This window comes from Bacillus sp. KS1 (assembly GCF_020075515.1).
Classification (GTDB): Bacteria; Bacillota; Bacilli; order Bacillales; family Bacillaceae; genus Bacillus; species Bacillus velezensis.
Map to the genome: position 1 here is coordinate 401,695 of NZ_JACAWW010000015.1, position 115,343 is coordinate 517,037.

Consider the following 115,343-nt stretch of genomic DNA (forward strand, 5'->3'; position numbering starts at 1 on the left):
ACTGATGAATAGAAGAAACCGTCTGCTGAAGCCGTTTCAATATGTAGAAAATATTGGCGGAACGTCAGTCGGCCAAAACCGTTCCGTGCAGCTGATTAAAGTGGGAAACAGCGTTCTCGTAGTCGGTGTGGGCGAAACGATACAGCTTTTAAAAGAAATTGAAGATGAAAAAGAGCGCGAGGCGATTCTGAGCCAATACGAAGAGTCGATGTCTTCAAAAGTGGAATGGACCAAGCTCGTAAATCCGCGTAAGGATGGAGAAAAAAAGCCGCAAACGATGCTTCCGTCGTTTTCGAAAGCGCTGAAAGAACAGCTGAACGAGCTGAAACAAAGCCGTTCTGAAGGAAAGAAGAAAGGCCCTTATCATCATGAATGAATTTATTAATCTTTTTAATTCAAGCAGTCCGACCGAAGTCAGCTCCACTGTTAAATTACTGCTGCTATTGACTGTCTTTTCAGTGGCGCCGGGGATTCTGATTTTGATGACCTGCTTTACGAGAATCGTCATCGTTCTGTCTTTTGTAAGAACCTCACTGGCGACGCAGAACATGCCTCCCAACCAGGTTTTAATCGGCCTTGCGCTGTTCTTGACGTTTTTTATTATGGCGCCGACTTTTTCAGAGATTAATAAGGAAGCCTTAACGCCGCTGATGGACAACAAAATCAGTCTCGATGAAGCATATACAAAAGCCGAGAAGCCGATTAAAGAGTATATGAGCAAGCATACAAGGCAGAAGGATCTGGCGCTGTTTATGAACTATGCCAAAATGAAAAAACCTGAATCGATTCAGGATATTCCTTTGACGACAATGGTGCCCGCTTATGCGATATCAGAACTCAAAACCGCTTTTCAAATGGGCTTTATGATTTTTATTCCGTTTTTAATTATCGATATGGTCGTGGCGAGCGTCTTAATGTCAATGGGAATGATGATGCTACCGCCGGTTATGATCTCTCTGCCCTTTAAAATATTGCTTTTCGTTTTGGTCGATGGATGGTATTTAATCGTGAAATCTTTGCTTGACAGCTTTTAGGGTAGGTGCTAATTGTGAGTTCAGAATTTGTAATTTCCATGGCGGAAAAAGCCGTATATGTAACACTAATGATCAGCGGGCCGCTGCTTGCGATCGCGCTGATCGTCGGTTTGCTCGTCAGTATCTTTCAAGCGACAACTCAAATCCAGGAACAGACGCTTGCGTTCATTCCGAAAATCGTGGCGGTGATGCTTGGACTGATCTTTTTCGGTCCTTGGATGCTGTCGACGATTCTTTCGTTCACAACTGATCTGTTCTCTCATCTGAACCGATTTGCAGGGTAGAATCAAATGAATTCCATCATTGATTTATTTCCCGCTTTTTTATTGGTCTTTATCAGAATCTCTGCTTTTTTTGTAACGGTGCCGGTGTTCGGACATCGGAATCTGCCGGCGGTTCACAGAATCGGCTTTGCTTTTTTTCTTTCGGTGATCTGCTTCAGCACGCTGAAACATGCGCCGGACATAGAAATAGGGGAACAGTATATGCTGCTTGTCATAAAAGAGGCCGTTGTGGGCTTGAGCCTCGGGCTGATTGCTTTCATGATGATGACAGCCATTCAGATAGCGGGTTCCTTTATTGATTTTCAGATGGGCTTTTCCATCGCCAATGTCATTGATCCGCAATCAGGAACGCAAAGCCCGCTGATCGGACAATTCGTTTATACGCTGGCGCTGTTATTTATGCTCAGCGTAAACGCCCATTATCTTTTATTGGACGGGATTTATTACAGCTTTCAGTATATCCCGCTTGATCAGGCATTTCCGTCGTTTGGAAATGATCACTTTGGACTTTTTATCGCAAAAAGCTTCAATGCCATGTTCATTATCGCTTTTCAAATGTCTGCGCCGGTTGTGGCCAGTCTGTTTTTAGTTGATTTGGCGCTCGGCATTGTGGCGAGAACGGTGCCGCAGCTGAATGTTTTCGTTGTCGGGCTTCCTCTGAAAATAGCCGTGAGCTTTATTATGCTGATCGTTTGTATGTCGGTGATGTTTGTCGTCGTCCGCAACATCTTCAGCCTTACCGTTGAAACCATGCGGAATCTATTGGCATTGGTCGGTGTGACATGATGAGACTCAGACTGAATCTGCAATTCTTTGCCGGTGAAAAAACGGAGAAAGCCACTCCGAAAAAACGGAAGGATACAAGAAAGAAAGGACAGGTCGCGAAAAGTACGGATGTGAATACAGCCGTTTCTTTACTGATTATCTTTCTTTCGCTGATCGCGCTCGGTCCTTATATGCGAGACAGGCTGCTGTCCTTTATTAAAACGTTTTATACGAAAACGATATCATTACATCTGTCAGCATCTGCCGTGCATGAACTGTTCGTGGATACGGTGAAAGATATCAGCCTCATCCTCGCGCCGATTATGCTGGTCGCGCTTGTGGCAGGTGTCGTGAGCAATTACATGCAGGTGGGTTTTCTGTTTTCTGCGGAAGTCCTCAAGCCTGACTTGAATAAGCTCAGCCCGCTGAAAGGATTTAAACGGATTTACAGCATGAGGGCGATTGTTGAACTGGTCAAATCCATTTTGAAGATTACCGTGGTCGGTTTTGCCGCCTTTATGGTGCTCTGGCTTCATTATGGCGATATTCTCCGCCTTCCGCTTTTAACGCCTGCGGAAGTGCTCACTTTCGTTTCTAAGCTCACGCTTTGGATGGGGCTTGCGGGATCAGGGGCTTTAATGCTGCTGGCCGGGCTTGATTATTTATATCAGCGTTTTGACTATGAGAAAAATATCAGAATGTCAAAGCAGGATATAAAAGATGAATACAAAAAATCGGAGGGTGATCCGATTATCAAGTCCAAAATTAAGCAGAAGCAGCGGGAAATGGCGATGAGGCGGATGATGCAGGAAGTGCCGAAAGCGGATGTCATCATTACCAACCCGACCCATTATGCGATAGCTTTAAAATATGATGAAAAGAAAATGGACGCCCCTTACATTGTTGCCAAAGGGGTCGACCATCTCGCATTAAAAATCAGGCAGATCGCCAAAGAACACGATGTCATGACGATTGAAAACAGACCGCTCGCGCGTGCGTTATATGATCAGGTTGACATTGACCAGGCTGTGCCGGAAGAGTTTTTTAAAGTCATTGCGGAAATTTTGGCTTATGTATATAAAACGAAACAAAAAGTATAGTGAATTTCAGATTCAAAAGGAGAGAAAAACAGCATGTCAACAAGAGATTTATCGGTTTTAATAAGTGTTGTCCTCATTGTGGCAATGCTGGTGATTCCATTCCCTCCATGGTTGTTAAGTATTTTGATCATCATTAATATCTCTCTTGCGTTGATCGTGCTTCTCACCACAATGAATATGCAAGAACCGCTGCAATTCTCGATATTCCCGTCATTGCTGCTGTTATTGACGCTGTTTCGGCTTTCGCTCAATGTGTCGACGACACGTTCGATTCTTTCTCGCGGAGAAGGGGGAAAGGTTGTTGAGACATTCGGGAATTTCGTTGTCGGCGGAAATGTGCTGGTAGGGCTTGTTGTCTTCATTATCTTGATTATTATTCAGTTTATCGTCATTACAAAAGGCGCCGAGCGGGTATCGGAAGTGGCGGCGAGATTTACGCTCGATGCGATGCCCGGAAAGCAAATGAGTATTGACGCGGATTTAAATGCCGGCATGATTACGGAGCAGGATGCAAAGCACAGACGTGAAAAAGTCGCCCGGGAAGCGGATTTTTACGGCGCCATGGACGGTGCGAGCAAATTCGTCAAAGGGGATGCCATCGCGGGGATCATCATCGTGATGATCAATATTATTTTCGGAATCGTAATCGGCATGCTGCAGCAGGGGATGAGCATACAAGAAGCTGCGTCTCACTTTACAATGCTGACGGTCGGTGACGGTATCGTTTCTCAAATGCCGGCCTTGCTCATTTCAACGGCTACGGGGATTGTCGTGACGAGAGCGGCATCTGAAGGAAACCTCGGTCATGATATTACAGGCCAGCTGTTTGCTTATCCGAAGCTCTTGTATGTAGCCGCGGGAACTGTACTTTTGCTCGGTCTTCTTACACCGATCGGCATTCTGCTGACGGGGCCGATCGCCGGTCTGCTTGCATTCGGCGCTTACATGCTGTCCAAAGCGGATAAGCCGAGCGAAGAAGAGGAAGAAATTCTTGAAGAAGAGGCTCAGGCGGATGAACTGAAAAGCCCGGAAAGCGTTGTGCAGCTTTTACATATTGATCCGATTGAATTTGAGTTCGGATACGGACTCGTGCCGCTTGCAGACGCGGGGCAGGGCGGTGATCTTCTTGACCGCATCGTCATGATCAGACGTCAGCTTGCGCTTGAATTGGGACTTGTCATTCCGGTTGTGCGCATCAGGGATAACATCGCGCTCCAGCCGAATGAATACAGATTGAAAATTAAAGGCAATGAAGTCGCTAAAGGAGAGCTCCTGCTGGATCATTACTTAGCGATGTCACCCACGCCTGAAGATGACTTCATTGAAGGAATTGAAACGATTGAACCGTCGTTCGGACTTCCCGCAAAATGGATCAGCGAAGCTGCAAAAGATGAAGCGGACATGCTGGGGTATACAGTTGTTGATCCGGCGTCAGTCGTATCTACGCATATTACAGAAAAAATTAAACAGCATGCCCATGAACTGGTCGGCAGACAGGAAACAAAGCAGCTGATCGATCATCTGAAGGAAAATTATCCTGTGCTTGTTGAGGAAGTCACGCCAAACCCTCTTTCTGTCGGCGATATTCAAAAGGTGCTTGCCAAATTGCTGAGAGAAAAAGTTTCAATCAGAAACTTGGTGACCATTTTTGAAACTCTTGCCGATTACGGAAGATTAACGACAGATTCAGATCTTTTGACAGAATACGCGAGACAGTCGCTTGCCAAACAAATCACGGCACAATATGCGAGAGAGCATGAAACGCTGAAGGTCATCACATGCTCAGGCCGGGTGGAAAAAGCGATTGCAGACGGGGTACAGCAGACTGAACAGGGCAATTACCTGTCACTCGACCCTGAGGTTTCAGACAGCATCATCCGTTCTGTCGCTAAAGAAGCCGAGCAGCTTTCCATCCGACAGGAGTCGGCGATTCTTCTTTGCTCGCCTGCTGTCAGAATGTATGTTAAACAGCTGTTAGAACGCTATTTCCCTGATCTTCCGGTTCTTTCTTATAATGAGCTGGAAGCAAATGTTGAAGTACAGAGCATTGGAGTGGTGGATATTTAATGAAAATAAAAAAATTTACAGCCGCTTCAATGCAGGATGCCGCGAAGCAAATCAAAAAGGAACTCGGCAATGATGCCGTTATTTTACATTCCAAACAAGTAAAGAAACGAAAATGGCTGGGGCTGCGGTCGCAGCAGGCCGTCGAAGTGATAGCGGTTTTAGATCGTGACGTCAGGGAAGCGAGAAAAACGCCGCCGGCTGCCGCTGAAGAAATGAAAAAGACGGAAACGGCGGAGAAAGCTGAGCCTGTTCAGCCGCCGCGTCTTCCGGCTCAAAGCATTTCCGGCGAACTGGCGCATTTTAAAGAAGTGCTCCCTGAACCATTAAAAAAAGCCGAGAGACTATTGAAGCAAGCCGGGCTTCCTGATCATACGCAAAACGCCGTACTCAGTGAATTGCTCCGTTCTTCAATTGTTTCCGGAGATTTAACTGAAGATAATGTCAGCTCAAAACTGCAGGATTTGTTAGTGAAAAAACTCCCTTCGGCAGACAGGTGGCAGGAAGGGATTCAATCAAAATACGTCGTGCTTTTCGGTTCAACCGGGGCCGGCAAAACGACTACACTTGCGAAACTCGCGGCCTCATCAATGCTGACAGAGCATAAAAAAATTGCCTTTATGACGACGGATACTTACCGGATTGCCGCGGTCGAGCAGCTGAAGACATATGCGGAGCTGCTTCAGGCTCCTCTTGAAGTATGCTATTCAAAGGAAGAATGTCTGAAGGCACTGGAAAAATTCGCTGAATATGACCACGTTTTCATTGATACAGCCGGTAGAAACTTTAAAGAAGAGCAGTATATTACGGAATTACAAGAGATGATTCCGTTTGAATCAGGCTTACAATCCTTTCTCGTATTATCGGGATCTGCAAAATATGAAGATATGAAACAGGTGCTGAAACAGTTTTCAGGTGTGCCGGTCAATCAATTCATTTTCACGAAAACGGATGAAACCGCCTCACTCGGCTCCGTGTTTCAAGTGCTGTCGGAATCAAGAATCGGCGCCGCCTATTTGACAAATGGACAGGATGTGCCTGAAGACATCCTATCGGCTTCACCAAAAGAGTTTGTAAGGATGCTTTTGACATGAAACCCGATCAGGCAGAGTCATTAAGAAAGAAAATGAGAGAGCGGCAAATGATCAAGCCGGAGCTTTATGAGAAAAAAGCGAAGACATTAGCCGTCATCAGCGGTAAAGGCGGCGTCGGAAAATCTAATTTAACATTAAACATGGCAGTTGCCCTGCAGGAAAAAGGAAAAAAAGCACTCATCATTGATCTTGACATCGGAATGGGCAACATTGATGTGCTGATCGGCGCTGCTTCTTCCCGCACCATTATTGATGTGATGGAGAATCGGCACGCGTTGGCGCAATCACTTTCCTCCGGTCCGAAAGGCCTTCGCTACATATCCGGCGGAACGGGGCTTGAGGCGATCTATCAAGCAGACGGAGAGAAGTGGACGGCTTTTATGAATGGTCTTTCCGCTGTATTAAGCGATTTTGATTACGTTCTGTTTGATATGGGAGCGGGACTTTCAAAAGAACAGCTGCCGTTTATTTTATCGGCGGAAGACATTCTCGCCGTGACAACGCCTGAGCCGACGGCCATTATGGATGCCTACAGCGCGATCAAACATCTTTTGCTCGCGGATGAACGGCTGACCGTAAACATTGCCGTCAATCGCGCCCGCGCCCAAAAACAGGCGCTGGACACGTACAACCGCCTTTCTCATGCGATTCACACGTTTTTAGGCGCAGGGGTGCGTTTCGCCGGCTCCATACCCGATGACCCGCTAGTAAGTCAAGCTGTCATTGACCAGGTGCCTTTTTTAATAAAAAGTCCTCAAGCAAAAGCCAGCAGGTCCGTCCGTCTTCTGACGGATGTCTTGTTTCAAACGGAAGAAAACAAACCAAGAGAAGAGAAACCGGCATTTATTGAGAGATTATCTTCTTTTTTATTGAGGAGGACTTTACAGTGATTCGTGTGCTTGTCGTTGATGACTCAGCTTTTATGAGAAAAATGATTACCGATTTTCTGGCTGCGGAAGTGCAGATAGAAGTCATCGGGACAGCCAGAAACGGGGAAGAGGCGCTGAAGAAAATAGAGCTTCTTAAACCGGATGTTGTCACGCTTGATATTGAAATGCCGGTCATGAACGGAACGGATACATTGCGGAAGATCATCAGCATATATAAACTTCCCGTAATCATGGTATCGAGCCAGACACAGCAAGGGAAGGACCGAACGATCAACTGTCTGGAAATGGGCGCTTTTGATTTTATCACCAAGCCTTCCGGAGCGATTTCACTTGATCTTTATAAAATTAAAGAGCAGCTGATTGAGAGGGTGATTGCAGCCGGGCTGTCCCGCGCACAAAAACCTGAGGCGGCAGTGAAAGAGTCTTCTATCCCGGAACGTCCGGCTTTGGCGGGATTTGAAAGACCGAAAGCAAAATCCGCCAAGCAGGCCGTATTCATCGCGACCTCTACAGGCGGACCGCGGGCTCTGCAGAAGGTGATTCCGAAACTGCCGAAGGATTTAAAGGCGCCTGTATTTGTCGTTCAGCACATGCCTGAAGGCTTCACCGCTTCACTTGCAGACAGACTCAACCATTTGTCAGATATTCAGGTCAAAGAAGCGGAAAACGGTGAAGAAGCGAAAGACGGATGGGTGTACATCGCACCCGGCGGAAAAAATATGACGGTTGCAGAGGAAGGCGGAAGGCTCCGCATCATTCTTGACGTTCATGATACGGAAAGCCGGCATAAACCGTCAGCCGATTATTTGTTTCGGTCGGCAAGCCGCTTATCCGATTACGAAAAGGTAGCCGTCATTATGACAGGCATGGGCAGCGACGGAACCGAGGGCGTAAAAGAAATGCTCAGAACAGGCGGCGTTAAAACGATTGCGGAATCGGACGAATCCTGTGTTGTGTTCGGAATGCCGAAGTCAGCGATAAAGGCGGGCCTCATTCATGAGATTAAACATGTGGAAGATATCGCTGCATCCATCACCGGATGTGTGAAAAAAGAGAGGGTGTGAATCAATTGGATATGAATCAATATTTAGATGTCTTTATTGATGAAAGTAAAGAGCACTTACAGACATGTAACGAAAAGCTGCTGCTGTTGGAAAAAGATCCGGCAGACCTTCAGCTTGTGCATGACATCTTCAGAGCTGCCCATACGCTGAAAGGCATGAGCGCAACGATGGGATATACAGATCTGGCGCATTTAACCCACCTGATGGAAAATGTGCTGGACGCTATCCGCAATGGAGAAATGCCCGTTACATCGGATTGGCTGGACGTGCTGTTTGAAGCGCTTGATCATCTTGAAGAGATGGTGCAGTCCATTATTGACGGTGGAGACGGCAAACGTGATATTTCTGAAGTGAGTGCGAAGCTCGACGTAAATGCGGTGCATGAGACTGCGGCTTCAGCCGAAACAGCAGAACCGCCGGCTTCAAAACAACAGGCTTCAACTGAATGGAATTATGATGAGTTCGAACGGACTGTTATTGAAGAGGCGGAAGAGCAAGGATTCAGCCGCTATGAAATAACGGTTTCCCTGAATGAAAGCTGTATGCTCAAAGCCGTGCGCGTGTACATGATATTTGAAAAGCTGAATGAAGCCGGGGAAGTCGCAAAAACGATACCCGCCGCGGAAGTGCTTGAGACGGAAGATTTCGGAACGGATTTTCAGGTGTGTTTCTTGACAAAGCAGCCTGCTGAAGAAATTAAAGAACTCATCAGCGGCATTTCAGAAGTGGAGAATGTCGAAATTTCTGCCGGTGCGCCGTTAAAAACGGCCGAAAAACCGCAAGCGGCTGAACCGGTGAAGGAAACTCCGGTTAAAAAGGCTGAAAAACAGCCTAAGCCGCAAGCGAAAACGGAAGAACAGCCGAAGCATCACAGCGGCTCGAAAACGATTCGCGTCAACATTGAAAGACTGGATTCTTCAATGAACCTTTTTGAAGAACTTGTCATTGACCGCGGACGTCTTGAGCAGATCGCCAAGGAGCTTGACCACAATGAGCTGACTGAAACCGTTGAACGCCTGACCAGAATCTCGGGCGACCTTCAGTCTATTATTCTTAATATGCGGATGGTGCCGGTAGAAACCGTCTTTAACCGTTTTCCGAGAATGATCCGCCAGCTTCAAAAGGAATTAAACAAGAAGATCGAATTGTCCATCATCGGAGCTGAAACGGAGCTGGACCGCACGGTGATTGATGAAATCGGCGATCCGCTTGTCCATTTAATCAGAAACAGCATCGATCACGGCATTGAATCGCCTGAAGTGCGGGTGAATAAAGGAAAACCGGAATCTGGCCATGTCGTGCTTAAGGCATATCACAGCGGCAACCACGTCTTTATTGAGGTTGAAGATGATGGGGCCGGCCTGAACAGAAAGAAAATTCTTGAAAAAGCGCTCGAGCGGAGTGTAATCACCGAACGTGATGCTGAAACGCTTGAAGATAATGAGATTTACGAGCTTATTTTTGCTCCGGGCTTCTCGACTGCCGATCAAATTTCTGACATTTCAGGGCGGGGCGTCGGCCTGGATGTCGTAAAAAATAAACTCGAATCACTCGGCGGCTCTGTCAGTGTCAAATCCGCGGAAGGCCAAGGTTCTCTTTTCAGTATCCAGCTTCCGCTGACACTTTCAATTATATCCGTTCTTCTCATTAAACTGGAAGAAGAGACGTTTGCGATACCGATTTCTTCTATTATAGAGACGGCTGTTATTGATAAGAAAGATATCCTGCAGACGCATGACAGAGAAGTGATTGATTTCAGAGGCCAAATCGTTCCGATCGTCTATCTGAAAAAAGAATTCGGCATTACGGATTCAAAACAGGATGCCGATCAGTTCCATGTAATCGTCGTGAAAAAGGGCGATAAATCCACTGCTTTTGTCGTGGACTCTTTTATCGGACAGCAGGAAGTCGTACTGAAATCACTCGGCGACTATTTAACGAACGTCTTTGCGATTTCCGGCGCTACGATTCTCGGAAACGGAGAAGTGGCGCTGATTATTGATTGCAATGCGCTGATCTACTAAAACGACACGAGGAGGTGCCCGCATGACTGCTGAAATCAAAACAGGTGAAAAAATGATTGTGTTTATGATAAACGGGAAAGAATACGCTATCTCAGTTTCCCAGGTGAAATCAATTGAAAAGTGGCAAAAACCGACGAGGATCCCGGGTGTGGAATCTTATATCCGCGGCGTTATCAATCTGCGCGGAGTGATTACCCCGGTTCTTGATTTAAGAAAACGTCTGAATCAGCCTGAACAGGACATCACAGAAGAGACTCGAATTATCATCATTTCTTACCGTGACGCTGATGTCGGATGGGTCGTGGATGAGGCCAATGACGTCATCACCGTGCATGAAAATGAAATCGAATCCGCGCCTGAAAGCCAGACAAAGGAAACGGATGTGTGGATTAAACAGATCGTTAAGCAAGATAACAGGCTCCTCAATATTATCGATGCGCATGCGGTGCTGGATAAAGGTGCTTCGGCATCTGCGTCCGGAGAGCCTAATGCTTAAAGGGGAAAAGACAACATGAGTAAGTTTGAAGCGATCAAAGAAGAGCAGATGGATATTTTGCGGGAAGTCGGAAATATCGGGGCGGGTCACTCGGCTTCTGCAATGGCTCAGCTGCTGAACAGAAAGATAGACATGGAAGTGCCGTTTGCGACTTTATTGACATTTGATGAGCTCGCTGATTTTTTCGGCGGGGCTGAAACGCCGGTCGCCAGTATCTTTTTAAGAATGGAAGGCGACATGACCGGCTCTATCTTTCTCATCATGCCTTTCCTTCAGGCGGAACAGTTTATCAGAGAGCTGATCGGAAATCCGGATTTTGATATTGACCAGCTAGGCGAAGATCATTTGAGTTCTTCTGCTTTACATGAGTTCGGCAATATTTTAGCAGGTTCCTATTTAACGGCATTGGCTGATTTGACAAAGCTTGAGATTTACCCGAGCGTGCCGGAAATCTCACTTGATATGTTCGGCGCGGTTATCAGTGAAGGGCTGATGGAGCTCAGCCAAGTCGGAGAGCATGCCATTGTCGTGGATACTTCTATTTTTGACCAGGGCAGCCGGCAGGAGCTCAAAGCTCACATGTTTATGCTCCCGGACTATGATTCTTTTGAAAAGCTCTTCGTCTCATTGGGTGCGGCTTTATGAGCCGTGCGGAAGCCGCAGTCGTTAAAGTGGGGATTGCGGATGTCCAAGTCGCGCGTTACCCGGATAAAATCCGAACCTCGGGACTCGGTTCATGCGTGGGGCTGGTTTTATACGATAAAGACAAACAAACGGCAGGACTCGTTCACGTCATGCTGCCGGACTCCGGTTTATCAAAAACAGCGGAGCTCAACCGTGCAAAATACGCGGACACCGCCGTTAAGATGACGATCGATATGCTTTTGAAAGCCGGCTGCCGCAAGTTTGCCCTGAAGGCAAAACTCGCCGGGGGAGCGGAGATGTTTAAGTTTAAAATGACGAACGACCTGATGAAAATCGGTCCGAGGAATGTAGCGGCCATCAAAGAGCAGCTTTCATTGTATAACATTCCGGTCATCAGTGAAGATACGGGCGGCTCAAGCGGCCGGACGATTGAATTTGAGCCAAAGTCCTGCATGCTGCACATTCGAACTGTTAAACAAGGTGAAACAACGATTTAATAAAGGTATGAGGTAGGGGGATAACAATGCAATCCTTGAATTATGAAGATCAGGTGCTTTGGTCGCGCTGGAAAGAGTGGAAAGATCCTAAAGCCGGTGATGATTTAATGCGCCGTTACATGCCGCTTGTCACATATCATGTCGGCAGAATTTCCGTCGGACTGCCGAAATCGGTGCATAAAGACGATCTAATGAGCCTTGGTATGCTTGGTTTATACGATGCCCTAGAAAAATTTGACCCCGGCCGGGATTTAAAATTTGATACCTATGCCTCGTTTAGAATTCGCGGTGCAATTATCGACGGGCTGCGTAAAGAAGATTGGCTGCCCAGAACTTCACGGGAGAAGACAAAAAAAGTCGAAGCGGCAATCGAAAAACTTGAACAGCGCTACCTTCGGAATGTGACGCCTTCAGAGATCGCAGAAGAGCTGGGGATGACGGAGCAGGACGTAGTATCAACGATGAATGAAGGGTTTTTTGCCAATCTCTTATCCATTGATGAAAAGCTTCACGACCAGGATGACGGTGAGAATATTCAAGTGATGATCAGAGATGACAAAAATGTGCCGCCGGAAGAAAAAATCATGAAGGACGAGCTGATCGCTCAGCTTGCGGGCAAAATTCACGAGCTCTCTGAAAAAGAGCAGCTTGTCGTCAGTTTATTCTATAAAGAAGAACTGACTTTGACCGAAATCGGACAAGTCCTGAACCTTTCGACGTCGCGGATTTCACAGATTCATTCAAAGGCGCTGTTTAAATTAAAGCACCTGCTTGAAAAAGTAATTCAATAATGAACTCATGGTTAGCGAGTGAAAAACATGTCAACACTATTATGGCTTTTAAGCTTTGTGCTTCACGGCGTACTGCTTTATGCCGTCATTATTCTGTACACGAGGTTTTCAGCCCTCAAGGAGACGGAGCGCCAGCAGAAGAAGATTCTTGAAGAGACGGAAAACACCCTTGCAGCGTTTCTGCTTGAGCTGAAAGAAGAAAATGAAAGACTCGAAGACGCAAAAAGCCGTCAAGCGCCGGCCGCAGAAGACGCCGCCCCCCGGCCGGAACCGAAAGAAGAGCCTGATATTCCGGACCACATGGAAAAGCTCATCAGTGCAACGGAACGGGCTGAAAGTGACGAAAACAGCGGCGCGCATTCGTTTGAAGAACGTGTTTCAGAATTATATGAACAAGGGCTCACCCCCGCGGAAATCGCCAAACGGATGCAGAGCGGAAAGACAGAAATCGAGCTGTTTTTAAAATTTCGCGGCAAAGCTGTAAAGGATTCTTGATTGTCGCATAAAGCTGTGTTATATTATGTCTTGGTGTTAAATACACACGCTTAACGATTTATGCAGAGGGTGCTGCAAACGGCAGTTCTGCACAAAAATGACCTAAGCGGAGGAAAAAAACCATTTTATTAGGAGGAAATCACATGTCAGTTATTTCTATGAAACAATTGCTTGAAGCTGGTGTTCACTTCGGCCACCAAACACGCCGCTGGAACCCAAAAATGAAGCGTTACATTTTCACGGAGCGTAACGGAATCTACATCATTGACCTTCAAAAAACAGTGAAAAAAGTAGAGGAAGCTTACAACTTCACGAAAAACCTTGCTGCTGAAGGCGGAAAAATCCTTTTCGTCGGCACAAAAAAACAAGCTCAGGATTCTGTTAAAGAAGAAGCTGTACGCTCTGGCATGTACTATGTCAACCAACGCTGGTTGGGCGGTACACTGACAAACTTCGAAACAATCCAAAAACGCATTAAGCGTCTGAAAGACATCGAGAAAATGCAAGAAAACGGTACATTTGAAGTACTTCCGAAAAAAGAAGTTGTTCAATTGAAAAAAGAATTAGAGCGTCTTGAAAAATTCCTCGGCGGAATTAAAGACATGAAGGATCTTCCTGATGCATTATTCATCATCGATCCTCGCAAAGAGCGCATCGCTGTTGCGGAAGCTCACAAATTGAACATTCCTATCATCGGAATCGTAGATACAAACTGTGATCCTGATGAAATTGATGTCGTAATCCCTGCAAACGATGACGCAATCCGCGCTGTTAAACTTCTTACTTCTAAAATGGCAGATGCTATTCTTGAAGCGAAGCAAGGCGAAGAAGAAGCGGAAGCTGCTGAAGAGACTGCACCTGAAACAGAAACGACAACTGCGTAACCTAATCAAAAGGTGATAAGAGGGACTGCCTTTTATCACCTTTTTTCAAGAAAAATGTATCTATACATATCTTGTTTACACATATAAGGAGGAATTCAAATGGCTATTACTGCACAGCAGGTAAAAGAACTGCGTCAAAAAACAGGCGCTGGTATGATGGACTGTAAAAAAGCATTGACTGAAACTGACGGAGATATGGACAAAGCAATCGACCTTCTGAGAGAAAAAGGAATTGCGAAAGCGGCTAAAAAAGCTGACCGTATCGCTGCTGAAGGTTCTACTCTTATTAAAACTGACGGCAACAAAGGCGTTATCTTAGAAGTAAACTCTGAAACTGATTTCGTTGCGAAAAACGAAGGCTTCAAAGAGCTTCTGAACACGCTTGCTGACCACCTTCTTGCAAACGCTCCTGCTGATCTTGAAGAAGCAATGGGTCAAAAGATGGAAAACGGTTCTACTGTTGAAGAATACATCACAAGCAACGTTGCTAAAATCGGAGAGAAAATCACTCTTCGCCGTTTTGCTGTTATTTCAAAAGAAGACAGCGAAGCGTTCGGTGCTTACCTTCACATGGGAGGCCGCATCGGCGTATTATCCGTTCTTAGCGGAACAACTGACGAAGATCTTGCAAAAGACATCGCGATGCATGTTGCAGCGGTAAATCCTCGTTACATTTCCCGCGACCAAGTGTCTGAAGAAGAAGCAAACCATGAGCGTCAGATTCTGACTCAGCAAGCTCTTCAAGAAGGCAAACCGGAAAACATCGTAGCTAAAATGGTTGAAGGCCGTCTGAACAAATTCTTCGAAGAAATTTGCTTATTAGACCAAGCTTTCGTTAAAAACCCAGACGAAAAAGTGAAACAAGTTGTGGCTGCGAAAAACGCATCTGTTAAAACTTACGTCCGCTACGAAGTTGGAGAAGGTATTGAAAAACGCCAAGAAAACTTTGCTGAAGAAGTTATGAACCAAGTGAAAAAATAATGGCGGAAAGCCTTGGCGAATCTTTCGCGGCTTTTCAGGCAGTATAGGGGACACTACTTGTGTTCCCTATTTTTAAAACTATATTTACAAACCTTTTTTTCTCTTGCATAATAGGAAACGGCAATGTTTACACTTGGAGGTTATTATGGAAAAACCAAAATACAATCGTATCGTTTTAAAGCTTAGCGGAGAAGCATTGGCAGGAGAGCAGGGAAACGGCATTAATCCGACTGTCATCCAATCCATCGCTAAACAGGTAAAAGAAATCGCTGAGCTTGACGTCGAAGTGGCCGTAGTCGTAGGCGGCGGCAACTTATGGCGCGGAAAAACGGGCAGTGACTTAGGAATGGACCGTGCGACGGCCGATTATATGGGCATGCTTGCTACTGTCATGAACTCACTTGCCCTGCAGGACAGCCTGGAAACGCTCGGAATTCAGTCCAGAGTGCAGACATCAATTGAAATGCGTCAGGTCGCTGAGCCTTACATCAGAAGAAAAGCCATCCGCCACCTGGAGAAAAAACGCGTTGTTATTTTTGCCGCGGGAACAGGAAACCCTTATTTCTCTACGGACACAACCGCAGCGCTGCGTGCCGCTGAAATCGAAGCGGACGTGATCTTAATGGCGAAAAATAATGTCGATGGTGTGTATAATGCTGATCCGAGAAAAGATGAGTCAGCCGTTAAATACGAAAAATTATCTTATCTCGATGTGTTAAAAGACGGGCTGGAAGTCATGGATTCTACGGCTTCTTCACTATGTATGGATAATGATATTCCGCTGATCGTCTTTTCTATTATGGAAGAAGGAAATATTAAGCGTGCCGTAATCGGCGAATCAATCGGAACGATCGTAAGGGGGAAATAACGTTGTCAAACGAAGTATTAACACAAACAAAAGAACGCATGGAAAAAGCGGTTGCCGCTTATTCACGTGAATTGGCGTCAGTCCGCGCAGGACGTGCCAACCCATCTCTATTGGATAAAGTGACAGTAGAATACTACGGTGCCCAAACACCTTTAAACCAGCTGTCTTCCATCAATGTGCCTGAAGCGCGTATGCTTGTTGTCACACCGTATGACAAAACGGCAATCGGCGATATTGAAAAAGCAATCCTGAAAGCTGATCTTGGCGTAACGCCGACAAGTGACGGCACAATTATCCGCATCGCGATCCCGGCTCTGACGGAAGAAAGACGTAAAGAACTTGTCAAAGTCGTGAAAAAATACGCGGAAGAAGCGAAAGTAGCAGTCCGTAATGTCCGCCGTGACAGCAACGACGACCTCAAAAAACTTGAGAAAAACGGGGACATTACAGAAGACGAGCTTCGTGCTTCCAGTGAAGACGTTCAAAAGCTGACAGATGAATATGTGTCAAAAATTGACAGCGTCACGAAAGACAAAGAAAAAGAAATCATGGAAGTTTAATGAAAAACTATGTACAATAGATAATGTGAAAAGACCCTCTCATGTTTACAGGGGGTTTTTTTGTTAATACTGTTGATTACATTGATCATCAGCAACGCAACCTTTTTGGGTGACGGAGGAATCTCATGCTCAACATACTCAAAAATTGGAAGAATCAGCAGAATGCGGCTTCCAACTTAGAACGGTATACAAAAGAAGACATACTGAAGGGTGAAATTCCCGCACACATTGCCATTATTATGGACGGAAACGGACGCTGGGCGAAGAAGCGCTCACTCCCGCGGATTGCCGGACATCATGAAGGAATGAAAGTGGTAAAAAGGGTGACAAAGCTCGCAAATCAGCTCGGCGTTAAAGTTCTGACTCTTTATGCGTTTTCAACGGAGAATTGGAAGCGACCGAAGATGGAAGTCGACTTTTTGATGAAGCTTCCGGAAGAGTTCCTGAATACGTATCTTCCTGAATTGATAGAGGAAAATGTACAGGTGAAAATTATCGGAGATGAATCCGCGCTCCCTTCTCATACGTACAGGGCGATTGAGAAGGCCGTAAAAGATACAGAACAAAATGACGGGCTGATTCTCAATTTCGCTTTGAACTACGGCGGACGCACGGAAATCGTCAATGCGGCAAAAGCATTGGCCGAACAGGTGAAAAGCGGCACGCTGAATATCGAAGACATTGATGAAGCGCTCTTTTCCGGGCATTTAATGACAGAATCAATCCAGGACCCGGAGCTGCTCATCAGAACGAGCGGAGAAATCAGACTGAGCAACTTTATGCTTTGGCAGGTGGCTTACAGTGAATTTGTTTTTACAGATGTCCTGTGGCCCGATTTTAAAGAAGATCACTTTCTGCAGGCAGTGGGAGAATTTCAGCAGCGGGGCCGGAGGTTTGGCGGAATTTAGAGGATGGTGGAAATGAAACAAAGATTGTTAACAGGTGTTCTGGCAGCGGCACTATTTTTATTTTTGGTTATTTTCGGAGGATTGCCGTTCACCGTATTTGTTTACGTGATGGGAAGTATAGCGCTTTTTGAGCTTTTGCGGATGAAAAAGCTCAGATTTTTTTCTTTTCCGGGTCTGATCAGCCTCTTGTTGTTATGGCTGTATATGATGCCGGACAAATATCATTTTTTCGATGCGAAAATGGAAGTAACGATTTTCGCCGTATTGATTCTGCTCAGCTATACGGTGCTTGTGAAAAACACCTTTACGTTTGACGAAGTCGGGTTTATCGTTCTCGCGACGGTATATATCGGACTGTGTTTTCATTATTTTATTGAAATCAGAAACATTGAAACAAACGGGCTTTTGTATATCTTTTATGCCTGCGTTGTCATATGGTCAACGGACTCAGGCGCATATTTCGTCGGAAAGTCGCTCGGGAAGCGGAAGCTGTGGCCCGAAATCAGTCCCAACAAAACAGTGGAAGGGTTTCTCGGCGGTATTGTCATCGCCCTTATTTTTACGGCTGTTTTTCAGCTGTTTGCTCACCTTCCGATTTCATATCCGGTTCTTTTGGTCATCACGCTTGTTCTGTCTGTGTTCGGACAGATCGGGGATTTGGTTGAATCAGCGCTTAAGCGGCACTATGATGTGAAGGATTCGGGGAAAATCCTTCCCGGGCACGGCGGCATTTTAGACCGATTTGACAGCTTTTTGTTTGTCATGCCGTTCTTATACTTTCTGCTTGCGCTTTTTTCATGAGAAAGGCTAATATGAAAATAAGACCGATCTGGACGCATAGAATGGGAGTGGCATTTTGAAGAATATTTGTCTTTTAGGAGCAACAGGATCAATCGGGGAGCAGACGTTAGACGTATTGCGCATGCATCAAGATCAGTTCCGTCTCGTCTCGATGACTTTCGGTAAAAACGCCGAGAAAGCGATCCCGTTGATCAGAACGTTTCAGCCGAAATATGTAGCAGTCGGCGACATGGATACATATCAAAAAGTGAAAGAAGCGTCTTTTTCGCATGAATGTCAAATCGGCATCGGAGAAGAAGGCCTGATTGAAGCGGCAGTCATGGACGAAGTGGATATCGTGGTCAATGCGCTGCTTGGAAGCGTCGGTTTAATCCCGACTTTGAAAGCGATTGAACAGAAAAAAACAATTGCGCTTGCAAATAAGGAAACTCTCGTCACTGCCGGGCATATAGTGAAAGGACACGCAAAACGATACGGTGTTCCTCTTCTTCCGGTTGACAGCGAACATTCCGCTATTTTTCAGGCGCTGCAAGGCGAACAGAGCAAAAATATCGAGCGCCTGATCATTACGGCATCCGGCGGCAGTTTCAGAGATAAAACGCGGCAGGAGCTTGAGTCTGTAACGATTGCCGACGCCCTTAATCACCCGAACTGGTCGATGGGTGCAAAGATTACGATTGACTCGGCTACAATGATGAATAAAGGGCTTGAAGTCATTGAAGCGCATTGGCTTTTTGACATTCCGTATGAACAGATTGACGTTGTATTACATAAAGAGAGCATCATTCATTCGATGGTTGAATTTCACGACAGAAGCGTCATCGCCCAGCTCGGAAATCCGGACATGAGGGTGCCGATTCAATACGCGCTGACATATCCGGACCGGCTGCCTCTGCCTGAAACAAAAAGGCTTGAATTATGGGAGATCGGAAGCCTTCATTTTGCTAAAGCTGACTTTGAAAGGTTCCGCTGCTTACAATTTGCCTTTGAATCAGGTAAAATAGGGGGAACGATGCCGACGGTTTTAAATGCGGCCAACGAAGAAGCCGTTGCCGCTTTTCTTGCCGGACGGATTTCATTCTTATCGATTGAGGACCTGATTGAAAAAGCATTGGACCGCCACAGCGTAATTCAGGATCCGAGTCTTGCGGATATCCAAGAAGTGGACAAAGACACCCGGGGATACGTTAATTCAATACTCACATAAGGTGGTATGTTCGTGAATACAGTTATCGCGTTTATTATTATTTTCGGAACGCTCGTTTTTTTCCATGAGCTCGGGCATTTATTGCTCGCCCAAAGAGCGGGAATCCTTTGCCGTGAATTTGCGATCGGCTTCGGCCCTAAAATCTTTTCATTTAAAAAGAATGAAACCGTGTATACGATCAGACTCCTTCCGGTCGGAGGGTTCGTCCGCATGGCCGGTGAAGACCCGGAGATGATCGAAGTCAAACCCGGTTATACCGTCGGGCTTCTTTTTAATAAAGATGACGAAGTGGAAAAAGTCATCATTAATCAAAAGGAAAAATATCCCGACGCTTTAATTATCGAGGTGGAGACGGCTGATCTTGAGCACGAAATGAAGATTACCGGGTACGAGCAGGGGAAAGAAGATGAACTGGCGGGCTTTACTGTCAGTCAGACCTCTTTTTTTATCGTAGACGGAGAAGAAGTGCAGATTGCGCCTTACAATCGACAATTCGGGTCTAAACCCGTATGGAAGCGGATTAAGGCGATTGCTGCCGGTCCGATTATGAACTTCATCTTAGCGTATGTCATTCTCGTCATGCTCGGATTCATTCAAGGCGTGCCTTCAAATCAGCCTGAGCTCGGGAAGCTGACAGACAATGGACGCGCAGCTGCTGCCGGTTTAAAAGAAGGCGACTATATCCAGAGCATTAACGGTGAAAAAATGAGGTCATGGACCGACATCGTGACAGCGGTAAAAGAAAATCCCGGGAAAAAAATCGATGTCGCCGTCAAACGGGATGGCAAATCGTTTCATATCTCGGTTACACCTGAAGCTGTAAAAGATGAAAATAAAAAAACAATCGGCCGCTTCGGCTCTTATGCGCCGACTGAAAAAGGCGCGCTTGCAGCGATTGCTTACGGCGCGACATCTACCGTTGATGTCACAAAAGCGATCCTGACCAATCTGAGCAAACTTGTGACAGGCCAGTTTAAGCTTGATATGCTTTCGGGTCCTGTCGGCATTTATGATATGACGGATCAAGTTGCAAAAACCGGTATTATCAACCTATTCCAGTTTGCGGCGTTTTTAAGCATCAACCTGGGAATCGTCAACCTGCTGCCGATACCGGCGCTTGACGGCGGACGGCTGCTGTTTTTATTCATAGAAGCAATCCGCGGCAAGCCGATTAACCGTGACAAGGAAGCATTTGTCGTATTTATCGGCGTAGCTTTCTTAATGCTTCTTATGCTGGTTGTCACATGGAACGATATCCAGCGTTTATTCTTATAATTGACTAGTAAAAAATCAGAGGTGCGAAGACATGAGACAAAGTTTGACGCTTATTCCGACCCTGAGAGAAGTGCCGGCTGATGCTGAAGCAAAAAGCCATAAGCTTCTGCTGAGAGCGGGATTTATCAGACAAAATACGAGCGGGGTTTACAGCTACATGCCCCTGGCTTACAGGGTCATTCAAAACATTCAGAAGATCGTGCGTGAAGAAATGGAAAAAATCAACGCGGTGGAAATGCTGATGCCGGCCCTTCAACAGGCTGAAACATGGCAGGAATCAGGCAGATGGTATACGTACGGGCCTGAATTAATGCGTCTGAAAGACCGCCACGGCCGTGAATTTGCTTTAGGCGCGACACATGAAGAAGTCATTACTTCTCTCGTGCGTGATGAGGTGAAATCTTATAAGCGTCTGCCGCTCACTCTTTACCAGATCCAGTCTAAATTCAGAGATGAAAAACGCCCGCGTTTCGGGTTATTGCGCGGACGCGAATTCATCATGAAAGATGCGTATTCTTTCCATGCTTCTGAAGAAAGTCTGGAGGAAACGTACCAAAACATGTACGGCGCATACAGCAGCATTTTCGCACGCTGTGAATTAAACGTCCGTCCCGTTATTGCCGACTCGGGCGCGATGGGCGGAAAAGACACGCATGAATTTATGGCTCTTTCTGAAATAGGGGAAGATACCATCGCTTATTCCGATGGATCCTCTTACGCAGCCAATACGGAAATGGCGGAAGTTGTCATGAACAGCGAGCCGTCAGATGAAACACCCGAGGCATTGGAGAAAATTGATACGCCGAATGTCAAAAGCATTGAAGAGCTCGCTTCGTTCTTGCAGATCGAGCCGAGCGCCTGCATCAAATCAATGCTGTTTAAAGCGGATGACCGATTTGTTCTCGTGTTAGTAAGAGGCGATCATGAGGTCAACGACGTGAAAGTGAAAAACCTTCTGAACGCGGAAGTGGTTGAGCTTGCGTCTCATGAAGAAGTAGCAGAGAAACTTGGCACAGAGCCGGGATTTGCGGGGCCGATCGGCGCTACCGGGGACATTGAGATTTATGCCGACCAAGCCGTAAAAGTAATGGTAAACGCCGTTAGCGGTGCGAATGAAAAAGACCGTCATTACCGAAACGTAAACATCGAACGTGACGCGTCAGTAAAAGCATATGCCGATCTTCGAATCATTCAGGAAGGCGATCCGTCACCTGACGGAAAAGGCACGATCCGTTTCGCTGAAGGGATTGAGGTCGGACAAGTCTTTAAACTCGGCACGCGTTACTCTGAAGCGATGAATGCGACATACCTTGATGAAAACGGGCGTGCGCAGCCGATGCTGATGGGATGTTACGGAATCGGCGTGTCCAGAACGCTTTCAGCCATCGCTGAACAGCATCACGACGAAAAAGGCTTGATCTGGCCGAAAAGCGTTGCCCCGTATGATCTTCATATTTTGGCGCTGAATATGAAAAACGAAGCGCAAAAAGAGCTTGCTGAACAGCTTTACGGCAAATTCCAGGCGGAAGGTTATGAGGTATTATACGATGACCGCGCTGAACGCGCAGGCGTGAAGTTTGCTGATTCTGATCTGATCGGCCTTCCGATCCGTATCACTGTCGGAAAACGTGCCGATGAAGGCATCGTAGAAGTGAAAATCCGCAAAACCGGTGAATCTGCCGAAGTTTCAGTGGATGAGCTTTCTGAATTTATTAAGACGAAGTAATCACCATAACGAATCATACAAAATCATGTTAAAATAGAGAAAAAAGAAGGTACCTCATCACCTGCGGAGGTACCTTCACTTATGATGTTTTAAGGGAGGGATACTGTCTGAATGGAACAGTTATCAGTAAACAGAAGACAGTTTCAGATTCTTCTGCAGCAGCTTAATATGACAGATGATACCTTCATGACATACTTTGAAGACGGAGAGATTGATAAACTGACAATCCATAAAGCAGAAAAGGCCTGGCATTTCCAATTTCGCTTTAAGGCTCTTCTGCCGTATCAAATATATGACTCATTCATGATGAGGTTAACACAATCGTTTGCACACATCGCCCGTGTCACAGCGTCTGTTCAGGTCATCGACTCTACAGTGACAGAGGAGCTTGTACAGGATTATTGGACACGCTGTATTGAAGAGCTTGAAGGAACCTCGCCGCCGATGGTGGCTCTTTTGAATCAGCAGAAGCCGAAGCTCAAGGGAAACAAACTGATCGTGAAAACAAAAACAGATACAGAAGCATCTGCGCTCAAAAATAAATACAGCGCGCTGATTCAGCACAGCTACCGCCAATTCGGCTTTCCGGAACTGCAGCTGGATACCGAAATTTTCGTATCTGACCAAGAAGTCCAGAAATTCCGCGAGCAAAAGCTTGCTGAAGATCAGGAGCGGGCGATGCAGGCGCTTATCGAGATGGAGAAGAAGGAAAAAGAGGGCGATGAGGATCAGGCACCGTCCGGACCGCTTGTCATCGGCTATCAAATTAAAGAGAACGAAGAAATCCGGACGCTTGACAGCATCATGGATGAAGAAAGAAGAATTACGGTGCAGGGGTTTGTGTTTGATGCTGAAACACGCGAGCTGAAAAGCGGACGCACGCTCTGCATTTTCAAAATCACGGACTACACAAACAGCATTTTAGTAAAAATGTTCGCCAGAGAAAAAGAAGACGCCGCTTTGATGAAAACGCTGAAAAAAGGCATGTGGGTGAAGGCGCGGGGAAGCATTCAAAACGATACATTCGTCAGAGACCTCGTCATGATTGCAAATGACGTGAATGAAATAAAAGCCAAAACCCGTGAAGACACCGCTCCTGAAGGCGAAAAACGGGTTGAGCTTCATCTGCATTCTCCGATGAGCCAAATGGATGCTGTAACGGGCGTCGGAAAGCTTGTCGAACAGGCGAAAAAATGGGGACATGAAGCGATTGCGTTAACTGATCATGCCGTTGTGCAGTCTTTCCCGGATGCCTATTCCGCCGCGAAAAAACACGGCATTAAAATGATTTACGGAATGGAAGCCAATATCGTAGATGACGGCGTTCCGATCGCATACAATCCAGCTCACCGTCTCCTCGAAGAAGACACATACGTCGTCTTTGACGTTGAAACGACAGGTCTGTCCGCAGTGTATGACACCATCATTGAGCTTGCCGCAGTCAAAATAAGAGGCGGAGAAATCATCGATAAATTCGAAGCGTTCGCCAATCCGCACCATCCGCTGTCAGCAACGACGATCGAGCTTACCGGTATTACGGATGACATGGTCCGCGACGCTCCCGATGTCGTTGACGTCGTCCGGGATTTTAAAGAATGGATCGGCGATGACGTGCTTGTGGCTCATAACGCCAGCTTTGATATGGGATTTTTAAATGTGGCGTACAAGCGTCTTTTGAAAACGGAAAAAGCGAAAAATCCGGTCATTGATACGCTGGAACTCGCGCGTTTCCTGTATCCTGAGTTTAAAAATCACCGCTTAAATACGTTATGTAAGAAGTTTGATATCGAATTAACCCAGCATCACCGAGCGGTCTTTGACGCTGAAGCAACGGGCTACCTGCTGTTGAAAATGCTCAAAGATGCCGCTGAAAAAGACATTTTTTATCATGATCAGCTGAATGAGAATATGGGACAATCCAATGCTTATCAGAGATCAAGGCCTTATCACGCTACATTGCTTGCCGTGAATGAGACCGGCCTTAAAAATCTGTTTAAGCTCGTGTCCATTTCTCATATTCAATATTTCTACCGAGTGCCGCGTATTCCGAGGTCGCAGCTTAATAAATACAGAGAAGGTCTGTTAATCGGCTCTGCCTGTGACAGGGGTGAGGTCTTTGAAGGCATGATGCAAAAATCTCCTGAAGAGGTTGAAGATATCGCATCCTTCTATGATTATCTTGAAGTGCAGCCGCCGGAAGTATACAGACACCTTCTGCAGCTTGAGCTCGTTCGGGATGAAAAAGCGCTGAAAGAAATCATCGCCAACATTACGAAGCTCGGAGAAAAATTGAATAAGCCGGTCGTGGCTACGGGAAATGTCCACTATTTAAACGATGAGGATAAAATTTACCGGAAGATCTTAATATCTTCCCAAGGCGGCGCCAACCCGTTAAACAGACACGAACTGCCTAAAGTGCACTTCAGAACGACAGATGAAATGCTGGAGGCTTTCTCCTTCCTCGGTGCGGAAAAAGCGAAAGAAATCGTGGTTGACAATACGCAGAAAGTCGCTTCGATGATCGATGAGATCAAACCGATCAAAGACGATCTGTACACGCCGAAAATTGACGGGGCCGATGAAGAGATCCGTGAAATGAGCTATCAGCGCGCCAGAAGCATTTACGGTGAAGAGCTTCCCGAAATTGTGGAAGCGAGAATAGAAAAAGAATTAAAAAGTATCATCGGTCATGGATTCGCCGTTATTTATCTCATCTCTCATAAGCTTGTAAAACGGTCTCTGGATGACGGTTATCTCGTCGGCTCCCGGGGGTCCGTCGGTTCATCGCTTGTGGCGACCTTAACGGAAATCACTGAAGTGAACCCGCTCGCTCCGCACTACGTGTGCCCGAGCTGCCGATATTCCGAATTCTTTAATGATGGATCAGTCGGTTCCGGTTTTGACCTTCCGGATAAAAGCTGCCCGTCTTGCGGCACCCCTTTGAAAAAGGACGGACATGATATCCCGTTTGAAACGTTCTTGGGCTTTAAAGGTGACAAAGTACCCGATATCGACTTGAACTTCTCAGGTGAGTATCAGCCGCATGCCCATAACTACACGAAAGTATTGTTCGGTGAAGATAACGTGTATCGCGCGGGAACGATCGGCACCGTCGCGGAAAAGACGGCTTACGGATATGTGAAAGGCTATGCGGGTGATCACAACCTACACATGCGCGGCGCGGAGATCGACCGTCTGGTTCAAGGCTGCACCGGCGTTAAGAGAACGACCGGCCAGCACCCGGGGGGGATTATCGTTGTCCCGGATTACATGGATATTTACGATTTTTCACCGATACAATTCCCGGCAGATGCGACGGGGTCTGAATGGAAAACGACTCATTTTGACTTCCACTCCATTCATGACAACCTGCTGAAGCTTGATATATTAGGGCACGATGATCCGACCGTCATTCGGATGCTCCAGGATTTAAGCGGAATTGATCCGAAGACGATTCCGACAGATGATCCGGAAGTTATGAAGATTTTCCAAGGCACAGAATCGCTCGGCGTCACTGAAGAGCAGATTGGCTGTAAAACGGGGACGCTCGGCATTCCTGAATTCGGGACGCGATTTGTGCGGCAGATGCTTGAGGATACGAAGCCGACGACGTTCTCCGAGCTTGTCCAGATTTCCGGGCTTTCTCACGGAACGGACGTATGGCTCGGCAATGCGCAGGAACTGATACACAACAATACGTGTGAACTGAGCGAAGTGATCGGCTGCCGTGATGACATTATGGTTTACTTGATCTATCAGGGCCTTGAGCCTTCACTGGCCTTTAAAATCATGGAATTCGTCCGTAAAGGCAAAGGCCTGACGCCGGAATGGGAAGAAGAAATGAAAAAGAACAATGTGCCGAACTGGTATATTGATTCATGCAAAAAAATCAAATACATGTTCCCGAAAGCCCACGCCGCCGCATACGTGCTGATGGCGGTGCGGATTGCATACTTTAAAGTGCATCACGCGCTTTTATATTATGCTGCGTATTTTACCGTCCGCGCAGATGACTTTGACATTGATACAATGATTAAAGGCTCGACCGCCATCAGAGCAGTGATGGATGATATCAGCTCTAAAGGGCTTGATGCTTCGCCGAAGGAGAAAAACCTCCTTACCGTGTTAGAACTTGCGCTTGAAATGTGTGAGCGCGGCTATTCCTTCCAGAAGGTCGATCTATACCGTTCGAGCGCTTCGGAATTTATCATTGACGGCAACAGTCTCATCCCGCCGTTCAACTCAATACCGGGACTCGGAACCAACGCCGCTCTCAATATTGTGAAAGCGCGGAAAGAAGGGGAATTCCTTTCAAAAGAGGATCTTCAAAAACGCGGAAAAGTGTCAAAAACCATTTTAGAGTATTTAGACCGTCACGGCTGTCTTGAGTCGCTTCCGGACCAAAATCAGCTGTCTCTGTTTTAAGCTTTGTGCACAGCCTCCGAGCGGAGTTTGATTTGCATTAAATATATGGTTATGGTATAGTTTTATTGGAAATGCTAACGATTACCGAGGCAAAGAGTGGGGAAACCCGCTCTTTTGTATTGAACAGGCAATTTTGCCTCGACATGTCCATCGTTTTCTCAATGCCCCTGCTCTTTTGAAGCAGGGTTTTTATGCAGAGGAACGGCTGATATGATATCGACAGCACAAGGAGGAAAAACATGAGCAAAAAAGTGACTGATACCGTTCAAGAAATGGCTCAGCCCATACTGGATGACCTTCAGCTTGAACTCGTAGACATTGAATTTGTCAAAGAGGGTCAAAACTGGTTCCTTCGCGTGTTTATTGATTCCGAGAACGGTGTTGATATTGAGGAGTGCGCCAAAGTCAGCGAAGCGTTAAGCGAAAAGCTGGATGAGGCCGATCCGATCACCCAGAACTACTTTCTTGAAGTATCTTCTCCTGGAGCCGAGCGTCCATTAAAGAAAAAAGCCGACTTCGAAAAATCACTGGGCAAAAATGTGTACATGAAAACGTACGAACCGATTGACGGTTTAAAAGTGTTTGAAGGCAAATTGGCTGAATTCGATGGACAAACTGTTACAATAGAGATGACGGTCAAAACAAGAAAGAAACGGGTCAATATTCCGTATGAAAAAATAGCTAACGCAAGATTAGCTGTAACATTTTAATGAATGAAGTATTAGTGTTTAAGGGGGGAGACCGCTAACATGAGCAGTGAACTATTAGATGCTCTCACTATTCTTGAAAAAGAAAAAGGCATCAGTAAAGACATTATCATCGAAGCAATTGAAGCTGCCTTAATTTCTGCGTACAAGCGAAATTTTAACCAGGCGCAAAACGTACGGGTCGATCTGAACCGTGAGACGGGCACGATCCGCGTGTTCGCAAGAAAGGATGTCGTAGACGAGGTATACGATTCAAGACTTGAAATCTCGCTTGACGACGCCCAGCACATCCATCCGAACTACCTTGTCGGAGATGTCGTTGAAATAGAAGTAACGCCGAAAGACTTCGGCCGCATTGCTGCGCAGACGGCGAAACAAGTGGTGACGCAGCGTGTCCGTGAAGCTGAGCGCGGCGTGATTTACTCGGAATTTATCGATCGTGAAGAAGACATCATGACGGGAATTGTACAGCGCTTAGACAGCAAGTTTATTTACGTGTCTCTCGGCAAGATTGAAGCGCTGCTGCCCGTCAATGAACAAATGCCGAATGAGAGCTATAAACCGCACGATCGGATTAAAGTATTTATCACAAAAGTCGAAAAAACGACAAAAGGGCCGCAGATCTATGTATCAAGAACGCATCCTGGTCTGTTGAAGCGTCTTTTTGAAATCGAAGTGCCGGAAATTTATGACGGAACGGTCGAACTGAAATCCGTTGCCAGAGAAGCGGGCGACCGCTCTAAAATCTCCGTCCGCACTGATGACCCTGACGTTGATCCGGTCGGTTCATGCGTCGGTCCTAAAGGCCAGCGCGTGCAGGCGATCGTCAATGAACTGAAGGGCGAAAAAATTGATATCGTTAACTGGTCTGATGATCCGGTTGAATTTGTTGCCAATGCGCTCAGCCCGTCTAAAGTGCTGGATGTCATCGTCAGCGAAGAAGAAAAAGCCACGACTGTCATCGTTCCTGATTACCAGCTTTCTCTGGCAATCGGAAAAAGAGGGCAAAACGCCCGCTTAGCCGCGAAACTGACAGGCTGGAAAATCGATATCAAAAGTGAAACGGATGCAAGAGACCTTGGCATCTATCCGAGAGAGCATGAAGAAGATGACGATTTAGAGCCGCTCTTTATGGAGCCTGAAACAGCCGAATCGGATGAATAAGAGGTGACTTTAGGTGAATAAGCGAAAAAAAATTCCTCTGCGCAAATGCGTGGTAACGGGGGAAATGAAGCCTAAAAAGGAACTGATCCGAATTGTCCGTTCTAAAGAAGGAGAGATTTCAGTCGATCCGACCGGAAAGAAGAACGGGCGGGGTGCCTATATCACCCTTGAGAAAGAATGCATCTTAGCTGCGAAAAAGAAAAACACATTGCAAAATCAATTTCAATCACAAATCGATGACCAGATTTTCGAAGAATTGCTGGAACTGGCGGAAAAGGTGAAAAAATAACATGTCTGGAATGGAATGGTTTCCCTTGCTGGGTCTGGCCAATCGAGCTCGTAAGGTCGTGTCGGGCGAGGACTTGGTTATAAAAGAAATTAGAAATGCGCGTGCAAAACTTGTTCTGCTGACAGAAGATGCATCTGCGAATACTGCAAAAAAAGTATCCGATAAATGCAATTATTATAAAGTGCCTTATAAAAAAGTCGAAAGCCGCGCGGATCTCGGCCGCTCTATCGGCAAGGAATCACGTGTCGTTGTCGCCGTCACTGACCAAGGTTTTGCGAATAAGCTGATCAGCTTGCTCGATTAATATTTTTGGGGGTGAACGAATGGCTAAAATGAGAGTTTACGAATATGCAAAAGCCATCAATGTTTCAAGCAAGGAAATTTTGACTGCGCTGAAAAACATGGATATAGTAGTAAATAACCATATGGCAATGCTTGAAGAAAAGACCATTAAGCAGCTTGATGCGAAATTTAAAAAAGGCGGCGCCGGCGTTACATCTCAGAAGCCTGCGGAAACGAACAAAAACAAGCCGCAAGGGATTAATCAGCAGCCTGCTGGGAATCAACCAAACAAAATTCGAGACGGAAAGAAGAATGACGTGCAGAATAATCAATTTAACAAAAACAAGAAGAATAACAACAACAACAAAAACAAAAACAAACGCAATCATAACAACAAAAATCAGTATCAGCAAAAACCGCTGAAACCGAAAAAAGAGCTTCCTGAGAAAATTACGTTTTCCGGCTCTTTAACAGTCGGGGCCTTAGCCGAAGAACTTGGCAAAGAACCGTCTGAACTCATTAAAAAACTGATGCTTCTTGGCGTAATGGCTACCATTAACCAGGAGCTTGACAAAGACACAATCGAACTGATCGCATCTGAATACGGTGTGGAAACAGAAGAAGTGATTGTGCTTGAAGAAACTGAGCTTGAAAAATATGAAGAGGCTGACAAAGAAGAAGATCTTCAAATCCGTCCGCCTGTCGTGACGATCATGGGCCACGTTGACCACGGGAAAACGACCCTCCTTGACAGCATCAGAAAAACAAAAGTTGTTGAAGGTGAAGCCGGCGGAATCACCCAGCATATCGGGGCTTACCAGATCGAAGAAAACGGCAAAAAAATCACGTTCTTAGATACTCCGGGACACGCGGCGTTCACAACAATGCGTGCGCGCGGTGCGGAAGTAACTGATATTACCATTTTAGTCGTAGCGGCTGATGACGGCGTTATGCCGCAGACAGTCGAAGCCATCAACCATGCGAAAGCGGCTGAGGTTCCGATTATCGTTGCCGTGAATAAAGTGGATAAAGAAAGCGCGAACCCTGACCGTGTCATGCAGGAGCTGACTGAATACGGACTCGTTCCTGAAGCATGGGGAGGAGAAACGATTTTCGTTCCTCTGTCCGCTCTTACAGGCAAGGGAATTGACGAGCTTGTCGAAATGATTCTGCTTGTCAGTGAAGTGGAAGAGCTGAAAGCCAATCCGAACCGTCAGGCAAAAGGAACGGTTATTGAAGCTGAGCTCGATAAAGGAAGAGGATCTGTCGCGACACTTCTCGTTCAAACGGGAACATTGAATGTCGGAGATCCGATCGTTGTCGGAAATACATTCGGCCGCGTGCGGGCCATGGTCAATGATCTCGGCCGCCGCGTGAAAACAGCCGGACCGTCCACACCTGTAGAAATTACGGGCTTAAACGACGTACCGCAGGCTGGCGATCAATTCCTCGTCTTTAAAGACGAAAAAACAGCCCGTTCTGTCGGTGAAGCACGTGCTTCCAAGCAACTGGAAGAACAGCGCAGCGACAAAGCGAAGCTGAGCCTCGATGATCTGTTTGAACAAATTAAACAAGGCGATGTCAAAGACATCAATTTAATCGTAAAAGCTGACGTTCAAGGTTCAGCCGAAGCGTTAACAGCCGCTCTTCAAAAAATAGAAGTAGAAGGCGTAAAAGTGAAAATCATTCACACAGGCGTCGGTGCGATTACGGAATCAGACATCATTCTCGCATCTGCTTCAAATGCAATCGTTATCGGGTTTAATGTGCGCCCAGACGGAAATGCTAAGAGCACGGCTGAAGCTGAAAATGTAGATATCCGTCTTCACCGTATCATTTACAAAGTCATCGAAGAAATTGAAGCGGCGATGAAAGGAATGCTTGATCCTGAATACGAAGAAAAAGTCATCGGTCAGGTTGAAGTGCGCCAAACATTCAAAGTGTCGAAAATCGGCACGATTGCCGGCGGATATGTAACAGACGGCCACATTACACGTGACAGCGGACTCCGCCTGATCCGTGACGGCGTCGTTATCTTCGAAGGGGAAGTAGACGTTCTGAAACGCTTCAAAGATGATGTGAAAGAAGTTTCACAAGGATATGAATGTGGTATTACCATTAAGAAATACAATGACATTCGCGAAGGTGACATCATTGAAGCGTATGTCATGCAGGAAATCGAAAGAAAGTGATCGGATTTGCGGAATGTGAATGCATCATTTATGATGCGGGATCATTAAAGGAGAAACGAGCCGTTCTGAAGCGGATTATAACGAGGGTTCAGAATAAGTTCAACGTGTCGGCTGCAGAAATCGGCTATCAGGACACTTGGCAGCGGACCAGCTTCGGAATCGCCGTCGTCTCCTCCTCTCACGTTCAGGCGGAAAAGGAGATCCAGCGCGTACTCGCGTTTATTGACTCCTTTCCCGAAATAGAACGGACGATCACTAGAACAGAGTGGTTTTAACTTAGAGGTGATTGAATTGAGTATGAGAGCAAACCGTGTCGGCGAGCAGATGAAAAAAGAGCTCGGGGATATTATCAGCCGAAAGCTGAAAGACCCGAGAATCGGATTTCTCACTGTAACAGACGTACGTGTTTCAGGTGATTTACAAATAGCGAAGGTGTATATCTCCGTTCTCGGCGGAGAGAAAAAGAAAGAGGAGGCGCTGAAAGGGCTTGAGAAAGCGAAAGGATTTATCCGTTCCGAAATCGGCAGCCGAATCAGACTCCGCAAAACGCCTGAGCTTGAATTTGAATTTGATGAATCAATTGAGTACGGCAATCGTATTGAAACATTGATTCACGAACTGCATTCAGATAAACCGTCTGAATAACAAGGAAAGAGGATGGGCGAGTGTCGTCTGTCCTCTTTTCTGCGTTTTACGGGATACAATTGATAACAAAGGAGCGAAAGACAGATGGTTAACGGAGTTCTCCTTTTACATAAACCGGTCGGCATGACTTCTCACGACTGTGTAATGAAAATAAGAAAACTGTTAAAAACAAAGAAAGTCGGACATACGGGAACGCTTGATCCGGAAGTGTCTGGCGTACTGCCGATCTGTGTCGGACGGGCCACAAAGATTGTTGAGTACGTCACCGACAAGTCAAAAACGTACGATGCTGAGATCACTCTCGGCTTCTCCACATCGACCGAAGACCAGACTGGAGAAACGGTCAGCGTAAAACCTGTCAAGGAGCCGCTGAAAGAAGCGGATATCAAAGCCGTTTTAGACGAACTGAAGGGACCGCGGGAGCAAGTGCCGCCAATGTATTCCGCTGTAAAGGTCAACGGGAAAAAGCTCTATGAATACGCCAGAGCCGGTATTGAAGTGGAGCGGCCGAAGCGGAATATCACGATTGAAGATATCGCGCTCACTTCCCCTGTCACTTATAAAGAAGACACAGCATCATTCCGCTTTACAGTCACGTGCTCAAAGGGCACTTACGTCAGAACATTGGCGGTGACAATCGGTGAAAAACTCGGCTATCCCGCGCATATGTCGCATCTCATCCGCACCGCTTCCGGCGATTTCAGCCTTGATGAGTGTTTCACGTTTGGGGAACTTGAACAGCAGGTTTCAGACGGAACGGTTGCAGAGCATGCCGTGCCGATTGAAAGAGCGCTCAATCATTTGCCGAAATGGGTCATAAGTGATACATTAGCTAAGAAAGCTGAAAACGGGTCAGTGTTTGACATCCCGGCGGAATTTTCTGCAATGACAGCTGACGCCCGTATAGCGGTCTGTACTGAAGACGGAGAATGTGTGGCCATTTATATGCCGCATCCTTCAAAAAAAGGACTGCTGAAACCGGCTAAAGTGCTCATGCAAAAAAGCGAACAATAAGAAAAAAGGTGACCGTTCTGTGAAGACGATACATATTTCTCATCCGCATCATTTACAAAAAGAAGAGCAGCCGGCGTCTGTCATGGCGCTCGGCTACTTTGACGGCGTTCATTTGGGACACCGGAAAGTAATCGGAACAGCCAGACAAATTGCCGAAGAAAAAGGCCTGTCGCTGGCCGTTATGACGTTTCATCCCCACCCTTCCCATGTGTTGGGCAGGGACAAAGAGCCAAAGGATCTGATTACGCCGCTTGAAGATAAAATCAGCCAGATCGGACGTTTAGGCGCTGATGTGCTGTATGTCGTAAAGTTTGATGAAGCGTTTGCGTCTCTGTCTCCAAAACAGTTTGCCGAGGAGTATATTTTAGGGTTAAACGCGCGGCACGCTGTGGGAGGCTTCGATTTTACGTACGGAAAATACGGAAAAGGCACGATGGAGACGCTGCCGGACGATTTAAACGGCAAGGCCGGATGCACGACTGTCGAGAAACAGACCGAGCAGGACAGAAAGATCAGCTCTACTTATATCCGGTCAGCGCTGCAGGATGGTGACGTTGAACTTGCGCACACTCTTCTCGGCCAGCCGTATTTTATCCGGGGCACTGTGATTCACGGAGACAAAAGAGGCCGCACCATCGGTTTTCCGACCGCGAATGTCGGCCTGCACAACAGTTATATCGTGCCGCCGACAGGCGTGTATGCAGTGAAAGCCGAAATAAAAGGCGAGGTGTATGAAGGCGTCTGCAACATCGGCTACAAACCGACCTTTTATGAAAAGCGTCCCGATCAGCCGTCAATTGAAGTCCATTTGTTTAATTTTCAACAGGATGTATACGGAGAAGACGTTAAAATCGAGTGGTACAAACGAATCCGAAGCGAACGGAAGTTTAACGGCATCGATGAACTGACGGCTCAGATCGGGAAAGACAAACAAGAAGCGATCCGTTTTTTCAGCAAATAACGGAAAAAACATCAAAAGTACACAAATTTTCTTCTAAAAGATTTGCATATGGGCACGATTTTTAGTATCATATGTTTCGTAGTCTTAAAACCATTGCTTGGCAATCCGAAGTCACCGACGGTTGCTAGGTAACTGGGGCTAATTATGATATGGAGGTGAAACAGGATGGCAATTACTCAAGAGCGTAAAAATCAACTCATCAGTGAGTTCAAAACACACGAATCTGATACTGGATCTCCAGAAGTTCAGATCGCTATCCTAACAGACTCAATTAACAACTTGAACGAGCATTTACGTACTCACAAGAAAGATCACCACTCACGTCGCGGTCTTCTTAAAATGGTAGGTAAACGTCGTAATCTTCTTACGTATCTGCGTAATAAAGACGTAACTCGTTACCGTGAGTTAATTAACAAACTAGGCTTACGTCGATAATCGTAAAAAGCGGGAGGATTCCCGCTTTTTTATCGTATTAAAGCGAAAAAAATAATGATAAAAAAACAATGAAATCCTTTTACATACTACTTTGACATTGATATGTTCAATTCATTTCGTTCATAATAGGAGTAATTGATTATTTCACACATTAAGAGAGGAGCTCGTAATCGAATGGGACAAGAGAAACATGTCTTTACCATAGATTGGGCCGGCAGACAGCTTACAGTAGAAGCCGGCCAGCTTGCCAAACAGGCAAACGGCGCTGTCATGGTCCGCTACGGCGATACTGCAGTGCTCAGCACAGCAACCGCATCAAAAGAACCGAAACCGCTAGATTTTTTCCCGCTTACCGTTAACTATGAAGAAAGATTATACGCAGTAGGTAAAATTCCGGGCGGTTTTATTAAAAGAGAAGGCCGTCCAAGTGAAAAGGCCGTTTTAGCCAGCCGTCTGATCGACCGTCCGATCCGCCCGCTTTTCGCAGACGGATTCCGTAACGAAGTACAGGTCATCAGCATTGTCATGAGTGTTGATCAGGACTGCTCATCTGAAATGGCTGCAATGTTCGGTTCATCACTCGCTCTTTGCGTTTCCGATATCCCGTTTGAAGGCCCGATCGCGGGTGTGACGGTAGGCCGCATTGACGGTAAATTCGTCATCAATCCGACGGTTGACCAGCTTGAAAAAAGTGATATCAACCTCATCGTTGCAGGCACAAAAGACGCCATCAACATGGTGGAAGCCGGAGCGGATGAAGTACCTGAAGAAATCATGCTTGAGGCGATTATGTTCGGTCACGAAGAAATTAAGCGCCTGATCGCATTCCAAGAAGAAATCGTCGCAGCAGTCGGCAAAGAGAAAACAGAAATCCAACTGTATGAAATTGACGAAGAGCTCAGCGAAAAAGTAAAAAGCCTTGCGGAGCCGGATCTTCTCAGCGCCATTCAGGTTCATGAAAAACATGCTCGCGAAGACGCGATCAATGAAGTGAAAAATGCAGTTGTCGCGAAATTCGAAGAAGAAGAGCATGATGAAGATACGATTAAAAAAGTGAAACAGACACTGTCTAAACTCGTGAAAAACGAAGTGCGCCGTTTGATCACAGAAGAAAAAGTCCGTCCGGACGGCCGCGGCGTTGATCAGATCCGCCCGCTTTCTTCAGAAGTCGGCCTTCTGCCGAGAACACACGGCTCCGGGCTGTTTACGAGAGGACAGACGCAGGCGCTCAGCGTATGTACATTAGGCGCCCTTGGGGACGTTCAGATTCTTGACGGTTTAGGCGTGGAAGAATCAAAACGCTTTATGCATCATTATAACTTCCCGCAGTTCAGCGTAGGGGAGACAGGCCCGATGCGCGGACCGGGACGCCGTGAGATCGGTCACGGTGCTCTTGGAGAGCGTGCGCTTGAGCCGGTCATTCCGAATGAAAAAGACTTCCCGTATACGGTCCGCCTCGTATCCGAAGTGCTTGAATCAAACGGTTCCACTTCACAGGCCAGCATTTGCGCGAGCACGCTTGCCATGATGGACGCAGGTGTTCCGATTAAAGCCCCTGTTGCGGGTATTGCGATGGGACTTGTGAAATCAGGCGAGTACTATACGGTATTAACGGATATTCAAGGGATGGAAGATGCCCTCGGCGACATGGACTTTAAAGTAGCCGGCACGGAAAAAGGCGTGACAGCGCTGCAAATGGACATTAAAATTGAAGGCCTTTCAAGAGAAATTCTTGAAGAAGCGCTTCAGCAGGCGAAAAAAGGAAGAATGGAAATCTTGAACAGCATGCTCAGCACGCTTGGTGAATCAAGAAAAGAACTTTCTCAATATGCGCCGAAAATTTTAACGATGAACATTAATCCCGATAAAATCCGTGACGTTATCGGACCGAGCGGTAAACAAATCAACAAAATCATTGAAGATACCGGTGTTAAAATTGACATTGAACAAGACGGCACCATCTTTATTTCTTCTACTGATGAAAGCAGCAACCAAAAAGCGAAAAAAATCATCGAAGATCTTGTCAGAGAAGTCGAAGTCGGCCAGCTTTACCTCGGTAAAGTCAAACGGATTGAGAAATTCGGCGCTTTCGTTGAAATCTTCAGCGGAAAAGACGGTCTCGTTCACATCTCTGAACTAGCGCTCGAACGGGTCGGCAAGGTTGAGGATGTTGTGAAAATCGGTGACGAAATCCTTGTGAAGGTAACTGAAATTGACAAACAGGGACGAGTGAATCTGTCGCGTAAAGCAGTGCTGCGCGAAGAGAAAGAAAAAGAACAGGAACAACAACAATCTTAAATGAAAACCTAACAAGGAGCCTGGGAGACCCGGCTTCTTTATTTTGAGAAAGACAACAGACGGGTTCTACCTTGTCCTCCTCATACATAATGTGTGATGAGGGGGGAAGGACATGTTGAAAAAATTCGTGCCGTTTGCCGTTTTTTTATTTCTTTTTTTTGTTTCGTTTGAAATGTTAAAAAACCCGTATACAGTTGATTACATAGACGCAATGAAAAAAGACGCTGTAACTGTGTCAGCATCAAAAGATCCGCTCTATGAAGAATTACTGCAAAAAGCGTCAGAGTATGAAGTGAAGCCGCAAGACGCGCGGATTGATAAAATATGGAAGAGTATACCGGGATATAACGGTTTAAAAGTCAATGTGGAAAAATCCTATAAGCAAATGAAAAAGGACGGAGAATTTCACGAAGACGGCCTTGTCTATGAGCAGGTAAAACCGAAAGTCCATCTTGATTCTCTCGCGCCCGAACCCATTTATAAAGGAAATCCCGACAAACCGATGGTCGCTTTCCTGATAAATGTCGCCTGGGGAAATGAATATGTGGAGCAAATGCTGCCTATTCTGAAGCAGCACCAGGTCAAAGCAACTTTCTTTCTTGAAGGGAAATGGCTGAAAAACAATCAGGAACTGGGGAAAAAAATAGCGGCAGACGGACATGAAATCGGAAATCATTCATACAATCACCCTGATATGAGCAAACTGACTTCAGGAAGCATTTCCGAACAGCTTGACAAAACCAATGCACAAATCAGCGAGACGCTCGGCATAAAGCCGAAATGGTTTGCGCCGCCAAGCGGCAGCTTCAGAAAAGCTGTGGTCGACCTTGCGGCGGAAAAAGGAATGGGCACCATCATGTGGACCGTTGACACCATTGACTGGCAAAAACCGTCTCCGGCTGTTTTACAAACAAGGGTATTGAGCAAAATACATAACGGAGCCATGATTTTAATGCATCCGACTGATCCGACTGCGAAAAGCCTGGATACACTGATTGCAAAAATCAAAGAAAAAGGCTACGCGCTCGGCTCAGTGTCTGACTTAATGGATGAAAACAGGCTGATGAAGTAGCAGGCGGCAGTTTGCCTGTCTTTGAATAGGAGGAACAGACTTGATAAAACGCTATACATGCCAAAACGGTGTAAGAGTTGTGCTTGAGAATAATCCAACGGTGCGGTCTGTGGCAATCGGCGTCTGGATCGGGACGGGGTCACGCCATGAAACGCCGGAGACAAACGGTATTTCGCACTTTCTTGAGCATATGTTTTTTAAAGGAACAAATACCAGGTCCGCACGGGAAATCGCAGAATCCTTCGATCGGATAGGCGGCCAAGTGAATGCCTTCACTTCAAAAGAATATACGTGCTATTACGCCAAAGTGCTGGATGAGCATGCAAACTACGCACTTGATGTGCTGGCTGATATGTTCTTTCATTCTGCTTTTGACGAAGATGAGCTCAAAAAAGAAAAGAACGTCGTATATGAAGAAATCAAAATGTATGAAGACGCGCCGGATGACATTGTCCACGATCTGCTGAGCAAAGCAACATACGGCAATCATTCGCTCGGCTACCCGATTCTCGGGACGGAGGAAACGCTTTCGTCATTTAACGGCGATTCTCTCAGACAGCATATGGATGACTTTTACACGCCGGACCGCGTCGTCATTTCTGTCGCCGGAAATGTAACGGAACAATTCATTAAAGACGTGGAGAAATGGTTCGGTACATACGAAGCGAAGGGCAAAGCAAGCGGCATCAGCGAGCCTGAGTTTCATTATGAAAAGCTGACCAGAAAAAAAGACACCGAACAGGCGCATCTCTGTCTCGGTTTCAAAGGCCTGAAAGTCGGAGATCCGGACATTTACGATTTGATCGTCTTAAACAACGTGCTGGGCGGAAGCATGAGCAGCCGTCTTTTCCAGGATGTGCGCGAAGATAAAGGACTGGCCTATTCTGTATACAGCTATCACAGTTCCTATGAAGACAGCGGTATGCTGACGATTTACGGAGGCACCGGCGCGAATCAGCTCGGACTTCTGTCTGAAACCATTCAGGAAACGTTATCGGTTCTAAAACGTGACGGTATCACCCCGAAAGAGCTGGAAAACAGCAAAGAGCAAATGAAGGGGAGCTTAATGCTCAGCTTAGAGAGCACAAACAGCAAAATGAGCCGGAACGGGAAAAACGAACTCCTGCTCGGAAAGCATAAGACCATGGATGAAATTATCACTGAATTAAATGCGGTCAGCCTGGAAAGCGTCAACGGCCTCAGCCGCCGCTTATTTACGGATGATTACGCACTATCGCTCATCAGCCCGACCGGCAATATGCCGGCCTCATCTTAAGCGGAAAAGCAGTCTGCCTCTATACGGGGCAGGCATTTTTTTTTGCTCCGGGTCATATAGTACAAGGGGGTGGCTATCATGAGGCTCAGTGAACTGTCAGGTAAAGAAATTGTGGACATTAAACGGGCAGAGCGGCTCGGCGTGCTCGGCCAGACCGATTTGGAAATTAATGAACAGGACGGACAAATTACCGCGCTGTTGATACCGACGGTAAAATGGTTCGGATTGCGAAAACAAGGCCACGACATCCGCGTCCCCTGGAACCATATCCAAAAAATCGGGTCAGACATGATCATTTTAGACGTTCCGGGGGAGATCACGCCTCCCGAAGAGTAGATCTTATTCATTTTTTGTAAGCACCGGCTCATACAGCCGGTGCTTTTTTTATGAAAAAGACGCTGTACATTCACCGCCCTTTCTCTTTGCACATACGATGAAGATGAGGATGACACTTAAAAGATCCAGTAACTGTAAAGAAGGTGAACGTTTCAGATGTTAACCGGATTGACAATTGCGATCATTGGCGGTGACGCAAGACAGCTTGAGATTATAAGAAAGCTGACAGAACAGCATGCCGATATTTATCTTGCAGGGTTTGACCAATTGGATGACGGTTTTACAGGAACCGTCAAATGCAAAATCGATGAGATTCCCTTTCAAAAAATAGACAGTATCATCCTGCCCGTATCGGCAACGACCGGAGAAGGCGTTGTTTCCGCGGTTTTTTCAAATGAAGAAGTGGTATTAAAGCAGAGCTATCTTGAGCGGACACCGGAGCATTGCGTCATTTATTCAGGCATCTCCAACGCGTATCTTGAGGGGATCGCCAGCGAAGCCGGCCGCAAGCTTGTGAAATTATTTGAACGGGACGACATCGCGATATTCAACTCGATTCCCACTGTTGAAGGAACAATCATGATGGCGATTCAGCATACGGATTATACCATTCACGGATCAAATGTCGCCGTTCTCGGCATGGGGCGCACCGGTATGACGATCGCCCGGACGTTTGCGGCGTTAGGGGCGAAGGTAAAAGTGGGCGCGCGGAGTTCGGCTCATTTGGCCCGTATAATGGAAATGGGGCTTTCTCCTTTTCAACTTGAAGAGCTTACTGAACATGTAAATGATATTGATATCTGCATTAACACCGTACCGAGCTTGATTCTGAATCAAAGCGTTTTATCGCGCATGACGCCGAAGACCTTGATTTTGGATTTAGCATCCCGTCCGGGCGGAACGGATTTCAAATATGCTGAAAAACAAGGCATTAAAGCGCTGCTTGCTCCGGGTCTTCCGGGAATTGTGGCCCCGAAAACAGCCGGACAGATTATTGCGAACGTATTGAGCAAGCTTTTGGCAGACTTAAAGAAAGAGGGGAAATAACCATGTCTCTGAAAGGGAAAAGAATCGGATTCGGATTAACCGGCTCGCATTGCACATATGAGGAAGTTTTTCCGCAAATAGAGGCGCTTATCAGTCAAGGAGCTGAAGTCCGGCCGGTCGTGACATCAACCGTTCAATCGACCGATACCCGCTTTGGGGAGGGGGGAGATTGGGTCAGAAAAATTGAAGAAGCAACAGGCTTTGAGGCGATTGATTCCATCGTAAAAGCGGAGCCTCTCGGGCCGAAACTTCCGCTCGACTGCATGGTCATCGCCCCCTTAACCGGAAATTCAATGAGCAAACTCGCAAATGCGATGACTGACAGCCCCGTCCTTATGGCTGCGAAAGCCACGATCCGCAACGGCCGCCCGGTCGTGCTCGGAATTTCGACAAACGACGGACTCGGTTTAAACGGAATGAATTTAATGAGGCTGATGTCCGCAAAAAACATATATTTCATCCCGTTCGGCCAGGACGACCACGTGAAAAAACCGACATCGCTCGTCGCCAGAATGGATCTCCTTCCGATTACGGTAGAAAAAGCTCTTTTGCACCAGCAGGTTCAGCCGGTGCTCGTACACCATCATGAATAAAAAATCATGATGACAGAAAATCATTCCGGAATAAAAAAATTCGGTCAATCCGTGACTATTCTATGGTAAAATAAAACGTAAAATGCAAAGTCAATTCAACAAATGATGCTTAATTGGCGGAAGGAGTTTTACAGATGGGAAGAGGATTACACGTAGCAGTTGTCGGAGCGACGGGAGCCGTAGGACAGCAAATGCTGAAAACACTGGAAGACAGAAACTTTGAAATCGAAACACTCACACTACTATCCTCAAAGCGTTCTGCTGGTACGAAAGTAACGTTTAAAGGCGAAGAATATACAGTGCAGGAAGCTGTTCCGGAAAGCTTCGAAGGCGTCCATATCGCGTTATTCAGCGCCGGCGGAAGCGTATCACAAAGTTTGGCGCCTGAGGCTGTAAAACGGGGAGCCATCGTGATTGACAATACCAGCGCATTCCGCATGGACGAAAATACACCGCTTGTCGTGCCTGAGGTGAACGAAGGTGATCTGCACAAACATAACGGCATTATCGCCAACCCTAACTGTTCAACGATTCAGATGGTGGCTGCGCTTGAACCGATCCGCAAAGCGTACGGGTTGAATAAAGTCATTGTATCTACTTACCAAGCTGTGTCCGGGGCCGGCAATGAAGCGGCGAAGGAATTGTACAGCCAGACAAAGGCGATTTTAAACAATGAACCCGCAGAACCGTCCATTATGCCGGTTAAAGGCGACAAAAAGCATTATCAAATCGCATTTAACGCCATTCCGCAAATTGATAAATTCCAAGACAACGGCTATACGTTTGAGGAAATGAAAATGATTAATGAAACGAAAAAAATCATGCATATGCCGAATCTGGAAGTGTCTGCGACATGTGTCAGACTGCCGATTGAAACAGGGCACTCAGAATCTGTTTACATTGAGCTTGACCGTGATGACGCAACCGTTGAAGATATTAAACAGCTTTTAAAAGAAGCTCCGGGTGTTACGCTTCAGGATGATCCGGCGGAGCAGCTTTACCCGATGCCTGCTGATTGCGTCGGCAAACGCGATGTATTTGTAGGAAGAATCCGTAAAGATTTGGACAGAGCAAACGGTTTTCATTTGTGGGTTGTTTCTGATAACCTGTTAAAAGGCGCCGCTTGGAACTCAGTCCAAATCGCGGAAAGCCTGCAAAAACTGAACCTCGTATAAAACAAACGTATTTTCTATAGGCGAACAGAAGAGAGTAAGGCTCTGCCTGCTCTCTTCTGTTACGTCAGACTAATTTGGAGTGAAAATAGTGAAGATCATTGTTCAAAAATTCGGCGGAACATCCGTAAAAGATGACAAAGGCCGCAAGCTTGCGCTAGCACACATTAAAGATGCCATCAGTGAAGGTTATAAAGTTGTCGTTGTCGTATCGGCGATGGGAAGAAAAGGAGACCCGTACGCGACAGATTCTTTAATCGGGCTCCTTTACGGCAGCCAGTCCGACATTTCTCCGAGAGAGCAGGATATGCTTCTGTCTTGCGGAGAAACGATTTCGTCCGTTGTTTTTTCCAGCATGCTGAAGGAAAACGGCATAAAAGCCGCAGCTTTAACAGGAGCCCAGGCCGGCTTTTTAACCAATGCCCAGCATACTGACGCCAAAATTATAGAAATGAGAACAGAGCGGCTTTTCGCTGCACTCGCCAGCCATGACGCTGTCGTTGTCGCAGGATTTCAGGGAGCGACTGAAAAAGGCGACACGACGACGATCGGCAGAGGAGGAAGCGATACTTCAGCAGCGGCGCTCGGCGCGGCGGTAGATGCTGAGTTTATCGACATTTTTACGGACGTGGAAGGCGTTATGACAGCCGATCCGAGAATCGTGGAAAATGCTAAGCCGCTTCCGAACGTCACATATACGGAAATCTGCAACCTTGCCTATCAAGGCGCGAAAGTCATTCATCCGCGCGCGGTGGAAATCGCCATGCAGGCAAAGGTGCCCATTCGCGTGCGCTCCACTTATTCAAAAGACAAAGGCACTTTGGTGACGTCCCATCATTCGTCTAACATCGGCAGCGATGTATTCGAACGGCTGATTACAGGGATCGCCCATGTGAAAGATGTGACGCAATTTAAGGTTCCCGCCAAAATGGGGCAATACAACGTTCAGACTGAAGTCTTTAAAGCAATGGCAAATGCCGGAATCAGCGTAGATTTCTTTAACATTACGCCGAGTGAAATCGTATATACCGTGGCCGGCAGTAAAACGGAAGCCGCGCGCAGCATTTTGGCTGAATTAGGATATGAGCCGACAGTGACGGAGAGCTGTGCGAAAGTGTCAGCGGTCGGCGCCGGGATAATGGGTGTTCCGGGTGTCACGTCAAAAATCGTCTCCGCACTTTCTGATAAAGGCATTCCGATTCTGCAATCTGCCGACAGCCATACGACGATCTGGGTGCTCGTTCATGAAAAAGATATGGTAACGGCCGTAAATGCGCTGCATGAAGTGTTTGAACTTTCAAAGTAAATGTGATTGAATCATGATGAGGTGAAAAAAATGAATGTCGGAAATATATCTACAGCGATGATTACCCCCTTTGACAGTAAAGGGAATGTAGACTTTCAAAAACTGTCTACATTAATCGACTATTTGTTGAAAAACGGTACGGATTCTTTAGTCGTCGCAGGCACGACCGGCGAATCCCCGACACTTTCAACAGAAGAAAAAATTGCACTCTTTGAATTTACAGTCAAAGAAGTGAACGGACGCGTGCCTGTTATTGCGGGTACGGGAAGCAACAATACGAAAGACTCCATTAAACTGACAAAAAAAGCTGAAGAAGCCGGCGTCGATTGTGTTATGCTTGTCACGCCGTATTATAATAAGCCTTCCCAAGAGGGTATGTACCGTCATTTTAAAGCCATAGCTGAAGAAACGTCTCTTCCTGTGATGCTTTACAACGTGCCGGGCAGAACGGTCGCTTCACTTGCGCCGGAAACGGCCATCAGACTTGCGGAGATTCCGAATATCTCTGCGATTAAAGAAGCGAGCGGCGATCTTGATGCCATTACGAAAATCATTGCCGAAACACCGGAAGATTTTCACGTCTATTCAGGTGATGACGGGTTAACGCTTCCTATTCTCGCAGTCGGCGGAAGAGGAGTCGTGTCAGTAGCCAGCCATATCGTAGGTTCTGACATGCAGCAGATGATTAAAAACTATACGAACGGGCAGACGGCAACCGCGGCACTGATTCATCAGAAGCTTCTGCCGATCATGAAGGAGCTCTTTAAAGCGCCTAATCCGGCTCCGGTCAAAACGGCGCTACAGCTGAAAGGCCTTGATGTCGGATCTGTGCGTCTTCCTCTTATCCCGCTGAATGAAGATGAACGTCTGAGCCTGAGCAGCGTCATCAGCGAACTGTAAGAAAAAATTTATACAGTTAAAATACGCGGTCATTCTCATTTTTATCGTGAGTTTGACCGTTTTGTATACATATTGGTTTTCCCTAAACCTTCCGCTTCTTCTTGTTTTCTAAAATTGATATCAGTTATAATAGGAACAAGTGATGATGGACGGGTATGAGACTAGGAGGATACAGATTTTGAAAAAGAAAAATACAGAAAACGTCAGAATTATCGCCCTTGGCGGCGTTGGAGAAATTGGGAAGAACCTATATGTCATTGAAATTGACTCAGACATATTTGTAGTGGATGCAGGGCTGATGCACCCTGAAAATGAAATGCTCGGTATTGATGTCGTCATTCCGGATATTTCCTACTTAGTAGAACGGGCTGACCGCGTGAAGGCCATCTTTCTGACACACGGGCACGATGAAAACATCGGGGGCGTCTTTTATTTATTGAACAAGCTGTCGGTGCCGGTATACGGAACGAAGCTTACGCTTGCATTACTGAGAGAAAAACTCAAGCAGTACGGGCATAATCGAAAAGCTGATTTGCGTGAAGTTCACTCTAAATCAGTCATTACATTTGAATCAACGAAAGTATCGTTCTTTAAAACGATTCACAGCATTCCGGATTCAGTGGGAGTCAGCTTCAAAACATCACTTGGCTCTATTGTATGCACGGGAGACTTCAAATTTGACCAGACGCCTGCTTATCACCAATCATGTGATATTGGCGAAATTGCCAAAATCGGAAACAGCGGCGTGCTCGCCCTGCTTTCTGACAGCGCCAATGCGGAGCGCCCGGGGTATACTCCGTCAGAAGCATATGTAAGCGGTGAAATTGCCGATGCGATGAACAATTCAGAAAACCGTGTCATCATTGCTGTATTCGCGTCTAATATCAACCGGATCCAGCAAGTGATACAGGCTGCCGTCCAGAACGGCCGCAAACTTGCAATCGCCGGAAAAAATCTGCAAAACGTGCTTCAGCTGGGGCGCAAGCTCGGCTATATTGAAGCCGAAGATGAAATGTTTATTCCTGTGCAGGATGTGAAAAAATATCCGAAGCGGGAAGTGGCAATTGTTACAGCCGGAAGTCATGGTGAGCCGCTGGCCGCTCTTACGCGGATGGCCAAGCAGGCGCACAAGCAGCTTAACATTGAAGAAGGAGACACCGTTGTCATTGCATCAACACCGATTCCGGGGCATGAATTGATATATTCTAAAACCGTCAACCTGCTTGCCCGCGCCGGCGCTCAAGTCATTTTCGCCCAAAAACGCGTGCATGTGTCCGGTCACGGTTCGCAGGAAGAATTGAAACTCATGCTTAATTTGCTGAAACCGAAATATTTAATTCCGGTTAACGGTGAATTCAGAATGCAAAAAGCGCATTCCAAAATCGCAGAAGAGATCGGCATGAAACGCAGCGACATTTTCTTGATTGAAAAAGGTGACGTCGTTGAATTCCGCGGACAGAATGTAAAAATCGGGGATAAAGTCACGTACGGAAACGTTCTGATTGACGGCCTCGGTGTCGGCGACATCGGCAACATCGTGCTGAGAGACCGCCGCTTATTATCACAAGACGGCATTCTCATCGTCGTAATTTCACTCGATAAGCAGAAAAAGAACCTCGTATCAGGTCCTGAGATCATTACGCGCGGTTTCGTATATGTCAGAGAATCAGAAGGTTTAATTGTACAAGCTACTGAGCTCGTCCGCTCTATCGTGACTGAAGCGACGGAAACATCTGCCGTAGAATGGTCCACGCTGAAACAGGCAATGCGTGATGCGCTGAATCAATTCCTTTATGAAAAAACAAAACGCAAGCCGATGATCATTCCGATCATTATGGAAGTATAATGTATACACAGCCGGAGCGCATGATGCTCCGGCTGTGTTTTTGTTCATGTCCCGGATGGAAATCATCATCTTTGTTCATAATACAAAGAGACATTCGGAAAGGGTGAAAGATAAAATGGATCATCGTATGGAAAACACCGAAGAACAGCAGCCCGAAAAATCAGATGCGAAAGACAGCATTATGAGCAAAATTCAGCAGCTGGGAGAGACATCTCTGCCGCAAATGTCCCAAGATACTAATATTCACTGCCTGACGATCATCGGCCAAATTGAGGGGCACGTCCAGCTCCCGCCGCAAAATAAAACAACCAAATATGAACACGTCATTCCGCAAATCGTCGCGATTGAGCAAAATCCGAAAATCGAAGGACTTCTGATCATCTTAAACACCGTCGGAGGCGATGTGGAAGCGGGGCTTGCGATTGCGGAAATGCTCGCATCCTTATCAAAACCGACCGTCTCAATCGTACTCGGCGGGGGACACTCGATAGGTGTGCCGATCGCCGTGTCATGTGATCATAGTTTTATCGCGGAAACAGCGACTATGACCATACACCCCGTTCGGCTTACAGGTCTGGTTATCGGCGTTCCGCAAACATTTGAATACCTGGATAAAATGCAGGAGCGGGTCGTCAACTTTGTGACCCATCATTCAAATATTTCCGAAGAAAAATTCAAAGAGCTGATGTTTTCAAAAGGAAACTTAACCAGGGACATCGGAACGAACGTAGTCGGCAAAGATGCGGCTGATTACGGATTAATTGATGCCGTGGGCGGCGTCGGACAGGCGATAAAAAAGCTGAATCAGCTGATTGAGGAACGAAAGGGCGAGGAAGGAAGGATGATTCAATGATCCTTTATACTGTCATGCCCCAAGAAGTCGTTTACGGTCAGGATATAGAGCAAAGCGTGCATGAACAGGTAGATTACGCCGGCGTGCCGCTGCTAGTTGAGATGAAGGGAAATGAAGCTGAAGTCGTACAGATTTTAAGTACGAACCCGATGGATTTTCTGAATCCGGACATCGCTCCGGGACAAAAAATCAAGCTGAAAATCTAACCGGCATTCAGTCCGTTTCTCGGGGGCAAAATATGCTATAATAGGGGAATCCTACAGAAAAATGCAGCCGGCAAAAGGCTGCTTTTCTTCATGATGTATGATTTTACATTTTTTAACGCAGTAAGGTGATGAGTGTGGCAAAGAAAAAACGGAAATCTAAAAAGAAACAAGAGAGTAAGCTCAATCTAAAATACGAACTAAGCGGACTGCTCTGTGTTGCAATCTCAATTATTGCTGTTTTGCAGCTCGGCGTTGTGGGACAGACATTTGTGTACTTGTTCCGTTTTTTTGCCGGAGAGTGGTTTATTTTATGCTTAATTGCGCTCTTCCTTCTCGGAATTTCGCTGTTTTGGAAAAAGAAGAGTCCAAGCCTTTTAACGAGAAGAAAGGCAGGGTTGTACTGTATTATCGCCAGTATATTGCTGCTGTCTCACGTGCAGCTCTTTAAAAATCTGTCTCATCACGAGTCGATTCGGTCGGCAAGTGTCATCGGCAACACGTGGGAGCTGTTTATGATTGACATGAAACAGCAGGCTGCTTCCCCTGATTTGGGCGGCGGCATGATCGGCGCGGTACTGTTTGCAGCTTCCCACTTTTTATTTGCATCAACGGGTTCACAAATCATGGCGATCGTGCTGATCTTAATGGGGCTGATTCTTGTAACAGGGCGTTCACTGCAGGAAACGCTCAAAAAGTGGACGAGCCCCGTCGGCCGGTTTATCCGCGGCCAGTGGCAGGCATTTCTTGAGGATATGAAGACGGTCAGAACGAATATGTCTTCGCCGAAAACAAAAACAAAATCGGGCAAAAAACAAAAACGGGTTCAAAAGAAAAAAGAAGAGCCTGAACCGGAGGAAGAGGATGAGGAAATCATTTCGCCGATCATCCATTCAGAGCCGATTATTTCAAGCTTTTCAGACCGTCAGGAAGAGCCCGCCGAACCGCTGATTCCGGAAAAAACGCAGGAGACGGCACAAGCGCCAAAAGATGAACCTTCCGGCGGCGCTCAAGACAGTGGCGAAACGGCTGCGGCTCCGCCGATGACGTTTACAGAGCTTGAAAATAAAGATTATCAAATGCCTTCATTGGACATACTGGCTGACCCGAAACATACCGGCCAGCAGACCGATAAGAAAAACATTTACGAGAATGCAAGAAAACTCGAGCGGACTTTTCAAAGCTTCGGCGTAAAGGCGAAAGTGACCCAAGTTCATCTCGGTCCGGCGGTCACAAAATATGAAGTGTATCCGGACGTCGGGGTCAAAGTCAGTAAAATCGTGAATCTGAGCGATGACCTCGCGCTCGCGCTTGCCGCGAAGGATATCCGGATAGAAGCGCCGATTCCGGGTAAATCAGCAATCGGCATCGAGGTGCCCAATGCTGAAGTTGCGATGGTTTCGTTAAAAGAAGTGCTTGAATCCAAGCTCAATGACAAGCCGGACGCGAAGCTTCTGATCGGCTTGGGACGAAATATTTCCGGGGAAGCCGTGCTTGCCGAACTGAACAAAATGCCCCACCTGCTTGTAGCCGGGGCAACGGGAAGCGGAAAAAGCGTCTGTGTCAACGGTATTATTACGAGCATTCTGATGAGGGCCAAACCGCATGAAGTGAAGATGATGATGATTGACCCGAAAATGGTTGAGCTGAATGTGTATAACGGCATTCCTCATCTGCTTGCGCCGGTCGTGACAGATCCGAAAAAGGCCTCGCAGGCTTTGAAAAAGGTCGTCAATGAGATGGAGCGCCGCTATGAGCTGTTCTCCCATACGGGTACGAGAAATATAGAAGGCTATAACGACCATATCAAGCGGTCAAATGCCGAAGAAGAAGTCAAGCAGCCTGAGCTGCCGTACATCGTCGTCATCGTTGACGAGCTTGCCGATCTGATGATGGTCGCTTCTTCCGACGTGGAAGATTCAATTACGAGACTTTCACAGATGGCGCGGGCGGCGGGAATTCATTTGATTATCGCGACACAGAGGCCTTCAGTTGACGTTATTACCGGTGTTATTAAAGCCAACATCCCGTCAAGAATTGCCTTCAGTGTCTCATCTCAGACCGATTCACGGACAATTTTAGACATGGGCGGCGCTGAAAAGCTTCTGGGGCGCGGAGACATGCTGTTTCTGCCTGTAGGCGCAAATAAGCCGGTGCGTGTGCAAGGGGCATTCTTATCCGATGAAGAGGTTGAGCATGTCGTCGATCATGTCATTACGCAGCAAAAAGCGCAGTATCAAGAAGAGATGATTCCGGAAGAAGTTTCGGAAACACACAGTGAAGTAACGGATGATCTCTATGACGAAGCGGTCGATTTGATTATCGGCATGCAGACGGCATCAGTCTCCATGCTTCAAAGGCGGTTCAGAATCGGATATACGAGAGCTGCCCGTCTGATTGACGCAATGGAGGAACGGGGCGTCGTCGGGCCGTATGAAGGAAGCAAACCGAGGGAAGTACTATTATCTAAGGAACAATATGATGAGCTCTCTTCTTAAAAAGGAGAGAGTTTTCACTGAAAATGATATCACCAAAATCATTCCTATTTATTTTTTTATTAAAACATGATATAGTTGTCCCAATTGTTCAATAATTTATGAAAGTGGTTTACGGAGGGGAAACATGTCTACAAAAGCTGACAATCGTCACTTGTATCTAAAAGTGATTGAGCGAATCAAAGAGGATATACAAAACGGAATTTACACCGAAAAGGAAAAGCTTCCTTCTGAATTTGAGCTTTCAAAATCAATGGGTGTCAGCCGGGCAACTCTGCGTGAAGCTTTGCGTATCCTTGAAGAGGAGCATGTGATTATCAGAAGGCACGGTGTGGGCACTTTCGTCCATACAAAACCGCTGTTTCTTTCAGGTATTGAACAGCTCAACAGCGTGACGAAAACGATTCAGCAGGCGAACATGGTGCCGGGTACGATTTTTTTGTCGTCTCAGGTCATCACGCCGTCTGATGAAGATATCGCTAGATTCCGGCTTGAGCCTGAGCAGGAGCTTTTTTATTTGGAACGCGTGAGAACGGCAAGCGGCACTCCGGTCGTTTACTGTTTAGATACGATTCCGATGCACATTCTGCCGAATTCTTTCTGTCATGAACAGGAGTCTATTTTCGATCTTTTGGAAAAAAACTCCGGGTCTGTGATCAGCTATGCCGTTGCTGATATCGAACCGATCGGATATCACGATACGATTTCGCCGGTTTTGGAATGCGAGCCGGAGACGGCGCTTTTATTGCTGAAGCAAACCCACTATAATCAGAATGATGAACCTGTGCTGTATTCATTAAATTATTTCCGGGCTGATAAGTTCAGTTTTCATGTTGTAAGAAAACGTTTTTAAGACAGACGCGTCATGTGTCTGTTTTTTTATTTGCCGTTTCAGTACATACTTTGTTTTCTGCAAGGCACAATAAAACAGGAAACAACCAAGTATAGTGAATGGGTGAATAAGTTGAGTAAGAAGAAAAATGGAACGAAAAATATCATTGCTCTGGCTTCTGTACCGCTCGTGATGACACTCGGGAACTCCATGCTGATTCCTGTGCTTCCGATGATTGAAAAGAAGCTGTCCATATCGTCTTTTCAAGTATCGTTAATTATAACGGTCTATTCGATTGTGGCGATTATTTGTATTCCGATTGCCGGATATCTGTCCGATAAATTCGGAAGAAAAAAGGTTCTTCTGCCTTGTCTTCTCATAGCCGGTGCGGGCGGAGCGCTTGCCGCGATAGCTTCCACCGCGTTCAAGCATCCTTATCCCATTATCTTGGCGGGGCGGGTGCTGCAGGGAATCGGTTCGGCAGGGGCGGCTCCTGTAGTGATGCCGTTTATCGGTGATTTATTCAAAGGGGATGATGAGCGGATTACCGCGGGGCTCGGCGACATTGAGACGTCAAACACAGCCGGGAAAGTAATAAGCCCGATTCTCGGGTCGCTCTTGGCTGCATGGTTTTGGTTTATGCCGTTTTGGTTCATTCCGTTTTTTTCGCTCATCAGTTTTTTTCTCGTATTGTTTTTGGTGGCAAAGCCGGAGGAACAAAAAGAAGCGCCTTCTATTTCCGAATTTGTGAAAAATGTCGGCCGCATATTTAAGCGTGACGGACGCTGGCTCTTTACGGTTTTTATCATCGGCTGCGTGATTATGTTTTTGCTGTTCGGGGTTCTTTTTTATTTATCAGACTCACTGGAGAAGAAATACGGCATTGACGGTGTGGCTAAAGGAGCGCTTTTGGCAATCCCGCTTTTATTTCTATCCGTCAGTTCATATATATCAGGCAGAAAAATCGGAAAAGACCAAGGCAAAATGAAGTTTTGCATCGTTTTCGGAATGAGTGCCGTGACACTGTCGTTTATCGGCCTATGGTGGAATCACAGTTTTTATTTATTATTTATCTTTTTGTGTGTCAGCGGTATCGGTATCGGAATGGCATTGCCGGCTTTAGACGCTGTCATCACAGAAGGCGTAGACAACGAGGAATCGGGAACCATCACCTCATTTTATAACAGCATGCGGTTTATCGGAGTAGCGGCGGGACCGCCGATCTTTGCTGCGCTGATGTCAAATGCAGGCTGGCTGATTTTTATTTTATCCGCTTTTTGCGGCATTGTGTCTGTATTTTTAGCGCTGTTAAATATCTCATCACAAGCAAAAGAAAAAAAGGAATCATTAAAGACGGTGTAATCTGCACTGTCTTTTTTTATTTTATTTTGAAGATTGACATGATACCGTCAAGTCGTTATCCTTTTTAATAGTTAAACATTTTAACTATCGGAAGGAGGGGGAAAAGGTGCATGAAGAAAAAGTAAAGCAGCTGATTCAGCGTTATTCCGATGTATACCTGCACGTCTTAAAAAAAATTGACAGCATTATCGCTGAAAAAGTGAACAAAGAACTGACATTGGATCAATATTACATCCTCCGCTATATTATGCTCAATCCGGATTGCAAATCAATTGAACTGGCCGCGGTGTGCCACGTCAATAAAAGCGCCATTACATCGATGACGAACCGCCTGTATGAAAAAGGCTACATCAATAGAGAACGCAGCCAAAGCGACCGCCGGAGCATACTTTTAAATGTCACGGAAAAGGGGACGGAAGTATTTCACCGTGTGGAGCGGCGGATTGAGGAACTCGTCCGTTCATATATTATGTATTTTGATGAAGACGAGGCGGAGATGTTCGTTAATACATATGAAAAATTATATCGATTGATGATGACAGAGGAGGATCAGCAGACATAATGAAAAACATTATCCGAGCTCGCTGGATCATCGCCGCGGTATGGGTCGCCGCAACGGTGATATTTATGCTTACAGCGCCTGATATGGCTGAATTGACACGGGAGAAAGGGCAGATTTCCGTACCGGACGGGTATTCCTCTTCTTACGCCCATGAATTGCTTGATGAAATGTCTGATTCAGATGCACCGTCTTCTTCTGCCGTCATCGTATTTCACGAAAAAGGCTTAATGACAGACAAAAAAGATCGTCTGGAAGAAGCCGTCAGCACTTTGTCTGAACAGAAAAAAGCGCTTCAGATTAAAACGGTGACTTCATACTTCGGGGAGAAAAATGACGACATCAAAAAACAGCTGCTGTCAAAAGACAGACAAACGATGCTCGTTCAGCTGCAGCTTGATACATCCAAAAACGATATCCTCGAAATAAAAAATAAAATTGATAAAGAGCTGAAACCGTACGGCGTATCATACGGCATTACAGGCCAGTCGCTGATCGACGAAGATGTGTTAAAAAGCTCACAGGACGGCTTAAAAAAGACTGAATATATAACGGTTGCCTTTATCCTGATCGTGCTGATTCTTGTATTTCGGTCAGTGGTCGCTCCGTTTGTACCGCTTTTATCAGTATTGATATCTTATTTAGTCAGCCAGTCGATTGTCGCATTTTTAGTCGATCAGCTGAATTTTCCGCTCTCAACTTTTACTCAGATTTTTATGGTTGCGATTATGTTCGGAATCGGTACAGACTACTGCATTCTGCTTCTCAGCCGGTTTAAAGAAGAACTGTCGCATGGCGCTGATATAAGAGAAGCGATCGTCGTCACCTACAAAACGGCCGGAAAGACGGTTTTGTATAGCGGCGGTGCGGTGTTGATCGGATTTGCCTGCATCGGATTTGCGACATTTAAGCTGTATCAGTCGGCAGCCGCCGTTGCGGTCGGTGTCGCGGTACTGCTGCTTGCGCTCATGACGATCGTGCCGTTTTTTATGGCTGTTTTAGGAAAAAGACTGTTTTGGCCTGTGAAGGGCGATATTTCCCATCCCCAAAGCAAAGCATGGGAAACGTCAGGGCGGTTTTCATTTAAAAGGCCGCTCATCAGTCTGGCAATCGTTGCGGTATTCACCGTCCCGCCTATCCTTCTTTACAAAGGGTCGCTATCTTACAACAGTCTTGACGAAATCGGGGATAAATATGAATCCGTCCGCGCGTTTAATACGATTTCAGACGCCTTTGGCCCGGGAGAACTTCTTCCGGCCACAGTCGTCATCAAAAATGATGAGACATTAAATACTGAAAAACACCTGATTGATATCGAAAAAATCAGCAGAGAACTTGAAAAAACAGAGGGTGTAAAAACGGTCAGAAGCGCCACGCGCCCTGCTGGAAACGGATTGAATCAATTATTTGTCACAAATCAGGCAAAGCAGCTTCAAGAAGGACTTGATAAGGGCAATACGGGACTTGAAAAAATCACGGACGGATTAGGGCATGCCGCAAAGTCGTTAGCTGATTCACAGCCGCAGATCGAAGAGTCGGGGAAAAGCGTCAATCAGCTTATTGACGGAACATTGTCTCTGAAATCCGGGCTTTCTGATATAGGAGAAAACCTGAATAAACTGCAGGCTGGCGTGAATGAGAATAAAGCCGGCGTCGCCCAGATGAAAAAGCAGATTGAAGAGCAAAAACAAATGCTGACTTCACAGCTCAAACAAAACAGCGGTCTCGCTTCAGAAACGCAAAACGCTTTAAAATTGGTAAAAACCGTCCTGCCGATGAAAGATGAAGCCAGCAGACAGCTTGCCGATTTGAACAAGCAGCTTGCCCGGCTGCCGTTTGCAAAATTGGAAGCGTCAATACCGTCAGTCAAAACCGATCCCTCTTACCAAGAAATCAAATCGGCCTTTACGGGTGTACAGTCAGCCGTTCCCAAGGCAAACGCGGATGCAGAAGCTTTTTCTAAACAGGTCGACAGTCAAAAGGCTCATCTGCAGCAAGCGGAAAAACAATTTGCCCGGCTGGCAGCCGCTCAGAAGAAGATTGACACTCAAATTAACGCAATGATCAACGGTCTGACCAGTATTGAAAACGGTCTGCAGCAAGTGTCAGACGGACAGGGGGCTCTCGCAGGACAAATGCCGCGCCTTGAATCGGCGGCAGGACAGCTCGCGGAGGGCCAGAAAAAAATGAAGAGCGGTCTCGGTGATTTTTCTTCCCGGCTCAGCGATCTTTCTTCAGGCCTTAACGATAGTGTAAAAGGGCTTAAGAAAGTATCAAGCGGCATGATGGGGGCGAATGATTACCTGGGTGAGCTTCACAAGGCGTCAGACAAAGAAATGACAGGCTGGTTTGTGCCGAAAGACGCGTTGACAAACAGTGATTTCACAAGCGTGTTTAATACGTACATGTCAGATGACAGAAAAACGACAGAATTGACCGTCGTTCTTGATAACAATCCTTACTCAAATACGGCCATTCAAGATATTCAAGCGATCAAAGCGAGCGTAAAAAGGGCCATTCCGAACACGGATCTGAAGAATGCTTCCTTCGGCGTTTCGGGAGTCTCCAGCATGAATGCCGATCTGAAGGAAGTATCGGATTCAGACTTCAAACGGACGGCAATGTTTATGCTGGCGGGAATTTTTCTGATTCTCATCGTGATGCTGCGCTCCCTCATTATGCCTGTTTATTTAGTGGCGTCGCTCGTACTGACGTATTTCGCATCCATCGGCGTGACGGAATACATCTTTACACACTTCTTCGGGTATCCGGGCGTAAACTGGGCCGTGCCGTTCTTCGGCTTTGTCATTTTGATGGCTCTAGGCGTGGATTATTCCATCTTTTTAATGGACCGTTTTAATGAGCTTAAAAAAGAAGGAACGGAACCCGCAATGATCAGCAGTATGAAAAATATGGGTTCCGTCATCATTTCTGCGGCGATTATTTTAGCGGGAACCTTTGCGGCCATGCTGCCGTCAGGCGTTCTTTCCTTATTACAGATTGCAACCGTGGTATTAACAGGCCTTCTCATGTACGCAATTGTCGTCCTTCCGTTTTTTGTACCGGTCATGGTGAAAATATTCGGAAGAGCCAACTGGTGGCCTTTCAATTTGAAAAAATAACGTTCAATACCTCTGCCTGTTTTTGGGCAGAGGTTTTTTGTTTCCTTATAAATCCTCCAGTTGATATAATTACATCTGCGTACTCTTTTTTGCGAATGCTGAAATTTGGTCATAATACATACTATGAAAGAATGAACGAAGGAGGTTTCACATGACTTACGTAAATGAAATGAAGTCAAAGCACGGCGGGATCACCGCCCACATCGTAAAGACCGAGAAATTTAAAACCGTTTCGCTGACGTTTAAAATGCTGGCTCCTTTAACGAAAGAGCTCGTAACAAAAAGAGCGCTGTTTCCGCATGTGCTTCTGCGCGGAACAGAAAGCCGCCCGAAAACCGCTGATCTGCGGTCTTATTTTGATGAGCTGTACGGCACATCCGTTTCAGCTGATCTGACAAAAAAGGGAGAACGTCATGTCATTACGTTCAGGCTTGAGATTCCTAATGAAAAGTATCTGAAGGACCGCACACCGTTATTGGAAAAAGGCCTTCAGCTTTTATCAGAGCTTGTCTTTTCGCCCGCTTTGGAAAACGGCGCCTTCCTGCCCCTTTATGTCACGCAGGAAAAACGGACGCTGAAACAGCGGATTCAAGCCGTATATGATGATAAGATGAGATATTCTAATCTGCGTCTCGTTCAGGAAATGTGCAAAAGCGAACCGTATGCCCTTCACGTCAACGGCGAGTTCGATGATGTTGAACACATTACACCGCAAGATTTGTATGAAGCCTATCAAAAAGCCATACGCGAAGATCAGCTGGACCTGTACGTCATCGGCGATGTTGATACAGATCAGGTGAAAACGGCCGTTGATACGTATTTTAAAACGGAAGAACGGGAGCTGCAGCCTTTTGAAAGAAGCGCGGCGAATGAACAGCCCGATCCGAAGGAAGTCATTGATGAAGAGGACGTCAAGCAGGGCAAGCTGAATATCGGATTCCGGACCAATACGACATATACAGATCCGGATTATCCTGCATTGCAGGTGTTTAACGGGCTGTTCGGAGGTTTCTCTCATTCAAAGCTGTTTATAAATGTCCGTGAAAAAGCGAGCCTCGCCTATTATGCAGCCTCAAGGGTGGAAAGCTTCAAAGGGCTTTTGATGGTCATGTCGGGCATTGAGGTGAAAAATTACAAGCAGGCCGTCACCATCATTGAAGAACAGTTTCAGGCTATGCAAAACGGTGACTTTTCAGAAGATGATATCGCCCAAACGAAAGCCGTTATTAAAAATCAAGTATTAGAAACCATTGATACGGCATACGGTTTAGCGGAATTTCTGTATCAGCAGGCCTCAGCCCAAGTAGAGATACCGATCGAAAGATTCCTTGACAATATCGAGAAAGTGACAAAAGAGGACATTATCAATGTCGGAAAGAACATTAAGCTGGATACGACTTATTTCTTAAAAGGGACGGGGGGAGCATCTTGACTAAACCGATAAACTTCGAACAGCTTCAGGAAACGCTGTATCATGAAAAAATGGCAAACGGCCTTGATGTCTATGTGCTGCCGAAACAGGGCTTTAATAAAACATACGCCGTGTTTACGACAAAGTACGGTTCCATTGACAATCAATTCGTTCCTTTAAATAAGGAAGAAATGGTACACGTCCCTGACGGAATCGCGCATTTTCTAGAGCATAAACTGTTTGAAAAAGCGGACGGCGACGTGTTTCAGGACTTCAGTAAGCAGGGGGCGTCGGCAAATGCCTTTACATCATTTACACGAACCGCTTATCTGTTCTCCAGCACTTCTAATGTGGAGAAAAACCTCGAAACACTCGTGGATTTTGTTCAGGACCCGTATTTCACGGAAAAATCAGTTGAAAAAGAAAAAGGCATCATCGGCCAGGAAATCAATATGTATGATGATAATCCGGATTGGCGGCTGTTTTTCGGCCTTATCGAAAATATGTATAAAGACCACCCCGTGAAAATTGACATTGCCGGAACGGTGGAGAGCATCTCACATATTACGAAAGATCTGCTGTATGAGTGCTACGAAACGTTTTATCACCCGAGCAATATGCTGCTCTTTATCGTCGGTCCCGTAGATCCTGAAGCGGTCATCAGCCAGGTGCGGAAAAACCAGGAGAAAAAGCCGTTTACAGACCAGCCTGAAATCAAACGTGAAGAAGTTCAGGAGCAGGAAGCGGTTTTCCGCCGGGAGCAGGAGTTAAAAATGAACGTGCAAGGCTCAAAATGTCTTGTCGGCTTAAAGGCGAAAGACCCTTATAAAACGGGGCAGGAGCTGTTGAAGCACGAGCTCAGCATGAACCTCATGCTTGAATGTCTTTTCGGAAAAAGCTCACCGCATTACGGTGACTTGTACGACAAAGGCTACATTGATGAAACCTTCAGCTTTGATTACACGGCTGAATACGGATTCGGTTTTGCCTCTGTCGGAGGAGATACACCGGAGCCGGATAAGCTCGCTGACGAATTAAAACACATGCTGCTTGATGCGGAATCAGCCGTGACTGCGGAAAAACTTGACCTTGCGAGAAAAAAGAAGATCGGGTCATTCTTAAAAGCGCTCAATTCGCCTGAATATATCGCCAACCAATTCACACGCTATGCCTTTTTAGATATGAGTCTGTTTGATGTCGTAACCGTACTGGAGCAGATTACGCTGGAAGACGTAAAGCGGGTCATTAAAGAAGAAATATCAGAAGACAGGCTGACAGTCTGCAAAGTCGTGCCAAAATCATAACAAAAACATCCCTCACGTCCTGAGGGATGTTTTTCTGGGGAAAGAAGGAGTATGGATTGATGAAACAGACAGCGCTCGTAACCGGAGCAAGCGGCGGAATCGGACAAAGTATAAGTGAAGTCCTCGCAAAAAACGGGTATGACGTCCTTTTGCATTATCATTCTAATAAGGAAGCCGCACACAGGCTTGCGGAAAGGCTGAGCGAATCATTCGGCGTAAAAGCCTCCGTTATTCAGGCGGATTTGTCCTCACCGGATGGCGCGGAGACACTCAGCCGTTCCGTTAGGCAGCCTGTGGACGCTCTGATATTAAACAGCGGCAAAAGTCATTTCGGCCTGATTACAGACGTTACGGATGACACGGCGCGGGAGATGGTGCAGCTGCATGTGACGAGTCCGTTTATTTTGGCGCGTAATCTGGTGCCCGGCATGATCCGGAAAAAAAGCGGGGGCATCGTCGCGATCGGTTCCGTCTGGGGAGAAACAGGCGCATCGTGCGAGGTATTATACAGCATGGTCAAGGGAGCGCAGCATTCGTTCGTCAAAGCGCTTGCCAAAGAGCTTGCTCCGAGCGGCGTCCGCGTGAATGCAGTCTCGCCGGGTGCCGTTGATACAAATATGCTTGCTCAGTTCACGTCTGATGAAAAAGAAGCGTTGGCAGATGAAATTCCCGCGGGCCGGCTGGCAAAGCCGGAGGAAATCGCCGAAGCGGCGGCCTTTTTATTATCGGAAAAGGCTTCCTATATTACGGGGCATATATTATCCGTAAACGGCGGCTGGCACTGCTGAAAAAAATGTGTGTATAGTTTGCATCTGTACGGACAAAATAATTTTGTAACAACAGATGAAATGGAGGAACCCAACATGTCAGTATTAGAAAACTGGGATAATTGGAAGAATTTCCTTGGCGACAGATTGAACTATGCGCAGGAAAAAGGGATGAGTGATGAAACGATCACTGACCTCGCTACAGAAATCGGCGGTTACCTTGCGAACGAAGTCGACTCGAAAAACCATCAGGAAAAAGTGCTTGCTGATCTTTGGAGCGTTGCTTCTGAAGATGAACAGCGCGCCATCGCAAATATGATGGTGAAGCTTGTTGAAAATAACAGCACTCATTAAGAGGGGGGATTTCTCCTCTCTTTTTTTATGTTTTCCTCTATAGAGCAACATTCTTCTTTCTAATTAGAGAAAAATGTTTTATGATAAAGGAAGGTAAAAATTTGCCACAATGGAGGGGGTATATCATTTGGCAAAGCTCGAATGGTATTTTGAATATGAAATTCAAGTGAACCGCCCCGGCCTGCTCGGGGATATTTCATCTCTTCTCGGGATGCTGTCAATTAATATTGTCACAATTAACGGTGTCGACCTTTCCAGAAGGGGAATGCTGCTCAGATGCCGGCATATAGATCAAATTAAACGATTGGAATCAATTTTAAAAACAATGGAGACCATTAAAGTAACGAAGCTGAGAGAACCGAGGCTTCGCGACCGTCTCGCAGTCCGCCACGGGAGATACATTCAGCGTGATGCCGATGACAAAAAAACCTTCCGTTTTGAAAGGGACGAGCTCGGTCTTCTGGTTGACTTTATGGCCGAGCTGTTTAAAAAAGAAGGACACAAACTGATCGGGATCCGGGGAATGCCGAGGGTCGGGAAAACGGAGTCCATCGTCGCGTCAAGCGTTTGTGCCAGCAAAAGATGGCTTTTCGTATCATCAACGCTGCTAAAACAAACGATCCGGAGCCAGCTGGTTGCCGATGAATACAGCACGGAAAATGTGTTTATCCTCGACGGCATCGTTTCAACAAGACGGGGATCTGAGCGCCATCTTCAGCTCGTCAGTGAAATTATGCGGCTTCCGGCGACAAAGGTCGTGGAGCACCCCGATATTTTTGTTCAAAATTCGGAGTATACGCTCGATGATTTCGATTATATTATCGAACTCAGAAATGATCCTGACGAAGTCATTACATATGAACATGCAGAAGAACCGCAAATGTTTGATCAGACCGGTTTTTCAAGCTTTGATTTTTAATATTGGAAGGTGTTTGTTGTGACAGAATTAGCAATCCGGCTTAAAGAAGCCAGAGAGGAAAAAGGGATGTCGTTGGATGAACTCCAGGCGGCGACGAAAATTCAGAAAAGATACTTAACCGCTCTGGAAGAAGGCAATTATGACGTCATTCCCGGCAATTTTTATGTGCGGGCGTTTATCAAGCAATACGCTGAAGCTGTCGGGCTTGATTCAGATCAGTTATTTGAAGAATATAAAAAAGACATCCCTAACACGTACCATGACGATGTGTCGGAAAAAATCTCCGGTCTCGCCATGCAAAGGGAGCTTCCTAAGTCCGCTTCAAAGGCGGCGGAATGGCTTCCGACCGTCCTTGTCGTCATCGGTGTCATTATCGTCATCGCGATCATTTATGCGATTATTCAGCTCGGAATGAGCAAATCCGGGCAGACAGACGGAGATAAAGCCGTCACCCAAAGTGAGAGCAAGTATGAGATTCCTAAGGATTCTGCGCTGAAAAACGACGGCAATACAAATGACGAAGCGCAATCTGACAGCAAAAAAGACAAAAAGGACACAAAAGCGTCAGAGCAGAAAAAGAAAGAAAAAAGCAGTGAAAAGACGGAGATCAAAGCGGCCGGAACGGAAGGCTCGGCTTCTTCATACAACGTCTCCGGGGCAGATAAGTATAAGCTCGAACTGATTGCTTCTGACAGCGCATGGATCCGCGTCCGTGATGACAGCGGCGGTTCTTTAAAAGAAGGAACGCTGCAAAAAGGCGAAACCTTTAAAAAAGACGTCACGGATCAAAAGCAGATTGAAATCCGCACGGGCTATGCCCCTAACCTGAAAATTAAAATTAACGGAGAGGTTCTGTCCTATGAACTCAATCCGCATGATGTGATGGCGCAGACCATCACAATCAAGATGAAAAAATAAAAGGGGAAAAAGTCATCTGAACGATTAAGATGACTTTTTCTTCACGTCCGAGTACATATTATTGGAGGGGCTTTATGTTTAACTTACCGAATAAAATCACACTGGCAAGAATCGCTTTAATTCCTGTATTTATGATTATCATGCTTGTTCCTTTTCAGTGGGGCAGCGTTCATATAGGGGATGAATCGATTCCGGTCGCGCATCTTACGGGAGCTGTTTTATTCATTATCGCATCAACGACTGACTGGGTGGATGGCTACTACGCCAGAAAACTGAACCTCGTGACAAACTTCGGGAAATTTTTAGATCCGCTGGCTGACAAACTGCTGGTATCCGCGGCATTAATTACGCTTGTGCAGTTTGACCTTGCGCCGGCGTGGATGGTCATCATCATCATCAGCCGCGAATTTGCCGTAACGGGATTAAGACTTGTGCTGGCGGGAACGGGGGAAGTTGTAGCCGCCAATATGCTGGGGAAAATTAAAACATGGGCTCAGATCATCGCTGTTGCCGCGCTTTTGCTGCATAATCTTCCGTTTGAGCTCGTTTCTTTCCCGTTCGGCGATATCGCTTTATGGGTGGCCGTGCTGTTCACAGTCATTTCCGGCTGGGAGTATTTTGCGAAGAACTGGGATGCGTTAAAAACATCTAACTAGGAAAGAAGGACTTAAAGATGGAAATAGCAAAAAAAGCAGAAATCATTGCAGTCGGCTCGGAGCTTCTGCTAGGCCAGATCGCCAATACGAACGCGCAGTTTATCAGTAAAGAGCTGGCGGAAATCGGTGTAAACGTGTTTTACCATACCGCTGTCGGTGACAATCCGGAGCGGCTTAAGCAAGTCATCCGCATTGCCGAAGAGCGCTCAGACCTGATTATTTTTTCAGGCGGCCTCGGACCGACCAAGGACGATTTGACGAAAGAAACCATTGCAAACACACTGGGGCGCCCGCTCGTTCTGAATGACGAAGCGTTCCGGTCGATCGAAGAATATTTCGCGAAAACAAAACGGACCATGTCGCCGAATAACCGCAAACAGGCGCTCGTCATTGAGGGCTCGGACGTTTTGGCGAATCATTTCGGCATGGCGCCGGGAATGCTTGCAGAGCACGGCTCAAGGCTTTATATGCTGCTTCCCGGGCCGCCGAGCGAGCTGCGTCCGATGTTTGAAAATGAAGCGAAACCGCTGCTTCTTAAAAAGCTTGGTTCTAATGAGAAAATCGTTTCAACCGTGCTGCGGTTTTTCGGAATCGGTGAATCCCAGCTTGAAGCTGATTTAGAAGATATCATTGACGCGCAGACGAATCCGACGATTGCGCCGCTTGCTGCTGACGGCGAGGTCACGCTGCGTTTAACGGCGAAACATGCTGACGAAAAAGAAACAGAACGGCTTTTAAAAGAAACGGAAGCCGCCATTTTAGAACGTGTCGGTGAATTTTTCTACGGATATGATGATACGTCCCTGGTGAAGGAGCTTTCAAAAGCATGCAGACAAAACAAAATCACGATTTCTTCTGCCGAAAGCTTTACAGGCGGCCTGTTTTCAGAGTGGGTGACTGATTTAAGCGGTGCGTCTCAACTATTTGCAGGAGGCGTTGTCTGCTATTCCGACAGCGTGAAACAGCATGTGCTCGGCGTGAAAGCTGAGACGCTCGCAGAAAGCGGAGCGGTCAGCAAAGAGTGTGCGAAAGAGCTTGCAGCCGGTGTGAGAAAGCTGACCGGAAGCGATATCGGCATCAGCTTTACCGGGGTCGCGGGTCCCGACCCGCAGGAAGGGCATGCGCCGGGCCGCGTCTTTATCGGCATTTCAGCGGAAGGAAAAGAAGAGGTGCACGAATTTCACTTTGCCGGCTCAAGAACCGGAATCAGAAAGCGCGCCGCTAAATACGGCTGCCATCTCATTTTAAAAATGCTGGATCAAAAATAAAGTTTTAAAGAGCTTTTTTCTCTGATTTTTAAGTTTCATAAGGGAAATTATGCTCTTTTGCAGAAAAGCGAACGCGGAAAAAATCCGAATATGCGTTCGCTTTTTTCTTGGCAAATGCCAGTAAACAAGGTATAGTATATGTAGTGGCAAGATAAAGGAGGAAAAAATAAATGAGTGATCGTCAGGCAGCCTTAGATATGGCTCTTAAGCAAATAGAAAAACAATTCGGCAAAGGTTCCATCATGAAGCTCGGAGAAAAAACGGATACAAGAATTTCAACGGTGCCAAGCGGCTCCCTTGCACTTGATACCGCTCTCGGAATAGGCGGATACCCGCGCGGACGGATTATTGAAGTATACGGACCTGAAAGTTCAGGTAAAACGACTGTAGCGCTTCACGCAATCGCTGAGGTTCAGGAAAAAGGCGGACAGGCAGCATTTATTGATGCTGAGCATGCTCTTGATCCTGTTTACGCGCAAAAGCTCGGTGTCAATATCGAAGAGCTTCTGCTTTCTCAGCCGGATACGGGAGAGCAGGCGCTTGAGATTGCTGAAGCGCTGGTGCGAAGCGGAGCTGTTGATATCGTAGTCGTTGACTCTGTTGCGGCGCTTGTTCCAAAAGCTGAAATTGAAGGTGACATGGGTGATTCACACGTCGGTTTACAGGCGCGTCTTATGTCTCAGGCGCTCCGTAAGCTTTCCGGCGCTATCAATAAATCTAAAACAATCGCAATCTTTATTAACCAGATTCGTGAAAAAGTCGGCGTTATGTTCGGAAATCCGGAGACGACACCGGGCGGCCGCGCGCTGAAATTCTATTCTTCCGTGCGTCTTGAAGTGCGCCGTGCCGAGCAATTAAAGCAGGGCAACGACGTGATGGGGAATAAAACGAGAATTAAAGTCGTAAAAAACAAAGTCGCTCCTCCGTTCCGTACGGCTGAAGTGGACATTATGTACGGTGAAGGAATCTCCAAAGAAGGGGAAATCATCGACCTTGGAACTGAACTGGATATCGTGCAAAAAAGCGGTTCGTGGTATTCTTATGAAGAAGAACGCCTCGGTCAGGGCCGTGAAAACGCCAAGCAGTTCTTAAAAGAAAATAAAGACATCATGCTGATGATTCAGGAACAAATCCGTGAATATTACGGTTTAGACAATAACGGTGTAACGGACAAAGCGGAAGAAGTTCAGGAAGAGATGGAATTAGAAGAATAAAAACACGATCAAAAGAGCGGAATAAGCAATTTCCGCTCTTTTTTTTTGTATGTTTCAAAAAAACACTGGCTGTGCGGAAAATTTTATCTGGAATGTTACAACTTTTTTCACCCTTCACTCGTCTAACATCATGGCGAAAGTTGAAATTATATCTGAGGAGGAAAAAAGATGACGAGCCCCCGCCGCACAAGAATAAATAAAAAAAGAAAGAAGAAGCTGATGAAAACGGGAGGGCTGTTTCTTTTTCTGCTGCTTGTCACTGTTTTTATTATGATCTGGACCGTCACAGCGCATCATCGGGAGAAGGAATCCGTTAAAAACGCTCCCGCCGCTCAATCTGATACTTCAAAAGACCAGACTCAACAGAAAAAAGAAAAGACGCAAAAAGAGAAAACACCTAAATCAATCGATCACAATAAACAGATCAGCAATTACTTGCAACAGATCGGGTTCAGCGGCACAGCAATGATCGTAAAAGATGGAAAAGTTGTGCTGAAAAAAGGCTTTGGCTATGCAGACCGAAAACAAAAAATTAAAAACAATCCGGAGACATCATATTATATCGGTTCTTCACAAAAAGCGTTAATCGCGACGGCTGTCCTGCAGCTTGAAGAAAAAGGGCTGCTGCAGACGAGTGACCCCGTCAGTACATACTTGCCGAATTTTCCTAACGGCACGCGCATCACATTGAAAAACCTGCTCAATCATACGTCCGGCATAAACGGGCATATTGAGGGTCGGGGACCGATTTCTCCAATTGATTTAATCAAGGATATAGAATACCGCGGAATTAAAAGGCAGCCCGGGGTTTGGGATTACAGGGATTCCAACTATTCAGTGCTTGCTTATATCGTATCTCAGGTCAGCGGGGAGTCTTATGAACAATATATAAAAGAACACGTGTTCAAACCGGCCGGAATGAAGCATGCCGGATTTTACAAAACATTTGCTGAAGCCAAATATCCTGCCGTCGGCTACAAAGTCGATGAGAGCGGCAGTCTTGTAACGCCGCACCTTTTGGACTTATCGCAGCTTTACGGGGCGGGCGACATGTATATGAGCGCTGAAGATCTTTATAAATTTGATAAAGCGATCGTAAACGGCACGCTCCTTTCAAAAGAAAGCTTCACAAAAATGTTTACAGCAGGAAGCAGTGCCGCTTACGGGATGGGGTTTTACATTGATCCGGGCAGCTATTCCAATCACGGTGTTATGCCCGGTTACAACATTTTAAACAGTTTCAGCCATTCGGCAAGCAAATATGTCATATTACTGTCAAACATTCAGAATAACGCCAAATTAGGACAGGTAAACAATAGAATTTACCAATTGCTTAACCAGGCGGACTGACAGAGCCGTCATTCACGAAAAGCGGATGAAGGTATGGTATGATATATACATGGGCGGCGATCCGAGCTGAAGGCGAATCGTTAAGCTGGCAAGCTTGACAAGTATTTCCGACACAATTACAATGAAGTTGTAACATTTGTTTTTTTAACATGATTGTTAAACCATTTAAACTTGACAAGGGCATGAGAGACTCATTCCCTGTGAAGGTTCTGTATGTTGAGAAAATCAGACAATGTACATGCCGGCACTTATTTAAGCAAAAACCAAGTTCATAGCAAGAGGAGGTGAAAGTATGACCCCAATGACGGTTCTCATCTCCATTTTGCTGACTCTGCTCGGTTTAGTTGTTGGCTACTATGTTCGTAAAACCATTGCCGAAGCAAAGATTGCGGGCGCACGCGGTGCTGCCGAGCAAATCCTTGAAGATGCAAAGCGTGATGCTGAAGCACTGAAAAAAGAAGCTCTGCTTGAAGCAAAGGACGAAATCCATACACTTCGAATAGATGCTGAACAGGAAGTTCGTGAAAGACGAAATGAGCTTCAAAAACAAGAAAACCGTTTACTTCAAAAAGAAGAAAATCTTGACCGTAAACATGAAGGAATTGATAAACGGGAAGCGATGTTGGAGAAGAAAGATCATTCTCTGAATGAACGACAACAACATATTGAAGAGATGGAAAGCAAAGTGGATGAGATGATTCGTATGCAGCAGTCAGAACTCGAACGCATTTCGAGCCTGACACGGGATGAAGCGAAACAAATCATTCTTGACCGGGTTGAAAATGAGCTTTCACATGACATCGCCATCATGACAAAAGAAACCGAAAACCGTGCGAAAGAAGAGGCAGATAAAAAGGCGAAAAACATTCTGTCGCTTGCTTTGCAGCGCTGTGCAGCAGATCATGTTGCCGAAACGACGGTATCGGTCGTCAATCTTCCGAATGATGAGATGAAAGGACGTATCATCGGCCGTGAAGGGCGTAATATTCGTACGCTTGAAACGCTTACAGGTATTGACCTGATTATTGATGACACACCTGAAGCAGTCATTCTTTCCGGATTTGATCCGATCAGACGGGAGACGGCAAGAATCGCTCTTGATAAACTCGTTCAGGATGGCCGTATTCATCCGGCGCGAATTGAAGAAATGGTTGAAAAATCCCGCCGTGAGGTTGATGACTATATCCGGGAAATGGGTGAGCAGACGACGTTTGAAGTCGGCGTTCACGGACTTCACCCGGATCTGATCAAGATCCTCGGCCGGTTGAAATTCCGTACAAGCTACGGGCAGAACGTACTGAAACATTCTATGGAAGTTGCGTTTTTAGCCGGTTTAATGGCTTCCGAGCTTGGAGAAGATGCAAAGCTTGCCAAGCGGGCCGGTCTTCTGCATGACATCGGAAAAGCAATTGACCATGAAGTGGAAGGAAGCCACGTGGAAATCGGAGTGGAGCTTGCGACCAAATATAAAGAGCATCCAGTCGTCATTAACAGTATTGCGTCACACCACGGAGACGAAGAGCCGACTTCCATTATCGCTGTTCTGGTTGCTGCCGCTGATGCACTGTCAGCCGCAAGACCGGGCGCGAGAAGTGAAACGCTCGAAAACTATATCCGCAGACTTGAAAAGCTTGAAGAAATCTCCGAGTCTTACGAAGGTGTTGAAAAATCATTTGCGATTCAGGCCGGCCGTGAAGTTCGCATCATGGTGAAGCCGGACTCCATTAATGATTTAGAAGCCCATCGTTTGGCGCGTGATATCCGTAAACGAATTGAGGACGAGCTTGATTATCCGGGACACATTAAAGTGACCGTGATCAGAGAAACTCGAGCCGTAGAGTATGCAAAATAAAGTGATGCTTAGCGCATCACTTTATTTTTTTGAGTCCCTGAAAAGGAAGGAATGGAATGTATGAGAATTTTATTTATCGGAGATGTTGTCGGTTCCCCGGGCCGCGACATGGTAAAAGAATATGTCCCGAAACTGAAAGCGAAACATAAACCGCATTTTACAATTATTAACGGAGAAAATGCAGCACACGGAAAAGGACTGACGGAAAAGATCTACCACAGCCTGATGGAAGCGGGAGCCGACGCCATTACAATGGGAAACCATACGTGGGATAAAAGAGAGATCTTCGACTTTATTGATGATGTGCCGCATCTTGTCCGGCCGGCGAATTTCCCGGAAGGTACGCCGGGCAAAGGCATTACTTATATTAAATCGAACGGAAAAGAGCTTGCCGTCATTAATTTACAGGGGCGGACGTTTCTTCCGCCGCTTGATGATCCGTTTGCTAAAGCGGATGAATTAATAGAAGAAGCGAAAAAGCGCACACCGTACATTTTTATTGATTTTCACGCGGAAGCGACAAGCGAAAAAATTGCGATCGGCTGGTATACAGACGGAAGAGCCTCTGCCGTAGTAGGCACCCATACACACGTGCAAACGGCAGATAACCGCATTTTGCCGAAAGGAACGGCATATATTACTGATGTAGGCATGACGGGTCCGTACGACGGAATTCTCGGTATGGACAGAGAAACGGTCATCAAGCGGTTTAAAACCAATCTTCCCGTCCGGTTTACGGTGGCGGAAGGTAAAACTACGCTGAGCGGAGTGCTCATTGACATCGACGATCAAACGAAAAAGGCCGTAAATATCGAACGGATATTAATCAATGATGACCATATGTTCTTTGAATAGGTGATCATGTGTTTATTTTATAAAAATATTAAAAGGAAAAGCAGGAATATAGCAACTTCTTAGTGAATATAGTAGAAATGGAAGGTAGCCCGCTATTTTTGAAAAGCATTGTGGGGATGGCTTTTTGGATAGCAACATCTAATAATGATTGTTCTAATGAACACTCACTTATCCATTGTAAAACTAAGGGGGAGCAGAAATGGAAATCTTAAAAGTTTCAGCAAAATCAAGTCCAAATTCAGTAGCAGGCGCGCTTGCCGGCGTATTGAGGGAACGCGGAGCCGCCGAAATTCAAGCAATTGGGGCGGGTGCCTTAAACCAGGCTGTTAAAGCGGTTGCGATTGCCAGAGGCTTTGTCGCGCCAAGCGGCGTAGATTTGATTTGTATTCCGGCTTTTACAGATATACAGATTGACGGAGAAGAAAGAACGGCGATTAAGTTAATCGTCGAACCCCGTTAAAAACAAAAACATGTACATTCTCAACCTGCTTGCGTAAGGCGAGCAGGTTGTTTTTATTGCTGTCATATTTTCTCACAATATTATATTGATAGTACGAAGAGATGATAAATGGCTTTATTCATATAATATTCAAAAAAATCCCGCCCATTTTTCCGGACGGAAGCAGTTGTTTTCCTCGAGTGGACACTGGTGTTTACCTCCTTTTTATCTCATGTTACAATCCAGTTATTACAGTGTTTTTTCGAGGAGGAGTGTACATGTTGGGAGGAAAGATGAAAGCTATCGTTAAAAATGAAAACGCTTTCGGAGCAACACTGAAAGAAATTCCCATACCTTCCATTAATGAGAATGAAGTTCTCATTAAAGTACAGGCCGCATCTATATGCGGTACAGATGTGCATATTTATAATTGGGATCAATGGGCGCAGAAACGAATCAAAACACCTCAAGTATTCGGACATGAATTCAGCGGTATCGTAGCGGAAACGGGCAAGCACGTCACAAATGTCAAAATAGGTGACTACGTTTCGGCTGAAACCCACTTCGTCTGCGGTACTTGTGTCCCGTGTTTAACAGGAAAACATCATGTGTGCACCCATACAAAGATCCTCGGCGTAGATACAGCCGGCTCCTTCGCTGAATATGTCAAAGTGCCGGCCCGAAATGTTTGGAAAAACCCCGCTGATATGGACCCCGCCGTCGCCTCTGTTCAAGAGCCGCTTGGCAACGCGGTCCATACGGTGCTGGAAAGCAGCGGGCTTGCGGGCGGTTCCGCTGCAATTATCGGCTGCGGACCGATCGGGCTGATGGCGGTGGCGGTGGCTAAAGCGGCCGGTGCATCCCGTATTGCGGCCATTGATAAAAATGATTACAGGCTGGCTCTTGCGAAGAAATTGGGAGCTGCGATCACCATTTCAGCTGACGAGGAAGATCCGCTTGAGGTGATCGACACCTTAACAGGCGGAGAAGGGATCGACCTTGTCTGCGAAATGTCAGGCCACCCGGCAGCCATAACACAAGGATTAAAGATGGCGGCCAACGGGGGGAGGTTCCACATGCTGAGTCTGCCGGAACGTCCGGTGACGGTTGACCTGACAAATGACGTGGTGTTTAAAGGACTTACCGTCCAAGGCATCACAGGCAGAAAAATGTTTGAAACATGGCGGCAGGTATCGCACCTGCTTGAATCCGGCCTTGTTGATCTGACGCCGGTGATCACGCATCAGTTTCCGCTTGAAGACTTTGAAAAAGGGTTTGACCTGATGAGAAAGGGACAGTGCGGCAAAGTCATTTTGATTCCATAAGGGGAGGGTTCTATAATGAAAGAATTTGAATTTCTAAAAGCAGAGCTTGATAAAATGAAAGAAAATAAAACGTGGCAGCAAATGAAACAAATTGAAACGAAGCAGGGTCCGTCGGTGGAAGTCAAAGGGGAAAACGTGATACAGCTTTCATCGAACAATTATCTCGGTTTGACGTCGCATCCGAGACTTGTCGAAGCGGCCAAACGCGCCGCGGAAGAATTCGGAGCGGGTACGGGGTCCGTCCGTACAATCGCCGGAACATTCACAATGCACAATGAGCTGGAGAAAAAATTGGCAACCTTTAAAAAAACAGAAGCGGCACTTGTTTTTCAATCGGGGTTCACAACGAATCAGGGCGTCTTATCAAGCATTCTTACAAAAGAAGATATCGTGATCTCTGACGAACTGAACCATGCTTCCATTATTGACGGGATCAGGCTGACAAAAGCAGATAAAAAGGTGTACCGCCATGTTGATATGGACGATTTGGAAAGGGTGCTGAAAAAATCAATGAATTACCGCATGCGCCTGATCGTCACCGACGGCGTATTCTCAATGGACGGCAACATCGCTCCTTTGCCTGACATCGTCAAACTTGCAGAGGCGTACGATGCCTTTGTGATGGTCGACGATGCGCATGCTTCCGGCGTACTCGGAAAAAACGGAAGGGGGACGGTTAATCACTTCGGGCTTGACGGAAGAGTCCACATACAGGTGGGCACATTAAGCAAAGCCATCGGAGTGCTTGGCGGTTACGCCGCAGGGTCGCAGGTTCTGATCGATTACCTGCGCCATAAAGGGCGTCCTTTCTTATTCAGCACTTCTCATCCGCCTGCAGTAACGGCCGCATGCATAGAAGCCATTGACGTCCTGCTGGAAGAGCCTGAGCATATGGAAAAGCTATGGGAGAACACGGCGTATTTCAAAGACAAACTGGTTCAAATGGGGCTGACCCTCACAAAAAGCGAAACACCGATCGTGCCGATATTAATAGGGGAGGAAGAAAAAGCCCAGGCATTATCAGACCTTTTATTGACCCGCGGCGTGTTTGCACAAAGCATCGTGTATCCGACGGTCGCCCAAGGAAAAGCGAGAATCCGCACCATTATTACGGCGGAGCATACAAAAGAGGAGCTTGACCGGGCCCTGGAAGTAATCCGTTCAGCCGCAAAAGAGCTTCAGCTTGTGTAAGGGGGAAATGATTCCCTCTTTTTTATTTCTTATTGATTCTTATTCTCAATAAGGTGTACAATAATAGGCTGGCGGTTGTGCCAAACGCTTTTAACCAGTATACTTGAGGGTGGAAGTTTCGGTTGAAAGGAGACATTCGAACATGAATGAAAAGCAAAAGCAGGAAAGCGGACAAGTGAATCCGGCGGACAAAAAATCCGAAAAGGATTACAGCAAGTATTTTGAAGCCGTATATATTCCGCCTTCTTTAAAAGATGCGAAAAAACGGGGCAAAGAATCCGTTCAATATCATAACGATTTTAAAATCTCTGAAGAATTTAAAGGCCTTGGTGAAGGCAGGAAATTTTATATCCGCACGTACGGATGCCAAATGAACGAGCATGATACGGAAGTCATGGCGGGTATTTTTATGGCGCTCGGTTATGAAGCGACAAATTCGGTTGATGACGCGAACGTTATTTTATTAAACACTTGCGCCATCCGGGAAAACGCTGAAAACAAAGTGTTCGGAGAGCTCGGCCATTTAAAGGCGCTTAAAAAAAACAACCCGGACTTGATTCTCGGCGTCTGCGGCTGCATGTCACAGGAAGAATCAGTCGTAAACCGCATCCTTAAGAAGCACCCGTTTGTCGATATGATTTTCGGCACGCACAACATTCACCGTCTGCCGGAACTGTTATCAGAGGCATATTTATCAAAAGAGATGGTCATTGAAGTGTGGTCGAAAGAAGGGGATGTCATTGAGAACCTTCCGAAAGTCCGCAACGGAAAAATTAAAGGCTGGGTCAACATTATGTACGGCTGCGACAAGTTCTGCACATACTGCATCGTACCGTATACCCGCGGAAAAGAACGAAGCCGCCGTCCTGAGGAAATTATCCAGGAAGTCAGAAGACTTGCAAGCGAAGGCTATAAAGAAATCACGCTGCTCGGTCAAAACGTGAATGCGTACGGAAAAGATTTTGAGGATATGACGTACGGTCTCGGTGATTTAATGGACGAACTGCGTAAAATTGATATTCCGAGAATCCGGTTCACGACGAGTCATCCGCGTGACTTTGATGATCATCTGATCGAAGTGCTCGCCAAAGGCGGCAACCTTTTAGACCATATCCATCTTCCGGTTCAATCAGGAAGCTCAGCGATGTTAAAAATGATGGCCCGTAAATATGACAGAGAACGCTATCTGGAGCTTGTCGGAAAAATTAAAGCGGCGATGCCGAACGCTTCACTGACGACCGATATTATTGTCGGTTTTCCGAATGAAACGGATGAACAATTTGAAGAAACGCTTTCGTTATATCGCGAAGTGGAATTTGACAGCGCATATACGTTTATTTACTCTCCTCGTGAAGGCACGCCGGCAGCGAAGATGAAAGACAATGTTCCGATGAGGGTCAAGAAAGAACGTCTTCAGCGCCTTAATGATTTGGTGAAAGAAATTTCAGCCAAAAAAATGAAGGAATATGAAGGCAGGACTGTCGAAGTATTAGTTGAGGGAGAAAGCAAAAATAACCCTGACATTCTTGCCGGCTATACGGAAAAAAGCAAGCTCGTCAACTTCAAAGGGCCGAAAGACGCCATCGGCAAGATTGTACGCGTCAAAATCGAACAGGCGAAAACATGGTCGCTTGACGGTGTGATGGCAGGAGAAGCAATCGAGGTGAAATAATAATGACGCTTTACTCAAAGAAAGACATTGTACAGCAGGCTAGGAACCTTGCGAAAATGATTTCTGAAACAGAAGAAGTTGATTTTTTCAAACGCGCCGAGGCGCAAATTAACGAAAATGAAAAAGTCTCTGCGATTATTAATCAGATTAAAACCCTGCAAAAACAAGCCGTTAACCTGAAGCACTACGAAAAGCTTGAAGCGCTGAAACAAGTGGAAAGTAAAATTGACGCCCTGCAGGAAGAGCTTGAAGGGATTCCGATCATTCAGGAATTCAGAGATTCCCAGATTGAGGTCAATGACCTTCTTCAGCTTGTCGCACATACGATCTCAAATCAGGTGACAAACGAAATTATTACATCTACCGGAGGCAACCTGCTGACGGGAGAAACCGGTTCAAAAGTAAAACATTCGAATAACAGCTGTTCTATTTAAACACGGGGCCTTCATCGGCCCGTGTTTTTTTGCTGTTTAAGAACTAATTGTGATATGTACTAAATTTTCATTGTCTCAACGTTTTGTCCTATTTTTACTGGAAAGTTTTATCATACTTAAAAGTAAAGTTTCTGGGCAGGGCTGCATACAATGAAACAGAAACTTTGTATTTTTATATTTTTATTATAAAAATGCACATGAGACAAATGCCCAGCATAAGATAACACGAAGAAGAACAAGGAGGCCTGCCGGAATGTCTGAATACAGGGAAATTATTACGAAAGCGGTAGTTGCGAAAGGAAGAAAATTCACCCAATGCACCAACACGATCTCGCCTGGAGAAAAACCGTCAAGTATACTGGGCGGCTGGATTATCAACCACAAGTACGATGCCGAAAAGATCGGGAAGACTGTAGAAATTGAAGGGTATTATGATATAAACGTCTGGTACTCTTACGCCGATAATACAAAAACGGAAGTTGTAACCGAGAGAGTAAAGTATGTTGATGTGATTAAACTCAGATACAGAGATACAAATTACTTAGATGACGAACACGAAGTCATTGCCAAAGTGCTGCAGCAGCCGAATTGTCTTGAAGTCACCATTTCTCCTAACGGAAATAAAATCGTTGTTCAGGCAGAGAGGGAATTTTTAGCAGAAGTGGTCGGTGAAACGAAAGTCGTCGTCGAAGTCAATCCTGACTGGGAAGAAGACGATGATGATGATTGGGAAGACGATCTTGACGAAGAATTAGAGGACATTAACCCTGAATTTTTAGTCGGAGATCCTGAAGAATAAGTTGAGGCTAGGGGAGTTTAACACCCCGAGTCTCTTTTTTATATATAAAGATATCACTCTTTTGTTTATGTTATAATGGGATTCGGATAAGAGAAGATACATAGTGAGGGATTAAATGATGGCTAGTTACACGCCTATGATACAGCAATACTTGAAGATAAAGGCAGAGCACCAAGATGCCTTTTTATTTTTTCGGCTTGGTGACTTTTATGAAATGTTTTTTGAAGATGCAAAAAAAGCGTCGCAAGAGCTTGAAATTACACTGACAAGCAGAGACGGAGGTTCGGCTGATAAAATTCCGATGTGCGGCGTGCCGTATCATTCCGCGGCGGCTTATATTGAACAGCTGATTAAAAAGGGCTATAAAGTGGCGATCTGTGAGCAGACGGAAGATCCGAAGGCGGCTAAAGGCGTTGTAAAAAGAGAAGTCGTCCAGCTGATCACCCCGGGAACCGTGATGGATGGAAAAGGCATCCATGAGTCGGAAAACAACTTTATCGCTTCCGTTTCCGAATTTCGTAACGGATACGGTCTCGCTTTATCAGACTTAACGACCGGAGAAAACCTGGCCGTATTTATTGAGCGGATTGAAGATGTCATGTCAGAAATTTACTCAGTCGGCGCAAAGGAAATTGTCGTATCAAGCAAGTTTAACGAACATACGGCTGCTCAGCTGAAAGAACGGTGCGGCGCAACGATTTCCATCGAAGACGGGGAAATAACAGAACGCATTGAAATCGCAAAGCACTTGCCGGGAGAAGAGCTGACAGAGACGTTTATGCGTTTATATACGTATTTGCAGAAAACGCAAAAACGGAGCCTGGATCATCTGCAGCCGGTTCAAGTATATGAATTGGAAGAAGCGATGAAAATTGACCTGTATTCAAAACGGAATCTTGAGCTGACGGAAACGATCCGTTCTAAAAGCAAAAAAGGGTCATTGCTTTGGCTTTTAGACGAGACGAAAACAGCAATGGGCGGCCGGCTTCTCAAACAATGGATTGACCGCCCGCTGATCAGGGCATCCCAAATCGAAGAACGCCAGAAAATGGTCGAGACGCTGATCAATCATCTGTTTGAGCGTGAAGATCTGCGCGAGCGCCTGAAGGAAGTATACGATTTAGAACGTCTGGCGGGCCGGGTCGCATTCGGAAACGTCAACGCAAGAGATTTAATCCAGCTGAAAGAATCTTTAAAACAAGTGCCGAGCATTAAAGAGCTTGTAGGATCTCTTAACCATAAAAAAGCAAAAGAACGCGCCGGCTTGATTGATCCGTGCGGAGATTTGCTTGACCTGTTAGAAGAAGCCCTTCATGAAAACCCGCCGTTATCGCTAAAAGAAGGCAACTTAATTAAAGACGGCTATCATCAGAAGCTCGATGAGTACCGTGACGCCAGCAAAAACGGTAAAGACTGGATTGCCAGACTGGAGCAGCAGGAACGCGCTTATACGGGCATCCGTTCATTAAAGGTCGGTTTCAATAAAGTGTTCGGCTATTATATTGAAGTCACAAAAGCAAACCTTCATCTGCTTGAGGACGGGCGGTATGAGCGGAAGCAGACCCTCACAAACGCCGAACGGTACATTACGCCGGAATTGAAGGAAAAAGAAGCGCTTATTTTAGAAGCGGAAAACAACATCTGCGAGCTGGAATATGAGCTTTTTGCCGGTCTGCGTGAAAAGGTCAAACAATTTATTCCGCGTCTGCAGCGTCTTGCCAAACAAATGAGTGAGCTGGATGCGTTGCAATGCTTTGCTACGATCAGTGAAAACAGGCATTACACAAAGCCCGTCTTTTCTGATAATGAAGTAAAAGTCATTGAAGGGAGACACCCCGTCGTTGAAAAGGTGATGGACAGTCAAGAATACGTGCCGAACAACTGCTTGATGGGCGATTCGCGGGAAATGCTCCTGATTACGGGTCCGAATATGTCAGGTAAAAGCACGTACATGAGACAGATCGCACTTCTATCGATCATGGCCCAGATCGGCTGTTTTGTGCCCGCAAAAGAAGCGGTTCTGCCGATTTTTGATCAAATCTTCACGAGAATCGGGGCAGCGGATGATTTGATTTCCGGACAAAGCACCTTTATGGTGGAAATGCTGGAAGCGAAAAACGCGATTGTGAACGCCACAAAAGACAGCCTGATCCTGTTTGATGAAATCGGCCGCGGGACATCAACGTACGACGGAATGGCGCTGGCACAGGCGATTATTGAATATGTTCATGATCATATCGGCGCTAAAACACTGTTCAGCACGCATTATCATGAGCTGACGGTGCTTGAAGATAAGCTTCCTCAGCTGAAAAACGTTCATGTGCGTGCAGAGGAATATAACGGAACGGTCGTGTTTCTCCATCAAATCAAAGAAGGAGCCGCAGATAAAAGTTACGGCATTCATGTCGCCCAGCTTGCGGAGCTCCCGGACGATCTGATCAGCCGCGCGCAGGAGATTTTGAAACAGCTTGAGCAGACGGGAGATAAACCGGAGCTTCCGGCGGCACCTGAGAAAAAGCCCGCCGTCAAAGAAGAACCGGCACAGCTGTCCTTTTTTGCTGACGGTGAAAAAGAACAGAAGGCACCGGCGGTTTCTAATAAAGAAAAACAAGTGCTTGAAGCTTTTAAGTCAATCAATATTCTCGATATGACGCCGCTTGAGGCGATGAATGAAATGTACAAGCTGCAAAAAAAATTAAAATAGAAAGAGGTGACGGACTTGGCAAAAGTCATCCAGCTGTCAGATGAACTTTCGAATAAAATAGCGGCCGGCGAGGTGGTCGAACGGCCTGCCTCAGTCGTTAAAGAATTGGTGGAAAACGCCATTGACGCAAACAGCACAGTCATTGAGATCGACATAGAGGAAGCGGGGCTTTCGTCGATTCGGGTGCTCGATAACGGCGAAGGGATGGAAACCGATGATTGCAAGCGGGCTTTCCGCCGCCACGCGACCAGTAAAATCAAAGATGAAAACGACCTGTTCCGGGTGAGAACACTCGGTTTCCGCGGAGAAGCTTTGCCAAGTATCGCGTCTGTTTCTCATCTGGAAATCAAAACGAGCATCGGAGAGGGGGCGGGAACCCATCTCATTCTTCAGGGCGGGAATATCATTTCTGAGCAGAAATCCTCCAGCAGAAAAGGAACGGAGATTATCGTTACCAACCTGTTTTTCAATACGCCCGCCAGATTGAAATATATGAAAACCGTGCATACGGAGCTCGGCAATATTACGGATGTTGTCAACCGGATTGCTCTTGCGCATCCGGAAGTATCCATCCGTCTGCGCCATCAGGGGAAAAATCTGTTGCAGACAAACGGTAACGGGGACGTGCGCCATGTGCTGGCCGCAATTTACGGGACGGCGGTTGCGAAAAAAATGATACCGCTCCATGTCAGCTCGCTTGATTTTGAAGTCAAGGGCTACATCGCGCTTCCGGAAATCACGCGTGCATCCAGAAACTACATGTCATCTGTCATTAACGGCAGATACATTAAGAATTTTCCGCTTGTAAAAGCGGTGCATGAGGGCTATCACACACTTCTGCCGATCGGCCGCCATCCGATTACGTTTATCGAAATTACGATGGACCCGATTTTGGTCGATGTCAATGTCCATCCGTCGAAGCTTGAAGTTCGCCTCAGCAAAGAGACGGAGCTGCATGAGCTGATCCGTGACGGGATAAAGGAAGTGTTTCAAAAGCAGCGGCTTATTCCGAGCGCCCAGCTCCCGAAAAAAACAGCGCCGGCACCAGCCAAAAACGAACAGCAATTTATGACATTCGAGGAAAGCGCGCCTGAGCGGAAACTTCCTGAAAAAACGCCGGAGCCGTCTTACTCACCGATGAAGCTGAGTTCGGTCGTAAAAGAGCCGGAGCCGGTCATAGAAGAAGAGTCCCTGCCGGATGAAGCAGGTCACGGAGTGCCGCCGGAGCTCGGCATGCCGGTAACGGAAGCGCCTGTTTCCGATATTCCGGAGCCTGAAGAGGAGGCTGACTCTGAAGAAATACGGGAAGAAAGAGTTCCGGTGATGTATCCGATCGGCCAAATGCACGGGACGTATATTTTAGCCCAAAACGAAAACGGCTTGTATATCATTGACCAGCATGCGGCGCAAGAACGGATTAAATACGAATATTTCCGGGAGAAAGTCGGGCAGGTCGAGCCTGAAGTGCAGGATATGATCGTGCCGCTCACCTTTCATTATGCGGCAAATGAAGCGCTGATCATTGATCAGCATCAGCATGAGCTTGAAAGCGTCGGAGTATTTTTAGAAGCATTCGGCACGAACAGCTACATCGTCCGCTGCCATCCGGCCTGGTTTCCAAAAGGGGAAGAAGCTGAACTGATTGAAGAAATCATTCAGCAGGTGCTTGACGCCAAACAGATCGATATTAAAAAACTCAGGGAGGAAGCGGCCATTATGATGAGCTGCAAAGGCTCAATCAAAGCGAACCGCCATTTGAGAAATGACGAAATCAAAGCGCTCTTGGACGACCTGCGCCGAACGACAGACCCGTTCACATGCCCGCACGGCCGGCCGATCATTATCCATCACAGTACGTATGAGATGGAGAAGATGTTTAAACGTGTGATGTAGAAGGGTTCTGTGTGGGATGTGCCCCTCGTGCCCACATTTTGCCCACTGGTTTTTAGCTGTTTAGGTATTCATCAAACCGATTAATGCTCTTTTGATTGTGGTTCTGCGTGATATGAATATAGACATCAGCGATCATTTTCACATCGGTATGACCGAGTCGTTCACTTGCAAAATTTGATATCTGAACGAAAGCAAATGCATTTTACCGGCTGGCCTTTGCACTTCGCGCGGAAGTCTATAAGGACGGGGGTGCGCCGGAATGAATTTTGTTCAGCCGAAAGGCGTTGCCATACTGCAGGAGGTTTTCAACCACTCTGATCAGCGGACAACCCTTCGATACATTGGAATTAACCAGGATGCCATGAACAACGCCATGAAGAAATTTAAAATATAAGCAGGCTCATCTCATAAACAAGATGAGTCTTTTTTCTGCATATTTTTATTGATTCCCTTCAAAAAGCAAACATGGAATTCATTTTAGGGATATTTCTTGAAAACAAGGGTGGCAAGGGCTGGCGGCACTCAGGGCAGTTGCACAGTATAAAACATATGGGTAATTCGTGGATTGTATGGATAACCATGTTGCTATTATTTGGATTAATATGTACATTATTATTAATATTATGTCTTTGGGAGTGTTAGCTTATGGACAAATTTATAGATTTGTTTAGTCAAGGATGGGTCGGTTCATTAATAGGAATTTTCGGAATAATATTTGCGGTTTATTCCTATTCAAAGGGAAAAATCAAACGTGATTTTGCATATTTGCTTAGTACTCGTAGAGTTATTGGAAAAGACAATTTTGCAGCTGAAGATATTGAGATTAACATTAAAGGTAAGTCTGTCAAAACATTAAATAATACAATAATCAAGATTAGAAATAACGGGAACGAGACAATTAATGGTCAAGATATAGCCGGGAAAGACCCTATAAGGTTTGAAGTTAATAGCGGTGAGGAAATTATTTCTGCGACAATCTTAAATCAAACTAATTTAACAAATGACATCTCAATTAAACATAGTTCTAATGAGCCTAATATATTGCACATAGAATTTGACTATTTAGATCCCGGAGATGGAGTCGCAATAGAGGTTTTACATACAGATAACAAGGATTCTCATGATATAAAGGGAATCATTAAAGGTATAAAGTCTTTTAAAAATTATACAGATAATACTATAAAGAAACGCTCTCAAGTGTTTGTATTGTGGACTGTGGTAGTTCAAACCATAATGATAATTGGTCTTGTTGAACGAGATTCTATTGAAGCTATTTCTCGGACTGCTCAGGTAATACATACAATAATAATACTAGTAATAGCATTAATTATTTTGACACTTCAATTTTTAATGTTTAAAGATAGTTTAAAAGAAATGAAGTTCTTAAGATTTATAAATGATAAATAGTAAAAGGCACAAACTGGGCAGAATAACGGCAAACCATTTTTCGTTAGGCGAGGTATTATGGTAATAGGTAATAAACAGGCAGCGCTTTCCCAATCGGGAGGCGCTTTTTTCGTTCGACATTTTTCGTAAAACTATTTCATTTCTGTTTTGTTTACCGATAAACATGGAAGGAGGAGATAAAATGAATGAAGTTATAACCGCTGCTATTATTGCAGGCGTTGTTTCTATTGTGACTGGTATTATAACCATAGTGATTCAAATGAAGAATGCAAGAAGGACTTCTATAGTGGACACAATAAGTAGTCAGAGAATTGAATGGGTAAATAAAATGAGGGATAATTTTGTAGCAATTAACGATCTTATATTTATACATAGTTTTAAATGGAGTTTGTATCTGAAGAGTGAAAAAGTCTCGTATAAGGATTATAATTTCGCTGAAAATATTGCAGCGATAAGGAGATTAAAAAACAATATTGTATTATTAGTCAATCCATCAGAGGAATATGCCAAGAAACTTATTGAAGAAATCAATACCGTACTTTCGTTACTTACTAAAGAAGATTTTGATCGAGATAAAGTATTGGAGCATAACCGGGAAATACTGAAGCTCCAACAAGTGATTTTAAAGTCTGAATGGAGTCGAACTAAACAAGAAATACAAAAAGGGAAAGTTTTGACTGGTGATAAAGTTAAAAACATATATGTTGAAAAAGCTGAAGAATTAGAATTAAACTAAGCGAAAATATAACACATTTGGTTATATAATTATATTAATGATCTTTAGCCTTTCTTTTTTAAGAGAGGTTTTTTATGTTTTCAGAAGGAGGATGTATGAAGAAGTCACTTAAACCATGCAATGAACCCGGCTGTCCCGACCTATCGCGAGAGGGCTACTGCGAACAGCACAAGCGAACCAAGCCAGCCTATGATCAATACCGGGAGTCTGCTGCCAAACGAGGGTATAACGGCAAGTGGAGGCAGGCCCGTGCTAGTTACCTGTCCAAGCATCCGTTATGTGGCGCCTGCTTAATGCAAGGAGAAGAACCCCGGCTACAGTTGTCGATCATATCGTTCCGCATAAAGGCGACAAAAAACTATTCTGGGACTCGGGTAACTGGCAGCCTCTCTGCGGGCCGTGCTATAGCCGGAAGACAGCTGAGGTGAGGGAATGACCAGATCGCGGCAACTTTAGATTTGTTACTTTACCAAGCTTTTAATCAATCAGGACAAGCTATTTAAGTAATGCCGGCAAGCTTCCAGTGATTTAGAGGGTGTATGTGCTGCATTTTCCTGTTGGTCCGACGACGAAAGTTGCGGAGTACAATTTGAAATCAAAAAGAGGCCCTCTCTTTATGAGGACCCTAATCCGGTTTATCTCCATCTCCAATTTATTTCATTATCTTCTTCATAGATTCCGGGCAGGGAAATTCCTACTCTTTTTTGCTCATCATCAACAATAAACCAATTATCATCGTCTAATAGATTATCGTCAAACTTCTCAATTGCAAAGGGGTCATCTTCATCTATTACAGCTCTAAAGAAGTCCTTGAAGTTTTCCATCTTGTCATTAGGGATGATCTTGCCATAAGCCCAAGGCCCTTCAACTGCAACCCCTTCTATTTTACCTAAACACTCATTTTGATAGTAAAGAAACATAAGCGTCACTCCTTAGAAAACATTTTGAAGTATTCTTTTGGTATCTCACCTTTAACAAAATACTCAGTATCTCTATTTGTCCATTTGAGGGCTTTATTTTTCCAATTGTCTGTTTGTCTCGTATCGTTTTTTATAAGTCTCTCAATTTGTTTAGGGTTAAGGATGGCAACTCCTTTTAGCTTACCAGAGCGTATTGCTTTTCGAAGAGAGGATATGTCCAATTCAATAGTATGATCCCCATAACCTTTTGCAATCTTTTTGTTGACTGTAAAGCTGGTGTATGGACTATTTGATTTTCCGCCTCTTCTATATCCTCCTAAAATATGTTCCGTTACAGTTACCTGACGACCTTTATACATTCCACTTATGTTAGCAGGTATTAAGTTTCCGGTTTCAGGTGATATATAAGATTTGGCGATGCCATTTTCCCTTTTTGCAGCATAGGGGAAATTTTCTCCTCTAAACAGGTTAGAAGGTTTTCCTGTTCCTGCATTTGCTTTTAAAACTTTTCCCGTTCCAATCATACCTATAGGACTGATTGCAGCTAATGCTTGATGGAATCCATTTTTCTGTCTCTCATCAAATACTTTATTCCCGAACATATCCCGGCCAGTTACTGCCTCACTGAATCCATTAGCTGACGCAAGCCCGTATAGTCCTTTTTCCGAATGCCGGAGAGCTTGGAAGGTTTTTGGAGTTTTATATATTTCGAGCGCTTTATCTGCTTTGTAAATTGCTTTTCCAGTTGAATAGATTGCCTTTCCACCTTTAAAGATACGGCCGGCCCAGCCGACAATAGGAACATAACCAGCGGCAGCCATTCCTCCTGCTGCGACTCGCTGACCGGTAGTGAGTTTTTCACCTGTGACGGGGTCAACTCCATCAGCGGCCCTTTTATAATCATAATATCCAGTAACCTCACCTGTAAAATCACATACAATGTTCCACGTTTTTTCGTACCAGGGTCTATTTGCAAGCTCTTCCTGTTCCTTGGCGATTCTCCGCTCTTCAGCCTGCTGCTTTTTGAACGAAAGATATTCGGATGACTGCTTATGTAATCCTGCTTGCATCTGGTGGATTTCACTTTCCCGATACGCCTTGGCATTATAGTTGAGCGGGGTGGCGTTTTTGCCTTTACCTGTCGCATCCTGTAATGCCTGAAAATCCGCTATAATAAACGCCTCATTAGCTTCTGACAGCCCATATTCATTTGAAAGGTTGTTATCCAGCTCACCAATTTTATGTATTGTATCTCTTTTTGTTGTATCAGAATCATCTAATTTTTGATCCACGTTATCGGTTGAAAAGAGAGCGGCAGTATATCTGCGATTTCATCCAGGATACCTTTCATTTCATTACGCTGCTCTTGCATAATCGCTTTTGATTTATCAAGTGCGTTTGTCAATTCATGTTCAAGGAAAGATTCTTCCACATAAGAGTCTGAAAGGCCGGCATCTTCAATCATAGCTTCTATGCTTGTGAGAAACGCAATTTTCATATCAATTAATTCAAGCCATTCATCTGTGACGCCAGCGTGATCTTGAAATAAAGCTTTGATGTTGTCGGCGCCTTTGCCCGAAAAATCACTGTCACCCAGGTCTGCCATGCCTTGGAACGCCTTTTTAAGGCTCGTCATTTGGCTGCGCAATTCTTTGTATTCAATTGCGCGTTGTTTGGCGGCAGAAAGCAGGGTGGTTGCTTCAAAAATTTTCATGATCTTATCCTTTCGCGATAAAATGTTATTCAAAATTTCACCATGTTGAAGCCCGGAGTAAAATGAATTTCGTTAAGAATTCTCCGAGAATTTAAGTTCTGATATAGTTTATCCGAGGTTAATATAATGAGGGGAATGTCAAAAGGACTTACCGAAAAGATCATGAGCAAGTGGTGAAAATATTGAGCAACATCAGGGGGGACCAAGATTTAAACTTGTTTTAATGTTTCCGCCAATGTTTATAGGGTCAAATGATTATAAAAGTAATCGGAAAGCTACATGATTATCATGGGTTATACGAGTACCTACTCTTACAAATTCACAGGGGAAGACATGGGGGAAGAATTTAAATAAAATTGGAATATGGTGAGCTGACAATGTGCAAGAATCAAGGGGGACTAGTAATTAGCCCCCCTTACATTTAGTTCTTCCTGCGGTTTTTTCTATTTTTGATTAAACTGAAAACCACTAAGAGAACCACACCGACAGCAACAATATAAAATGAAATTTCTGCTGCTGCGGTATTAATATTCTTAAGAACAAGGATAAGCCCTATTAAAACTATAGGAATGATGTAAGTTAGAATTCTTATAGCTTTTGGATTCGGTTCAGCGTTTCTTTTATTTTCCATAATTACCTCCCGTCTAAAGCTTAACACAGGTTAAATTTGATAATCACCAACAATAGTCCCGTTTAAAGGGAAAACATAAGAGTTTAAGTAATCCATCAAGCGGCGTACGTGCCATTTGGTCCAGAAGATGCTTTATCTCTAGCATAAAAGATTACTCAGGGGAAAATGCTCCGGCTGTTCCAAGAAAGTGAAGAAACAACATCTTGTGTGTGAATCACGTCGTATTTTTCTAATTTTGAATTGTGTGTTAATGCCAACACATAAGCATAACATTGAAATTCGGTGTAAGGAGCTAAGGTATTCTGATATATTTTGAGGAAGCCGTATGGGTTTAGTTTAGCTTGAAGAAAAGGATTGAAATAAGAATCAAGATTGAATGTCATTTAAAGACTGAGTATCCTCTCAGGCTGCTTCGAGACAATTCTTTTCAAAACAAAAACTCGATTTGTTTTTCTTTCTTTTTATCCGAAAATTATACCATTCTTCATTTTCTGAATAAAATCTCCTAAAATATTCATGTAAATGAATATTTTTATTTCCTTATATACTACGATAACAAATTTTAAAAACTTCGGCTGGTTCTTTTGGTTGATTTGAACAGTTTTTTATCTTTACCGGAAAATCCATGGAAAAACGTGGTGTCATCTGGTAAAGTGGTTACAGTCGGCTGGGCGGCGGCAGCAGCCTGCCCGGATCTTTTAAATGGGAATGGTGACAATGGATCATACATATGAAGTGCATCAAATCAAAACTTATCACCAGATGTGGTCCAACTATTGTTATATTATCGCAGACCGCTCAAAAAAATCTGCGATAGCGGTGGACCCGTCCTGGGAAATCGATAAAATAACCGATAAACTTCATGAATTGGATGTTGATTTATCAGCTATTTTATTAACACATTCGCATTATGACCATGTAAACTTGGCGGAGCCGCTTCAGCAAATCTATCATTCTGATATATACATGTCGTCGGCGGAAATCGATTTCTATCAATTCCGGTGCAGAAACTTAATAGCGCTTGAAGACGGTCAAACCTTTGCGGCCGGAGGGTTTATCATCAGAAGTATACTGACCCCGGGACATACGGCCGGGGGAATGTGTTATTTGCTATCTGATCATCTTTTTACCGGTGACACCGTGTTTACAGAAGGGTGCGGTATATGTGAGGACAGGGGCAGCTCAGCTGAAGATATGTTTCACAGTATACAGAGGATCAAAGCCTCCATTCCGCCGCATGTGCGTGTGTATCCGGGGCACTCCTTCGGGGAGAAGCCGGGTCAAAAAATGGAGAGTCTTTTGAAAAACAATATTTACTTTCAGATTGAAAAAAAAGAACATTTTGTGAATTTCCGCAACAGAAAAAATCAAAAAGGGCTGTTTCATTTTAAGTAATGTGTAATTTAGTTCTATCTAACTAGCTTTTCTTTTGAGGCAAGGAACTTCTGAAATGAAATGGTAGTTATTACTAGATTTCTGGTGATGAATGGCTGAGTAACGGGAGTTTGCGGAAGAGAACGCCGGGCAGGCCGGATGGGACATTCTGCTTACGCCTATTCCGAAAGCCCTGAGTCCGCCTTCCGACAGGGAAAAATAGGCATTATTCAGGAGTTCGCATAGGATAAATTAACTTGACATGGTATTTTTGTGAAGTTACTATCAACTTGAACATGCTTCTTATCTGAATCCGAGAAAGGATGGCTGAGAAAATGATCACATACTTATTCCCCGGACAAGGTTCTCAAAAGCAGGGAATGGGGAGCTCATTGTTTGATGAATTTAAAGACTTAACGGAGCAGGCTGATGAAACACTCGGATATTCTATGAAACGGCTTTGTCTTGAGAATCCGTATTCCAACCTTCACAAGACGCAGTTCACCCAGCCTGCTTTATATGTTGTAAACGCGTTAAGCTATTTGAAAAAAATCCAAGACAATGACATAAAGCCGGATTATGTGGCCGGCCACAGTTTGGGAGAATATAATGCGCTGTTTGCAGCAGGTGCTTTTGATTTTATTACCGGTCTGCAGCTTGTCCGTAAAAGAGGCGAATTAATGAGTATGGCCACTGACGGAAAAATGGCCGCTGTTATGGGGTTAACTGCAGATCAAGTGTCAGACGCCCTTCAAACGCACGGATTACATACGATTGATATTGCCAATATGAATTCTCCTCACCAAGTTGTCATATCCGGACGCAAAGAAGACATTGAAAGAGCCAAAAGCGTATTCGAAGGATTAAAAGACGTTACGATGTTTCATCCGTTAAACGTAAGCGGCGCTTTTCACTCGAGATATATGAGTGAAGCGAAACAAGAGTTCGAAAAATTTTTACAGTCATTTCATTTTTCTGCTATATCAATTCCTGTCATTTCTAATGTGCATGCCAGACCTTATGAGCAAGACGGAATCCACTCCGTTCTTGCCGATCAGATCGACCATTCAGTGCGATGGAACGACAGCATCCGCTTTCTGCTGGACAAAGGGCGGATGGAATTTGAAGAAGTCGGCCCGGGTCATGTGCTGACAGGACTTATTCACCGCATCAAAAAAGAAACTGAAGCTTCACCCGCCATGTAGCGGAACGCAAGACAAAATTCTTATCTCACACAATAGTGCCAGTCATACAACATCACGACCACTTCACCTGCACACGACATCACGAAAAACTCACAAATCAATATTTTGAAAAAATAAAGAGCAAAAAGGAGAACAGATGAACCAGCCAATTGTTTTCATGTTTTCTGGACAGGGTTCCCAATACTATCAAATGGGGAAAGAGCTGTTTGCACATAACGCCGCTTTTCGGCAGAAAATGCTTGACTTGGACAATTTTGCAGTCAGTCGTTTCGGTTACTCTGTCCTAAAAGAGATGTATCATACAGGCAATCGTCTGTCTGATCCATTTGACCGCCTTCTTTTCAGCCATCCTGCCATTTTCATGGCTGAGTACGCACTTGCATATGCTTTGGAGCAAAGAGGCATACGTCCCGATTATGTGATCGGAGCAAGCCTCGGAGAATATGCAGCGGCCGCTGTGTCGGGCGTGCTGAGCGCCGAGGATGCTTTAGATTGCGTGCTGGAACAGGCCCGAATCGTTACGGAAACTTGCCGTAACGGCAGCATGCTTGCGATACTGGGTGATCCGGCTTTATATCAAGATGATCCGCTGCTCGGCGAACATAGTGAATTGGCATCTGTAAACTATCATTCTCACTTTGTCATCTCGGGAGAGCGGGAACATATCAAAAAGATCATGGACGATCTGAGAGAAAAGCAGATTCCTCATCAGCTATTGCCGGTATCTTACGGGTTTCACTCAGCGCTGGTTGATCAGGCGGAACAGCCGTACAAGCGCTTTTTAGCTCAGAAATCAATCCGGACTCCGTTTATACCGTACATCTCCAGTGCGACCGGAGAGGCTGAGACCGATATACAAGCGGACTTTTTCTGGGATATCGTAAGAAAGCCGATTCGATTCCGCGAAGCGCTTCAATTCGCAGACAGCCGCCAAAAAGGATTGTATATTGATGCCGGGCCTTCCGGAACATTGGCCGCATTTGCCAAACAGATTCTTCCTGCAGGATCGGCTGAACGCATCCGTGCCATTATGACGCCGTTTCATAAAGAACAAACACATTTGCAGCAAATAGAAGACAGCATTTTATCACCGCCCGGAAGGAGACTGTAAGATGATCAGCTTTGTTTTTCCAGGCCAAGGCTCGCAAAAAGTAGGGATGGGAGAGGACCTGTTCGGCTGCTATCCTGAATTAACCGCAAAGGCCGATCACATTCTCGGATATTCCATTCAGGAGCTGTGCCGGGACGGAGAACGTCTCAATCAGACTCAATTCACTCAGCCGGCGCTCTATGTCGTCAATGCCCTCAGTTATTTGAAAAAAACAGAAGAAACCGGCTTGAAACCGGATTTTACCGCCGGACACAGTTTGGGCGAATATAACGCGTTATACGCTTCGGGCGCCTTTGATTTTGAAGAAGGCTTACAGCTGGTCAAAAAAAGGGGCGAACTGATGAGCCGCGCAAAAGGAGGCGGCATGACAGCGGTGATCGGCCTGACTCATGAGCAGGTGACGGATGTTTTAAGAGAAAATCACTTGGATATGATTGATATCGCCAACATGAACACACCGCAGCAAATTGTCATTTCCGGATATAAAGAAGATATTGAAAAAGCCGCATCCGTTTTTGAAGCCGTAAACGGCGTAAAAATGGTTCACCGCTTAAATGTCAGCGGCGCCTTTCATTCCAGATACATGCTGGAAGCGAAGGAAGAGTTTTCACAGTTTATTGAATCTTTCCATTTTAAGCCGCTGTCCATCCCGGTCATTTCAAATGTGACGGCAAGACCCTATGAGCAGAGAGAACTGAAAGAGACACTCACCGGACAAATAACAGGATCTGTGAACTGGACAGACAGCATCCGTTTCTTAATGGGAAGAAAGAACATGAGCTTTGAGGAAATCGGGCCCGGAAAAGTGCTGACGGGGCTGATTCAAAGAATTACGGCTGAAGCGGAGCCGATAACAGATGAAATCAAAGTCCCGGCCGAGGCTGGAAAAAGCTCAATTACAGCGGCGTCTTTAGGGAATGAAGAGTTTAAGCGCGATTATCAATTGAAATACGCCTACTTGGCTGGCGGCATGTACCGCGGAATTTCTTCGAAGGAAATGGTCGTCAAACTGGCCGAAAAAGGAATGATGGGCTTTTTCGGAACGGGCGGTTTGAACATCGTGCACGTTGAGGACGCTATTTTGTCAATTCAGCATGAGCTTCGTGACGGCGGTTCCTTCGGCATAAATGTTGTACATAATATGAAGCATACAGATTCAGAAGAAAAAATGATTGATCTTTTATTGAAGCATGGGATTCAGAACTTGGAAGCATCAGCGTTTTTAACGGTTACTCCCGCTTTAGTAAGGTTTCGCGCTAAGGGGTTAAAACGCGGTGCCGGCGGACAAATAATAGCGCGTCAGCGGATTATCGCCAAGCTGTCCCGTCCGGAAGTAGCGGAAGCGTTTCTCAGCCCGGCGCCTGATCACATTCTGCAGAAACTTGCAGCCGAAAACAAAATTACCGCAGAAGAAGCAAGTCTGATGAGGGAAATACCTGTTGCGCATGACATCTGCGTAGAGGCTGATTCAGGCGGCCACACTGACGGCGGAGTTGCTTACAGCCTCATGCCGGCGATCATCCGTTTACGAGATGACATGATGAAAAAATACCGATACGGCAAAACCGTCCGCATCGGAGCCGCAGGGGGAATCGGAACGCCCGAGGCTGCCATGGCCGCATTTATGCTCGGCGCTGATTTTATTGTGACCGGCTCTATTAACCAATGCACCGTTGAAGCAGCGACGAGCGGCCTCGTAAAGGACCTCCTGCAGCAGATGAATGTACAGGACACGGCCTACGCGCCGGCCGGCGATATGTTTGAATCAGGCAGCAAGGTGCAGGTATTAAAGAAAGGGCTGTTCTTTCCGACCCGCGCCTCTAAGCTGCATGAACTGTATCAACGTCACCGCTCAATTGAAGAAATTGATGAAAAGACACTCAGACAAATAGAAGAGAAGTATTTTAAGGCAAGTGTAAGCAGTATTTATGACAAAGTGAAGGCTCATTATTCGAATGAAGACATTTCAAAAGCCGAACGGAATCCGAAACAGAAAATGGCGCTCATATTCAAATGGTATTTCAGGCAAAGTTCTGCTTCGGCGATTAAAGGAGACCCGGATGCCAAGGTAGACTTCCAGATTCATTGCGGCCCGGCATTAGGCGCCTTCAATCAATGGGTGAAAGGTACGGAGCTGGAGTCCTGGAAAAACCGCCATGCCGATGGTATCGGCATGCGGCTTATGGAAGAGACGGCCTCGCTTTTGAATCAGAAGTTAGGTTCATTTTTGCAAACGTGTTGACAAGACGAAATGATAGATTGAAAACATGGAATATTCATAAAAGATGAAACAGGGAGGAACTGACAATGAGTAAAGAAAGAATCTTTGAATTGCTGCAGAACACAATCTACGAGGTTTTGCCTGATTTAGAAGGCGAACAGCTTTCACAGGAAGACCGGTTAGTTGATCTGGGGGCGGACTCAGTAGACCGCGCCGAAATTATCACGATGATGCTTGAAGAATTATCACTGCAGATCCCGCGTGTTGAGCTGACGGGAGTGTCAAACATCGGCGAATTGGCGGAAAAGCTTTATGAAAAGGTACAGGCTGTCTGATAAAGCGGTGAAACAATCGGAAACTCAAAATTCATATTGGAGGCGAAGTTCATGGCGGCTGCCGGAATAGAAGCGATAAATGTGTTTGGCGGGACGGCATACCTTGATGTCATGCAGCTGGCGGAGTACAGAAACTTAGACCCTGCCAGATTTGAGAATTTACTGATGAAAGAAAAAGCGGTGGCGCTTCCGTACGAAGACCCCGTTACATTCGGCGTTAACGCGGCAAAGCCGATTATCGACCGATTGACAGAGGCTGAAAAAGACAGAATCGAGCTGCTGATTACCTGCTCGGAGTCCGGCATCGACTTCGGAAAATCACTCAGTACATATATTCATGATCACTTAGGCCTCAACCGGAACTGCCGTTTATTTGAACTGAAGCAAGCCTGTTATTCAGGAACGGCGGGCTTGCAGATGGCGCTTAATTTTATTTTGTCGCAGACATCCCCCGGAGCGAAGGCGCTTGTCGTCGCGACGGATATTTCCCGGTTTTTAATTGCCGAAGGCGGCGATGCGTTAAGCGAGGATTGGTCTTACGCAGAACCGAGCGCCGGAGCGGGTGCCGTCGCCTTATTGATCGGTGAAAATCCCATTGTATTTCAGGCGGATGCGGGCGCCAACGGCTATTACGGCTATGAGGTAATGGATACATGCCGTCCGATCCCGGACAGTGAAGCCGGTGACGCCGACTTGTCATTGATGTCTTATCTCGATTGCTGTGAACAGACATTTCGCGAGTACAAAAACCGTGTGCCGGGCGCTGACTATAAAGAGACGTTTCACTATCTAGCCTTCCATACACCGTTTGGCGGCATGGTAAAAGGAGCCCACCGGACGATGATGCGCAAGCTTGCAAAAGCGAAAAACGCTGAAATCGAACAGGATTTTCAAGCCAGAGTAGAGCCGGGGCTCCGCTACTGCCAAAGAGTCGGAAACATTATGGGGGCAGCCTCTTTACTGGCTCTTGCAAGCACGATTGACCAAGGGGCATTCGACACTTCTAAGCGGATCGGCTGTTTTTCGTACGGCTCCGGGTGCTGTTCAGAATTTTACAGCGGCGTTGTGACGCCTGAAGGACAAACGCGGCAGCATTCTTTCAAAATAGAAGAGCACTTGAACAACAGATACAGGCTGTCCATGGAAGAATATGAAGAACTGTTTAAAGGCAGCGGTTTGGTGAAGTTTGGAACCCGGAATGTCAAATTGGATGTGAATATGATTCCGAACATTTTAGACCATCATACCGGAAGCCCTCGTTTGTATTTGGAAGAAATCACGGAATTTCATCGGAAATACAGGTGGATCCCGTGACCTATGAAACGATAAACGTCCGTTTTCAGCAAAATGTCTGCTTCATCACCTTTGATCGGCCTGAAGCCAACAATACGATTAATGAGCGTTTAGTGGAGGAATGCCTGCACGTTCTTTCTGAATGTGAAGACTCCGTGACCTCCGTAGTGCTTGAAGGGCAGCCGGAGGTATTTTGTTTCGGGGCGGATTTTGATGAGATGTACCGGAAAATGAGGCAGGGAATGCAGCATGCGGAATCGCAGGAGCCGCTTTACCGTTTGTGGCTGGCATTAAAATCCGGGCCGTACATCACAATCGCCCGCGTCCGCGGAAAAGTAAATGCGGGAGGTGTCGGTTTTGCCGCCGCCTGCGATATCGTTATTGCAGAGGAGAATGCTTCGTTCAGTTTATCTGAACTGTTATTCGGACTTTATCCAGCCTGCGTTCTGCCGTTTTTAATTCAAAGAATCGGATTTCAAAAGGCGCATTATATGACGATCATGACAAAGCCCGTGCCGGCACGCCAGGCGCTTGAATGGGGACTTTGTGACGTATGCGTCCCGGACTCAGCAACAGAGCTGAGAAAGCATTTGCTGCGCCTCCGCCCGCTGTCGAAAAAAGCAGTCATCCGCTATAAAAAATACATGGATTCCTTAAACGACCTTGTTCATCGTTCGAAATCCATTGCTTTAGCCGAAAATCAAGCGATGTTTTCAGATCCGGATAACCAATCAGCCATCTTCCGTTATGCAGAAACGGGGCGGCTTCCTTGGGAAACGGAGAACAGTTAGGAGGATATCATGCCGAACGCCGCAGTTGAACTGCTCGAAATTGAACCGGATATTATCCAAGTGACAATGCAGGATAAAGCCCATAAAAACGCCTTCTCCAAAGAACTGACGGATGGATTGATGGAAGCATTCACCCGTATAAAAAAATCGTCAGTCTATAAAGCTGTGATTTTAACAGGATACGGCCATTACTTTGCTTCCGGAGGCACACAGGAAGGCCTGCTCAGGATTCAGCAGGGCATCACGAAGTTTACGGAAGACCGCATGTACTCTTTGGCGCTGGAATGTGATATCCCCGTCATTTCCGCCATGCAGGGCCACGGAATCGGAGGCGGGTTTGTCATGGGGCTTTTCAGTGATTTTGTCATTTTAAGCAAAGAAAGCGTGTATACCGCAAACTTTATGAAATACGGTTTCACCCCCGGAATGGGCGCTACCTTTATCGTTCCGGAGAAGCTTGGGGCAAGCCTCGGCCATGAAATGCTGTTAAATGGCGGCCACTACCGCGGCGGTGACCTGGAGAAAAGAGGGGTGCCTTTTCCGGTGCTTCCTCGGCAGGAAGTATTAGACTATGCGCAGGAATTGGCCCGTGAGCTTGCGGAAAAACCGAGAAACTCTTTAATTACATTGAAAAGGCACTTGGTGACGCCGTTTCGCGAGCAGCTTCCGGCCGTCATTGAGAAGGAGTTAATCATGCACGATGAGACGTTTCATGATGATGAAGTGAAAAAACGAATCACGACGATGTACGGAGTATAAGACATACATCTTACATACAGATGAAATGGAGGCAGCTCTATGAAAAGTGATATGAAGGCAAGCGGGTTACTCAAGCCATCTGTCAGCTATGGAAAATCATTGCGGCTTTCAGCGGATCAGCCGATGACGATTCCTGAAGTCCTGCACAAAACCGCCGCGGCAGCGGGAGATCAAAAGGGCATCACATACATACAGCCTGACGGCACCAAAGTGTACCAGACTTACAGCGGCCTGAAAAAGATCGCTCTTTCGATTGTGAAAGGGCTCCGCCAATCAGGAGTGAAGGCTCAGGATGAAGTCATATTACAGCTAAGTGACAATTCCCAGCTGATTCCTGCTTTTTGGGGCTGTGTTTTTTTAGGAGCGATCCCGGTTCCGCTTGCGGCCGCTCCGGCTTATACAGAAATGAACAGCGGGACGCAAAAACTGAAAGACGCCTGGATGCTTTTGAATCAGCCGTATGTCATCACAAGCCGTGACGTGCTGCCGGAAATGACTGAATGGGCGGAGGAGCAGGAGCTTTCCGGGTTTTGCGCTTTGGCGGCAGAAGATCTCAGTGCGCACGAAATGGATACGGATTGTCATCATCCCCGTCCGGAAGATTTGGCGATGCTGCTTTTGACCTCGGGAAGCACGGGCACGCCGAAAGCCGTGATGCTCAGCCATGAAAACATCGTCTGCATGGTCAAAGGAAATATTCAGATGCAGGGCTATACAAGTGAGGATGTCACGTTTAACTGGATGCCTTTTGACCATGTCGGCGGCATCGGAATGCTTCATCTGCGTGATGTTTATCTCGGATGTGAGGAAATCAACATACCGAGCGAATCCATTTTGATGGACCCTTTAAAATGGCTCGACCTGATTGATCATTACCGCGCTTCGGTTACGTGGGCCCCCAATTTTGCCTTTGGACTGCTTGCCGATTTTGCAGAAGAGATTCAAACGCGGAAATGGGACTTATCTTCCATGCGTTACATGCTGAACGGCGGGGAGGCCGCGGTTGCGAAAGTCGGACGCAGAATTATGGAGCTTTTAGAGCCGCACGGTCTGCCGGCTAATGCCATCCGTCCCGCATGGGGAATGTCCGAAACGTCTTCGGGCGTTATTTTCTCAGATGAGTTTACACTGGAAAACACGAGTGACGACGATCGTTTCGTCGAGATCGGTCTGCCGATACCGGGATTTAATATGAGAATTACGGATGACCGCAATCAAGTGGTGGAAGAAGGAGAAATCGGCCGCTTCCAAGTGTCGGGTCTGACTGTAACGAGCGGATATTATGAGCGCCCGGATTTAAATGAGAGTGTCTTTACAGAAGACGGCTGGTTTGAAACGGGAGATCTCGGATTTCTGCGTGAAGGCCGCCTGACGATAACGGGGCGCACGAAAGATGCCATCATTATTAACGGTGTGAATTATTACAGCCATGCCATTGAATCAGCCGTTGAGGAATTGCCGGAAATTGAAACGTCTTATACAGCGGCATGCGCCGTCCGGCCGAATCAAAGCACGACAGATGAGCTGGCGATTTTCTTTGTGACATCTGTTCCTTTGGATGAGAATCGCATGACGAAGCTTCTTCATCACATTCACCAGCACGTGACACAGAGAATCGGCGTTACCCCTGATTATCTGCTTCCGGTCGCAAAAGAAGACATTCCTAAGACGGCGATCGGGAAAATCCAGCGCACTCAGCTGAAACATTCATTCGAACAAGGGGAATTTGATTCATTACATAATAGCAGGCAAGAAGGCGGCAATTCAGAAACCGCTTCTGCCGAGAAAGATATTGAACGGGATTTTATCCGTTTTCTGAAAGAGGAACTTTCCATCGCGGATGAGCTCGTTGATCCAAATACGCCGTTTCAAAGTCTTGGCGTCAATTCCATCAAGATGATGAAACTCGCCAGATCAATTGAAAAAACGTATCACATCCGGCTGACGGCAAGAGAGCTGCACAAAAACCCGACGATTGGCGCTTTAGCGGCTTATACTGCTGAAAAAGCGGCAAACATGTCAGCGGAGCATCATCCCCAAAAAGCCGAACCGCCGGCAGAACGGGAGAGACGGCAAACGGCGCCAGCGCTTTCAGAAGTCCAAAAAGGGCTGTGGACATTGCAGAAAATGTCGCCTGAAACGACTGCATACCATGTCCCGCTCTGTTTCCGGTTCACATCCGGAATCGACAAAGAGAAACTGAAACAGGCGTTTCAGCTCGTATTAAAGCAGCATCCGATGCTCAAAAGCGCCGTGAATGAAACAGACGGCGGGTTTTATTTCATAGAAGCGGCAGATCCTTTTGTATTCTCGGAAGAAGATATTTCTGACGTCAATGAATCACAAATATCCGCTCTGATACGGAAAAAAGTGAAAGAGCCGTTTGTCAAAGAAGGCGGGCCTTTGCTGAGCGTGCAGCTGCTTTCAAAATCCGCCGAGGAACATTATCTTTTGACGGTCATTCACCACATCGTGTTTGACGGCATTTCATCTATTACATTTATTCACAGTCTGCTGGATCATTATCAGGCGCTGCTGGAGGGAAAAGAAGAGTTTACGGCCGCTGTTCCCGGCATTCATCCCGATTTCGCGGCTTGGGAAAAGCGGTATTTGGCGGGTGAAGAAAGCAAAGCTGCCCGCGCTTACTGGATGAAACAGCTCGGGGGCGATCTGCCTGACCTTCAGCTTCCGCCGACGCGCACGGACAGCAGTGTTCCGGAGTTTACAGAAGATACGCTGACACGCCGTCTTCCCGAACGGCTGCTGAATAATATAACGGCGTTTGCCGCATCCCGTTCGATTCATTTGTCTACCGTCATGCTGAGCTGTTACATGGTGCTTTTAAGCAAATATACGGATAAGGAAGATATTGTGACAGGCATGCCTGCAATGGTCAGACCCGAAGAACGCTTTGACGGAGTGGTCGGCCATTTCCTCAACATGCTTCCCATACGGAGCAGAGCCGGACGAAAAGAAACATTTGCTGACTTTGTTCAAAAGGTGCAGGATGCCGTTCTGGACGGACTGGATCACTCCTTTTATCCGTTTCCGAAAATGGTGCGAGATGTACATGCGAACCCCCGGCAGAACGGTTCGCCTGTTTTCAGCAATGCCTTTTTCTATCAGAACTTTCTGCAGCATTCAAGCTATCAATCGATGCTTGATGAATACAAGGAATTCTCCTGTGAGTTTGTAAAAGACATTCATCAGGAGGGGGAATATGATCTTGTATTTGAAATGTGGGAAGAAGCATCAGGCATGGATCTTACGATTAAATACAGCACCGAATTATTCGACGAAGCGGGGGCGGCCAGACTTTTCAGCCAATTTGTACAGGCTGCTGAAGCTTTGACGGCGAATCCGGATACGCCGCTTGAGAACGTTTCTCTCATGACAAAAAGAGAGGAGCACATGATTCTTAAGACTTGGAATGAAACAAGCCGTGAATATCCGGATGCCTGCTTCCATGAATTATTCGAACGTCAGGCGGCAGAAACGCCGGACGCTTGTGCGGTCGTGTATGAACAGCAACAGCTGACATACCGTGAGCTTGATGAAAAAAGCACGAAGCTGGCGCTCTATTTGCAGGCGCACGGTGCAGGCCCTGATGATCTCATCGGCATTTATACAGACCGATCATTGCATATGACTGTCGGACTTCTCGGCATTTTAAAAGCCGGGGGAGCGTATGTGCCGCTTGATCCTTCTTATCCCGCTGACAGATTGGAATATATGATCGCCGACAGCAGGATTTCAATGTGCCTGACGACAGCTGATTTAGAGCACTCTTTGAACTGGGGAGGCGTGCAGACAACTGCCATTGACCGCGATTGGTCTCATATTGAAAGTACAGCCGCGGAAAGAACGTCGCTGAAGCGGTTAGTGACACCTGACGATCTGGCGTATGTCATTTACACGTCGGGCAGCACGGGCAAACCGAAAGGCGTCATGATTCCGCACCGGGCGCTGACCAATTTCTTAATTTCGATGGCGAATGAACCGGGGCTTTCGTCCGAAGATAAACTGCTTGCCGTCACGACATATTGCTTTGACATCGCGGCCCTGGAGCTTTACCTTCCTTTAATCAAAGGAGCGGAGTGCAACATCTGTAAGACAGAAGTCACAAAAGACGCACGGAAGCTGAAAGAGCTGATTCAAGAGTACAAACCGACGATCATGCAGGCGACGCCGTTTACGTGGAAAATGCTCTTTCATTCCGGATGGTCAAATGAAGAAAAAGTGAAAATCCTTTGCGGCGGAGAGGCGCTTAGCGAACAATTGAAGCAGCAGTTTCTCGATACGAAAAGCGAGGCTTGGAATATGTTCGGGCCGACAGAGACGACAATCTGGTCCGCGGTGCAGCGTATAACGGAAAATGAGAGCGCGCTTACGATCGGACGCCCGATCGCCAATACCCGCGTGTATATTATGGATTCCGGTCTCAACCCTGTTTTAGAAGGGGTGCCGGGAGAACTTTGTATTGCAGGAGACGGATTGGCAAGAGGGTATTTCAACAAGCCTGAGCTGACAGATAAAGCTTTCGTCAGCCACCGGCTCGAACTGGGATCAAAGCTTTATAAAACAGGCGATATGGCGCGTTTTCTTCCCGGCGGCCGCATTGAATACATGGGACGGATGGACACTCAAGTCAAAATCCGCGGCTACCGTATTGAACCCGGAGATATTGAAAGCAGGCTGAATGCCCATCCGGCCGTACAGGAAAGTGTAGTTGTTGTGAACAATCACTCCGGAAATGAAAAGCTTTGCGCGTTTTATATCCGGAAAAACGGAGAGCCGCTTCCGTCTGCAAAGGAATTGCGCAATCATTTGAAACAAGCGCTGCCGGCCTATATGACGCCAGCTTCGTTTATCTGTCTTGAAGAGCTGCCGCTCACACCGAACGGAAAAGTGGACCGCAAGCTTCTTGCTGCCCGCGATCTGACGGAAAAGCAGCCGGATACACAAACATTTTCATCATCTCATATCCAGCAGGCGGTACTGGCGATTTGGCAGGATGTATTGAAAAGCAAAGATATAGAGCTTGATGACCGCTTTTTTGATGCGGGGGGAGATTCGCTTCTTGCCATGACTGTCACTGACCGGATGACGCAGGAATTGGATTGTGAATTCAGTGTAACGGAGCTGTTTGAATACGCGACGGTAAAAGACATCAGCCGGTATATCGCTGAACAAAAACCGAAAGAAGCCGTTTGGGCTCCTGTACCGCAAAAGAAAGTGAATGCAGAAGACCGGGAACATCCGGCGGGAGAATTTCCCGATTATTACGAGGACAGCCTTGCGGTTATCGGTATATCCTGTGAGTTTCCGGGAGCGAAAGATCATTATGAATTTTGGAATAACATCAAAGAAGGCAAAGAAAGCATCACCTTCTTTTCAAAAGAGGAGCTCCGCCGATCCGGTATTTCTGAAGAACTGGCTGATCATCCCGGCTTCGTTCCGGCTAAATCAGTTTTAGAAGGGAAAGAAATGTTTGATCCCGGTTTCTTCGGCTTTTCACCGAAAGATGCGGAATATATGGATCCTCAGCTGAGAATGCTTTTGCTCCATTCATGGAAGGCAATCGAGGATGCGGGGTATATCTCCAAAGAAATTCCGGAAACAAGCGTGTATATGTCTGCCAGCACAAACTCTTACCGCAGCCTGCTGCCGGAGGAGACGACAGCACAGCTGGAAACGCCGGATGGCTACGTGTCATGGGTGCTTGCCCAAAGCGGTACGATTCCGACGATGATTTCTCATAAACTCGGGTTGAAAGGGCCGAGCTATTTTGTCCATGCCAACTGCTCATCTTCGTTAATCGGCCTGCATTCGGCTTTTCAAAGCCTGCAGTCCGGCGAAGCCAAGTACGCCCTTGTCGGCGGTGCAACCCTTCATACGGAAACAAGCGCCGGGTACGTTCATCAGCCGGGGCTGAATTTTTCGAGCGACGGGCATATTAAAGCGTTTGACGCGGATGCTGACGGAATGATCGGCGGTGAAGGGGCCGGGGCCGTGCTCTTGAAAAAAGCGTCTGATGCCGTTAAGGACGGCGACCATATTTATGCGCTGCTGCGCGGAATCGGCGTCAATAACGACGGAGCGGATAAGGTCGGGTTTTATGCGCCGAGCGTCAAAGGACAGGCTGAGGTCATTCAGAAGGTCATTGATCAGACGGGCATCCATCCTGAAACGATCGCGTACGTCGAAGCTCACGGCACGGGAACAAAACTCGGCGATCCGATCGAACTGTCTGCACTTCAATCGGTGTACGGCCGATATACAGATAAAAAACAATACTGCGGCATCGGTTCAGTCAAAACAAATCTCGGGCATTTGGATACAGCGGCCGGAATGGCGGGCTGCATCAAGGTTGTCATGAGCTTATATCATCAGGAAATCGCGCCGAGCATCAATTACAAAGAGCCGAACCCGAATCTTCATTTAGAAGACTCTCCGTTTTACGTAGCGGAAGAAAAGAAAGAGTTAACCCGTGAGAACGCCGCGCACCGCATGGCTTTAAGCTCTTTCGGTCTTGGCGGAACAAACACACACGCGATTTTTGAACAATACCCGGATGCATCCGAAGCAGCAGACGCTGCCGGTCCGTTCATCATTCCGTTGTCTGCCAGAAAAAAAGACCGCCTGAAGGTGTACGCAAAACAGCTGCTGGCTTTTCTGGAAAGAAAAACGGACGCCGACCTTGCTGATCTTGCCTACACGTTCCAAGTCGGAAGGGAAGCGATGGAAGAGCGCGCTGCCTTTATCACAAGCGGCACTGCGGAGCTGAAGCGGCAGCTTGCCGATTTTATCAATGATAAGCCGGTTGTAACAGGCTGCTTCAGAGGAGAAAAACAGCAGGCGAAAGATATTGCCTGGCTTTCTGATGATGATGACAGCGCTGAACTCATTGAGAAATGGCTTGCGAAAGGAAAAGGATCGAAGCTCTGTGAAATGTGGAGTAAAGGTGTCGCCATCAATTGGCACAAGCTTTACAAAGACAAGCATCCGAAACGAATCAGCGTGCCGGTCTACCCGTTTGCAAAGGAGCCGTACTGGCCGAAAAAAGCAGAAAAGAACACATCTGCCGCACACAACGGAGTCTCAGTTTTACACCCGCTCGTGCAGCAAAATACGTCAGATTTAACCATTCAGAAGTTCAGCTCACTGTTTACAGGATCAGAATTTTTCCTGAAGGATCATGTGGTCAGGGAAAAAGCGGTGCTGCCGGGAGCGGCATATTTGGAAATGTCTTATGAAGCGGTAAAACGGGCGCTTGGCGGCTTATTAAGAGACCAAGACAGAATAACGCTCCATCATACCATCTGGATGAAACCGATCGTCGTTCACGAACAAGAACGCCGTGTTCATATTGCGCTGTTCCCTGAAGAGGACGGCATCATCTCATATGACATTTACAGCGTAAACGCTGACGATGAAGAAGTGCTGCACAGCCAAGGACGGGCCGAAATCATAAAGGCTGAACAAGATCCTGAGACAGACCTTTCTGCCATACAAAACAGATGCACAGCGGACATTCTTGATCCGGCGGTCTTTTATCGGGAAGGCCGGAGCAGGGGGATGTTCCACGGAAAAGCCTTCCAAGGCATTAAGTCCGCCTTTATCGGCGAGAAAGAAGTGCTTTCGGACATACAGCTTCCGGATTCTGTTTCTCACACGAACGGACAATTTACGCTTCATCCGAGCATCATTGATTCAGCTATTCAGACGGCGACGATCTGCATTATGCAGGAATTTTCCGGACAAAAGCTGATTCTGCCGTTTGCACTGGAATATCTTGAAGTCGTCAAAGCATGCACGCCGACTATGCGGGCGCATGCACGCTTCAGTGAAGGATATCAAACCGGTGATTCCGTGCAGAAAGCCGACATTGACCTGTTCGACGAAACAGGAGCGCTTTGCGTGAAGGTAAGAGGATTCTCGACGAGAGTGCTTGAAGGCGATGCTGAATCGGCTCAGCGGCTATCAGGCTCGGAAAAGGTCTTGTTTGCACCGGTCTGGAAAGAAGCCGCCGCATCCGAGAAAGCCTCTGTCCATGCTGATGAGCATTTGATCATACTTTGTGAAGATGCCTGCCGTATAAAAGATGAAGCGGCATCCGGCCTGAAAGACGCCGAACTGCTGATTGCAGAAGGTAAGGGTGAAACAGCCGCTGAACGCTTCCAAAGCTTTGCGCAGACAATCGCTGAACACATCCGGCGGATCATCAGCGAAAAAAGGCAGGGCCGCATTCTGATTCAGACTGTTATTTCAGCAGATGGCAGCCAGCAATTGTTTGCGGGGTTAACAGGTTTGTTAAAAACAGCCGAGCTGGAATACGGAAAACTTGACTGTCAGCTCATCGAAATGGAATCAATCGGCGAAATGCCGGCTGTCGCTCAAAAACTGAAAAATGACAGTCATCGGCTGCATGATAAACATATCCGTTATAAAGGAGAAAAACGGTATGTGAAGGCTTGGGAAGAAATGCATCCCGCAGGGGGCGACATCGTCTGGAAGGACGAAGGCGTATATCTGATTACCGGAGGGGCAGGAAGCCTGGGGTTGATGTTCGCAAAAGAAATCGCAGGTCGCGTAAAACACCCGAAAATCATTCTGACCGGCCGCTCAAATCTGGCAGAAGCCAAACAGCGTGAGCTTGCTATGCTTCAGCACTCAGGCGCAAATGTCGTCTACAAAAAGCTGAATGCGGCAGACCGGCGGGAAAATGAAGCGCTGATAAAAGAGATTACGGCGGAATTCGGAAAGCTTAACGGAATTATTCACGCTGCGGGAGTGATACAAGACCGCTTCCTGCTGCAAAAAACGAAGGAAGAGTTCAGGGAAGTGCTTGATCCGAAAGTCATCGGAACCGCTTATTTAGATGAAGCCAGCAAAGACTGCAATCTTGACTTTTTCGTATTGTTCTCCAGTGTTTCCGGCGTTCTCGGCAATGTCGGGCAGGCTGATTATGCCGCCGGCAACGCGTTTATGGATGCATACGCCGCTTACAGGCAATCCCTTACGGAGAATGGCCTTCGGCACGGAAAAACGGTCGCCTTTAACTGGACGCTGTGGAAAGATGGCGGTATGCAGGCGGGAGACGAGACGGAGAGAATGATGAAAAAAGCTTTCGGCATGGTTCCGCTTCAAAAGGCGTCAGGCCTGGCTGCATTTTATGAAGGAATGGCTCAGGAAAAGCCGCAGCTTTTAGCAGCCGAAGGACACGCAGCAAAATTAAAACAGTCGTTCCTATCCGTTTCTGAAACTGAAAAGCCGCAGGTGCAGAATATAGAGCCTGTATCCGCCGTTTCGGGAGACAAATGGCACGGTGCGCTTATCAGATTGGTCAGTTCAATTTTAAAAGTCGGCCAAGACGAAATTGATATTGATACGGAACTGAGTGAATACGGTTTTGATTCCGTATCGTTTACCGTCTTTACGAATCAATTAAATGAAGCGTATCAGCTGGAGCTGGCGCCGACGATCTTCTTCGAACACGGGACGATCCGCAGTTTAGCAGAGTATTTGACGGATGAGGCAGAAGCCGGCCTTCCTTCTCAGCCGGAAGAAAAACACGATGCAGAAGAATCTCTTCAAACGCTTCACACCGCTTTGACAGCCATGGTAAGCGGCATTTTAAAAGTTGACCGTGAGGACATTGAGACAGATACGGAATTGAGTGAATACGGTTTTGATTCCGTATCGTTTACCGTCTTTACGAATCAATTAAATGAAGCGTATCAGCTGGAGCTGGCGCCGACGATTTTCTTTGAGTACGGAACGATCAGCGGTCTCGCCGGATATTTGGCAAAAGAGCATCCGGGCCGTTTCGGCGAAAAGAAGAAAGAGTCTCCGAAAAAAGAGCAGCCAAAAGCCCAAAAACCGAAAATGCAGCGGAAAAAGCGCTTCGCAACGGTAATGAACGCTGCGGCAGCGACACAAGAGCCGCGCCGCTTGGACCCGGTTGCCATTGTCGGAATCAGCGGCCGATTCCCGGGTGCAAAGGATATAGAGGAATTTTGGCGCAATTTGAAAGAAGGAAAGGACTCGATCACAACCATTCCGAAAGAACGCTGGGATTGGCATGCGTTTGATGGCGACCCGAATCTCGAAGGGAACAAAACGAATATCAAGTGGGGCGGCTTTATCGACGGAATAGCTGAATTTGATCCGCTGTTCTTTGGGATTTCACCGCGGGAAGCCCAATATTTAGATCCGCAGCAGCGGCTGTTATTGACTTATGCATGGCGGGCGATAGAAGATGCGGGCTGTAAGCCGGAAAGCCTTTCCGGCACAAATACGGGCGTCTTTATCGGCACCGGAAATACTGGTTATAAAGATTTGTTCACAAGGGCAGGTCTTGCGCCGGAAGGACATGCGGCGACAGGCAGCATGATTCCTTCCATAGGTCCGAACCGTTTGAGCTATTTGTTAAATCTTCACGGGCCGAGCGAGCCGATTGAAACGGCATGTTCAAGCTCGCTTGTGGCGATTCACCGGGCGGTATCCGCTATAGAAAACGGAGAATGCGACATGGCGATTGCCGGGGGAATCAATACGATTCTGACAGAAGAAGCGCATATCAGCTACAGCAAAGCAGGCATGCTCAGCAAAGACGGAAAATGCAAAACCTTCTCCAAAGATGCCAACGGGTATGTCAGAGGAGAAGGCGCGGGAATTCTGATGCTGAAGAAACTGACAGATGCAGAACGTGACGGCAATCCGATTTACGGCGTGATCCGCGGTACGGCTGAAAACCACGGCGGCCGGGCGAATACGTTAACCTCGCCGAATCCGAAACTGCAGGCTGATTTATTGGTGAAAGCATACCGGAAAGCGGGAGTGGACCCGAGCACCGTCACGTATATTGAAGCGCACGGTACAGGAACGGAATTGGGCGACCCGATTGAAATAAACGGTTTGAAAGCGGCGTTTCACGAGCTGGCGAAAACAAATCAAGAGCCTGAAGTCTCCGGTCACCGCTGCGGCATCGGTTCGGTCAAAAGCAATATCGGCCATTTAGAGCTTGCCGCGGGAGTATCAGGCGTCATGAAAGTGCTTTTGCAAATGAAACATAAAACGCTGGTGAAAAGCCTGCATTGCGAGACGATCAATCCGTACATTCAGCTTGATGACAGTCCTTTCTACATCGTGCGGGAAAATCAGGAATGGACGGCAGCAAAAGATAGAAACGGAAATGCCATTCCGCGCCGGGCCGGGGTCAGCTCATTTGGCATCGGCGGGGTCAACGCCCATATCGTCATTGAAGAGTATGTTCCGAAAGCAGCCGCTCAGCCTGAGCACAGCCCGGAAAATCCGGCAATCATCCTTTTGTCCGCCAAATCAAAAGACAAACTGTTTGAACAGGCGCAGCAGCTGCAAAAAGCGATCCGTCAAACGCCGTATACAGATCAAGACTTGGCGGGCGTCGCTTATACGTTGCAAACCGGAAGGGACGAAATGGAAGAGCGCCTGGCCATTCTTGCAGCGACGATGGCGGAATTGGAAACAAAGCTGGAAGCATTTACGAAAAATGAGAAAAACATCGCGGGGCTGTATACCGGCCAGTCTCACCGCAATAAAGATACATTTGCCTTGTTCACGGCAGATGAAGATATGGACATCGTCATTGACGCCTGGATTAAAAAAGGAAAATTCGCCAAGCTGGCAGAGGTATGGGTGAAAGGCGGCGTGTTGAATTGGAACCGGCTGTATGAAAAGGGTACGCCGCGTTTACTCAGTCTTCCGTCTTATCCGTTCGCAAAAGACACGTATTGGGTGCCTGAGAATCCTGACAAAAATAAGGTCCATACAGAGGAACGGATGAAACGTATTCTGACAAAACAATGGGAACCGAGCCCGCTCGAACTGCGTGAACCGTGCCCACGTTCCGTTGCGATTTTGACAGGCGGGGACACGATCAATCTCGCAGAAGAGATCGCAGCGCATATGCCGAATCACCGTATTATCACAACATCAGACCTTACCGGTGAATATGACTGGCAGGCGTTTGGCGGAGTCATCGACCTTCTCGGCGCAGCGAAAGAAGAAGCTTCTGGAGATATGACCGGTATCAAATGGCTTCAGCAATTGATTGAGCATGGGCATAAAGAAGGGATAACATTGCTTTGTGTCACGAAAGACCTTGAGTCAATGGGGAAAAAGGCCAATCAAATAACGGGAGCAAAACGGGCCGGGCTGTACAGAATGCTGGCATGCGAGTACAGTCATCTGTCTTCAAGGCATCTCGACCTTGAAGGAGCGCTTTCGGATGACAAACTGGCGAAGCAGATTGCCGATGAGTTTCATGCCCGTACTGATGACGCGGAAGTTTGCCGGAGGGACGGCTTGCGCTACCGCGCCGTATTGAGCGGATCAGAAAATATGAATACGCAAGGCGAGAGAATTGATTTTCCGGATCACCATGTGCTTCTGATCACCGGAGGGACGAGAGGGATCGGCCTTTTATGCGCACGCCATTTTGCCGAACATTACGGAGTGAAAAAACTGGTGCTTACAGGCCGTGAGACCCTTCCGCCGCGAAGTGAGTGGACGGGCGGACTGAATGGGGTGACGGCTTCTGTAAAAGCGAAAATTGAAGCTGTTCTCGACTTGGAGTCCAAAGGTGTACAAGTGAAGGTATTGTCAGTCCCGTTAGCTGATGAAGCCGGGCTGAGACAGGAATTGAGTCAGATCAAACAGATGCTCGGACCTATCGGCGGCGTGATTCACTGCGCGGGTGTGACCGATAAAGAGACGCTCGCATTCATCAGAAAAACCGATGAAGACATACAGCGCGTGCTCGAGCCGAAAGTAGAGGGGCTTCAGGCGTTATACAGTGTGCTCAGCGAAGAGCCGCTGAAGTTTTTCGTCTTGTTCTCTTCTGTGTCAGCTGCGATACCGGCGCTTTCGGCAGGACAGGCCGACTATGCCATGGCCAATGCGTATATGGACTATTTTGCAGACTCATACAAAGAGCAGCTGCCGATCGTAAGCATTCAGTGGCCGAACTGGAAAGAAACCGGAATGGGCGAAGTAACGAACAAAGCTTATAAAGAGAGCGGGCTATACAGCATCACGAATGCAGAAGGATTACAGCTCCTTGACGGCATACTTCTTGAATCAGCAAGGGGCCCGGTGCTGCCGGCCGTTCTGAATCCTAAGCTGTGGAAGCCGGAGCGATTCCTGCGGCGGAGCAGGCAGGATCAGCCAATGAGTCCGGCTATGGTAAAACCGGCGGAAAAAGCCGCTGACACTGCCGCAGATAACGCTCAATTAACAAGGAAAACAGAAGAATGGCTGAAAGAATTATTTTCTGAAGAGCTGCGGATTGACCAGGATCAGCTTGAGACAGACGTATTATTCCAAGATTACGGAGTGGACTCCATTATCCTTGCTCAGCTTCTGCAGCGGATCAATCGGAATCTCTCGGCATCGCTTGACCCGTCCATTCTGTATGAATATCCGACGATTCAATCTTTCGCAAAATGGCTTCTCGAAGGATATACAGAAGTTTTGTCAGAACGGTTTGATTTGGCGGCGGCTGAGCCTGTTATGAAGAAGCCGGCTGAGCCGGTAATTGTAACACAAGCCGTTAAGGTGCAAGAAGAGGCGGCCGAAAAACAGATTCACCGGGAAGATATCGCGGTCGTCGGCATGTCCTGCCGGTTTCCGGGGGCGGCTTCCTTAGAGGCGTACTGGTCGCTTTTGGCTGAAGGCCGTTCGGCTATCGGTCCTGTTCCGGCTGAGCGATGGGGGGTGAAGACGCCTTATTACGCGGGAATGCTTGATGGAATTCATCAATTTGATCCGGACTTCTTTTTACTGGCTGAAGAAGATGTAAAGGCAATGGACCCTCAAGCTTTGGCCGCTCTGGAAGAATGTCTTAACCTGTGGTATCACGCGGGCTATACGCCGGATGAGATAAAGGGAGAAGCAATAGGTGTGTACCTCGGCGGACGCAGCCGTCACAGACCGGGTGAAGAGAAACTGCTGGATGCGAAAAACCCGATCGTCGCGCTGGGCCAGAATTATTTGGCCGCCAATCTCTCTCAATATTTTGATATGCGCGGCCCGAGTGTTGTCCTCGATACGGCTTGTTCTTCTGCTTTAGTCGGAATGAATATGGCCGTGCAGGCTCTTGTAACAGGAGAAATAAAAGCGGCCGTCGTCGGCGGCGTGAGCCTGTTTGAATCAGAAGAAACCCATAAATTATTTGAACAGCGCGGCATATTAAGTAAAGCGCAGTCGTTCCATGTATTTGACGAACGCGCCGATGGAGTCGTGCTGGGCGAGGGAGTCGGAATGGTTCTTTTAAAAACCGTGTCTCAGGCCATTGCAGACGGAGATTCTATTTATGCCGTAGTGAAGGCGGCATCCGTCAATAATGACGGAAGAACGGCAGGCCCGGCTACGCCGAGTCTGGAAGCGCAAAAATCCGTCATGAAGACGGCTCTTGAAAAAAGCGGAAAACAGCCGGAAGACATTACTCATATTGAAGCGAACGGTTCAGGCACGGTCGTGACGGATCTGTTAGAACTGAAGGCCATTCAATCCGTCTACCGTTCAAAAGACGCCGGCCCGCTCGGAATCGGATCTGTGAAACCGAACATCGGGCACCCGCTTTGCGCGGAAGGAATTGCAAGTTTCATAAAGGTTGTTCTCATGTTGAAAGAAAAGAGCTTTATCCCGTTTTTATCAGGTGAGCATGAAAACACACATTTTGATAGAGAAAAGGCCAATATTCAGTTCAGCCGCACTCTGGCAGACTGGCCGTCACCAATACCGGCGGCAGGAATTAACTGCTTTGCCGACGGCGGAACAAACGCCCACGTCATTGTGGAAGCGTGGCAAGAAGACGAAGGGCGCCGAATCAAGCGCCACCCTTTAACACCGCCTGCATTAAATAAGCGGCTGATTTCGCCGGACAGCAAAGAAGAAACGAACGAAAAAGCTGCGGCAAACATCTGGGATACCTATGAAGTGGAGGTTTAACGTGAAGAACTTCAATAAGCAAATCACTTTATCGCTGAAAAATCCGTTTATTTTACATCATGACGTTTACGGACAAAAAGTCCTTCCGGGATTGGCTTATATTGATATGTTTTATCAGATTTTTAAAGAGCGCGGCTATTCATACGACGGGCTTCAGCTGCGCCATTTATCCATATATCAGCCGCTTATCGCGAAAAAAGACAGCGCCGTCAAGCTTACGGTTGAATGTACAAAGGTAAAAGAAGGGCGCTGGAAACTTACCGCAAAAGGGGCTGTGGTCAGCGGCGGCCGAGTCCAGCCGGAAGAACGTATTTACGTCAAAGCGGAAATGCACGAGACGGCACCCGCAGTTTTCAGTGACACGCTTGATCTTGACTCTGTCAAACGCGAGGCGGAACGCACCATCGATTTAAATGAGCTGTATGCACAATGCAGAGCCCAGGAATTGGTTCACAGCGGATATATGAAAGCGGAAGGAGAAGTGTTTGAGGAGCGGGACGGCGTCACCTTTGATGTATCGCTCGGAAAAGACGCGATGGGACAGGCCGAAGGGTTTTTGTTCCATCCGACTCTTCTTGACGGAAGCGGCGTCGGCGCAAACCTATTGATCTCCTCGCTGTTAAATGGGGAAAAGAGGCTGTTTCTGCCTCTTTTCTACGAATCTTTTACAGCTTCCGAACCTTTGCAGGCCGGCTGCATCACGAGAATCAAACGTTCGTCGCTTCGGCAGGAAAAGGAGCTCATTTACATTACACTGGAGTTTTTTAACGCATCCGGCCGGAAAGTAGCCGAGCTGAAAGATTTCACAAGCAAGCTCGTGCGGGATGCCGAGCTGATCAATACAGACCGTAAGCCTGCTGAGAAGTCTCCTGAAAAATCCGGTTTACCGGAAGTTGCGGCATCGCTTGAAGGTGGACACCCGCATGAGGAAGCAGAGCGGTATGTCATGAATCTGATGGCGGAAAAAATCGGTAAGCCGCTTGAACAGATTGATTCTCAAGTCGGCTACTATGAAATGGGGCTGACATCGTCCGGACTGCTTGACGTCGTCGAAACGATCAGCGAAAAAATCGGCGAAACCCTTTCTCCGACTTTGCTGTTTGAATATACGACGGCAGCAGAGCTGGCGGCTTTCCTGACTGAGCAGTACGGGAGCCATTTCAGCGCGTCTCCGGCAAAAATGGAGAAGCCGGTTGAGACGCAAACAGAAAAAAGGCGGAAAAGCAGTGTGCCGCAAGATGAAGATATCGCCATTATCGGCATGGCCGGCCGCTACCCGCAGGCCGAAAATATTCATGAATTCTGGGAAAACCTGAAAGAAGGAAAAAACTGTGTCACCGAAATTCCGGAGTCTCGCTGGGACTGGCGCCGGTTTGAAAATGTAAAGTCGCCTTCCGGAAAGAGCATTTCAAAATGGGGCGGATTTATCGATGATCCGGATTGCTTTGATCCTCAATTTTTCCGGATTACGCCGCGGGAAGCTGAAACAATGGATCCTCAGGAACGGCTGTTTTTACAAACATGCTGGGAAACGATTGAGGATGCCGGATATACGCCGAAGTCGCTCGCAGAAGCGCGCGGACGGAATAAGAGACAGCGCGTCGGCGTCTTCGCAGGGGTGATGCATAAGGATTATACGTTGGTCGGGGCTGAAGCTTCTTCTGAAGATCATGTATTCCCGCTTTCTCTTAATTATGCGCAGATCGCAAACAGAGTTTCATATTTTTGCAATTTTCACGGGCCGAGCATGGCGGTCGATACGGTCTGTTCATCTTCGCTGACTGCGGTTCATCTTGCTGCGGAAAGCATTCGGCGCGGGGAATGTGAATCGGCGGTTGCCGGAGGCGTCAACTTGTCGCTCCATCCGAATAAATATCTGACATACGGTTTATGGGACATGTTTTCAACAGACGGGGTTTGTCATACATTCGGGAAAGACGGAGACGGCTATGTACCGGCTGAAGGAATCGGTGCCGTTTTATTAAAACCGCTGCGGGAGGCGGTAAAAGACGGAGACCGGATTTATGCGGTGATAAAGGGCAGTGCCGTCAACCACGTAGGGACAGTGAGCGGAATTTCCGTGCCGAGTCCTGTCGCGCAGGCTGATTTGATTGAAGAATGCCTGGACAAAGCGGGCATCGATCCGCGCACGGTCAGTTATATTGAGGCGCACGGGACGGGAACTTCTCTCGGCGATCCGATTGAGGTTCAAGGCCTTGTCAAGGCGTTCCGCCAGTACACACAGGACAAACAGTTCTGTTCGATCGGATCAGTGAAGTCCAATATCGGCCATGCGGAATCGGCGGCGGGCATCAGCGGCTTAAGTAAGGTTGCCCTGCAGCTTCACCATAAAACTTTGGTGCCGTCTCTTCATTCCGAGGAGCTGAATCCGTATTTAGATTTTGAACAATCACCGTTTTACGTCCAGCATCATACCGAAGAGTGGCAGCAGCCTTCAGTGAAGGAAAACGGAAACGAAACCGTATATCCCCGGCGTGCAGGGATCAGTTCTTTCGGGGCGACAGGTTCAAATGTGCATCTCATTCTGGAAGAATTTATTCCGGAAGAATCACTCGGAACAAATGCTGAACCGGCGGAAGGACAGACATTCATTTTCCCGGTTTCGGCCCGAAATGAAGAACGGCTTAAAGAGTATGTTGAGAAGCTGTCTGCATTTATTCATCCCGGCCTGCCGCTTGAGGATGCGGCGTATACACTTCAGATCGGCCGTGAACAGATGGAGGAGCGGGTTGCGTTCACCGCTCAGAATATGACACAGCTCAAAGAGCGGCTGAAAGGCTTTCTGGCGGGTAAAACGGTCAGCGGGTGCTGGCGGAACCGAGCTGATAAAAGCAAACAGGCAAAGCTTGCTCCGGACTTGATACATAAATGGCTTTCTTCCGGGAGTCTGAAGATGATTGCCGAAAAGTGGGCCGGCGGAGGAACAATGGATTGGAATCTCTTATACGGTGAAAACAAACCGAATCGGATCAGCCTGCCGACATATCCGTTTGAAAAAACACGGTATTGGGTGCCCGATGCGGAGAAAAAAGATTCGTTACCGCAAAAAAATGCAGGCATGCTGCATCCGCTCCTGCATGAAAATGTATCAAACATGTCAGGCGTCCGTTTCCGGTCCTCTTTTAGCGGCGGAGAATTTTTCCTGAAAGATCACGTCGTCAAAAACGAGCGGACGTTACCGGGCGCGGCTTATCTGGAAATGGTTCGGGCGGCCGTTGAACACGCGGCAGAAACGAAGGAAGAAGGAACAGTCCGTCTGAAACATGTCGTATGGATACGTCCGTTTACAGCGGCGGATGAGTCCGCAGAACTGTATCTCCGCCTTTATGACGAAGAAAATGGAGAGATGGGATTTACGGTTTACAGTGAATCGGCTTCCTCGGAACAAGAGTCCGTTCTCTATGCGCAAGGAAGCGCGGCGTTTGTCCGAGCGGGCGAACCGGCCAAAATCGAGATTGACAAATTAAGAGAGTCACGCCGTCTGATCACACCTGACGCTTGCTATCAGGCATACAAACAAATGGGGATTGAATACGGGGATGCTCACAAAGCGGTCACGGAAATCTATGCAAAAGACAGCAAAGTGCTCGCGAAGCTCTCACTCCCGTCATCTATTTCTCATACAAAAGATCAGTTTGTCCTCCATCCCAGCCTTTTGGATGCGGCCTTCCACGCGACAATCGGGTTAATGCTTGACAGAGACGGGACTGACATACGCCCGATGCTGCCGTTTGCTCTCGAACAGATTGATGTGTTGAAAAGCTGTAAAAGCGATATGTGGGTATCCATTGCGTACAGCGGCGAAAGCAAGCCTGAAGATGCCGTGCAGAAGCTGGATATTGATTTGTGTGACGAACAAGGCAATGTATGTGTGAAAATAACTGGTTATTCCGCACGGGAAATTGAAACGGATAAAACAGATACACTATATTTTGAACACGTATGGGAAGAGAAGGCCGCTGTACATGAAAAAGCAGCGCCGATCCATTTCAAAGCCCGTCACGTGATGATATCTGACCGGTTTACGGATCAAATGAACAGCATACAGACAGACTTCAGCTGTCATGTGCTCCGTGATCAGCATAAGAGTGAAGGCGAACGGTTTGAAGCTTGTGCGCTTCAGGCGTTCGAAGAAGTGAAGAAAATCCTCGCTTCAAATTCCGGCGGGCGCGAGCTCATTCAGATTGTCGTGCCTCAAGAAGCGGATACGCAGCTCCTTTGCGGCTTAACGGGGCTTTTGAAAACAGCGGCGCTTGAAAACCCGAACCTGACCGGCCAGCTGATTGAATTGGAGCCGGACGTCAAGACAGACACGCTGTCACGATATGTAAAAGAATGCAGCGCTCATCCTGATGACAAGCATATTCGCTATGAAAACGGCAGGCGCTATACGGCACAATGGCAGGAAACAGGGCTTGAACAGTTCGGCGCCGAAAAGCCGTGGAAGGATAAAGGTGTTTATCTGATCACAGGCGGTGCAGGCGGTCTCGGATTTTTGTTCGCCAAAGAAATCGCCCGGCATGCAAAAGACGCCGTTCTTATTTTAACGGGGCGTTCTCTGTTGGATAACCGTAAAAAAGCCCAGCTTCAAGAACTGTTCGATCTCGGCGCGCAAGCCGTGTACAAACAAATGGACATGACGGAAAAACAAGAAGTTCAATCGCTCACAGCGGACATCTGCCGGCAGTACGGCGGATTAAACGGTATCATACACAGCGCCGGAACGATAAAAGACAACTATATTCTGAAAAAGCACAAAGATGAAATCCGTGATGTACTGGCGCCGAAAGTCTCCGGACTGGTTCATCTTGATGAAGCGGCAAAGGACATTGAGCTTGATTTTCTGATTCTTTTCTCTTCCGGAGCCGGAAGCGCCGGAAGCGCGGGCCAGGCTGATTATGCGATGGCCAATGCGTTTATGAACGCCTTCAGTGAAAAAAGAAACCGTAAAAAAGCTCGAAATGAACGCTATGGACACACCCTTTCAATCTGCTGGCCGCTTTGGAAAGACGGCGGCATGACGGTTGATGCTGAAACGGAAGCCATGCTGACAAAAGAAAGCGGCATGGTCCCTATGCAAACAGAAAACGGCATTCAGGCTTTGTACCGCGGGTGGGCGGCAAACACATCCCAAGTCATGGTGACGGAAGGCTACGCCGCAAAAATCCGGGCGTTTCTGAAAAAATCAGCGGATGATCAGCCGGATAAGGACAGCGAAACGGAAGAAACGGCAGGTCTTACAGCAGGCGGAGAGAACATGCTTGCAGAAAAAACGGAGCATTTCTTGAAACAAGTGCTTTCGGAAGTGACCAAACTTCCTGTCGGCAAAATTGACGCCAAGGCGCCTATGGAAGATTACGGTATTGATTCGATTATGATTATGCATTTGACGGGCCGGCTGGAAAAGAGCTTCGGTTCATTATCAAAAACATTGTTTTTCGAGTACCAGAATATCGAATCGCTGTCGCAGTATTTTATGAAAGCACACCGGGACACGCTGCTGGAAGTGACCGGGATGAAAACAGAAGAAACCCCTGCAGCCAAACCGGCGCTGTCTGAGAAAGCGAAAGTAAAGTCCGTTTCCAAACGGAATGAAGGCAAAAAAGGCTTTGCGCAAGTCCGTCCAGACACGCGGAAAAATCAGCAGCTGACGGAGCGTGAAGATATCGCGATTATCGGTATATCAGGACGATATCCGCAGGCCGAAAATCTTCAGGAATTTTGGAAGAATTTGAGTGAAGGCACTGACTGCATAACCGAAATTCCAAACGATCGCTGGGATCACAGTCTTTATTACGACGCTGATAAAAATAAAGCAGGCAAGACGTACGGAAAATGGGGAGGATTTTTGAAAGACGTGGACAAATTTGATCCGCAATTCTTCTCTATTTCGCCCCGGGATGCAAAATTGATGGACCCGCAGGAGCGGTTATTCCTGCAATGTGTCTACGAAACGATGGAAGATGCCGGTTACACGCGCAAAAAGCTCACGGAAAAATCGGGTGATTTGCTTGGCGCCAATGTCGGTGTTTACGTCGGCGTCATGTATGAGGAATATCAGCTTTACGGAGCCGAAGAACAGGCGCGCGGAAAATCGCTTGCGCTGACCGGAAATCCGTCATCAATTGCGAACAGGGCTTCCTATGTATTCGGTTTTAACGGTCCGAGCATGGCTCTGGATACGATGTGCTCTTCTTCTTTGACAGCCATTCATCTGGCATGCCAAAGCTTGCGGAACGGGGAATGCGAAGCAGCATTTGCCGGGGGCGTCAATGTATCCGTTCATCCGAATAAATATTTGATGCTCGGCCAGAACAGATTTTTATCAAGCAAAGGCAGATGTGAAAGTTTCGGAGAAGGCGGAGACGGTTATGTGCCCGGTGAAGGAGTGGGCGCCGTACTCCTTAAGCCGCTTTCTAAAGCAAAAGCGGACGGTGATCATATTTACGGCCTGATCAAAGGAACGGCCGTGAACCATGATGGAAAAACAAACGGGTATTCCGTACCGAATCCGAACGCCCAAGCCGCGGTGATCAAACAGGCGTTAAAAGACGCGGGAACCGATCCGAGGGCGGTCAGCTACATCGAAGCCCACGGCACCGGGACTTCACTCGGCGATCCGATTGAAATCACGGGTCTGACAAAAGTCTTCTCAGAACAAACACAA

General features: G+C 46.6%; 86 protein-coding genes and 3 pseudogenes (2 of these 89 only partly in view). 86 read left to right on the top strand and 3 right to left on the bottom strand.

The features are described 5' to 3' along the window. The 76 genes and pseudogenes from fliZ to HWY38_RS09695 all read left to right on the top strand — a co-directional run. Positions 1-376, top strand: partial view of a flagella biosynthesis regulatory protein FliZ gene (gene fliZ, locus HWY38_RS09325; RefSeq protein ID WP_003154237.1) — the 3' portion only. It extends 278 nt beyond the left edge of the window; only the last 376 of its 654 coding nucleotides appear in the window; its start codon lies beyond the left edge, outside the window; it ends in the stop codon at positions 374-376. Continuing rightward, positions 369-1,034 carry a flagellar type III secretion system pore protein FliP gene (gene fliP, locus HWY38_RS09330; protein ID WP_007409786.1) on the top strand — a complete coding sequence of 222 codons (666 nt, stop codon included), beginning with the start codon at positions 369-371 and terminating at the stop codon, positions 1,032-1,034. Before fliZ ends, fliP begins: the two co-directional genes overlap by 8 nt. Positions 1,035-1,048: 14 nt before the next feature. After that, a complete protein-coding gene (fliQ, locus tag HWY38_RS09335; protein WP_003154234.1) occupies positions 1,049-1,318 on the top strand; it encodes a flagellar biosynthesis protein FliQ in 270 nt (89 codons plus the stop codon). A gap of 6 nt (positions 1,319-1,324) precedes the next feature. Beyond that, a complete protein-coding gene (fliR, locus tag HWY38_RS09340; protein WP_224181703.1) occupies positions 1,325-2,104 on the top strand; it encodes a flagellar biosynthetic protein FliR in 780 nt (259 codons plus the stop codon). Next, complete coding sequence (flhB, locus tag HWY38_RS09345; RefSeq protein WP_224181803.1) at positions 2,104-3,183, top strand: flagellar biosynthesis protein FlhB; 1,080 nt, start codon at positions 2,104-2,106, stop codon at positions 3,181-3,183. The genes fliR and flhB overlap by 1 nt, the downstream gene beginning before the upstream one ends. Positions 3,184-3,216: 33 nt before the next feature. Beyond that, the gene (flhA, locus tag HWY38_RS09350) at positions 3,217-5,250 is read left to right on the top strand and encodes a flagellar biosynthesis protein FlhA (protein WP_224181704.1); all 2,034 of its coding nucleotides are present in this window, start codon (positions 3,217-3,219) and stop codon (positions 5,248-5,250) included. Continuing rightward, positions 5,250-6,341 (top strand): flagellar biosynthesis protein FlhF, encoded by a 1,092-nt coding sequence (flhF, locus tag HWY38_RS09355; protein WP_224181705.1) that lies wholly within the window; start codon positions 5,250-5,252, stop codon positions 6,339-6,341. The genes flhA and flhF overlap by 1 nt, the downstream gene beginning before the upstream one ends. Then, a complete protein-coding gene (locus HWY38_RS09360; protein ID WP_038458030.1) occupies positions 6,338-7,231 on the top strand; it encodes a MinD/ParA family protein in 894 nt (297 codons plus the stop codon). The genes flhF and HWY38_RS09360 overlap by 4 nt, the downstream gene beginning before the upstream one ends. Next, complete coding sequence (locus HWY38_RS09365) at positions 7,228-8,295, top strand: chemotaxis response regulator protein-glutamate methylesterase (RefSeq protein WP_007409791.1); 1,068 nt, start codon at positions 7,228-7,230, stop codon at positions 8,293-8,295. The genes HWY38_RS09360 and HWY38_RS09365 overlap by 4 nt, the downstream gene beginning before the upstream one ends. A gap of 5 nt (positions 8,296-8,300) precedes the next feature. Beyond that, positions 8,301-10,319: a chemotaxis protein CheA gene (cheA, locus tag HWY38_RS09370; RefSeq protein ID WP_088462132.1), complete on the top strand. Its 2,019-nt coding sequence runs from the start codon at positions 8,301-8,303 to the stop codon at positions 10,317-10,319. A 22-nt stretch (positions 10,320-10,341) separates the two neighbouring features. Further along, a complete protein-coding gene (gene cheW, locus HWY38_RS09375; protein WP_032874920.1) occupies positions 10,342-10,815 on the top strand; it encodes a chemotaxis protein CheW in 474 nt (157 codons plus the stop codon). A gap of 15 nt (positions 10,816-10,830) precedes the next feature. Continuing rightward, on the top strand, positions 10,831-11,460 hold the full coding sequence (cheC, locus tag HWY38_RS09380; protein ID WP_224181706.1) for a CheY-P phosphatase CheC: 630 nt from the start codon (positions 10,831-10,833) through the stop codon (positions 11,458-11,460). Beyond that, the gene (gene cheD / locus HWY38_RS09385; protein ID WP_003154219.1) at positions 11,457-11,957 is read left to right on the top strand and encodes a chemoreceptor glutamine deamidase CheD; all 501 of its coding nucleotides are present in this window, start codon (positions 11,457-11,459) and stop codon (positions 11,955-11,957) included. The genes cheC and cheD overlap by 4 nt, the downstream gene beginning before the upstream one ends. Before the next feature lie 26 nt (positions 11,958-11,983). Beyond that, the gene (gene sigD / locus HWY38_RS09390; protein WP_003154217.1) at positions 11,984-12,748 is read left to right on the top strand and encodes an RNA polymerase sigma-28 factor SigD; all 765 of its coding nucleotides are present in this window, start codon (positions 11,984-11,986) and stop codon (positions 12,746-12,748) included. A gap of 27 nt (positions 12,749-12,775) precedes the next feature. Further along, positions 12,776-13,243, top strand: coding sequence for a DUF6115 domain-containing protein (locus tag HWY38_RS09395; RefSeq protein ID WP_224181707.1), 468 nt, complete (start codon positions 12,776-12,778; stop codon positions 13,241-13,243). 143 nt (positions 13,244-13,386) lie between these two features. Continuing rightward, positions 13,387-14,127, top strand: a complete 741-nt coding sequence (gene rpsB / locus HWY38_RS09400) for a 30S ribosomal protein S2 (RefSeq protein ID WP_007611453.1) — start codon at positions 13,387-13,389, stop codon at positions 14,125-14,127. 99 nt (positions 14,128-14,226) lie between these two features. Continuing rightward, positions 14,227-15,108, top strand: a complete 882-nt coding sequence (tsf, locus tag HWY38_RS09405; RefSeq protein WP_007611455.1) for a translation elongation factor Ts — start codon at positions 14,227-14,229, stop codon at positions 15,106-15,108. Positions 15,109-15,253: 145 nt separating this feature from the next. After that, positions 15,254-15,976 carry a UMP kinase gene (gene pyrH / locus HWY38_RS09410; RefSeq protein WP_003154213.1) on the top strand — a complete coding sequence of 241 codons (723 nt, stop codon included), beginning with the start codon at positions 15,254-15,256 and terminating at the stop codon, positions 15,974-15,976. Between the two features lie 2 nt (positions 15,977-15,978). After that, positions 15,979-16,536, top strand: coding sequence for a ribosome recycling factor (frr, locus tag HWY38_RS09415; RefSeq protein ID WP_003154212.1), 558 nt, complete (start codon positions 15,979-15,981; stop codon positions 16,534-16,536). A 125-nt stretch (positions 16,537-16,661) separates the two neighbouring features. Next, on the top strand, positions 16,662-17,444 hold the full coding sequence (locus HWY38_RS09420; protein ID WP_003154211.1) for an isoprenyl transferase: 783 nt from the start codon (positions 16,662-16,664) through the stop codon (positions 17,442-17,444). Positions 17,445-17,447: 3 nt separating this feature from the next. Next, positions 17,448-18,245, top strand: coding sequence for a phosphatidate cytidylyltransferase (locus HWY38_RS09425; protein WP_007409796.1), 798 nt, complete (start codon positions 17,448-17,450; stop codon positions 18,243-18,245). 55 nt (positions 18,246-18,300) lie between these two features. Then, positions 18,301-19,452, top strand: coding sequence for a 1-deoxy-D-xylulose-5-phosphate reductoisomerase (dxr, locus tag HWY38_RS09430; RefSeq protein WP_003154208.1), 1,152 nt, complete (start codon positions 18,301-18,303; stop codon positions 19,450-19,452). 6 nt (positions 19,453-19,458) lie between these two features. Beyond that, positions 19,459-20,727, top strand: coding sequence for an RIP metalloprotease RseP (gene rseP / locus HWY38_RS09435; protein ID WP_007611459.1), 1,269 nt, complete (start codon positions 19,459-19,461; stop codon positions 20,725-20,727). Between the two features lie 31 nt (positions 20,728-20,758). Further along, the gene (proS, locus tag HWY38_RS09440; protein ID WP_224181708.1) at positions 20,759-22,453 is read left to right on the top strand and encodes a proline--tRNA ligase; all 1,695 of its coding nucleotides are present in this window, start codon (positions 20,759-20,761) and stop codon (positions 22,451-22,453) included. 111 nt (positions 22,454-22,564) lie between these two features. Continuing rightward, positions 22,565-26,878 (top strand): PolC-type DNA polymerase III, encoded by a 4,314-nt coding sequence (locus HWY38_RS09445; RefSeq protein ID WP_317986217.1) that lies wholly within the window; start codon positions 22,565-22,567, stop codon positions 26,876-26,878. 239 nt (positions 26,879-27,117) lie between these two features. Continuing rightward, complete coding sequence (rimP, locus tag HWY38_RS09450; protein ID WP_007409801.1) at positions 27,118-27,588, top strand: ribosome maturation factor RimP; 471 nt, start codon at positions 27,118-27,120, stop codon at positions 27,586-27,588. 39 nt (positions 27,589-27,627) lie between these two features. Further along, complete coding sequence (gene nusA, locus HWY38_RS09455) at positions 27,628-28,749, top strand: transcription termination factor NusA (RefSeq protein WP_003154195.1); 1,122 nt, start codon at positions 27,628-27,630, stop codon at positions 28,747-28,749. Positions 28,750-28,762: 13 nt separating this feature from the next. Then, positions 28,763-29,038: a glucose-induced regulator RulR gene (gene rulR, locus HWY38_RS09460; protein WP_003154193.1), complete on the top strand. Its 276-nt coding sequence runs from the start codon at positions 28,763-28,765 to the stop codon at positions 29,036-29,038. 1 nt (position 29,039) lies between these two features. Next, positions 29,040-29,342, top strand: a complete 303-nt coding sequence (locus HWY38_RS09465; protein WP_003154192.1) for a YlxQ family RNA-binding protein — start codon at positions 29,040-29,042, stop codon at positions 29,340-29,342. 19 nt (positions 29,343-29,361) lie between these two features. Beyond that, a complete protein-coding gene (infB, locus tag HWY38_RS09470; RefSeq protein ID WP_007611462.1) occupies positions 29,362-31,512 on the top strand; it encodes a translation initiation factor IF-2 in 2,151 nt (716 codons plus the stop codon). Continuing rightward, entirely contained in the window at positions 31,509-31,787 is a 279-nt protein-coding gene (locus HWY38_RS09475; RefSeq protein WP_003154188.1) for a DUF503 domain-containing protein, read from the top strand. Before infB ends, HWY38_RS09475 begins: the two co-directional genes overlap by 4 nt. A gap of 16 nt (positions 31,788-31,803) precedes the next feature. Further along, complete coding sequence (gene rbfA, locus HWY38_RS09480) at positions 31,804-32,157, top strand: 30S ribosome-binding factor RbfA (RefSeq protein ID WP_003154185.1); 354 nt, start codon at positions 31,804-31,806, stop codon at positions 32,155-32,157. A gap of 84 nt (positions 32,158-32,241) precedes the next feature. Beyond that, entirely contained in the window at positions 32,242-33,171 is a 930-nt protein-coding gene (gene truB / locus HWY38_RS09485) for a tRNA pseudouridine(55) synthase TruB (RefSeq protein WP_224181709.1), read from the top strand. Positions 33,172-33,190: 19 nt separating this feature from the next. Beyond that, entirely contained in the window at positions 33,191-34,132 is a 942-nt protein-coding gene (gene ribF, locus HWY38_RS09490; protein ID WP_007611467.1) for a bifunctional riboflavin kinase/FAD synthetase, read from the top strand. 165 nt (positions 34,133-34,297) lie between these two features. After that, positions 34,298-34,567 carry a 30S ribosomal protein S15 gene (rpsO, locus tag HWY38_RS09495; protein ID WP_003154182.1) on the top strand — a complete coding sequence of 90 codons (270 nt, stop codon included), beginning with the start codon at positions 34,298-34,300 and terminating at the stop codon, positions 34,565-34,567. A gap of 174 nt (positions 34,568-34,741) precedes the next feature. After that, entirely contained in the window at positions 34,742-36,865 is a 2,124-nt protein-coding gene (gene pnp, locus HWY38_RS09500; protein WP_015239868.1) for a polyribonucleotide nucleotidyltransferase, read from the top strand. Positions 36,866-36,977: 112 nt separating this feature from the next. Further along, positions 36,978-37,937: a polysaccharide deacetylase family protein gene (locus tag HWY38_RS09505; RefSeq protein WP_012117569.1), complete on the top strand. Its 960-nt coding sequence runs from the start codon at positions 36,978-36,980 to the stop codon at positions 37,935-37,937. Positions 37,938-37,977: 40 nt separating this feature from the next. Then, complete coding sequence (locus HWY38_RS09510) at positions 37,978-39,213, top strand: M16 family metallopeptidase (protein ID WP_021493675.1); 1,236 nt, start codon at positions 37,978-37,980, stop codon at positions 39,211-39,213. A 78-nt stretch (positions 39,214-39,291) separates the two neighbouring features. Then, positions 39,292-39,549 carry a YlmC/YmxH family sporulation protein gene (locus HWY38_RS09515; protein ID WP_003154176.1) on the top strand — a complete coding sequence of 86 codons (258 nt, stop codon included), beginning with the start codon at positions 39,292-39,294 and terminating at the stop codon, positions 39,547-39,549. A 156-nt stretch (positions 39,550-39,705) separates the two neighbouring features. Continuing rightward, positions 39,706-40,596 carry a dipicolinic acid synthetase subunit A gene (gene dpaA / locus HWY38_RS09520; protein WP_224181710.1) on the top strand — a complete coding sequence of 297 codons (891 nt, stop codon included), beginning with the start codon at positions 39,706-39,708 and terminating at the stop codon, positions 40,594-40,596. A 2-nt stretch (positions 40,597-40,598) separates the two neighbouring features. Beyond that, positions 40,599-41,189 carry a dipicolinate synthase subunit B gene (dpaB, locus tag HWY38_RS09525; protein WP_045207422.1) on the top strand — a complete coding sequence of 197 codons (591 nt, stop codon included), beginning with the start codon at positions 40,599-40,601 and terminating at the stop codon, positions 41,187-41,189. A 134-nt stretch (positions 41,190-41,323) separates the two neighbouring features. Further along, positions 41,324-42,364 carry an aspartate-semialdehyde dehydrogenase gene (gene asd, locus HWY38_RS09530; RefSeq protein WP_224181711.1) on the top strand — a complete coding sequence of 347 codons (1,041 nt, stop codon included), beginning with the start codon at positions 41,324-41,326 and terminating at the stop codon, positions 42,362-42,364. An 88-nt stretch (positions 42,365-42,452) separates the two neighbouring features. Beyond that, positions 42,453-43,667: an aspartate kinase gene (dapG, locus tag HWY38_RS09535; protein WP_044801436.1), complete on the top strand. Its 1,215-nt coding sequence runs from the start codon at positions 42,453-42,455 to the stop codon at positions 43,665-43,667. 30 nt (positions 43,668-43,697) lie between these two features. Further along, positions 43,698-44,567, top strand: a complete 870-nt coding sequence (gene dapA / locus HWY38_RS09540) for a 4-hydroxy-tetrahydrodipicolinate synthase (RefSeq protein ID WP_224181712.1) — start codon at positions 43,698-43,700, stop codon at positions 44,565-44,567. A gap of 178 nt (positions 44,568-44,745) precedes the next feature. Beyond that, positions 44,746-46,413, top strand: a complete 1,668-nt coding sequence (rnjB, locus tag HWY38_RS09545) for a ribonuclease J2 (protein ID WP_012117573.1) — start codon at positions 44,746-44,748, stop codon at positions 46,411-46,413. Between the two features lie 115 nt (positions 46,414-46,528). After that, positions 46,529-47,266 carry a ClpP family protease gene (locus tag HWY38_RS09550; RefSeq protein WP_003154162.1) on the top strand — a complete coding sequence of 246 codons (738 nt, stop codon included), beginning with the start codon at positions 46,529-46,531 and terminating at the stop codon, positions 47,264-47,266. Further along, positions 47,263-47,472 carry a YlzJ-like family protein gene (locus HWY38_RS09555; protein ID WP_003154161.1) on the top strand — a complete coding sequence of 70 codons (210 nt, stop codon included), beginning with the start codon at positions 47,263-47,265 and terminating at the stop codon, positions 47,470-47,472. The genes HWY38_RS09550 and HWY38_RS09555 overlap by 4 nt, the downstream gene beginning before the upstream one ends. Before the next feature lie 134 nt (positions 47,473-47,606). After that, positions 47,607-49,967, top strand: coding sequence for an FtsK/SpoIIIE family DNA translocase (locus tag HWY38_RS09560; protein WP_224181713.1), 2,361 nt, complete (start codon positions 47,607-47,609; stop codon positions 49,965-49,967). Positions 49,968-50,091: 124 nt separating this feature from the next. After that, entirely contained in the window at positions 50,092-50,817 is a 726-nt protein-coding gene (locus HWY38_RS09565) for a GntR family transcriptional regulator (RefSeq protein WP_007409813.1), read from the top strand. A gap of 111 nt (positions 50,818-50,928) precedes the next feature. Then, the gene (locus HWY38_RS09570; RefSeq protein ID WP_017417794.1) at positions 50,929-52,158 is read left to right on the top strand and encodes an MFS transporter; all 1,230 of its coding nucleotides are present in this window, start codon (positions 50,929-50,931) and stop codon (positions 52,156-52,158) included. 106 nt (positions 52,159-52,264) lie between these two features. Continuing rightward, positions 52,265-52,720 (top strand): MarR family winged helix-turn-helix transcriptional regulator, encoded by a 456-nt coding sequence (locus HWY38_RS09575; RefSeq protein ID WP_003154157.1) that lies wholly within the window; start codon positions 52,265-52,267, stop codon positions 52,718-52,720. Continuing rightward, positions 52,720-55,839 (top strand): MMPL family transporter, encoded by a 3,120-nt coding sequence (locus HWY38_RS09580; RefSeq protein ID WP_224181714.1) that lies wholly within the window; start codon positions 52,720-52,722, stop codon positions 55,837-55,839. The genes HWY38_RS09575 and HWY38_RS09580 overlap by 1 nt, the downstream gene beginning before the upstream one ends. 151 nt (positions 55,840-55,990) lie before the next feature. Continuing rightward, on the top strand, positions 55,991-57,271 hold the full coding sequence (yfmF, locus tag HWY38_RS09585) for an EF-P 5-aminopentanol modification-associated protein YfmF (RefSeq protein ID WP_012117578.1): 1,281 nt from the start codon (positions 55,991-55,993) through the stop codon (positions 57,269-57,271). Continuing rightward, entirely contained in the window at positions 57,268-58,554 is a 1,287-nt protein-coding gene (gene yfmH / locus HWY38_RS09590; RefSeq protein ID WP_029973455.1) for an EF-P 5-aminopentanol modification-associated protein YfmH, read from the top strand. The genes yfmF and yfmH overlap by 4 nt, the downstream gene beginning before the upstream one ends. A gap of 59 nt (positions 58,555-58,613) precedes the next feature. Beyond that, positions 58,614-59,342 (top strand): elongation factor P 5-aminopentanone reductase, encoded by a 729-nt coding sequence (gene ymfI / locus HWY38_RS09595; RefSeq protein WP_224181715.1) that lies wholly within the window; start codon positions 58,614-58,616, stop codon positions 59,340-59,342. Positions 59,343-59,417: 75 nt separating this feature from the next. Then, complete coding sequence (locus HWY38_RS09600; protein WP_003154150.1) at positions 59,418-59,675, top strand: DUF3243 domain-containing protein; 258 nt, start codon at positions 59,418-59,420, stop codon at positions 59,673-59,675. A 127-nt stretch (positions 59,676-59,802) separates the two neighbouring features. Then, positions 59,803-60,594, top strand: a complete 792-nt coding sequence (locus HWY38_RS09605; RefSeq protein WP_003154149.1) for a DUF3388 domain-containing protein — start codon at positions 59,803-59,805, stop codon at positions 60,592-60,594. 18 nt (positions 60,595-60,612) lie between these two features. After that, a complete protein-coding gene (locus tag HWY38_RS09610; RefSeq protein ID WP_014417801.1) occupies positions 60,613-61,512 on the top strand; it encodes a helix-turn-helix domain-containing protein in 900 nt (299 codons plus the stop codon). 74 nt (positions 61,513-61,586) lie between these two features. Further along, entirely contained in the window at positions 61,587-62,168 is a 582-nt protein-coding gene (pgsA, locus tag HWY38_RS09615) for a CDP-diacylglycerol--glycerol-3-phosphate 3-phosphatidyltransferase (protein ID WP_007611521.1), read from the top strand. 17 nt (positions 62,169-62,185) lie between these two features. Next, the gene (locus HWY38_RS09620) at positions 62,186-63,436 is read left to right on the top strand and encodes a competence/damage-inducible protein A (RefSeq protein ID WP_043867100.1); all 1,251 of its coding nucleotides are present in this window, start codon (positions 62,186-62,188) and stop codon (positions 63,434-63,436) included. Between the two features lie 170 nt (positions 63,437-63,606). Continuing rightward, complete coding sequence (recA, locus tag HWY38_RS09625; RefSeq protein ID WP_003154145.1) at positions 63,607-64,650, top strand: recombinase RecA; 1,044 nt, start codon at positions 63,607-63,609, stop codon at positions 64,648-64,650. A gap of 168 nt (positions 64,651-64,818) precedes the next feature. Continuing rightward, the gene (locus HWY38_RS09630; protein ID WP_003154142.1) at positions 64,819-66,000 is read left to right on the top strand and encodes a serine hydrolase domain-containing protein; all 1,182 of its coding nucleotides are present in this window, start codon (positions 64,819-64,821) and stop codon (positions 65,998-66,000) included. A 292-nt stretch (positions 66,001-66,292) separates the two neighbouring features. Continuing rightward, on the top strand, positions 66,293-67,852 hold the full coding sequence (rny, locus tag HWY38_RS09635) for a ribonuclease Y (protein ID WP_003154140.1): 1,560 nt from the start codon (positions 66,293-66,295) through the stop codon (positions 67,850-67,852). 60 nt (positions 67,853-67,912) lie between these two features. Further along, positions 67,913-68,707: a TIGR00282 family metallophosphoesterase gene (locus HWY38_RS09640; protein ID WP_003154137.1), complete on the top strand. Its 795-nt coding sequence runs from the start codon at positions 67,913-67,915 to the stop codon at positions 68,705-68,707. A gap of 199 nt (positions 68,708-68,906) precedes the next feature. Beyond that, a complete protein-coding gene (gene spoVS, locus HWY38_RS09645; protein ID WP_003154135.1) occupies positions 68,907-69,167 on the top strand; it encodes a stage V sporulation protein SpoVS in 261 nt (86 codons plus the stop codon). A 257-nt stretch (positions 69,168-69,424) separates the two neighbouring features. Next, positions 69,425-70,471, top strand: a complete 1,047-nt coding sequence (tdh, locus tag HWY38_RS09650) for an L-threonine 3-dehydrogenase (protein ID WP_024085310.1) — start codon at positions 69,425-69,427, stop codon at positions 70,469-70,471. Between the two features lie 12 nt (positions 70,472-70,483). Then, entirely contained in the window at positions 70,484-71,662 is a 1,179-nt protein-coding gene (locus tag HWY38_RS09655) for a glycine C-acetyltransferase (protein ID WP_088037143.1), read from the top strand. 142 nt (positions 71,663-71,804) lie between these two features. Next, on the top strand, positions 71,805-73,334 hold the full coding sequence (miaB, locus tag HWY38_RS09660) for a tRNA (N6-isopentenyl adenosine(37)-C2)-methylthiotransferase MiaB (protein WP_003154116.1): 1,530 nt from the start codon (positions 71,805-71,807) through the stop codon (positions 73,332-73,334). A gap of 2 nt (positions 73,335-73,336) precedes the next feature. Beyond that, positions 73,337-73,768: a RicAFT regulatory complex protein RicA family protein gene (locus HWY38_RS09665; protein ID WP_003154113.1), complete on the top strand. Its 432-nt coding sequence runs from the start codon at positions 73,337-73,339 to the stop codon at positions 73,766-73,768. 253 nt (positions 73,769-74,021) lie between these two features. Beyond that, positions 74,022-74,567 (top strand): outer spore coat protein CotE, encoded by a 546-nt coding sequence (gene cotE, locus HWY38_RS09670; RefSeq protein ID WP_003154111.1) that lies wholly within the window; start codon positions 74,022-74,024, stop codon positions 74,565-74,567. Positions 74,568-74,685: 118 nt separating this feature from the next. Then, a complete protein-coding gene (gene mutS, locus HWY38_RS09675; protein WP_088037175.1) occupies positions 74,686-77,271 on the top strand; it encodes a DNA mismatch repair protein MutS in 2,586 nt (861 codons plus the stop codon). 15 nt (positions 77,272-77,286) lie between these two features. Beyond that, positions 77,287-79,164 (top strand): DNA mismatch repair endonuclease MutL, encoded by a 1,878-nt coding sequence (gene mutL, locus HWY38_RS09680; protein WP_003154106.1) that lies wholly within the window; start codon positions 77,287-77,289, stop codon positions 79,162-79,164. 277 nt (positions 79,165-79,441) lie between these two features. Beyond that, positions 79,442-79,558: pseudogene (locus HWY38_RS19145) on the top strand (site-specific integrase); the annotation flags it as partial. 251 nt (positions 79,559-79,809) lie between these two features. Then, complete coding sequence (locus HWY38_RS09685; protein WP_224181716.1) at positions 79,810-80,571, top strand: hypothetical protein; 762 nt, start codon at positions 79,810-79,812, stop codon at positions 80,569-80,571. Positions 80,572-80,752: 181 nt separating this feature from the next. Beyond that, entirely contained in the window at positions 80,753-81,307 is a 555-nt protein-coding gene (locus tag HWY38_RS09690) for a hypothetical protein (RefSeq protein ID WP_224181717.1), read from the top strand. 95 nt (positions 81,308-81,402) lie between these two features. Further along, positions 81,403-81,743: pseudogene (locus HWY38_RS09695) on the top strand (HNH endonuclease signature motif containing protein). A gap of 199 nt (positions 81,744-81,942) precedes the next feature. Here HWY38_RS09695 and HWY38_RS09700 read toward each other — a convergent pair. From HWY38_RS09700 to HWY38_RS09710, 3 genes and pseudogenes are all read right to left on the bottom strand, one after another. Beyond that, positions 81,943-82,227: a hypothetical protein gene (locus HWY38_RS09700; protein ID WP_224181718.1), complete on the bottom strand. Its 285-nt coding sequence runs from the start codon at positions 82,225-82,227 to the stop codon at positions 81,943-81,945. Positions 82,228-82,232: 5 nt separating this feature from the next. Further along, positions 82,233-83,941 (bottom strand): annotated as a pseudogene (locus HWY38_RS09705) (ribonuclease YeeF family protein). A 421-nt stretch (positions 83,942-84,362) separates the two neighbouring features. Continuing rightward, positions 84,363-84,572: a hypothetical protein gene (locus HWY38_RS09710; RefSeq protein ID WP_032863736.1), complete on the bottom strand. Its 210-nt coding sequence runs from the start codon at positions 84,570-84,572 to the stop codon at positions 84,363-84,365. A gap of 717 nt (positions 84,573-85,289) precedes the next feature. On the opposite strand from HWY38_RS09710, the gene HWY38_RS09715 reads away from it, so the two are divergent. The 10 genes from HWY38_RS09715 to HWY38_RS09760 all read left to right on the top strand — a co-directional run. After that, a complete protein-coding gene (locus HWY38_RS09715; protein ID WP_003154103.1) occupies positions 85,290-85,967 on the top strand; it encodes an MBL fold metallo-hydrolase in 678 nt (225 codons plus the stop codon). Between the two features lie 314 nt (positions 85,968-86,281). After that, a complete protein-coding gene (fabD, locus tag HWY38_RS09720; protein ID WP_032874959.1) occupies positions 86,282-87,151 on the top strand; it encodes an ACP S-malonyltransferase in 870 nt (289 codons plus the stop codon). Positions 87,152-87,287: 136 nt separating this feature from the next. Then, positions 87,288-88,262: an acyltransferase domain-containing protein gene (locus HWY38_RS09725; RefSeq protein ID WP_224181719.1), complete on the top strand. Its 975-nt coding sequence runs from the start codon at positions 87,288-87,290 to the stop codon at positions 88,260-88,262. A 1-nt stretch (position 88,263) separates the two neighbouring features. After that, entirely contained in the window at positions 88,264-90,504 is a 2,241-nt protein-coding gene (gene fabD, locus HWY38_RS09730) for an ACP S-malonyltransferase (RefSeq protein ID WP_224181720.1), read from the top strand. Positions 90,505-90,569: 65 nt separating this feature from the next. Further along, a complete protein-coding gene (locus tag HWY38_RS09735) occupies positions 90,570-90,818 on the top strand; it encodes an acyl carrier protein (RefSeq protein WP_012117592.1) in 249 nt (82 codons plus the stop codon). A gap of 51 nt (positions 90,819-90,869) precedes the next feature. Beyond that, positions 90,870-92,132 (top strand): hydroxymethylglutaryl-CoA synthase family protein, encoded by a 1,263-nt coding sequence (locus tag HWY38_RS09740; protein WP_032874965.1) that lies wholly within the window; start codon positions 90,870-90,872, stop codon positions 92,130-92,132. Further along, complete coding sequence (locus HWY38_RS09745) at positions 92,129-92,902, top strand: enoyl-CoA hydratase/isomerase (protein ID WP_039063120.1); 774 nt, start codon at positions 92,129-92,131, stop codon at positions 92,900-92,902. The genes HWY38_RS09740 and HWY38_RS09745 overlap by 4 nt, the downstream gene beginning before the upstream one ends. Positions 92,903-92,911: 9 nt before the next feature. Further along, positions 92,912-93,661 carry a polyketide synthase gene (locus tag HWY38_RS09750; RefSeq protein WP_003154094.1) on the top strand — a complete coding sequence of 250 codons (750 nt, stop codon included), beginning with the start codon at positions 92,912-92,914 and terminating at the stop codon, positions 93,659-93,661. Positions 93,662-93,700: 39 nt separating this feature from the next. Next, positions 93,701-108,655: a non-ribosomal peptide synthetase gene (locus HWY38_RS09755; protein WP_224181721.1), complete on the top strand. Its 14,955-nt coding sequence runs from the start codon at positions 93,701-93,703 to the stop codon at positions 108,653-108,655. A gap of 1 nt (position 108,656) precedes the next feature. Beyond that, positions 108,657-115,343, top strand: partial view of a type I polyketide synthase gene (locus tag HWY38_RS09760; protein ID WP_317986218.1) — the 5' portion only. Its footprint extends 6,723 nt past the window's final position; 6,687 of the gene's 13,410 nt are visible here — the first part of the coding sequence; it begins with the start codon at positions 108,657-108,659; the stop codon falls past the right edge of the window.

Coding starts and splice junctions, on each gene's coding strand:
- fliP (WP_007409786.1), top strand. CDS start 369: ATGAATGAATTTATTAATCTTTTTAATTCAAGCAGTCCGACCGAAGTC.
- fliR (WP_224181703.1), top strand. CDS start 1,325: ATGAATTCCATCATTGATTTATTTCCCGCTTTTTTATTGGTCTTTATC.
- flhB (WP_224181803.1), top strand. CDS start 2,104: ATGAGACTCAGACTGAATCTGCAATTCTTTGCCGGTGAAAAAACGGAG.
- flhA (WP_224181704.1), top strand. CDS start 3,217: ATGTCAACAAGAGATTTATCGGTTTTAATAAGTGTTGTCCTCATTGTG.
- flhF (WP_224181705.1), top strand. CDS start 5,250: ATGAAAATAAAAAAATTTACAGCCGCTTCAATGCAGGATGCCGCGAAG.
- HWY38_RS09360 (WP_038458030.1), top strand. CDS start 6,338: ATGAAACCCGATCAGGCAGAGTCATTAAGAAAGAAAATGAGAGAGCGG.
- cheW (WP_032874920.1), top strand. CDS start 10,342: ATGACTGCTGAAATCAAAACAGGTGAAAAAATGATTGTGTTTATGATA.
- cheC (WP_224181706.1), top strand. CDS start 10,831: ATGAGTAAGTTTGAAGCGATCAAAGAAGAGCAGATGGATATTTTGCGG.
- cheD (WP_003154219.1), top strand. CDS start 11,457: ATGAGCCGTGCGGAAGCCGCAGTCGTTAAAGTGGGGATTGCGGATGTC.
- sigD (WP_003154217.1), top strand. CDS start 11,984: ATGCAATCCTTGAATTATGAAGATCAGGTGCTTTGGTCGCGCTGGAAA.
- HWY38_RS09395 (WP_224181707.1), top strand. CDS start 12,776: ATGTCAACACTATTATGGCTTTTAAGCTTTGTGCTTCACGGCGTACTG.
- rpsB (WP_007611453.1), top strand. CDS start 13,387: ATGTCAGTTATTTCTATGAAACAATTGCTTGAAGCTGGTGTTCACTTC.
- tsf (WP_007611455.1), top strand. CDS start 14,227: ATGGCTATTACTGCACAGCAGGTAAAAGAACTGCGTCAAAAAACAGGC.
- pyrH (WP_003154213.1), top strand. CDS start 15,254: ATGGAAAAACCAAAATACAATCGTATCGTTTTAAAGCTTAGCGGAGAA.
- HWY38_RS09420 (WP_003154211.1), top strand. CDS start 16,662: ATGCTCAACATACTCAAAAATTGGAAGAATCAGCAGAATGCGGCTTCC.
- HWY38_RS09425 (WP_007409796.1), top strand. CDS start 17,448: ATGGTGGAAATGAAACAAAGATTGTTAACAGGTGTTCTGGCAGCGGCA.
- rseP (WP_007611459.1), top strand. CDS start 19,459: ATGTTCGTGAATACAGTTATCGCGTTTATTATTATTTTCGGAACGCTC.
- proS (WP_224181708.1), top strand. CDS start 20,759: ATGAGACAAAGTTTGACGCTTATTCCGACCCTGAGAGAAGTGCCGGCT.
- HWY38_RS09445 (WP_317986217.1), top strand. CDS start 22,565: ATGGAACAGTTATCAGTAAACAGAAGACAGTTTCAGATTCTTCTGCAG.
- rimP (WP_007409801.1), top strand. CDS start 27,118: ATGAGCAAAAAAGTGACTGATACCGTTCAAGAAATGGCTCAGCCCATA.
- nusA (WP_003154195.1), top strand. CDS start 27,628: ATGAGCAGTGAACTATTAGATGCTCTCACTATTCTTGAAAAAGAAAAA.
- HWY38_RS09465 (WP_003154192.1), top strand. CDS start 29,040: ATGTCTGGAATGGAATGGTTTCCCTTGCTGGGTCTGGCCAATCGAGCT.
- infB (WP_007611462.1), top strand. CDS start 29,362: ATGGCTAAAATGAGAGTTTACGAATATGCAAAAGCCATCAATGTTTCA.
- truB (WP_224181709.1), top strand. CDS start 32,242: ATGGTTAACGGAGTTCTCCTTTTACATAAACCGGTCGGCATGACTTCT.
- rpsO (WP_003154182.1), top strand. CDS start 34,298: ATGGCAATTACTCAAGAGCGTAAAAATCAACTCATCAGTGAGTTCAAA.
- pnp (WP_015239868.1), top strand. CDS start 34,742: ATGGGACAAGAGAAACATGTCTTTACCATAGATTGGGCCGGCAGACAG.
- HWY38_RS09505 (WP_012117569.1), top strand. CDS start 36,978: ATGTTGAAAAAATTCGTGCCGTTTGCCGTTTTTTTATTTCTTTTTTTT.
- HWY38_RS09515 (WP_003154176.1), top strand. CDS start 39,292: ATGAGGCTCAGTGAACTGTCAGGTAAAGAAATTGTGGACATTAAACGG.
- dpaA (WP_224181710.1), top strand. CDS start 39,706: ATGTTAACCGGATTGACAATTGCGATCATTGGCGGTGACGCAAGACAG.
- dpaB (WP_045207422.1), top strand. CDS start 40,599: ATGTCTCTGAAAGGGAAAAGAATCGGATTCGGATTAACCGGCTCGCAT.
- asd (WP_224181711.1), top strand. CDS start 41,324: ATGGGAAGAGGATTACACGTAGCAGTTGTCGGAGCGACGGGAGCCGTA.
- dapA (WP_224181712.1), top strand. CDS start 43,698: ATGAATGTCGGAAATATATCTACAGCGATGATTACCCCCTTTGACAGT.
- HWY38_RS09550 (WP_003154162.1), top strand. CDS start 46,529: ATGGATCATCGTATGGAAAACACCGAAGAACAGCAGCCCGAAAAATCA.
- HWY38_RS09555 (WP_003154161.1), top strand. CDS start 47,263: ATGATCCTTTATACTGTCATGCCCCAAGAAGTCGTTTACGGTCAGGAT.
- HWY38_RS09565 (WP_007409813.1), top strand. CDS start 50,092: ATGTCTACAAAAGCTGACAATCGTCACTTGTATCTAAAAGTGATTGAG.
- HWY38_RS09580 (WP_224181714.1), top strand. CDS start 52,720: ATGAAAAACATTATCCGAGCTCGCTGGATCATCGCCGCGGTATGGGTC.
- yfmF (WP_012117578.1), top strand. CDS start 55,991: ATGACTTACGTAAATGAAATGAAGTCAAAGCACGGCGGGATCACCGCC.
- ymfI (WP_224181715.1), top strand. CDS start 58,614: ATGAAACAGACAGCGCTCGTAACCGGAGCAAGCGGCGGAATCGGACAA.
- HWY38_RS09600 (WP_003154150.1), top strand. CDS start 59,418: ATGTCAGTATTAGAAAACTGGGATAATTGGAAGAATTTCCTTGGCGAC.
- pgsA (WP_007611521.1), top strand. CDS start 61,587: ATGTTTAACTTACCGAATAAAATCACACTGGCAAGAATCGCTTTAATT.
- HWY38_RS09620 (WP_043867100.1), top strand. CDS start 62,186: ATGGAAATAGCAAAAAAAGCAGAAATCATTGCAGTCGGCTCGGAGCTT.
- recA (WP_003154145.1), top strand. CDS start 63,607: ATGAGTGATCGTCAGGCAGCCTTAGATATGGCTCTTAAGCAAATAGAA.
- HWY38_RS09630 (WP_003154142.1), top strand. CDS start 64,819: ATGACGAGCCCCCGCCGCACAAGAATAAATAAAAAAAGAAAGAAGAAG.
- rny (WP_003154140.1), top strand. CDS start 66,293: ATGACCCCAATGACGGTTCTCATCTCCATTTTGCTGACTCTGCTCGGT.
- HWY38_RS09640 (WP_003154137.1), top strand. CDS start 67,913: ATGAGAATTTTATTTATCGGAGATGTTGTCGGTTCCCCGGGCCGCGAC.
- spoVS (WP_003154135.1), top strand. CDS start 68,907: ATGGAAATCTTAAAAGTTTCAGCAAAATCAAGTCCAAATTCAGTAGCA.
- tdh (WP_024085310.1), top strand. CDS start 69,425: ATGTTGGGAGGAAAGATGAAAGCTATCGTTAAAAATGAAAACGCTTTC.
- miaB (WP_003154116.1), top strand. CDS start 71,805: ATGAATGAAAAGCAAAAGCAGGAAAGCGGACAAGTGAATCCGGCGGAC.
- HWY38_RS09665 (WP_003154113.1), top strand. CDS start 73,337: ATGACGCTTTACTCAAAGAAAGACATTGTACAGCAGGCTAGGAACCTT.
- cotE (WP_003154111.1), top strand. CDS start 74,022: ATGTCTGAATACAGGGAAATTATTACGAAAGCGGTAGTTGCGAAAGGA.
- mutS (WP_088037175.1), top strand. CDS start 74,686: ATGGCTAGTTACACGCCTATGATACAGCAATACTTGAAGATAAAGGCA.
- HWY38_RS09685 (WP_224181716.1), top strand. CDS start 79,810: ATGGACAAATTTATAGATTTGTTTAGTCAAGGATGGGTCGGTTCATTA.
- HWY38_RS09690 (WP_224181717.1), top strand. CDS start 80,753: ATGAATGAAGTTATAACCGCTGCTATTATTGCAGGCGTTGTTTCTATT.
- HWY38_RS09700 (WP_224181718.1), bottom strand. CDS start 82,227: ATGTTTCTTTACTATCAAAATGAGTGTTTAGGTAAAATAGAAGGGGTT.
- HWY38_RS09710 (WP_032863736.1), bottom strand. CDS start 84,572: ATGGAAAATAAAAGAAACGCTGAACCGAATCCAAAAGCTATAAGAATT.
- HWY38_RS09715 (WP_003154103.1), top strand. CDS start 85,290: ATGGATCATACATATGAAGTGCATCAAATCAAAACTTATCACCAGATG.
- fabD (WP_032874959.1), top strand. CDS start 86,282: ATGATCACATACTTATTCCCCGGACAAGGTTCTCAAAAGCAGGGAATG.
- HWY38_RS09725 (WP_224181719.1), top strand. CDS start 87,288: ATGAACCAGCCAATTGTTTTCATGTTTTCTGGACAGGGTTCCCAATAC.
- fabD (WP_224181720.1), top strand. CDS start 88,264: ATGATCAGCTTTGTTTTTCCAGGCCAAGGCTCGCAAAAAGTAGGGATG.
- HWY38_RS09735 (WP_012117592.1), top strand. CDS start 90,570: ATGAGTAAAGAAAGAATCTTTGAATTGCTGCAGAACACAATCTACGAG.
- HWY38_RS09740 (WP_032874965.1), top strand. CDS start 90,870: ATGGCGGCTGCCGGAATAGAAGCGATAAATGTGTTTGGCGGGACGGCA.
- HWY38_RS09750 (WP_003154094.1), top strand. CDS start 92,912: ATGCCGAACGCCGCAGTTGAACTGCTCGAAATTGAACCGGATATTATC.
- HWY38_RS09755 (WP_224181721.1), top strand. CDS start 93,701: ATGAAAAGTGATATGAAGGCAAGCGGGTTACTCAAGCCATCTGTCAGC.